This window comes from Dyadobacter sp. 22481 (genome assembly GCF_052044875.1).
In the GTDB taxonomy this organism is placed as follows: domain Bacteria; phylum Bacteroidota; class Bacteroidia; order Cytophagales; family Spirosomataceae; genus Dyadobacter; species Dyadobacter endophyticus.
Window position 1 is genome coordinate 1153428 of sequence record NZ_JBQENV010000003.1, and the last position, 115343, is coordinate 1268770.

Consider the following 115343-nt stretch of genomic DNA (forward strand, 5'->3'; position numbering starts at 1 on the left):
TCACGCCGTCACGCATGGTAATGTATTGCTCTGTCTTGGTGTAGTTAGTCTTGATCCAACTCGTATCCGGGGCCGAATTCTGGGCGACAGCCGCCCATGACAAGAGGAACAACAAATACAGCAATACATTTCTTTTCATGACTAGTTGGTTTTGTTTGGATTAGTAAATTCAAAAATACGTAAGAAACCGTACATTCGTCCAGTTTAAACTTTCACAACTCCTCCACATACTATGCGTAAACGGGTCATTAAATATTCCTTCATGATATTCTTCATTTTTCTGGCATTAATAGTCCTCGCCACGGTTGCATTCATGCAGCAGCCTTTATTTGGAAAACATCCATCAGGTGCACGGCTCGAAAGGATTAAAAAATCACCACATTATCGTGACGGGCAATTTCAAAACGAGAGCTTCACCCCCGATCTCGCTGAGGGTAACAGTTATCTGAAGGTAATCACGAAGTTTTTTTTCGGTAAAAGCAAATACAATGTTCCGGGGGCATTGATCCCTTCTCAAAAAACGGATCTGCTGCATTTGAAACCGGAGGAAAACGTGCTGGTATGGTTCGGGCATTCGTCGTACTTTATGCAAATCGACGGTAAAACGATGCTCGTCGACCCGGTTTTCAGCGGGAGCGCGTCACCTCTCAAATTCACCACGCCGAGCTTCAAGGGTACCGACGTTTACAATGTCGAAGATTTCCCGGCTATTGATTACCTTTTCATTTCTCACGACCACTGGGACCACCTCGACTATGAGACGATCCTGAAACTCAAAAGCAAGGTCAAAAAAGTAATAACCGGCCTCGGTACCGGCGAGCATTTTGAGTATTGGGGGTACGACCTGACCCATATCATCGAAAAAGACTGGAACGAAAGTGCCGACCTTGGCGACGGTTTCAAAGTGGATATTACACCTGGCAGGCATTTTTCAGGCCGCGATTTCAGCCGCAACCGGGCTTTGTGGGTGTCATTCGTTTTGCAAACACCCACTATGAAGATATTCATCGGCGGCGATTCGGGGTATGACAACCATTTCAAAAAGATCGGCGCTCAATTCGGGCCTTTCGACCTTGCATTGCTCGAATGCGGGCAGTACAACGAAGCCTGGAAATACATCCACATGATGCCCGAAGAAACGGTAACAGCGGCCCGCGATCTCGGCGCCAGGAAATTAATGCCCGTCCATTGGGCCAAATTCGCCCTCTCCATCCACGACTGGAACGAGCCCATCCTCCGCGCAAGCGCCGAAGCGCAAAAGCAGGGAATGCCGCTCGTAACGCCACTAATCGGCCAGAAGGTGGAATTGAAAGGGGATCAGGTATTTACGCAATGGTGGAAGGAGGCACGGTTGCAGCCGGAGGGGTAAAAGTAATGTGTGGCAATGCCGAAGTAAGTGATTTCATCGCGATCCCTCGGGCGCATTCCTTTCTTTATCATAGTAAATCGGCTACTAAGCCAAGATAACCTCTCTCAATTTGTCTCCCAGTTCATGGATCGCCGATTCGAGACGCTTGGCTTGCTGTGGCGAGGGGTATTTAGAACCTGCCACATAATGCCGCACCAACGAAGGATTAATGCCGGCACGGCGTGCGATCCCAGCGACTTTTACATCGTCGAAAACTTCAAAGAATGCACTCAAATCATACACATGGTCAAACTGAATGTCGGAAACCTTTATCGATCTCCATTCACTGTAAGCGTTGCCTTCATTTTCAATATAATCGGCAAGCAATTCACGAAGATTTTGCTCGATTTCTTCGATAGTTGTCCCCGATGTCACAGGCAGGTAATCCGGTACATTCTCGATCCGGCCCCAAAGCTCTCCCTCGCTTTTTTCGATAATTATAGTCAGTTTCATACAATTCTATTTTAAACCGGCTGCTTTTAAAATTTTGTTCAACGTCCCGGGCGGGATATCTTTACTTCCATGAAATGCCACGGGAATCGCGTGCGGCGTTTCCGGATGCTTGAAGATTCGGTGACTACCACGGCACCTTGCTTCATACCAGCCATTCTGTTCAAGTAGCTTTATCAACTCCTTTGCATTCATCTTAATATAGTGTGTATAAAAATAAAGGTCGCAAAATTGCGACCTTTATACAAGTATCAAGTTCAGTTTTTACCTCTTCCCCAACTCCCTCTCTAACTCCGCTATCCGCTCGTCCTGATTTTGCAACGCCTTTCGCTGCAAATCAATGTATTCGTTTTTGCTGACTGTGATCAGCTCAGCATGATTGATAAACTCAGGATCATTGCCGCCGCGTCCGACCAGCAGCCAAAAGGGATCGACATCGAATAGGGTGATGATCTCACTAATTGATTCGGCCGTCAAACTTGCCGCGCCCTTTTCAAATCTATGATAGGTACTTTGAGCAACACCTATCTTCTTAGCGAACTGGGTTTCACTAAGTTGCAAATGCTCACGAAGTCTTCGAACTCTTTGATAATCAAACATTATTAAAATAGAGTCACAAGTTTTAATTCATTTTGAATTGATATTAATTTAAAATGAATTAAATTTGATAGAACACAATCTGTTAACCGCAAATTACACATTATGCACATCGAAACAAGTTTGACCGATCGGGCTTTGGTGCCGATCAAGCAGCGACTGTTGCTGCGGTTTTCGAAAGCGAAAGGAATGGTCGGGCCGAAATGGCGCGAAAGTCTGGCGCAGCATGACCCGTTTTTTGATACCCGCATGGGAGAGGCGTATATGCGCTCGGTGGCGCAGGCATATTCCGACCCGAGGCGGGGGAATGTCGACCGTATAGAGCGTGTGACATTGGGGCTTGAAAGGATTGCCGGGATCATCCCTTTGCCTATTTAGGATCTTTGCCAGCAGCGTTTAAATGCAAACAGCCGGACTCAAAGCCCGGCTGTTTGCATTATTCATCGATCAGTGGATTTCACTCATCATTCACCCTTGATAAAGCGCAACTTCGTCGCTTCGCCGTCGTGATTGATCTTCATAAAGTAATGTCCTCCGCTCAGTTTCTTCACGTTAATGCGGTGGTTGTTCTTGCCCTCCGAAATACGGATCGTTGAGCTGCCAACAGGCTGTCCGGCCAAGTTGTAGATCGTTACATCCGAAGTTCCGGCAGTCCGTGACGAGAATTGAACGTTCACGAAATCATCAGCAGGGTTCGGCGCGATGACAGTTCCCAGGATAATGCCCGGATTTATCGCCACGACCTTGCTCTTAGTGTAAGTACCATCGATGTCGATCTGTTTCAACTGGTAGTAGTTAATACCGAGCAATGGTTTTTCGTCCAGGAAGCTGTATTTGCCTACGCGCTGGTCGGTTAGAGAAACTTTTCCAAGAACGGTCTGATCCTGCATGCGGTCGTCGAAACGCAATATTTCAAATTCTTTTCCATCCTCTTCGGCAACAACGTTCCAGGTCAGTTCTACACCTTTTTCAACAGCTTTTCCCTGGAAATTAGAGATGTAGATAGGTAGCGGAACGTTCACCCCAAATGCGGTGGCCGTCGGTGTCGATTTGCAGTTCCCACCCTGGATTTCAAGCGTGTATACACCGGTCGCGAGCGTATTATAACCAATAGAAGGACTGTTGCTCTGAGGCGCAACGCGGTTCTGACGGACCACGGCACCATCTTTTTTGATCTTCCAGTCAATAGCAAACACATTGTCGCCGTCGAAACGGAACGAAAGAGCTGTTTCTCCTGAGGATAGGATCGACTCCAAACTTGGCCCGCGTGAACACGCTGTGCGGGTGTCAGTCGCTGAAACACTGAAACTCTTTGTTGCTACGTTGGTCGCTTTGCAATCCTCTGCTTTCAGCTCGAAAGTGTAAGTGCCGTTTTGCAGATAGTTGAATGTCAGGTTGGTCGTGTTGGAAGTAAGCGTACCGGTTTTGCCGCTTGCCACTGCATTGGTGCCGCCGTCCAGGATTCTCCATGAAAATACATGCAGGTTGGTTCCGCCGAAGTTAATGGTCGCGCTGCTAGGCGTGATGGAGGCGATACTGGTTACCGAGGGTCCGTTCTGGCAGTCAGGAGTAGTTACCACAGGCGGGTTGATCGTGAATGCACGGCTGCTTACTGCCGAGGCACAATTGTTCCCTTCAATTTCCAAAGTGTAATTGCCGGGAGCCAGCGAGTTGTACGCCAAATTAGTCGAAGTAGCGCTGCCAAAATCGTTCGTAGTTCCCGATCTTACCTGTGTTCCACCCGACGTGATACGCCATTTCAGGCTGCTTACGCCAGAACCTGTGAAAGATACGGTAAGGGCAGTCTGGCTGATGTTAGTAACATTGCTGATGGCCGGGCCGGATGCGCAGTTATTGTCGGCTAGCGGTGTTGCAGGCTTCGGCACTGCCGGCCAGAAACAGCTATTCGCCATGGTGGTCGTCAATACACCTCTCCATTGCGGATCCAGGTAGCTTCCGTTTCTGCCCTCGATCGTTTCACCAAGGAGACCCATGTAATAGTTATCGGTACGTGTGTCGTTCTCTCCCTGCTTGATCATTACGCGCAGGAAACCGTTCACATATTTGATAAACTGGTAAGTATTCCCCTGACTTCCTACAAAAACACCCAGCCTGTTACCATCCGGCATAGCCACGCCATTACAGGTGATTTGACCGCTTCCGTTCGTACCCAACATATTAACCGGTGCAGTACTCGGGTCGACTGAGTTCACGCAGGTGCTGATCAGCGCGTCGTTGGAAGGATTGTTTGGAAAAGTGTTTTCCTTCAGGTTAAAAAGAATAAAAATGTTATCGGCAACCCGACCATTCCAGTTGAGGTAAATCCGGTTCTCCGTAATGCGTGTGTACACTGGCTGGTCGTCGCTTGTTCTACCAAGAAGTTCGCCATGTGTCCATATCCTGCCACCGCAGGAAACCCTCGTAGCCAAAGGTGCAGCCGTTTTGGCCGCAATAGTAAAAGATTCGTCCGCAGACTCTGCATAGGGATTCCTGATCTCGTAAGAGCCGTTCAGGTCACTTGCAATACTGCTTTCCACGTTTACACTGTCCGCAGGCAATCCCATGCTTCCAGCTGCGTTGTTAGGAGCCGCTACCACTGAGCTTATCACTCCTCCCGCAAAAACAACTTTCAGTAAAAATTTCATAGAGCGTAAAAAATTTGTGGGCGATGCGAACGAAGTAATCGATTTGTCATACAATTTGAAAATCAATCCTTTCGCTCGTTCCAAATATACTACAAAGACTTAGAAAATATTTTATACTTGTAGAATAATATTGCTCATAAAAACGTTGGTTCATCTGGTCTGAAAAGCGTGTAGTCATAAAAATTGGCCTTAATAGTTTAGCAGACGCAATTTTTATGACAAAAACACCACACAATTGTTGAGAAAAATATCAGTGAGGATATTGCAAGATCTGCAAGTGGCTGAGGATAAGATAGAACTAGCTCTACTAATTTGTAAACTAGTTTGATCACCCAAGTAATATGAGCGCTTCTTGAACATCGAAAAGATTAGGAAATAAACAAAAAAACCGCTCAAAATCTGAGCGGTTTTTTGAATGATTGAAAGTGCTTTTTTGCACGGTTTTGTGACCCATAGGGGAATCGAACCCCTGTTTCAACCGTGAAAGGGTCGTGTCCTAACCGCTAGACGAATGGGCCGACTGGTCTCCTACTTCGTGCGTTTTTCAACTACTTTCTTTCACTTTTCGTTTCCCTGTTCCGAAAACGTGGTGCAAAGGTGCAGGTTTGATTTCTAAAAAGCAACACTCGAGATAAAATAAAAATCAATTAATTTTTAGTTAACTCATTTTCAATAACATTTGATACAAACTTTTTTTATCTCTCCGGCGATGAATGTAATTCAGGTAACTTTCTAACTTTGGCTTTACTACCTACGCCGTTTCGCTCCCTATGACCAGACTGATACACTTCCTCTTGTTTTTGCTTTCTGCCCCATTTGCATTTGCACAAACCCAGACGCCGGATGAGTTCCTCGGCTTCCCGCTTGGCTCAGGGTTTGCGTATCATCACCTGATCACAGATTACTTTAAAACGGTCCAGTCACAGAATCCCGACAGGATGAAACTGGTCAGGTATGGCACCACCAACGAAGGTCGCCCGCTGATGCTCGCATTCGTGTCATCGGTTGAAAACATCGCGAAACTGGAAACGATACGGATCAACCACCTGAAAAGTATCGGTTTGCTGCCGGGAAAACCCGACGCCAGCGTGCCTCCCATCGTTTGGTTGAGCTATAATGTGCATGGCAACGAGGCGGTGTCGGCCAACACGAGCATGAAGGTGATTTACGAGCTGCTCAACAAGGGTAATGCGCTTACACAGGACTTCCTTAAAAACATGGTGATCCTCGTCGATCCTTGCATTAATCCCGATGGCTACGAACGCTACACACAATGGTATAACCGTGTCCGGAATGCAACGCCGGATGTGACCCCGTTTGCACTCGAACATGAAGAACCCTGGCCCGGCGGGCGTTTCAACCACTATCTTTTCGACCTCAACCGCGACTGGGCCTGGCAAACGCAAAAAGAAACGCAGGAGCGCATTGCGCTGTACAATCAATGGATGCCGCACTTTCATGCCGATTTCCACGAAATGAGCCCCGCACGGAGCTACTACTTCCCGCCAGCGGCAAAGCCTTACAACCAGGACGTGACAGCCTGGCAAAGGCAATTTAACGAGTTGGTTGGCGAATACTGTCGAAAATATTTTGATAAAAACAATTGGTCATACTTCACCCGGAACGACTACGACCTGTTTTATCCCAGCTACGGCGATACCTGGCCCACAGCTAATGGCGCGATTGGGGTCACGTACGAGCAAGGCGGGGGCGGCCGGGCAGGCCTCGCGCTCGAACGCACGAGCGAGCACGATACGCTCACGCTTAGCAGCCGCATTGCGCATCATTATGCGACAAGCCTCGCTACATTGGAAGCCGTAATGTCGCAAAAAGAGAAAGTAGTTGCAGAGTTCATCCGATTTCATCAGGATGCCGCCAATGCGCCCACAGGGACTTTTAAAACTTACCTTATCAAAACCGGCGGCAAGGAGAATATCCGGTCATTCAGCAAATGGCTCGACCGGCAGGGATTCAGCTATGGCATTGCCGGTAAGTCCACGTCAACTAAGGGCACCGAACTTACTTCTTCGGCAGAGCAGACCGTCAAAATAGACCATAACGACCTTTTGATCAGCGCATATCAGCCTAAATCCAATTTACTACGTATTCTTTTCGACCCCAAACCGGCCCTGGAAGATTCGGTAACGTACGATGTTACCAGCTGGGGCCTCGCTTATATTTTTGGGTTGAAAGCTTATGGTTTAAAGGAAAAACTGGCACCTGTTTCTATCCCATCCACTGATATTAAGGACACTATGCCAACCGCACCGCCTTACGCCTATCTGGCAAACTGGTCGAGTTCGGAGGATGCCGCATTCCTTGCACAGCTATTGAAAGATGGTGTGCTTGTCAAAACCTCGAATACTCCATTTGAAATGGATAAGACCAGCTACCCGGCCGGTACATTGATCATCACCCAGAAGGGCAATGAAAGCATTGCGTTCGATAAAGTAGTAACATCGCTTGCTAGCAAGCATTTTGTAAAACTCACTCCCGTCAAAACCGGTTTCGTGAGCACAGGGCCCGATTTCGGCAATGATCACGTGGTTGCGCTCAAAGCACCAAAAGTGGTTGTTTTGGCTGGCGACGGGATTTCAGCGACCGCATTTGGCGCTATCTGGCATTATTTTGAACAACAGATCAAATACCCGGTAACGATCGTCAATGCTGCAAAACTAGCCGACCTGCCCTGGAACGAAGTGGACGTATTGATCCTGCCTGACGGCCGTTATGGCGATATTATCTCCGAAAAACAGCTCGAAGCCATGCAAAGCTGGGTCAAAAGCGGCGGCAAGGTAATAGCCATGGAGCACGCGACTGATGCGCTCGTCAACAAACCAGGTTTTGGTTTAACCAAAAAATTCTCTGAAAAACGAAGGGACAACGACACATTCAAGAAATATGGCGAGCAGCAGCGGGAGGAAGCGAGCGATTCTTCGCCGGGCAGCATGTACCAGGTCAGTATGGACCGTACGCATCCGCTCGCATTCGGGTGTGGGGATGAATATTTCACGATCGTGCGCGACGCCTACGAGCGCGACTACCTCAAAGAGGGCTGGAATGTAGGCTACCTCAAAGAGGATAATTACAAAGCCGGATTTGTAGGCACCAAAATGGCCGGTAAACTGAAAAATACCCTCATTATCGGCGCCCAGGAAATCGGTCGCGGACAGGTAATATACCTTATGGACGACCCCCTGTTCCGCGCGATGTTGGAAAAAGGCAAGGTGCTGTTTGGGAACGCGGTGTTTAGGTAATTTGAAAGTACCGCACCGCCAGCTCATACCCTTTCAGCCCCAACCCGGCAATAATGCCCTTGCAGCGCGCGGTAAGGTAACTGTGGTGCCGGAACGATTCGCGGGCGTGGATGTTGGAAATATGTACTTCGACCGCCGGCGTCGTGACAGACGATAATGCATCGGCCAGGGCGATGGATGTATGCGTATAACCGCCCGCATTGATAATGATGCCGTCGAATGAGAAACCAACCTCGTGGATTTTATCGATCAGCGCGCCTTCGTGGTTGGATTGGAAATAATGCAGCTCCACGTCAGGGAAAATCCCTTTCAGCGTTTCGAAATAGTCGTCGAATGACTGATTTCCATATACGCCCGGTTCTCTTTTGCCCAAAAGATTCAGGTTAGGGCCGTTCAGGATCAATATCTTTTTCATTTGCTTTGTAGCATTAATAAATTCTTCCTTCGCTATGTGGCAAAGCTACATCAAACATTTTAAAAATTATCTCCGGCTGGAACGCTCGCTGTCGGGCAACTCGGTGGAAGCGTATGTGCGGGATGTGGAAAAGTTGGAAGAGTTTCTGCAACTGAGTAAAATCGATCTTGCGCCTACCCGCATACAGGAAGAACACCTCTCGGCTTTCTTGAAATACGTCGCGGAGCTGGGCCTGGCCGCGCATTCGCAGGCGCGGATGTTGTCGGGCATCAAAGCATTTTTCAAATATTTAATGCTGGAAAACGAGATTTCGGAAGATCCTACGGAACTACTAGAATCCCCGCGCCTGCCCCGCAAGCTGCCCGATGTGCTGTCTTATGAAGAAATTGAGACGATGCTAAGCGCCATAGATCATTCCACGCCCGAAGGCACGCGAAACCGGGCAATTATGGAGGTTTTGTACAGTTCCGGCCTGCGCGTCTCGGAACTGACGGATTTACAGCTTACCAACTGCCATTTCGATATCGGCTTCCTGCGCATTATCGGCAAAGGCGACAAAATGCGGCTGGTACCGATCGGGAAAGAGGCTATTAAATACACCCAAATCTACCTGGACCACGTTAGGGGCGACATCGCCCCGCAAAAAGGCAGTGAAGATATTGTGTTTCTGAACCGGCGCGGTGGCCAGCTCTCACGGGTGATGATCTTCCTGATGATTAAGGATACGGCCGAAAAAGCAGGTATTCACAAAAACGTCAGCCCGCATACGTTCCGGCATTCGTTTGCCACACACCTCATCGAAGGCGGGGCCAGCCTACGCGCAGTGCAGGAAATGCTGGGGCACGAGTCCATTACTACCACTGAAATATACACGCACCTCGACCGCGACTATCTCCGGCAGATCATCACCGAATTTCATCCCAGAAGCTGAGCGATTACCCTTCGACTTCCTTCAACAGCGAATCCAATTTTAGCGAATCGGCATCCGGCGTAGCACCTGGCAATGCTCTTTTCAGCTGTTTAGGCTTGTTCCAGGGTGCAGTAGTGCGGCTCGACATGTCATATGAAATGTATGCGAACAATGCGACGAACGCGATAAAAACGACAATAAATATCTTCTTATTTCGGTTTGATTTTTCCATTTCACTCTTCCTCTCTCAACTGCTTAGGCGTCTTGTACAGCACCAGATCACCGGTTTTCGCGGATATTTCCTCCCATTTCAGATTTTTAAATTCAATAAATGCCGCGCTACCCTTTTTCATGGAACCGATACTGGCCCCCGACAAGTATTCCGCGAAATAGGTAATGTCCGGATTGTGACCGAACAAGATCAGCATCGAATGTTCGTCCGGTATGGTATTCACGGCTTGCAAATATGCCCTGGGCCCGCCGTCATAGATCCCGTCCTTCGTCTGAATAACATCGATCGGCAGTTTGTATTGGCCCGCAATGATTTCGGCCGTCTTATATGCTCGTGAAGCGGGACTCGATAGGAAAACATCGGGCTTTATGCCTTCCTGGACCAGCCACTTCCCCATCGCGAGCGATTCAGACAGACCCTTGCTGTTCAAATTCCTGTCGAAATCCTTGATTCTGAAATTCTGGTCTTCGGCGGTCGCATGGCGGACTAAAATGAGGGTCTTTTTCATGTGCTGGTTTTTTCCTCAAAAGTAAATAATCTGCTTATGTAAAACCGCCGGTGAAGACTTAAAAATTGGATCAGTCATTTTCAACCACTTAATAGGGTTAAACGACCTTTTGACATTATTTCATCCGCAAACCGCGACAATTAATACGTAATTTTGTTCCTTGATCAACTTATAGAGAAGAAATCCATTAGCAATATATTATGTTACAGTTCCTTAAATATGTCCTGGCGACTTTCGTAGGCCTTATCCTCTTCCTGTTCCTCTCCTTTTTCATTCTTGCCGGCATTGGTTCACTTTTATCTTCCGAAGAAAAGGTAACACTTGACGACAAATCGGTACTGAGGCTCGATCTGAATCAGCCGATCAGGGAGATAGGCGTCGATAATCCCTTCTCGGAATTTGGAGTGCCTTTCACCGGTGAAGAAAGTGTGGTAGGGTTGAAAGACATTGTAGATGCTTTGAAAAGCGCGCAGTCTGACGACAAAATCAAAGGTATTTACCTCAAAACCGAAGGTCCCGAGGCCGGATGGGCCACCTTGGAAGAAATCAGGAACCAGCTCCTGGAATTCAAAAAGTCTAAAAAATTCGTCGTTACCTACGGAGAAAGCTATTCAGAGAAAGGCTATTACATTGCTTCCGTAGCCGACAAGATTTACCTTAACCCCGCCGGCGGCATCGAATGGAACGGTCTTTCTGCCGAGTACAGTTTCTTCAAAGGCACATTCGATAAACTGGAAATCAAGCCGTTGGTATTCCGCGTAGGAGAATTTAAAAGCGCGATTGAAATGTTCTCACGCCAGGATATGAGCGAGGCGAGTAAAAAACAATCTATCGAACTCATTGGCGCCATCAATAATAACTTCCTGAAAAACATTTCGGCTTCCCGCAATATCCCGGTCGGCGAACTCAAAAATCTGGCCGACTCGCTAGCCGTCGAAAACCCGAAATCCGCATTAAAATACAAGTTCATTACAAACCTTGGCTATCAGGATGAGCTTGAAACGGCGTTGAAAAAAGAGCTGAAAGTCGATGTGGATAAGTCCATTTCTTACGTTGGCGTGAACAAATACCTGCAAGGATCCAGCTCCGTTGAAAAAGGTGATTTCAACACAAGAGTAGGCGTTTTGGTGGCGGAAGGAGAAATCACCGGCGGCGACGGCGATGACGGGAATATCGGCTCCGACAAGTTTGTAAAGGAACTGAAAGAGATCCGTGAAAACGATAAGATCAAAGCCGTCGTAATCCGCATTAATTCACCTGGCGGCAGCGCATTGGCATCGGATGTAATGTGGCGCGAAATCGAGCTTACGGCGAAGAAAAAACCTGTTATTGCTTCGATGTCGGACGTTGCGGCTTCCGGCGGATATTATATGGCGATGGGCTGTGATACCATCGTTGCCCAGCCTAATACCATCACCGGCTCCATCGGTATTTTCGGATTGATTTTCAACGTGACCGACTTTATGAACAACAAGCTGGGCATTACCTTCGACGGTGTCGGCACCAGCCCGCACGCTGACTGGCCCACGGCCACCCGCGAGATGACGGAATTCGAAAAATCCATGATCCAAAAAAGCGTGAATGAAGGCTACGAAACATTCACGCGAAAAGCAGCCGAAGGCCGCAAGATGCCGGTAGAAAAGCTGAAAAGCCTCGCGCAAGGCCGCGTTTGGTCGGGAATAGAAGCCAAACAAAACGGGCTTGTTGACGTGCTCGGTGGAATAGACGATGCGATTAAAATTGCTGCAAAGGCCGCCAAACTCAAGGAAGGTGACTATCGTGTACGCTACTATCCTGAGAAGAAACGTCCATTCAATGAGATGATAGAAAAGCTATTGGGCGACAATGAAGAACAGGCTACCAACAAGGCGCTTGGCGATCTGGCACCTTATGTGAAAACATACAAAAAACTCATGAATATGGGAGGAATGCAGGCACGCATGCCTTTCGAGATGGTAATCCGCTAGACAGCCGGATAGCATTACAAATAGTTGGGGCCCGCATTGAATGCGGGCCCTTTTTTAGTCTGTAATCTTGACACCCGTTTTCCGGTCGAGCTCCTGCCGGACGATCAGCACGGCGTGCTTACTGGGCGCGATAGCAACGCCGTCGAGGCGTGCATAAACCTTGGTAAACTCTGCTCCGAAATAAAGGATGATAGATGAATAGTAAATCCAGGTCAGCAGGATCACGATGGAAGCCGAAGTGCCATATGCCGCGCCCAAATCCGATTTCCCGAGATAGAAACTGATGATAAATTTCCCAACCAGGAATAAAACGCCCGTGAATGCGGCCCCTACAAGGCACTCCTTCCAGCGCAGGTCGCCGTCGGGCAATACTTTAAATATCACGGTAAACAGCGCGGTGATGATTGATAGCACCAATGCAAGGTTGACAACGTAAAACACGACTACCGATGCCTCCGAAAATAACGCTTCCAGCCGGGAACTCAGCAGATCAACCAATGCACTCGCGCCCAGCGACACGACGAGCAGAAAACCCAATGTCAGGATCAGGGAAAACGAAATCAGCCTGTTTTTGAGGTATTGGAGCCAGCCCTTCTTAGGTTTCGCTTTGATAGCCCAGATAAAGTTGATGGAATCCTGCATTTCAGCAAATACACCGGTGGCACCAATGAGTAGGGTACCAATACCTATTGCTGCCGCCACGCCGGATTTATTGGACATCTCGGCGTTTTTTAGGATCTCCTGCAATTGCGAGGCCGCGGAAGCACCGACCAGTCCGCTAATTTGCCCAAACAGTTCGCCCTGTATCGCGTCCCGCCCAAAAAATATGCTGAAAACCGAGATAATGACCAGCAGCATCGGCGCGAGCGAAAATATCGTGTAGTACGACAGTGCAGCCGCCAGTTTCATTCCATTATCATTGAGAAACTCGTTGAAGCTATCTTTGAGGAGCGACCAGAAGAGTTTAATATGTTGCATAGTATAATGTGTTGAATCGGTTTTCAGGATGTTGATATTGAGTTCATAAAAACTTTTGTGCCAATTGCCTGGTCACGTTTTCGGAATACAACTCACAAAAACACAAAAAGAGCAGCTAATGTGCTCTTTTTGTGTTCATCAATTCTGCATGATAGTTGTGTTTTACAAGAGCAACCCGGCAAGTGTGGCCGACATATAGGAAGCCAGCGTACCGGAAATCAATGCCTTGAACCCTAGCCGGGCCAGATCCGCCCGCCGCGAGGGTGCCAGCTCACCAATCCCTCCCACCTGAATGGCGATGGAACTGAAATTAGCGAAACCACATAATGCGAAGCTGGTAATGACGATTGTTTTGTGGTCGAGCGTGTCTTTCAGCTTCACCATGTCGAGGTAGGCCACAAATTCGTTGATCACCATTTTGGTGCCCATCAATGAACCCGCCGCCTCGATGTCCTTTGCAGGAACGCCCATTGCCCATGCGAAAACAGCGAATATCTTACCTAGCACGAAGTTGAAACTCAATTGCGGAAACGCGAAAAGGCCCCCAATATAGCCCAGCAAGTAATCCAGTAATGCAACCAGCGCAATAAATCCGATCAACATCGCAATCACGTTGAAACCTACTTTCAATCCCTCCCCTGCTCCCGCTGCGATGGCGTCGAGCAGGTTGGCGTGGGTTTTCTGGGTTTCGAGTTTCACCATTCCTTTCGTATTCGATTTCTCGGTTTCAGGAAAAACGATTTTGGAGATAACCAAAGCTCCCGGAGCGGCCATCAAACTTGCCGCGATAAGGTAAGGCGCCGGTACGCCTAACGAGATGTATACAGCCATTACCCCGCCGGCAATGCAGGCGAAACTGCCTGTCATAGATGCCATCAGTTCGGAGTTGGTCATGTTTTTCAGATAAGGTTTGATCATGATCTGCGCCTCTACCTGCCCAACAAACGTACTCGCGACATTCGAAAGCGCTTCGGCCCCGCTCACGCCCATCAGCCAATACACGCCGCGCGCGATCACCGACACAACCCGCTGCATAATGCCCAAATGGTAAAGCATATTCACCAGCACGGCCACGAAAATGATGGTTGGAATTACTTTAAAAAAGAAAACGAAGTCGTTACCCGGCCCGAATGCCCGTTGCATCAGTTCGGGCCTTACCAATGTACCGAAAACGAAATCGGCACCTTTATCCGAAAAAGAAAGTAGTTTTTGGACCTTGCCACCAAGCCATTGGAAGATTGACTGGCCCATGTCGGTTCGGAGGATGAAGACTGCGAGCCCGAATTGAAGGCCCAGGCCGACGGCAACTGTACGATAGTTAATGGCCTTTCTATTGTTTGACATCGCAAATGCAATGCCCAGGATCAATACGATACCCAACAATCCTGTAAATCTCTCCATGCGTAGTTTGTCGTCACTTTTTAACCAAAGGTGCAAAATAACAACAATTTGGTCGCATGAAGGCAACTAACTCAAAATATCAGGAAGAGAGGCAATTATTTAGAAGTTTTGTCTGATTTCGCATTGCTGGCGATGGGATCAGCCTGACGATGTGCGATTTTCCAGACGTTATTTTCTTTCCGGAAAAGCACGGTAACATGCAGATCGACTTTGCGCCCATCGGCGAAGCGGTAATGCTCTTTTTGAATAAGGTAGCCTTGCGTAGCACTTTCCTGGCTTGCGACTTTTTCAAAAGTATAGGCCACGTCTTTCGCAGGAATACTTCCGGCATTATTCAGGCATGCTTCGACGGCATTCCACCCCTTGGAATCGGCATTTTCAACTCCTCCGAAAATAGTAACGTCATCCTGATGCGACCATAAAGTTTTAAAAAATGCCGGATTGCCCTTCGCCATTTCAAGATTGGCTTTGTGCAGGTCGGCGACGGCTGCATCCAAAGAAAATGTCGCTACGGCCTTCGGGGAATGTTTGCTTCCGTACCCGGCCGTAATGACCGGCTGGGTATTTTCTCTTGTCATGGTCCTGTATTTAAAGGACGATGCCAGCAGGATTAAGAGGATAAAAACTGAGATATTTCTTTTCATGGCTAATAAACTATTAAGTTCTCACTTAAGTGATGCAAATATCAGGCGTTCAAACATCAGAAACTAGCGTATAAATACCTGATTAAGACGCGTCATACCACCTAATTACGCCTTTTTGCAAAAAATAGTACATTTCGGGCACAAAAAAAGGAGAATAGCACCGAACTATTCTCCTTTTGTACTTTTTAGATAAACCAGTTTAGTATCCGAGCACCGGCGAAAGCCACTTTTCGATTTCTTCTACGGGCATATTTTTGCGGCGGGCATAATCCTCGACCTGGTCTTTGTAAATCTTTCCAACCGGGAAATAACGGCTGTCGGGATGCGAGAAATACCATCCGCTGACGCTGCTTGCAGGGTACATGGCAAAGCTCTCCGTGAGGGTAATGCCGAGTTGTTCCGCCCCAAGCAAGTCGAACAGATGACGTTTTTCGGTGTGGTCAGGGCAAGCAGGGTAACCCGGTGCAGGGCGAATACCACTATAATCCTCCTTAATCAGCTCCTCATTGGTTAAGCTTTCTGCTTTGGCATATCCCCACAGCTCTTTGCGCACTTTCTCGTGCATCAATTCCGCCAGGGCTTCTACGAGGCGGTCGGCCAGGGCCTTCACCATGATGCTGTTGTAGTCGTCGTGATCTCTTTCATACTTGTCCAGCAATGCTTCGATACCTACGCCAGCCGTTACCGCAAAACCGCCAATGTAATCGGCATGGCCCGATTCGAGAGGAGCCACGAAGTCGGACAGGCAGTAGTTCGGCAGGTTTGCCGCTTTCTGGCTTTGCTGACGCAAATGGTGCAATACAGCTGCCGTATCCGCTACCAATTCCCCTGCATTCAGGTTTTCGACGCCCTGTCTGCTGATCTTATATTCGATATGCTGATGCGATCCGTGACGTTCGCAAGGCACTTCGCGGGTTTCTTCTTCGAAATGGTGCAGTACAAGGTCATCCTGGATCGAGTTCGCTGGCCAGAAACCGACCACAGCGCGTGCTTTTAAGGTTTTATCACGAATGATTTCTCCTAACAGAACCGCCGCGTCTTCATATAGCTTCATAGCTTCCTTACCTACGACAGCATCATCGAATATTTTGGGATATTTTCCGTGCAGCTGCCAGGTTTGGAAGAATGGCGTCCAGTCGATGTATTTCGCAATGTCGGCCAGATCGTAATCATCGTACACGCGCGTACCGAGGAACTGCGGTTTTACGGCCTGGAAGTTTGCCCAATCGATTTTGGCCTTATTATCCCTTGCTTTACCGATGGCCACATGCGCTTTTTCTCCGCCGCGTTTTGCATGGTCATCACGCAGCTTGGCATATTCTGCCTTAATATCCTTCAACACGTCGGCCTGACTTTGGGCGCTTTGAATCAGCTTCCCTGCCACTGGTACCGAACGCGACGCATCGAGCACGTGGATCACCGCCCCCGAATAGTTCGGATCGATTTTCACGGCCGTGTGAATGCGGGAGGTGGTTGCTCCACCAATGAGCAAAGGAATCTTGAAATTCCGACGCTCCATTTCTTTTGCAACACCTACCATCTCATCCAACGACGGCGTGATCAGTCCCGATAAGCCGATGATATCCACCTGATGCTCCAATGCCGCCGCCAGGATCTTGTCCGTCGGCACCATTACACCCAGGTCAATGATCTCATAGTTGTTACAACCCAGCACCACACCGACAATATTCTTTCCAATATCGTGTACATCGCCTTTTACGGTCGCCATCAATATCTTACCAGCCGATGAATTGCCTTCCTGTTTCTCCGCTTCGATAAACGGTTGCAGGTACGCCACAGCCTTCTTCATCACCCTGGCCGATTTCACCACCTGCGGAAGGAACATTTTACCTTCCCCAAACAAGTCGCCGACGATACTCATTCCATCCATCAATGGCCCTTCGATCACCTCCAGAGGGCGGGTGAACAAATGGCGGCATTCTTCGATATCTTCGTCTACATAATCCGAAATACCTTTCACCAATGCATGCGAAATACGCTCCTTAATCGGAAGCTCTCTCCATGAAAGGTCGGGGCCACTCTGCGTTTTGCCTTTGTCTTTGACAGTTTCTGCATAGGTCACCAGACGTTCGGTGGAATCCGGACGGCGGTTAAGCAATACATCTTCAACCAGTTCCAGTACATCCTTCGGAATTTCATCATAAATACCGATCTGGCCGGCATTCACAATGCCCATATCCATTCCCGCCTTAATCGCGTGGTAAAGGAATGCAGTATGGATCGCCTCGCGCACCGGCTCATTACCCCGGAAACTGAATGATACGTTCGAAACACCACCGGAAACTTTCGCATGCGGAAGGTTTTCTTTGATCCACCGCACGGCGTTGATAAAATCGACCGCGTAATTATTATGCTCCTCCATTCCCGTCGCGACGGTTAGGATGTTGGGGTCAAAAATGATATCCTCGGCCGGGAAGCCTACTTCGTCCACCAGAATTCGGTAAGCCCGTTCACAGATTTCGATCCGGCGTTCGTAGTTATCGGCCTGGCCTTTTTCATCGAATGCCATTACCACCGTAGCCGCACCATAGCGAAGCACGGTCCGGGCCGATTCTTTGAACTTCTCCTCTCCTTCTTTCAACGAAATCGAGTTCACGATGGATTTTCCCTGCACACATTTCAAACCGGACTCGATCACTTCCCATTTCGAGGAGTCGATCATCAAAGGCACTTTGGAAATGTCCGGTTCGGATGCGATCAGGTTCACGAATGTCTTCATCGCCTCTACGCCGTCGATCATACCTTCGTCGAGGTTCACGTCGATCACCTGCGCGCCGCTTTCCACCTGCTCGCGCGCGATGGTCAGCGCTTCGTCATATTTGCTTTCGCGGATCAGGCGGGCGAATTTCTTTGAACCCGTTACGTTACAGCGCTCACCAATGTTCACAAAATTGGTTAATGCATTGATTTTCACAGGCTCCAGACCAGAAAGCTTCATCACCGTCTCAGTATCCGGGAGCAGCCTTGGTGCGTATTTCTGCGCGGTTTCGGCAATGACACGGATGTGGTCCGGTGTCGTTCCGCAGCAGCCTCCGATGATATTGACCAGGTTATCCCTCAAAAACCCGTCAATTACCTCGCCCATTTGCTCCGGTGTCTCGTCATATTCACCCATTTCGTTCGGCAAACCTGCATTGGGGTGCGCTGAGGTGTAGAAAGGTGATTCTTTGGCTAAAATCTGTACATAAGGCCGCATCAAATCTGCTCCTAATGCACAGTTCAAACCCACTGATAATAAGGGTAAGTGCGAAACGGACGTCAGGAATGCCTCGGTAGTCTGGCCGGAAAGTGTTCTTCCGGAAGCATCGGTGATGGTTCCCGAGATCATGATCGGTAATGCTTGTCCCGGCGCTATTTTCCATGAAGGCAAATGTTCCACCTTGCCTGCCTTCGCGTCCACAAAGAACTGATCGATCGCAAAAAGCGCCGCTTTCGCATTAAGTGTATCGAAAATCGTTTCCACAAGCAACAAATCGCAGCCACCGTCGGTCAGGCCTTTTACCTGCTCGTAATAGGCTTCTACCAATTGATCGAAGCTGATCGCGCGGAAACCCGGATTGTTCACATCCGGTGAAAGTGAGGCCGTACGGTTGGTCGGGCCGATCGAACCTGCCACAAAGCGCGGCTTGTTGGGTTCACGCTCCGTGAATTCATCGGCTACCTCACGCGCGAGCCGCGCCGATTCGTAGTTAAGCTCGTACACGATTTCCTCCATGCCGTAGTCGGCCATGGCGATCGTCGTACCCGAAAATGTATTCGTTTCGGCAATATCTGCCCCTGCCGCAAAATAGGCGGCGTGAATTTCTTTGATAATGTCCGGACGCGTCAGTGAAAGCAGGTCATTATTCCCCTTTACGTCGTGCGGCCAGTCTGCAAACCGTTCTCCCCGGTAGTCGTGATCCTCCAATTTATACCGCTGGATCATCGTACCCATAGCGCCATCCAGTACCAGAATACGGTTTTTAAGAATTTCGCGGATATCTGCTTTTTGAGTTGCTACCATAAGTGTTTTAAATGTCTGATTATCATTTCGCCGGAAAAGCACATGCTTCTTGAATTGACAAATTTAACCCAATAGATGTTTTGTTCAATAAAATCAAAAAATTCAGATTAAAAGTCTGGCAGTTTCACCACATCTAAATTATTTATCTATATTCGAAGCCATCTCAGAGTGAATAAAGATATTCTATCTATGCATAATCTGGACGATATTGACGCCAAAATCCTGCATTTGCTGCAACAGGACGCTACTTTGAAAACACGTGAATTGTCGGAAAAGTTGAACCTCTCCTACACGCCCGTATATGAGCGCGTGCGCAGGCTGGAAAAAGAAGGTATAATAAAAAAATATGTGGCGCTCGTCGACCGCGAGAAGGTCGGCAAAAAGCTGATGGCCTTTTGCAACATTGCATTGAAAGAGCATTCGAAAGTGATGGGCGAAAAATTCGTAAAAGCTGTTTCAGCGATGTCGGAGGTGATGGAATGCTTCAATATCTCCGGAGATTATGATTTTTTGCTCAAAGTAGTGGTGGACGATATGTCGCAGTACCAGCAATTTTTAATGCAAAAGCTGGGCTCACTGGAGAATATCGGCAGCACGCACAGCCTTTTTGTGATGGGTGAGATCAAAAACTCGTCGGCACTGGAAATGCTAACCCCGAAAAAATAAATACGGTACCGGAAAATCCAGCACCGTATTCCAACTCACCCCTAACAAAATATTTTTACGATCGGTATGATCGGCTAATGTCTCTTACGAGGACGCCCGAAAGCAAGCTTTTCCAATTCCTTATTGAACGATCCGTCGGCATTGAAAAGCAGTATTTTCACTTTGCTATCCACCAGAATACCCACATAGTATTCCCCCGCATCATTGGTTGCAGCGAGTTTGATCTCTGCTCCCGTGTAGTTAGAAGTAATATATGATGTAATGTTCGCGGGCAATGCGCTTACCTCTATTTTGGTCAGTTTCGCTTTCTGCACATGCTGTCTCAGCTCCGCCTTAAATGCGCCGTTGGCGTCGAAAAGCAAGCCTTTCACTGATCCGTCGGCAAGGGTAATGGCTACCACTATTTTTCCCGCCTGGTCTTTTGCGGCATATTTGATTTCAGCCCCTGCATAGGCGCTGTCAATGTAAGTGGTCACCGCTGCGGGCAAATCCGTCGTTGCTACTTCCGTAAGTTTACCCTTACACCTGCCCAACGTCACCGAGTCCGTCACCACCGCAAGCCTCGCGGCCGATTCAACCACACTTTCGAAATCACTCGCCTCAGTTTCAGGGCTCAACGACTCGCTATTCTTCTGGCAGGCCGTAAACCAGACGCCTGTCAACAACACCAGTAAAAGTGAAACTTTTTTCATGATATACCCACGGGTTTTTGTGAAAGTATCAAACTGTTTTCTGCCTTTACGCCCCCTCTGACGCCCATGTTGCATGCCGATCCATTTTTTTGAGATTTTTTTCGCAGCATCCTGCATTTCCCAAGCATCAAAACTTTTCGTAATTTTTTGCAACAGATTAGCGGGCAGGGACGTATTCAAAAGTGAGAAATTCTATCCCTGACAACTTGATACCCTGACTTTGCTTTTTAAAAGAAAAATATCTTTTAACGAAAACGACTTTGAGTCGGTGGTAGCGGCATGTATCGCCGGGGATAACCAGGCACAGAGGCATTTATATAAACAGTTCTTCGGCTATTCAAAAAGCATTTGCCTGCGATACACCTCGACGACCGAAGAAGCGGAAGAAGTTTTGAATGAAGGTTTTTTAAAAGTGTTTAACAATCTGGGGAAGTACGACGCCAATCACCCTTTCAAGGCATGGCTGCGGACGATCATGGTGAATACGGCGATCAGCTATTACCGGAAGCACAAGAAGCACACGGAGGATGTGATCGCACTGGAAGACGCCCCTTATCCCAAATTTGATGAAGATATAATAGGCCAGATCACTGCTGAGGAAATACTGGGCCTGATCCAACAGATCAAACCGGTTTATAAGAATGTATTTTTGTTATACGTGGTAGATGGCTACAATCATCGTGAGATAGCAGACCTGCTGCAAATTAACGAGGCAACGGTAAGATCGCATTATGTGCGTGCCCGGGCTCGTTTACAGCATTTGATCAAACAATATTACCCACATCTCTTCCCAAGTGATTGGGCTGTTAAGTCATTCAGAGGAAATGAAAACTAATAGATTTGAAAATACTATACGCCGAAAATTAGAGAGTATTGAACCGGACTTTCAAGAGCAGGATTGGGCTCGTATGCAAAATTACATGCAAGCCCAAACCCCTCCTTCGTTCCTGCAACAATACGGTTCCTGGATCGGGTACGCCGCCGCCGCATCGGTAACATCGGTGATGGCGTATATGTACGTCAACCAGCTCTCACAGAACGACCATCTGGTGCGGGATATGAAGAGTCTGCAAAGCCAGATCGAAGTTATCCGCAACCAACCGGCACCTGTCGCAAAAACCGACACGGTTTATGTATTGCAAACGGCACCGGACGGGCAAGGTCTTCAGGCCACATTGCAACATCAGGATTATGATCGAAGCCGGTCTCAAACAAGCTTACAGCAAGATTTGAGGCAAGACGACCTCGCAAATGCGGAAGTACCCGCTCGTGAGACCGCTATTCCTGAACCCGAAGTGGCTGGAAGGGAGCGTAATGCAACAACTCAGGGCAATGCAACCGTGAAAGCTGCACATCCGGGTCGCGAAAAGTCGCGGGAGTCGCTGGCAGCGGTTCAGCCTTTCAATGAAGCGGTTTCGACAGCATCCGACGCGGTTAATGACGGAAATGCAGTAAACGCGGACGCTAATCAATCGTCTCAAACGCCTTCAATTTTCGCAGACAGGACGTTCGGCAGCGAATTCCACATTGCCGCTATCGACAGCCCGGTTGAAGTGCAAAACGGCATCTCGCTGAAACGAAAAATGCATTATGACCTTGCGAGCAAACTTTCGGCACGACAAGTACAAAGAGCATTGGTAGCCAACAATATACAGGTTGCCAAGATACCAGTGAGCAGTAAAAAGGCAGAACAGGTTGCTCAGACAGAAAGTGTTATTCCGAAATTACCTTTGAAAACACCTTACCGTTTCGGCGCGGGGTATCAGATCGAGGGGAATGGTCAGGGTAAAACGGTGCTGGGAGAAGTGATTATCAAGAAAAAATTCTCCATCTCGGCGGGCATTACCTGGCTGAAAGCAAAACGGGCCGAATTCTTTACCGAGAACACTTTCAGGGTCGAAGCCCGCAAGGATTTCAAGGAAACACATCCGGGCCAGGTACCGCTCATTTTTCAATTGTATAATATCAAAATTGACCAGAGCATAGTTCAGATCCCGCTTACACTGGCGTTCCGTAACACCCTGAAAGACGATTGGGGTTACTACGCAAGCCTTGGCACGAACTTCAAGGTTTCGTCCAAAGAGACCGTTTCTTACGACTGTCGCGGGCCTAAAAATGAGTTCTTCAATCAAAGTTTCTCTAAAAAGGGAGACGTCTCTCCGATCACTTCCATGAACTTCGCGGTGGGGATCGAGAAAACCTGGCATCCGATCGTGGTTCAGGCAGAAGGTTACTGGGTCAATTATTTTAAACCGATCTCTCCACTCAGAAATAGCGCCGGTCCGGGCCTGAGAGTAAAGCTATTGTATCAGATTGGCCACCAAATGTAACGTGTACCCGTGAAGTTTCGCGGACAGGGTATTGAAACTTGTCCGCGAAACTCTATTTTTGGCCTTTATTTACTCCCCTATTTGACGAGCTTTTGAAATTCGCAGCCATAGATATCGGTTCCAATGGTGCCCGTATGCAAATCTCATCCGTTTTGCAGGACGAAGGCATTTCACGCTTCAAGAAGGTAGAATACGTCCGCTTCCCGCTTCGCCTCGGTCACGATGTGTTCACCCAGGGCCTCATTACCCCCCAAAGCGAAGACCGTATGATGAAGCTCATGCTGGCCTACCAGCTGCTAATGGAGCTTCACGAGGTCGACGATTTTATGGCTTGCTCGACATCAGCCATGCGCGAAGCAGCTAATGGGCAGGAAGTCCGCGACCATATCGAACGACGCACAGGTATTCATATCCAGATCATCGACGGTCAAAAGGAAGCAGAGCTTGTCAATAACGTGGTGGTTCAATCTTTGAGCGACGGGCAGTACCTTCACATCGACGTGGGTGGCGGCAGCACTGAGCTGAACCTATACCAGGACAGGCAAAAGATCAATGCCAAATCATTCAAGCTGGGTTCCGTGCGCCTTTTGGAAGGAAAGGAATCAAAAAATGCGTGGATGAAAATCAAGGAGTGGATCAACCAGAACGTCGATTACAGCAAGCCGATTCAAGCGGTAGGTACAGGTGGAAATATTAACAAGCTATTCGATCTTTCCTCCAAACTCACCGAAAGCTCAACAAGTCTCGATGAAATCCAGCGGATGCGCGATTATATTGATCAATTTTCACTCGCCGATCGCATCAATAAGCTACAACTCAATCCCGACCGCGCGGACGTGATCGTACCTGCGGGCGACATTTATACTTCGGCTATGCGCTGGGCAGGCGCAGACGTCATTCACGTGCCCGATGTTGGCTTGAAGGATGGTATGCTCCAATTGCTTTACGAGCGCGCATGCCGCAAAAAAAAGGCCTGAAACCAGGCCTTTTTGCATTGATATTTCTAGCACCGGCATTACCAAACCTGTTCCAGGTCTTTGGCCGAATACTTGTGATTTCTTTCTGTAAAAACGGTATCAGATGCTTCTTTTTTAAGGTGAAGCGGGTTCTTCTTAGTCAACCGGGCGATGACTGCAACCGGAAACAGGACGATAAAGAATACTGCCGAGAGGAGGATCTTGCCATTTATCGCGCCCAGCACTTCCGCTATTTTATACCAAACTTTCACGATCAGGTCGCCAAAAGCCGGGATTGCAAGGCTGAAAACGCCGATTACCGCCGCGGCGATAAGGAAATAGGGGTATTGGGATTTGAAAATAAAATACATGACAACCAGCCCGGTCACGATCACCAGCTGCGCTTTGACTTTTTCGGATTCACTCATTTTGATAATTGTGATATTACTGCCGGCAGCCATGCGTGATGCACTGCTGCCGGCGAAGTTTCAGATAGGAACTGGACTGATCTGCGTTGTACTGAAAATCAGAACAAAGTGTAGATGAAAGGCGCCACAGCCGAACCACCTCCGATTACGATCAGGACACCAATTAGTAGCAGAACGATGATCACAGGAGCAAGCCACCACTTCTTACGCTCCTTCATAAATGCAAACAAATCTGTCAAAAAATCCATCTCGATATAGTGTTTAAAAATCAAATTTAGAACTTAATTATTTTAATGTACACTTCTAACCCGTTAATTCTGAGTTATCGTTTGTCCATTGCCTGGTAGAGCCTGTCGGCGATCAGCTGGTTTAGCGCTGCGCTGCCGTGGCCGTCATTTTTACCTACAACACGCTCTTTCTCAGGAATTTTAACGACACCATCATTGATACCCACTACCTTCACATTATTCGATTTCAGGTAATCTTCTACCGGTTTGGTATACCCGGCACTTTTATCCACCTGGAACAGGAAGGGGATGAACACGGCGTACATCCGAGCTTTCGTGCTGTCGCGATACGCTAGTATTCCCGAAAGGTCTCTCAAATGCGCATTCAGCACGGTGGTATCGGTGTAGGCTGTTTGTACAAATTTCTCAAAAGTGCTGAAACCGGTGTGCGGCAATTGCCAGTAGATGAAATTAGGCAGGTAAAAGCGTTTCACAATGGTCGCGGTCGGGCCTTTGAGGTCGGCATAGGGCTCTGCCCCCGTGAGCGTCAAGCCTTTCTCGCGGCCCACTTTTTCAATGTCGTTTGGAAAGTATTCGAGAATGATGATGTCCGGCTTTACCGGAAATTCTTTCAGGCGCTTCACTTCGTCGCGCGTATCCGCCCCCGACATTCCCAGATTATAAATGGTGTATTTGTCCACTCCGAGCTTAGCCTCCAACATATTGGAGAAGCGCTCGTTGACGTCTTTCAATCCGTGACCCGCTGCAAATGAATCGCCAATTACAAGCACTTTCTTCTTTCCCGGCTCGTTCTGAACTTCCTTGTCGTGGTAACCCAACGCATTAACCGGATGCCAGTATTTCTCCCACCAGATTTGCGACGCTTTCGACAGCACGCCCTCATGGCTTTGCGGCACGTACATGAATACAATTTCAAGGAAAATCAGTACGACGATCAGCGGCGTAATAATCGTTACAATATTGGCAACCAAGCCTTTGGCCTTGCTTTTAACCACACCATAATAGAAGATGCGCAGGATTTCGATAATCAGCAAAAACCAAAATGCGAACTTGGCCAGCCTGACATGCCAGCTATCGCTCTGAGGGTATCCCGGGTAGTCGAATTTGATGTGGAATTTGTCCGGATAAAACAGGAACACAAACAGCAATCCCAGGAAGAGAATGCGGATTATGCTTGTAACAATTTTAGATGCCATTACTTTGGGTGCTCGGTGATTAGAGGATTAGTCAAGAACAAATTCTTCCTTCCAATTATCTTTTTCCAGCCATTCGGACTGCTGTTTTTTGTCAAAAATGTAGTTCCCCACTACCAGGTAATCCATTTCGGTACGCATGAAACAACGGTAGGCGTCGTTCGGCGTGCAAACGATCGGTTCCCCTCGGACGTTGAAACTTGTGTTTACAATCACCGCATAGCCTGTCAATGCCTTGAAAGCGTCGATCAGATCGTAGTAACGAGGATTGGTATCTTTATGTACCGTCTGGATACGCGCCGAATAGTCGATGTGCGTGATCGAAGGCAGGTCGGAACGCTCGAAATAGAGTTTTTCACGCAAATCCAGCGAGCCGTAATTCGCAGGCACCGGCTTTCGACGGTTTTCCGCAACCGGGTGAACCAGCAACATATAGGGTGAAATACCATCGTAATCGAAATAATCCTGGCAATCCTCTGCCAGTACCGAAGGCGCAAACGGCCGGAACGATTCACGGTATTTAATCTTCAAATTCAATTTTTTCTGCATTTCGGCATTGCGAGGGTCGCCCAGAATGCTGCGACCACCCAGCGCACGTGGGCCGAACTCCATCCGTCCCTGTACCCAGCCTACTACGTTCCCTTCCGACAACAACCTGGCTGCTTCCTGCGTCAGGTCTTTGAAGTTCTCGTAGTAGGTGTAATGCGCCTTGTATTTCTTGGCTGTCAACGCGACGTCGAGATCGGAGAAGGTAGGCCCGAGGTAAGATCCGCGCATGGCATCGGCCTTCCAGGTGATTTTTCTTTCCTGTCCGAAATAAATATGGAAAGCGGCTTGTGCGGCGCCTAACGCGCCTCCCGCGTCACCGGCTGCCGGCTGGATGAAGATATCTTTAAAAATATTGGCCTTTTGAAGCTTACCATTTGATACGCAGTTCAATGCAACACCTCCCGCCATACAAAGGTAGTCGGCACCGGTAAGACGTTTGGCTTCTTTCGCCATCCTTACCACCGCTTCTTCGGTGATATTCTGGATCGCAAGGCCAAGGTTACAATGTATCGCTTCGAGCGCATCTTCGGGCCTGCGGGTTTTAAAGCCGAACAATGCCTCCCACTTATGCTCATTGACCATTTTCAGGCCAGTTGCATAGTCGAAATACTCCTGATCGAGCCAAACCGAGCCGTCTTCTTTCAGATCGATGAGTTCTTTCAGGATAATGTCTTCGTAACGCTTGATGTCCGGTGAAGTTGGGTCACCATACGGGGCGAGGCCCATCAGCTTATATTCTCCCGAGTTTACACGGAAACCCAGGAAGTAAGTGAATGCGGAGTAAAGCAGCCCGAGCGAATGCGGAAAACGCAGCTCTTTGAGAATGCTGATGTCTTTTCCTTCGCCGAGACAGATCGACGCCGTTGCCCATTCGCCGACGCCATCGATCGTCAGGATAGCGGATTTTTCGTACGGAGAAGGGTAATATGCACTGGCAGCATGCGATAGGTGGTGCTCGGGGAAGAGCATCTTCACCTTCTTCTTTTTATCGTAGCCCAGCTTTTCCAGCTCCTCATTAATGAGCCGTTTCAGGAACATTTTTTCCTTGATCCACACCGGCATTGCGGTCAAAAACGACCGAACGCCTTTGGGTGCAAATGCGTAGTAGGTTTCGAGTAGTCTTTCAAATTTCAGAAGTGGCTTATCGTAAAAAACGATGGCATCCAGCTCGTTAATCGACAGCCCGCCGTATTCGAGGCAAAAGGCAACTGCATTGGAGGGGAACCCGGGGTCGTGCTTTTTGCGTGTAAAACGCTCTTCCTGTGCTGCGGCTACAATTTCGCCATTATCTATAAGAGCCGCGGCCGAATCATGATAGAAAGCCGAAATACCTAAAATTTTCATTAATGAGTGATTAGAATAATGTGTACAGTTTCGTCTTACACCGTTCAAAAGGCGTGCAAGATAAGCATTTTGCAAACGACACCCGGCTAGCTATTCCAGTATTTTCTGCCGCACGATAAATTCTACAATTTCATGGGCGAAGCGCTGTGCTCCGGGTTCGCTTACGTGGCACACATCGCAGAACAGGCTGGGGTCCTTCGGCATGGTGTTCTCCATATCCAGAAATAACGTGCCATACTGCTTCGATAGTCGCCGGATTACCTGATTATGGACATCTATTCCCTTCTTGACGTGCTCCGGTTTTCCCCAGATCACGACCGGCGATGCGAAGTAGCACCCCGCAAAATGCTTCATATCCTCCTGCTCGCCCGTAAGCGTCACGTTCGGGGGGAAATAGGTCGCGTAACTCATGAGCAGCAACTTTTCGCCCCGTGTCTGTGCAATTTTTATAAGCTCTTCGATATTCTGCCGGTAGGGCTCCCCGGTTTTAATGTCCCCCCCAAATTTTGCATACTGCGGATCTACCTTTTCTGCGCTGACATAAATTCTGTGCGTCATACGGTCCCGGACTGTTGATATTAGCTTATCAACCAAATAAGGAATGACGGTCACATTGATTTCCCGGTGCCGCCGCAAGAGCTCGATGTCGTGGTACCACTTAATATGCGTGTAATCTTTCCGGAAATATTGTGGAGGGATATTGTTGGCCCGGTTCTCGTTTATCGCTTCATAATAAAGCACCAGGTCAAACTGCTTATCTTCCAGCAGTTTGTATTTCAATACATTATCCAGGGAAGTATGGCCGGCGCCCGCAACATTATAGATAGCAAACCGGCTTTCTTTGCCGTAATGCTTTTGCAGGATCGTATCCAACCGGCTTTCCAGGTGCGACCACGGCGTACTGACGACCGAACCGCCCAAAATCAGTATGTTTTTCACCCCTGCACCCCGGACAATCGGCTTGTCCCGGACATCGTTCATGTTTTCGTAAAATCCGTTATACAGGTAATCCGAAGGGCGGAGAAATGGATAACCGAAAAATATAAGGCTGATACGAAGCAGTATTTCTGCAATTAAGAATAAAAGCAGGGCAAAAATGAAAGAAAAGAATAGTAGACGTGATTTCATTGAACAGAGCAAGGGTATACAGATACCCAAATATAATGTCCAAAAAAATCTTTATATAATATAAATATTGAATATTAATAAAACTTAGCATTCGGGTTATTCCTGTAAAATCCGGGTGGGCTTATGATTTTCGTCCAGTGCCACAAACGTAAAAATCCCGGTCACTGCCTTTTCCCGGCTCACCTCGTACATTTTCTCTACGAAAATATCCACCCGGACTTTCATACTAGTGTTCCCAACGGTCTCGACGCGGCCCACCAGCTCGATAATGGTCCCCGCAGGGATCGGATGTGTAAAATCGATACGGTCCGACGAAACGGTAACGCATCTCAACCTCGAAAACCGCGTTGCTGCAATGAAAGCGACCTCATCCATCATCGACAGCGCGGTTCCGCCGAAAAGGGTATCGTAATGATTGGTGTTATTGGGGAAAACAGTTTTAAAAACGCGTGTTTCCGAGGCGATGATTTTTTCTTCAAGTGTCAACATAACGGCATTTTAATGATAAAAAAGCTAAGGCCAGGAGAGCCCTGGCCTTAGCTTGAAAGGGGTTGTCGCTACCCCGCGACTTCGACCAATTCGCGCAGCAAGTTAGCCGCAGAAATCATGTTACGCAAAGCCGCTTCGGTTTCCGGCCATTTGCGGGTCTTCAATCCGCAGTCCGGGTTCACCCAGAGGTTCCGCGCCGGAATGACCTTCAATGCCTTTTCGAGCAACAGGATCATCTCGTCGACCGTCGGCACGCGGGGCGAATGGATGTCGTACACGCCCGGGCCGATTTCATTCGGATAATTGAACTGCGCGAATGCGTCGAGCAGCTCCATTTGCGAACGCGAAGTTTCGATCGTGATCACGTCGGCGTCCATCGCCGCGATGGAATCGATAATGTCGTTGAACTCCGAATAGCACATGTGCGTATGGATCTGCGTCTGGTCGGCCACGCCTGCGGCGCTCAACCGGAATGCGTCCACTGCCCATTTCAAATAGGTTTTCCAGGCATGTTTCCGCAGCGGCAAGCCTTCTCGGATCGCCGGTTCGTCGATCTGGATCACTTTAATGCCCGCCTTTTCCAAATCAACCACCTCGTCGCGAATCGCGAGCGCAATCTGGAACGTGGTATCCTTCCTGGGCTGATCGTCACGTACGAAAGACCATTGAAGGATCGTAACAGGGCCGGTAAGCATGCCTTTTACCAGTTTTGCGGAGTTGGCCTGCGCAAACGCCGACCATTTCACCGTCATTGGCTCCGCGCGTTCCACGTCGCCATAAATGATTGGGGGCTTCACGCACCGGCTGCCGTAGCTCTGCACCCAGCCATTTTGGGTAAAAACAAACCCGGAAAGCTGCTCGCCGAAATACTCCACCATATCGTTTCGCTCGAATTCCCCGTGAACAAGTACATCTATTCCGAGCTCCTCCTGCCAGCGCAGCGAGTCGACGATCTCTTCACGAATGCGGGTCTCGTATTCGTCCAACGTCAATGCGCCTTTTTTGAACTGCGCACGAAGCTGCCTTACCTCGTCGGTTTGTGGGAACGAGCCGATGGTAGTCGATGGGAATAATGGCAATTTCAGTTTTTCCAATTGAATGGCTTGCCGGATTGCAAATGCATTCTGCCGGTCAAAATCCGATTCCCTCACTTCGCTAACCCTTGCTTTAACGGCCGGCTTGTGGATCAATGCGGAAGTGCGGCGGCTTTCAATGGCTTTTTGATTGGCCAGAAATGCACTATCGTTCGAACAGTCAAGCGTTGTGAGCCTTGCCAATGTCGTTACCTCATGCAGTTTCTGCTTGGCAAATGCCAGCCAGTTTTTGATCTCCGGCGTCAGTACCGCTTCATTCTTTTCAAGCTCCAAGTCGTACGGGCTATGCAGCAGCGACGACGACGGAGCCACCAAAACCCGATCTTCTCCCAGCACATTTACCGCCGTCTTAATCCATTTCAGCGACTTGCGGTAGTCGTTTTTCCAGATATTCCGGCCGTCGACAACACCGAGTGAGAGCTTTTTAGTGGATGATACAAATGAATCATCAACCAGAATTTGCGGTAATGTTTCTGCTCCACGTGTCAAATCCAAATGCAATGCATCCACCGGTAATGCGGTCGCAATTCCCAGGTTATCTTCGAGGGGCCCGAAATACGTCGTTACCAAAATACGCAGCTTCGGAAGCGCCTCCCTGATCTGGCTATAAGCGCTCAGAAAAGCCAGTTTTTCCTTTTCATTTAAATCAAATACCAATCCGGGCTCGTCGAGCTGCACCCATTCGGCACCCCTAGCCGAGAGTTCTTTTAATATTGATATATAAATCGGTAAAAGACTATCCAGCAGATCGATGCGATCGAACCCGGCTTCTTTTTCTTTACCCAAAAGCAAATAGGTGACCGGCCCAAGTAATACGGGTTTTGTAACAATACCCTTTTGCAACGCATCTTCAAATTCCAGCAGAACCTTGTCGGAGTACCGCTTGAATTTCTGGTCTTTCACAAACTCGGGAACGAGGTAATGGTAGTTGGTGTCGAACCATTTGGTCATTTCCATGGCATTGATATCCAGCCCGTTCTTCTGGTAACCGCGCGCCATTGCGAAATAGAGATCGAGCTCCTTGTTGGATTTACCGTCGAGCAACTGGTGGTAACGCCCGGGAATGGCCCCTACCATCAGCGACGTGTCGAGGACGTGGTCGTAAAGCGAAAAATCATTGGAAGGAATGAGGCTAATGCCTGCATTCTGCTGCGTTTCCCAGTTCTGGTGACGGATTTTGCGGGCAACTTTCTGCAGTGCATCGCGGTCGATTGTACCCGCCCAGAATTGCTCGTTGGCTTTTTTAAGCTCACGGAGGCTCCCCACGCGCGGGTAGCCAAGATTGTGTGACAACATGTTTTTTTGTGTTTAAAGAGTTAATAAAAACCCTGTGAAAACACCCTCCCATCCCTGCAAACGCCTGTTGCGGACGTTGGCCGGTACTTCATCTATCGCGGCAACGGCGAGGCTACCCTGCGAAACGAACAGATACAGTTCCCCCGAACCAGCCGGGAAGCCTGTGGTACTGCAATAAAATGTGGTAAATCAATACTTGACTACCCCCCACCCGTGAGGGAGAAGCCATTGAGGATAATGGCAAGTCTCCTGGCTTGTATCATTTTTACCGCCCTTCTCGCCGCGCCTGGGCGCTGCAATGGGACGCGAGGGTAAAAACGAGTCCTGAAATCGTCAGGACAGATACTTACAGTAGCACGACTGCCCGTGAATTGCACACGGTTCCTTTTTGTTTTGCTGGATTTTGGCTGAGGGATCCAAAAGCAAAAACCATTACCCCGATTGACGGGCGTTCACAAAGAACTGCGTCAAATTTAGGCGGGAAGGGCATTCGGCTGGAAATGGCGTCGCAATTTCAGTGAAGCGGATAGAAATTAGTCCTTCGGCAGGATAAAATATCTGTTTTGAGGTTGAAATGCTGCTCTGAAAAGTGATTTCATTAACGCGCATTTTACAAACAACCCATTACGAAATCAACTCCGCAGCGTCCGCATCCAGTATAAACTCTGCATTCATATGGTTTTGCAAAACTGTCGCCGGGAAGTCCTTCGAAACCGGGAACGCGAGTGCGCGCTGGATAACCGGCGCTTTTGATCCGCCCGAAGCAAGCAAAATCGCCGAACGCGCTTCCAGAATGTGCCTGATACCGACGGTAATGCCACGGGTAAGCGTGGTCGCCTGTTTGAAATACTTCTGCCCTACTTCAACCGTAACGGTATCGAGCTCCGAAATGTGGGCGTAGGTGTTCCAGGAAGTGCCGGGCTCGTTGAGGGCAAGGTGACCATTCATTCCAACACCTAATATAATGAGGTCGAGGCCACCGAGGCCTTCTACAATCTTATTGACGCGGTCGCATTCGGCCTGCGGGTCGAATGCTTTGCCGTCGAAAAAGACAATCTGATCTGCATGGAGGCCGATAGGTTTCAGAAAATCACGGTCGAGGAGATCGCGGCAGCTGCCGTCGTCGCCGGAGCCGAGGCCTATCCATTCGTCGAGGCCAATGAAAATGCATTTAGAAAAATCAACACGACCGTTCTGGTTGGCGGTTACCAATGCGTCGAACATGCCTTTCGGGCTGCTGCCCGACGGGAAGCAGATGACCGATTCGGGTTTGTGGTTCATCAGATCGATCACCCGCTCAGCCGCAGCGGCACTCATCAGCGCATAGTCGGGATAGATATTGATTTTGGGTGTCATAAAAGCGGTGTTTAGGATACAGGCTGGTCAATCTAAACATTCTTTTTTCAGAGCTGAACATTTATCCATAAAAAACTCCAGAAACTGCAAACCCGATCCTAACTTTACCGCACATTGTTCATTTTACATTATCATTCTACTTCAAAAATGGAATACCGTATAGAAAAAGACACGATGGGCGAAGTGCAGGTGCCTGCGCATGTATACTGGGGCGCCCAGACGCAACGCTCGATCCAGAACTTTCCTATCGCACAGGATATCAATAAAATGCCGAAGGAAATCATCAAAGCCTTCGCATACCTGAAAAAAGCAGCCGCTATCACCAACTTCGAAGCCGGCATTCTCCCCCAGGAAAAAAGCGACCTCATCGGCAAAGTTTGCGATGAAGTCCTGACCGGCCAGCTCGACAACCAGTTTCCATTGGTAGTGTGGCAAACCGGCTCGGGAACACAGTCGAACATGAACTGCAACGAGGTGATCGCCTACCGCGGGCACGTGCTGCAAGGCGGCGACCTGGCTGATAAAACCAAGTTTTTGCACCCGAACGACGATGTGAACAAGTCACAGTCGTCGAACGACACCTACCCTACTGCGATGCACATTGCGGCCTACAAAATTCTGGTGGACGTGACCATTCCGGGCATTACCAAGCTGCGTGATACGCTGAAAGCGAAATCAGAAGCATTTAAAAATGTAGTCAAAATCGGCCGTACGCACTTCATGGACGCTACACCACTGACGCTAGGCCAGGAGTTTTCAGGTTATGCTTCGCAACTCGATCACGGTTTGAGAGCTATTCATAATACATTGGCGCACCTTTCGGAACTGGCATTGGGCGGTACCGCGGTAGGAACAGGCATTAACACGCCTCCGGGATATTCCGAAAATGTAGCGCGTCACATCGCCGCATTGACCGGCCTGCCATTTATCACTGCGGAAAACAAATTCGAAGCGCTCGGGGCACATGACGCAATTGTGGAAGCGCACGGGGCATTGAAAACCGTTGCGGTGAGTCTGATGAAGATCGGTAACGATATCCGCATGCTATCGTCGGGCCCGCGTTCGGGTATCGGCGAGATCCATATTCCTGATAATGAACCGGGAAGCTCTATCATGCCGGGTAAAGTGAACCCTACCCAATGCGAAGCCATGACCATGGTAGCTGCTCAGGTGATGGGTAACGATGTGGCGATCGGCATCGGTGGTTCCAACGGCCACTTCGAACTGAACGTTTTCAAACCGCTGATGGCTTACAACTTCCTGCATTCTGCCCGTTTGATAGGCGATGTGTGCGTTTCGTTCAACGATAATTGCGCGGTGGGTATCGAGCCTTTGCATGAGAATATCAAGAAGCACGTGAACAACTCACTGATGCTGGTTACTGCATTGAATACTAAAATCGGTTATTATAAAGCTGCCGAAATCGCGCAGACCGCTCACAAAAATGGCTCTACGCTGAAAGAAACCGCCGTTTCGCTGGGTTACCTGACGCCAGAAGAATTCGATGCATGGGTAAAACCGGAAGACATGGTGGGTGAAATCAAATAATTGACCGAACCCGAAGTAATGTCTGCGAATGCCCTGCCGAAACGTGGGGCATTTGCATTTAGACCTTTCAAAATCATGAATATCAAAGAAGAATTGTTGACCGACCCCTACCAGTCGAAGCGGAAAGCGACCGAAGTGGCGATGTACGCCTGCACTTCGGAGGATGCATTCAGGCATCTGATGCATTGCTTCGAATCGGACGAGTACCACCTCGCGCAACGCGCCGCGTACAGCGTGAGCATTGCAACACGGGAGCGTCCGGAGCTGATCCGTCCGTACATCGGCGTGCTGGTGAGCCAGTTGAAACGATCGGATATTCATGACGCGGTGATCCGGAACAGTGCGCGTATTTTACAAGACATCAGCATCCCCGATGAATTTCATGGCGAGCTGATGGACGCCGCATTCGGGATCATTTCGAACCGCCAGATAGCCATTGCTATACGTACGTTTTGTCTGACCATTCTTTTTAACCTATCCAAAATTTACCCGGAAATCCGAACAGAGTTGCGCGTATTCCTCGAAGAATCGGTAGAATATGAACAGGCCGCGTTCCAGTCGAGAGCCAGGAAAATCCTGAAAAAGATCTGAAAGTGCTTCCATTATGGAGGACAAAGGCCTATTTCACCGTCTGATTAGCAGATATTACAGGTAAATCATTTTACCTTGCTTCTTTAAAACAAAAACAATAGATGATCATATACTGCCACGCCATACTCGACGGCTCGCTGAATGCTAAACTAAGCGAAGCACTTACCCCGCAGCATCAGATCCATTTCCGCACCGAAGCGGCCAGCAATGAGGAACTTAAATCCTGGTTTGCCAACGCCGACTACATCCTGGGCAACCCGCCGGTGGCGTGGTTTGAAAGTATTCCCGCCAATCTGAAATTCTGGCAACTCGATTCCGCCGGATTCGATCAATACTCGTCGGTGGCTATTCCCGATCATATCAAAACGGCCAATATGGGCGACTGGTTTGCACGCCCATGCGCTGAATCGATCGTGGGCGGCGTGCTCGCATTGTACCGCGGCATCGACCGGCTGACGCTTTTAAAACAGAAAAACGAGTGGATCGGAACACCGCTGCGTGCCGAGTTGAAGATTTTGTACAAACAGAATGTGATCATACTCGGTGCCGGAACGATTGGCCAGTCGGTGAATGCGATTTTGAAAGGATTAGGCTGTACCACGCATTTAATGGCGCGCACCTCGCAGGAAGCCGATCTCCGCAGCAAGGAAGATCTTTTCAACGAGCTGCCACATGCCGATCTGGTGGTCAACACGTTACCAGGAACTGCCCAGCATTTCGTGAATGCGGAATTTATTTCTGCCATGAAAGACCAGAGCGTTTATGCTAGCGTGGGTCGCGGAAGTACTACTGACGAAAATGCGCTGATCGACGCATTGAAATCCGGGAAGCTCGACGGCGCCGTGCTCGACGTTACCGAGATGGAGCCACTGCCGGGAGACAGTCCGCTTTGGCAAATGGACCATGTGATTTTAACCCAACATACGGGAGGCGGGCATAAAAATGAGCATATGGGCAAAGTAGATTTATTTCTGAACAACATTTTTGCCATACAAAACGGCGCCGCAATCGCCAATGAAGTGAGCCTTGTAAAAGGATATTAAACCGACCGAAACTGACATGTTACTGACAGAAACCGATATCGCAGAAGGTATCCAGGATAAGTATTTTTTGAAATTTGGAACTGCCACGCGCGAAGTCGTGCGCGTGTTCCGCTCACCGGGCCGCATTAACCTCATCGGCGAGCATACGGACTATAACAATGGCTTCGTACTGCCCGCAAGTGTCGATAAAGCCGTGTATTTCGTCATCGCACCGCGCGAAGACGACCAGGTGATCCTCTATGCAGCCGACCTCGACCAGACCTATTCATTTTCATTGGACGATCTTTCCAAGCCTGAGAAATCGTGGCCGCACTACCAAATAGGCATTGTGGAACAAATACAAAAGAAGGGTTTGAAAATCGGTGGTTTTCAGGCGGCATTCGGCGGCAATGTGCCGGTAGGCGCCGGGCTTTCGTCTTCGGCGGCATTGGAATGCTGCCTGTTGTTTGCATTGAATGAAATTTACGGCCTGAACCTCGACCGTTTCAGCATTGTAAGAATGTCGCAAAAAGCGGAGAATGAATACGTAGGCGTGCAATGCGGCATTATGGACCAGTTTGCTTCGGCATTCGGCAAAGAAGAATCGGTTATCCGCCTCGACTGCCGCTCGCTCGAATACGAGTACTTCCCGTTCCCGATGAACGACTACCTGATCGTGCTTTGCGATACATTAGTTAAACATTCACTGGCCAGCTCGGAATACAACACCCGTCGGCAGGAATGCGAAAAGGCAACCGCCATTTTGCAGCAATATGACGCTAAGGTGCTAAGCCTCCGTGATGCCTCCCCGGCATTGGTGAAGCAGCACAAAGACGAAATGGGTGATGTGGTGTACCGTCGCGCCAAGTTCATAACCGAGGAAATCCAGCGCGTGCAGGACGCCTGCGACCTGCTTGTGCAAGGTAGCCTCCCCGATTTTGGCAAGAAAATGTATGCAACCCATTTCGGGCTGCAAAATGAATATGAAGTAAGCTGTCCGGAACTCGATTTCCTCGTGGCGCAGACATTGGACGACGATTCCGTACTGGGCGCCCGGATGATGGGCGGCGGTTTTGGAGGTTGTACCATTAATCTGGTGAAAAAAGAAGGTGTTGACGCTTTTGAAGCCAAGATGAAGGAAGCCTATCTTGAAAAATACAAAATTGACCTGCCTTGCTACCGCGTGAAAATCACGGACGGCACCGAGGAAGTTGCACTTGCCTAACCTGACCATTTACCAAACTCTTAACCTTTGACCATGAGAAGAATCTCTGTTTTACTCACCGCACTGGTTGGCCTGGCCATTTTCAGTTGCTCAAAAACCAAGAACGAAGAAAAAATGATCAGTACCATTTCCAAAGAGGCTTTCGGCCAACTCCCCGACGGCCAGCAGGCTGACCTTTACACACTGACCAACGCCAACGGCATGACCGTCAACATTACTAACTATGGCGGGATCGTCACCAAACTCACCGCGCCGGACAAGAACGGCCAATGGGCGGATGTGGTGCTCGGTTTCGATTCACTGGCACCCTATTTGAGCGGTCACCCGTTCTTCGGCGCGTTGGTAGGCCGTTACGGCAACCGTATTGCGAAGGGTAAATTCAAGCTGAATGGCCAGGAATACTCGCTGGCGATCAACAATGGCGTGAACGCACTGCACGGTGGCACGAAAGGTTTCGACAAAGTGATCTGGAAAGCAACCGAAATCAAGCAAGATTCGGTGGTAGGGTTGCAACTGGAATACACCAGCAAGGATATGGAAGAAGGTTACCCGGGAAACCTGACGGTAAAAGTCGTTTACACGCTCGATAACGAGAATGCATTGACGATCGATTACACCGCAACGACCGATAAACCGACCGTGGTGAACCTGACCAACCATTCGTATTTCAACCTCACGGGCCTGAAACGCGACATTCTCGACCACGAAGTGACGCTCGAATCGGATAGCATCGTGCCTGTGGACACGACACTCATCCCTACCGGCAAACTACGCGCCGTAGAAGGAACGCCATTCGATTTCCGCAAGGCTACCAAAATCAGCGCCGGAATCAACAAAACCGAGGACGAGCAGATCAAAGCCGGCGGAGGTTACGACCACTGCTGGGTACTGAAACGCAGCGGCGAAGGTCTGGTACAATTCGCTACCGTACGTGAGCCGGAAAGCGGCCGCGTTATGGAAGTTTTCACCACCGAGCCCGCCGTTCAGTTCTACACCGGCAACTTCCTCGATGGCAAACTGACCGGCAAAGGCGCAACCTATTCGAAGCGTTTCGGCTTCTGCCTCGAAACCGAACACTACCCCGATTCACCAAACCAGCCTCAATTCCCGACTACGACATTGAATCCGGGCGAGACTTATAAAACTACTACGAAGTATAAGTTTTCGGCGAAGTAAGTAGCAGACTCAACATTCCTTCATTACAACCTTGGCGAAGAACAGGCCGCATCCGCGACCAGTCTTCGCCTTTGTTCTTTTCTGCCACTTTTTAGCTAATTTTGATATGCCAACCGTGTTATACATTAATGGTTTCCGGTTTTTCTTCTATTTGAATGAACACGAACCGATTCACATTCACGTTGAGAAGGCAAACTGTGAAGCCAGAATTGTGTTGGTTCCGGAAATTGTAATCTCCTACAACCGTGGTTTCAAAAAGAAGGAGTTGAGAAGCATCATAGATATCGTCGTCTGTAACTATGGAAAAATCATTCAAGCCTGGCAAGATACCTTTAATAAGTAAGAAACTTCAAGCCCTCCTCAACGGATCGGATGACGATCAGGTAGTCGATATTGCGGATGATCTTGATCGTTTTATCCAGACCAGTGGATTGCGAATCCGGCATTTTGGCTTCGCGAGAGACCTAGATTTGGCACTGTTTATATTAAGCGATAAACGGGTGATTACGAAACCGCTATCTTCTTTCCCATTTTTAAAGAAAGCAGACGATTACGATTTAGACCAATATACAGTGTCCGAAACGGGCATCTATTGGTACAACCTCGATGTAGACGTTAGCCTCCGCGGACTACTTCAAGAAGAGAAGGTTCCATATCGACCTTGATTACATATAGTTAACATACATAGTACTGTTTCAATGCTTACTAAAACCGTAAAAATCAGCAATGTTACCAACCTCTCCGACGCGCGCTATTGTGCGGGAATGGGTGTTGAAATGCTTGGTTTTTCTATTGACGAAGATTCTCCCAATTATATTTCCCCCAAAAAATTCGAGGATATCTGTTCCTGGCTGGCCGGTGTGACGCTCGTCGCGGAGACGGGTAAGACCGATCCGGAGGCCATTATGAGCACCCTGACCCAATATCCGGTACACGCCGTGCAGGTGAACGACCCCGGCTTGCTGAGCTACCTCCGCACCGAATTGGGTTTGCCGCTGCTGCTAAGGGTAAGTGTCGATCTCTACGAGGCCGGAGAAATTGTACCGATCCTGAGCCGGTATGAAGGCGAAGTGACGCACTTCCTCCTTGAAAGTGACGACGAAGCGGAGCTGTCCGAGTCGTGGATGCAGGCGCTTGGTGCAATCGAAGCCGATTATCCCGTACTGGTAGGCTTCGGGCTCGACAATGAATTTACCGTCAGTGCGCTCACCGAGCTGCTTCCGAATATCGGTATTGCATTGCGCGGAAGTGAAGAAATCCGTCCCGGTTACAAGGACTTTGGCTCCATGATGGACATTCTGGAAGCGCTCGAAGAACAATAAGGCCGTTTTTCACCCATTTAAATCACATTCTCACTAAAAACATCCGCTTAACACGCCCTTTCGCCGATAATAATTTTCCGGTTTACAGTATCTTGCATTACCTACTACCTTTGATTACAAATAAACACTAAACTAATCATGGAAAAGAAATTGCATCGTATACCTGACCAGGCAGTTTTCGGGGGAGTTTGTGCGGGAATCGCTCAGTATCTGCAAATTGACGTCGTGATCGTCCGCGTGATCTTCGTCGTAATGGCACTGCCGATACTGCCTCCCGGCTTTGGGATGACCGGATTGCTTTACATCATCCTTTGGGCTGTGCTACCGATCGGCCCCGCCGGGGAAGTATACGCCACCCACAATGTGTTCGGCTCAGAACCTTCCAAACCAACTGATCCGCTGTCCGACAAAAAGAGGTCCGATCAGACGATGATGATCCTTGGCGGTGTGCTGATCTTTTTCGGTGGATTGATGCTGGTGGACGACCTGCCGTTCTGGTGGTCATTTAAAAAATACTTCTGGCCCATCGTGCTCATTGGCGTGGGCGCATTTCTGATACTTCGCCAACGCGATAAGGTACAGGAAAACAATTCGACGGTGTACCCAACTACTCCCCCGCCGGTTGAACCGGTGGATCCGGGACCCGATCCGCAGCCTTACACACCGTTTTCACCAAGTTCTTCGCCGGAATCTCATTTCCCCGAAGACCCTGAACTGAAAAAGCCGGACAATGGTGACGACGACGTCATTAAAGTCAACTAACCTTCCTGAATCGTACCATAAACTATAAAGCCATGAATTTCAAAAACATTTTCTGGGGCGTAATGCTCATTGTCATCGGGTCGCTGTTCCTGGTGGAAGAACTGACGGCCTTTGATTTCGGCCGCTTCTTCTGGCCCATTATCCTGATCGTAACCGGCGGATTGCTGCTGTTGCGCAACTTCCTGAACTCCGACAATACTAACCGATCAAACATATAAGATCATGAAAAACTCAAGAGGCATTGTTTGGGGTGGCTTGCTGGTCATTTTTGGGGTGATCTGGCTGCTCCGGAGTATGAACCTGCTCAATATCGACTGGGACCTCGTCCTTCCTTACTGGCCGGTGTTGCTCATCCTCGCCGGGGCAATCCTGATTGCCGCAGGCCGGGAGCGCGGTTCCGGCGGTATCGTTGCATTGCTGATTACACTGGCTGTTTTTGGCGGAGTTGTGAATAAAACACACCAGGCGTTCGACAACCACGGCAATAATTGGAATTTCGGCTGGGACGATGACGACGATAACGACGACCACGATTACGGCTTCCACCACGACGACGATGGCGATGATGCTGACGACGACGAGGATAAAGACAGCGATTACAGCAAAGACCGCAACAACCCGATTAATGGCTCCTACAATTACGAAATGGAGGATTTTATCCAAAAAGCCAACTTCAATCTGGAAGGCGGTGCAGGGTCATTTTCACTGAATGGCAATACGGCCAAGCTTTTCGAGGCAGCTACCACCAGTACAATGGTCGGTTTCAGGTCGAATACCTCGGTGAACAAGCTGGATAACTCCGCGTCGGTGACCTTGAAAATGGAAGAAGGCAATGTGAAGATCAAAAACGGGGAAATCTCGAACCAGGCCAAAATTCATTTGAATGAAAAACCCGTCTGGAGTATAGACCTGGGCATCGGCGCCGGAAAAGGGGATTTTGATTTTAGTAATTATAAAGTTGAAAAACTAAAAGTAAGTACGGGCGTAGCTGACATGGATATCCGTCTCGGCGACAAAGTGCCTACTGCTAATGTCGATATAGAAGCAGGTGTAGCATCCGTAACGCTCGAAATCCCCGAATCTGTGGGCTGCGAAATGCATATGGATGGCGCGTTGAATGCGAAAAACATGGAAGGTTTAAACAAAGTAGGTAACGGCTATTACCGCACCTCAAACTTCGACACCGCATCGAAAAAAGTCATCGTGCATTACGAAGGCGGGCTGACCAGCATTAATATCAAACGATACTAGCCATTCTTCCCGGTCCGACAAAAAGAATATCTTTGCAGCCTTTGCAAGGATATTTTTTTATGTTTAAAACTGCCTTTTACCTGCTGCTTACTTGTATCGCGGCATTTGAAACGACCGCCCAATCATTCAAGTCACTGCCGTCCATCGAGCAAAAAATGGTGGATCGGGGCCTGGTCGATATTCAAAAAATGGACCCGGATATTTCGGTTGAATTGAAATACTCTACCACCGACAACTTCATCGGGCGTGATGTGTATGGCGAGCTCACGCGCGCGTACCTGCAACCCGAAATGGCCAAACGGCTTGCCAAAGCCAGTGCATTACTGAAAAAAGCAAAACCAGGATACCGGTTGCTCGTTTACGACGCCGCAAGGCCCAACTCCGCGCAGTACGATCTTTGGAATGCTTTGGACCATTTGAAAATCCCTGCCCGCAGTAAAACGCAATATGTGGCAGATCCAAAAATCGGTTCGAACCATAATTTCGGTTGCGCCATCGACCTCACCGTTACCGACGAAAAAGGCATTCCCCTCGATATGGGGACAAAATTCGATTTTTTTGGCCCGCTGGCCTATCCCCGCTCGGAACAGGAAATGCTAAAAAAAGGGAAGCTGACCGCCAAACAGATTGAAAACCGCCAGCTTTTGCGAAAAGTGATGACACAGGGAGGGTTCAAAGTCAATACGACAGAATGGTGGCATTTCGATGGTATGTCCAAAGCGCAGGCCCGTGCTAAGTATGGAATGATCCCCTGAGGAACCTAGTCCGCGCGGACACTACTGCCACCAGTAACTTCCTTTTCTACTTTCGGGTTGCCACGGTAACGGACATTGCTGGCACCACTCGCTTTCACATCCAACAAACGTGTAACCCAAACCTTGGCATGGCTGGCCCCCGAAACTTCCAGATCGGACTCTTCGGTTTCGAGATCGAATGCATTGAGCTGCGATGCACCGGAAGCTTCACCGTCCAGGAACTTCATTTTTCCGAAGGTGTTGAGTCGAGACGCGCCATTAATGTCGAATTTCAATGTGGTGCCAGTTCCCTCAAAATCACATTGGGAAGCGCCTGAAAGCTCGATCTCGACACTTGGCAAGTTTACAAAATCCTCAATCCTGGCATTCACGGCACCCGAAAAATCCACGCCTGCCAAATCTGGCATGGTTATGTCAATATCCATTCGCTGGCGCTTTTTCCAGGAGTTGTTGTAGCGCGCCGTCAGTTTGCCGTCCTGTACAAAGATGTTCAGATCATCGAGGTCGTTACGCTCGCCGGTGGCCGATACTTCAAATGCAGTGCCTGATACTACATTCACCCGGATTGCATCGCCTACCTCCAATTCATCGAAATTCCGGAAATCGTAAGTTCGCGTGGTTTCACCTCTCGGCGGAATGTCCTCATCCTTATTGATATACACACAAGATTGAAAAACGGAAGCGATACCAAGGATAATTGAAAGTGTACGGAATGTTTGTTTCATGGCTAAAAGATGTTTTGACGCTATGACAAGCGGCCCCCTCTTTCCCCCTATTTAAAAAAATAAAATTTCTTATAGGGGGATTAAGGGGGCAAGTTGTCTTACTCCAAAGGACATCCATAATGACCGCTCTTCTATATCAGAGACCGCTAATCGAAAGAGATTATCTATTTTTGACCGAAAATCAAAAACAGATAACGGTGCACTCTTCCGACCCAGAAATAGTCAGCGCGATACGGCGGGGCGATGAACAGGCCTTTGAGCAGACCTTCCGGACCTATTATCCGAGGTTGTGCAATTATGCATGTACGATGCTGAAAGACGAAGAAGAATCGGAAGAAGTCGTGCAAACGGTGTTTCTGACGATCTGGGAGAAGCGCGAGGACCTGGAAATCACACTTTCGCTGAAATCGTATTTGTACCGGGCGGTGCACAATCACTGCCTCAACCGCTTCAAACACGCCACGGTACGCGAGGCACACAAGGATTATACCATGTACTTTTCGAGCGGGTCGTACGACTCGGTAACCGAGGTTATCCACGCCAGCGAGCTGGAAGAACGCATTGAGCGGGCGGTGAGCACTTTGCCGGAGCAATGCCAGAAGGCATTCAGGCTGAGCCGTTTTGAAGAGTTGAAATATCAGGAAATTGCAGATCAGTTGGGAATATCCATTAAAACGGTGGAAAATCAGATAGGGAAAGCTTTGAAAATTCTGCGCACGGAACTGGCGGATTACCTGCCGGTTACACTTTGGTTATTTGGTAGCATTGTTGAACAGTTAATCGGATCGTAACCATGAACTCATCTCATGCAAACATATCGGAGGAACTGCTGGCACGCTACCTGGCCGACACCGCTTCGGAGTCCGAGAGAAATAATGTGGAAGCGTGGCTGACCGAATCGGAAGCCAATGCGCGGGAGCTGGCGGCCTACCGGTTGATCTGGGACCATACAGCCTCCATGAAAAAGAGCAGTGCTCCGGTGGATACCGATGCAGCTTGGAATAAAATGAAGGGTAAAATGGCTGCGGGCAAATCGCCAATGGCGGCTTCCGAAGCAAAAACCATAGAATTCCGCCCGGAAATGAAGAAACGCCGGTTACCGGTAACCGTCTGGGCAGCCGCAATGATCGCCATTCTGGTAATGGCCTTCGGATGGTTTTTCCTGATTGCCGATAAAACGCCGGAGTCGCTGAATGTTGCTACCACCAACAATACGACCGAACAGCTCCTTCCCGACGGCACCAAAGTTTTCCTTAACTACAATTCTAAATTGACCTATCCTGAAAACTTCAAAGGCGATCTCAGAACGGTTTCGCTGCAAGGAGAGGCATTTTTTGATGTAAAACCAGATGCTGCTCATCCGTTTGTGATTCAGGCAAATGGTACTGAGATACGGGTTTTGGGAACGTCATTTAATGTGAAAGCATACAGCGAAGCTCCTGTACGCGTGGATGTTGCAACAGGAAAGGTACGCGTGAGCAAAGATGCGCACCGTGTCGAACTTGTGAAAGGCCAGAGCGCGGAAGTACTGAAAGACTCGATCCGCAGCCTCCAAGCCAATATGAATCTGATGGGCTACCGGACGCAGGTGTATGATTTCAATGCGGCCGATCTGCAAGATGTCGTCAGCTCGATCCGCGACGGCTACCACGTGGACGTGCGGCTTTCCAACGACAAGATCGCACAATGCAGGCTTACGATCCGCTTCGAAAAAGAACCGGTGGACGCCACATTGTCCGTCATCGCCGAAACCCTCGACCTTAACCTTCGTAAAGAAGGAAAAGTTTACTGGCTCGAAGGGAACAGTTGCCAATAGAAACTACAAGTTATCCTGCTTTGAAACTACTTTACGGAATTGCTTTCTGGTGTATCTGCGTTTGTCTGCTCCCGGGCCATATTTCGGCGCAGGAATTGCTTGAAAAGCGCATTAACTTGAAAGTAACCAACCAGCCGCTCGACGAGACTTTGCAAAAAATCGGCAATATCGGCGGTTTCAGTTTCTCGTATAGCCCCGATATGATCGATGTCAGAAGCCGCGTGTCGATCCAGGCGGTCAACCTGAGCGTACGCGAAATATTGGTTATCATCTTCAAAGACAAAGTCACGTTCAAGGAACGCCGCCGCTATATTATCCTTCAAAAAAAACCGGAATCCGAAAAGCCGGAGGAGCCTGACAACTTCGACCTGAACGGCTATATTATCGACAACAAAACCGGCAAAAAACTGGCTAATGCGAGTATTTACGAGTCGGTAACACTGGCATCGGCGGTGAGTAATCAATATGGTTATTACAAAATCCGCCTTCCGGCTACGCGATCATCGCTTCGTCTGGAAGTGAGGAAAGAGGATTACATCGGCAAATCCATCTCTATTCCTACCCGTAAGGATACCTATTTGCAGATTTCACTGAATCCGGACACCTTAAAACCCATTTCCGGGAAGGTCGCGACGCACACGCCCGTACAGGTGGATTCGCTGCGTACGAGAGTGGCAGTTCCGCAGTTTGAACTCGCAAAGGTGGAGTTACCGCGTGATACGATGTTTATCGACAGCTCGGCAAGCGGTAAAGCCATCACCTGGGCCGATTATGAGACGCTCCGGAAGAAATACCGTCGGGTTCAGAACAAGTTTGTAAGCGCATTTGCATCCGCCAAACAAGCCGTGCACACCCGCAATATCGAAGACACGCTGTACGCGCCCTTCCAGGCATCAATTTTACCGTTTTTAGGTACCAATCACGAGCTTAGCGGGAATATTGTGAACGACTATTCCATTAACCTGATCGCCGGTTACTCGTTGGGTGTTTCTAAATTCGAAGTGGGCAGTCTGATCAACGTGGTGCGGGGCAATGTTACGGGTTTTCAGCTTGGCGGTGTTGCCAATGTAGTAGGTAACAACGTGACGGGTTTCCAATACGCCAACTTCCTTAACATGACGCTTGGCAACTTCACGGGTTTTCAGGGCACCAATTTCATCAACTATACCGGAAAGAACTTTTCGGGTTTCCAGGTCGCGGGCGTTGGTAATGTGGTTGTGGGAGTTTTGGAGGGCTACCAGTTTTCAGCCGGTTATAATTATGCGCATACCGTGCGGAAAGGCCATCAGATCGGCTTCGTCAACTATGCGGACTCTACGGGAAGGGTACCTTTCGGGCTGTTTAGCTGGGTACATAGCAATGGCTACCGCCGTTACGAGTTCTCGACCGATGAGTTCAATTATTTCAATACTGCATTTAAAACGGGCGTAGAGCGGTTTTACAACATTTTCAACCTCGGGTTCAATGGAGATACGAAAGACAAGCCGCTGTTTACCCTCGGTTATGGATTCGGTACCGCACAACGTCTGGGTAAAGGTTGGAGTGCCAACGCGGATCTTACAGGTAGCATAGTATGGCTAAACACTGACCGAAACGACGAGATCAACCAGGGAATCATAAAATTCGCATTAGGGATCGAAAAGAAAATTGGGTCCCGGTTCGCCTTGTTCGCTGGCCCCTCACTCAACACTTTTTTTGCCAAAGATTCGGGATTAATCAATGCAGAAGCAAAAAAAGGGCTTTCTCCCGTTTGGATAGGGAAAAAGCCCGATGGCTCCAGTAAAGCATATGGTTGGATTGGCTTCCAGGCCGGGATCCGATTTTTAAATAAAATCTGAGGCTAAAACCCAATCCGTTTCCGCCCATTCTGCACCGCTGCCCCATTCACATAAGCGCGCAGCTCTGCCAGCTCCTTCTCAAACCCGCCCGACAAGATCGGGAAGCGGCACCAGGAACGGGGGTCGAGGTTGCGGTCGTCGAGGTGGAAGGATGGGGCATAACGCTCACGCTTCCACTGGTTTCGGCTCCACAATTTAAAGAAACGCTCTGTCCAGCCGAGCAATTGTTCGGCGCTGTAAATGCCCTTGTAGCGCACATATAGGCTTCTGTACGATTCCAGAGGCGATTTTTTGTCCCTGATCGCCAGCCCTTCCAGGTCATTTAAAAACTCGTATGGCATCAAATCTGCCTCGTCGGTCTGCGTTTGCGCCAGCGGCCGGAGCTCGGCAGTCGGTTGCAGGCTATTCACTTTTTTCAAACCTTCGATCCGGATGTGCTTGCCCTTCACTTCGCAACCCACCGTTTCGAGCCAACGGAGCCATTGGCGCAGGTAATGCTTGTCGATACCCGCTAGCGGACTGATGCTGCCGGAAGTATCCCCATCCATGGTAGCATACCCGACAGCCGCTTCCGAGCGGTTCGAAGTAGCGAGCAACAGGTGGTTCGAGAGGTTGGTCAGCAGCCAGACTCCCGGGGCACGCACCCGCGCCTGGATGTTCTGCAATGCGATATCGTCCTGCTCCCAGGTCAGTTTACGCCCAATCTGGTCTTCTATCAGCCCCTTGTAAGTCTCTACCAGGCCGTTGATATTCACATTATAAAATGTAGAACCAATCGATTCGGCCAACGATCGCGCCGATTCCAGCGTATCGGAAGAGCTGTTTTCAGTTCCCTGGTAAATATTATGGATCAAAACTCTGGCAAGATCCTCCTCGGTTTTGGCCGACTGGATATCCTTCATGTAAGACAGTTTCTGCTTGAAGCGGTCCATACCGATACTTTCATCGGCCAGCCGGATCATTAACCCGCATAATGCAGTACAAGCGCAGGAATCGGCCCCGCCCGAAAGCGATATCGTAAAACCGTTTGAACGGCTTTTCCTCAGATAATCAAACAATGCAAGGCATTCCGCCCTTGCGAACTCTTCTTCTTTTAAAGAACCGCCTTTTTCAAACGGCTCAATATCAGAAACCTGAGGCAATACAGGTTCAATATCCGGAAAATCAAAACGGGCAGGTATCCTCCACGTCCGCTCTTTGGACGGAACGGCAATTTTGCTCTGAACCTGACTTAATCGGGCGGATTCCGTGTCGATAACGGCTGTTGTGATCACAAAATCCTCGTAGCTGAACCGCGGACTGGAAGCGAGCAGGTCGCCGTTCGAAGCGATCATCGCATCACCATCATAAATAGCCCTACCAGCCTCATTACCAAGCAAATTCGTATAAATATAACTGCATGAGAACGACCTGGAAGCATCGACGACCAGCTTTTCACGCACCATAAATTTATTGAATGCAAAATGGCTCGCACTGGGGTTCAGGATAATATCGACCCCTCGCTCGTAGTGCCTGCGCGCGGGACGATTGGCCACCCAGCCATCCTCACATATTTCGAATGCAATCTTCACACCGTGCGAGCCACCCAGTACCGGACCAGAGGCGACGTCAAAAATCACATCGCCGATCGGGTAAAACATCTGGTTCACTTCGATACTTTCCACCGCGCCGGGCTGCCACGGCCTGAACCACCTCGCCTCGTAGTGAATGCCGTTGTTCGCCAGGTTTTGTTTGCAGTAAAAGCCGGCAATCTGTTTGTTGGAAATCAGACAGGCTGCATTAAACAAGCTTCCATTATGCCGCAATGGCAAACCCACCGCAACGATCATCCCTGCTGTTTCCTCCACTACTTCGAGCAGGCACCGCTGGGCCTGTTCAACCATGTCGGGCGCGAAAAAATAGTCGTCACAGCCATAACCCGAAATACACAGTTCGGGCAGGCACAACAGGCTTACATCCTGCTTCCGTGCCTCCTTGATCGCATCGACGACATTTCGGGTATTGGCCTCCCAGGCCATGGGTGTCTGGTTTACAACTCCGGAAGCAACTTTGATCAATGGCATGGATGGTGGTATGTTTTCGACTCTGTAATGTCTTTGTATAAATCAAGGCAGGCAACTTAATAAAAAAATGCCTTTTTCGAACCGCTAAGGTTTTTTCCTATTTTTGTCAACAACTAATTTAAAGAACAGATTCCTCTTGCAGTTCCCCTCATTCATCGCCAAACGGATACGCCATAACGAAGCAGGATCATTTTCTGCCACGGTTTCGCGGATCGGCGTGGCCAGTATCGCCATTGGTGTTGCGGTGGGAATCATCGCTTTTGCAGTTCTGCTGGGTTTCAAGCAAAACATCCAGCAAAAAATATTCCTATTCAGCGCACACATCAATGTAAATGCGTTTTCACAAGGCAATACTTACGAAGAGGCCCCGCTACCGGTCAAAAATGCAGTGTCGGAAATATTGCCGACGATCCCGGAAGTCAGGCGCTGGCAGGCGGTGGCGCATAAATCGGGCATTCTGAAAACGCCTGACGAAATTAAAGGGGTAATCCTGAAAGGCGTAGGCAAGGATTATGATTGGAATACTTTCAAACAACACCTCGTGGAAGGCAAGCTGATCGGGCGCACCGACTCATCTTCCATTAAATACGGCTATTCGTCCCAAATTCTCATCAGTCGGAAAATTGCAACCCAAATGCGCTTGAAAACCGGCGACGATGTGATCATGTATTCACTCCAAAACCCGCCGCGGCCGCGCAAGCTGAACATTGCCGGTATCTACGAAACCGAAATGGAGGAGTTTGACAATAACCTGATCATCGGGGATATTGGCCTCGTACAGCGGCTCAATGGCTGGGGGGCAGATTCCGTCGGCACTTATGAAATCTATCTCAAAGATTTCTACGACCTCGACCTGGTCACCCACAAGCTCCGCCGCGAACTTCCACCGGGGTTGTTCCTTCAAAAAGTCACGAGCCTTTTTCCGCAAATCTTCGACTGGCTCATCCTCCTCGACCGTAATACCGCCGTTTTTCTCGTGCTCATACTTTTCGTGGCCTGCTTCAATATGATCTCGATCCTGCTGGTGATGATCATGGAGCGGACGCCGCTGATCGGCTTGCTCAAAACGCTTGGGAGCCCCAACCGGCAAATCAGGATGATCTTTTTCCAGGTCGGCCTCGATATGGTCCGTAAAGGGATCGTCATCGGCAATGTAGCCGGATTGCTGCTATGCTGGTTGCAATATCAGTTCAAACTCATCCCGCTCGATCCCGTCAATTACTACATGGACACCGTCCCCATCGTGTTCGACTGGGGAATTTTTGCGATGATCAACATCGCTACGGTTATAATCACAGCCGCTATCCTGCTCATCCCGACACTCATCATCACGCGTATCCAGCCTATTAAGGCATTGTTGTTTAAGAAGTAGTTTTCGCTTTAAAAATTGGGTAAGCAGGCGCTACCAACGTGCTGTGTTCAACAAGCCTGCGGCTTTCAACAATGTTTCATCATGCTTGGCAAAGCAAAATCTGAGTGTTTTGAAATCAGTTTCTCTTCCGTAGAATGCCGAAACAGGTATTGAAGCAACGCCGATTTCCCTGGTCAAACGCTCAGCCAATGCAAGGTCGTTCTCATCGGAAAGATTGGCATAAGAAACATTCTGGAAAAAGCTACCTTCGGATGGTTTCAGTATAAAACCAATGTCCTTAATCGCATCATTGAACAAATCCCTCTTGCGCTCATAGAATGCAGATAGCGATAAATAATGCTCGGGCTCGCTGAGGTATTCCGCTACCGCAAATTGAAATGGCGTTACCACGCTGAATACGAGGAACTGATGGATTTTCCGAAACTCGGCGGTAAAATGCGCAGGCGCCAGGCAATAGCCCAGTTTCCAGCCTGTGGTATGAAATGTCTTCCCGAACGAACCGCACACAAAGCTACGCTCAGCCAGCGAGGGAATAGAAGCTACCGAAATATGGGCCCGCCCGTCAAAAACAATGTATTCGTAAACCTCATCGCTGATCACAATCAGATCGTGCGCTTCCGCGAGCGCAGCGAGTGCCTGCAAATCGGAAGCCGTCCATACTTTACCCGTCGGATTGTGCGGTGTATTGATGATGATCGCACGCGTTTTTTCGGTAATACGTGCTTTTACAGCTCCCCAGTCGATGGAATCGTATTGAGGGTCCAGTGTTACAAAAACCGGTATGCCGCCGCTGAGCTCGATAGCCGGCACGTAGCTGTCATAGGCCGGCTCGAAGACGAGCACTTCGTCGCCCGGATGCACCACGGTGCTGATCGCCACGAACAATGCTTCGGTGGCGCCGCTCGTGACGGTAATGTCGGTTACAGGATGGTACTCGCTGCCGGAGGCTTCGAAAGTCTGCTTAGAGATCGCTTCCCGCAATGGTAATGCGCCCGGCATGGGAGCGTACTGGTTTTTACCCGACCGTACATGCTTGTCCACCAGCCGCTGCAATTCAGGCGAACAATCGAATTCGGGAAAGCCCTGCGCCAGGTTCAGCGCCTTGTGTTCTTCGGCCAGGGCCGACATTTTTGTAAAAATGGTGATCCCCACATTGGGAAGCTTCGATTGCAACCTGTTTTTCAATAACATATCCAGAAATCGTATTAAACAAATACCGTGTCAGCGGCAAAACCAAAGATAATGCATGGTTGCCAGGCTGACACGGTATGAATGCCAAAGTATGTAAATCTCTTACCGGCCGTCGTAAACAGCCTTCAGAATAGCTTTAAAGTCGGGAGCATTGTCAAAATTTTCGTCGACAAAAGTATACCCTACCCGGCGGTCACGGCCGAGGACAAAGAGCGAAGGCGTGAAAACTTCCTCCGAAATGCCCGCAATGCGGTCCCAGATCGGTGAGGTTTCCGAAAACACGCCATAGGAGCGAGCGACATTGTAATTTTTATCGTGGTAAATCAGCGCCCCGGCATCGAGTTTCCTGCCGATGCGCCCGATTTCCTTTTGAGATTCATTGGTCAATATCAGCAGCTGCCCACCCAAAGCCTCCACCTGCGGTGCAAGCGCCTTCAGGGCTTCGAGGTGCTTCGGCGCATAACTCCCCCAGCAATTGCAGTAAAAACTCAGAACAAGCGGCTTAAAACGGACCAGGTCGAGAATCGACCGCGATTCACTGTCCGATGAAGCGCTCGTGAGCGACGTCACCGGGAAACCTTCCTCATTCCGGAGGTAAAACAACGGAGCAAGCTCACCTTCCTTCGGCGGTTCGATCTGCTCTTCCGCTATTCTTTGTTTGAGCTGTAAGGTGGACACGTTGCCCAGTTCGTCTTCAATTTCGTAGTACATAATGCCAGGGGTCTTCTGATTTCGAAGCTCAAAATTATCAATAATCTATATATCCTACAAATTTAATAGACTTATTTTACCACCATATTTTTTTAGTATAAAAATTGAATACCCACTTATAATATCGACCCAAGAGCCACTGAACCCCATGCGCCATCTAAAACCAGCCCTTTCAACCCTGTTTTTAATACTCGTTCCTGCCCTGCTTTTCGGGCAAGTTATCACCTGGAAAGAAATCCATCCCGGCGTCTGGAAGGGCATCGCGGGCAAACCCGACAGTTACAACCTGCTCAAAGCCGCGGAATCGACCGCGTCGCCCGCGCTCGCGAAACTATCCAAACAGGACTTTCCAGTCGATAAATCGGCTATTTCGTTTCAGCTGAACAATGGGAAATCCTACCTGCGTCTGCCGTTGCAAAGGAATGAGCAGCTCTACGGCTTCGGGCTTAACTTCCAGAGCATCCATCAGCGCGGCCGCATTATGCAGCTCCATACCGACCATTATGGCAAGTCCGATAATGGTCGCACCCACGCGCCGGTGCCGTTTTATGTATCATCGCTGGGTTATGGTGTTTTTGTAAATTCTGCCAAATACATCGATGTGTACGCGGGCTCGGGTGTGCGCAAAGACAGTAAAAACCCGCCGAAGGTCATGGACCGCAACACCGACAAAAACTGGGAAGCGCACCCTTATTCCGATGCGGTTGAAATGCTGATACCGGCCGAGGGGCTTGAAATTTACGTGTTCGCCGGCCCCAAGCCGGTCAATGCGATCGAGCGTTTCAATCTGTTGAGTGGCGGGGGCTGTCTGCCACCGCGTTGGGGCCTGGGCTTTACGCAGCGTGTCCACCGGCTCTACGACGCCGATCAGGTGAAACAAGAGGCAAAAGCATTTGAAGAAAAAGGCTATCCACTCGATTTCATTGGCCTCGAACCCGGCTGGCAAACCAAATCCTACCCCTGCACATTCGAATGGGACCGCTCCCGCTTCCCCGATCCGGCAGGTTTTGTAAAGGATATGGACAAAATGGGCGTTAAAATTAATCTTTGGACAAATCCCTATGTCTCACCCGACGCCTCCATTTATAAAACGATAGCGCCCTACACAGGCTCTCATACGGTTTGGAATGGCCTTGTTCCAGACCTTTCAATGCCGCAGGCCCGTAAGATCCTGTTCGATCAGTTTGAAAAAGAACATGTAAAGATCGGCGTCAGCGGCTACAAGATCGATGAAGTGGATGGATTCGACTCCTACCTCTGGCCCGACGTGGCGACATTTCCCTCCGGTCGCTCCTCGGAACAAATTCGTCAGACATACGGGCTGCTCGCACAGAAACATAGTTTTGAAATGTTCCGCCGAAACAACACACGTACATACGGGCTCGTACGCGCATCCAACGCAGGCGGTGCGTCGTTTCCCTATGTGATTTATAATGACAATTACAGTCACGAAGACTTCATTACCGCGCTTATCAACAGCGGATATGCAGGCGTGCTCTGGACACCCGAAGTACGGGCTTCCAAAACCGCCGAAGAATGGCTCCGGCGTTTCCAGACGGTCTGCTTCTCGCCGATGGCCATGATCAATGCATGGTCGAGCAGCACGCAGCCATGGACTTTTCCCGAAGTCGCGCCGCAAATCAAGGCATTGGCAGAACTGAGAATGCGAATGATGCCCTATTGGTATTCAGAATTCGCCAAATATCATTACAACGGCACGCCGCCCTTTCGCGGAATGAATCTGGAAGAAGGTTTTGGCATAAATATGAAACAGGAAAAAACGGCCACCAACCTCGAAGAAAACCCTTATGAGGAGGCTGTTACCCGCGAAGTGAAAGACCAATATATGGCGGGTGAATACCTGCTGGTAGCGCCGCTTTTCACGGGACAGACTTCACGTAAGGTGATCTTGCCAAAAGGCAAATGGTACGATTTCTATACCGGTAAACTCGCGGGCGACGGAGAAGTGATAACCATTAGCCCCGGAATGGACCAGATACCGGTCTTCGTCAAAGACGGAGGAATTATTCCCATGATGCCAGCCCTGCTCCACGCGCCGCGTTCGGGTGCAAAAACGGATATTGAAATCCGGCATTATGGTGAAAAGAATGCAAGTTACAATCTGTATGACGATGACGGCGAGACATTCGACTACGAAAAAGGGGCATTCTCCTGGCGGACAGTCAAAGTTGAACGACAGGGTGGGCAGCTAAAAGGCAGCATTTCGGGGCCCGAAAATGGCAAGCCGAACACAATAGGCAATGTTACCTGGCAGTTTATGACGAAATAGGATCTGCGGCGTCGAGGTTGCGGAAAGGTGAATTGAAATGTCCTTTTTCGAGCGGGTTTTTAGCCAATGCATCTGCCAGAAATTCGGGATAGATACGGATTGAATGCAAATCGGTCACATCATGCCAGTGAAACAATAGCTCATCCTGTCCCTCCGAACCAAGAAAATCCGCCTGCCCGGGAAGGTCGCTGATTTGCATGTCAAAATAGAAACCGATCTCGTGGTACTTGTCGCCGTTGTACAGGAAGAAATTCTCGGACACCCAAAGCATTTCGCCAGCTTTGGCATCCATACCGGTTTCCTCCTGCATTTCACGCTGCAAAGTGTCCTTTGAGAATTCAAACAGCTCGCAACGCCCGCCGGGGAGCGTCCAGAAATTATCGGAAGGGGTTTTATGCAGAAGCACCTTGCCATTCAGTACCGCCACGCCGGCGACCCTGTAATTGAACAATGCTCCATCGATGCGCAGGCTGATCATCCGTAATGTGGTTTTTCCGCTAAACTACGGTTTTTCCAACAGACGACGCCCGGATCGTCAATGCTGTTTTCAGTGAGCGTGTTTCGAATTTCTCGTCTTTCTGCGGATGTTCGATCAACCGGATCAGCAGTTCGACGGCCTGCTGGCCCATTTCCATTGCCGGCTGCATGACAGTCGTCAGCGGCGGGTTCAGCAAATCGGCTACACTGATGTTGGTAAAGCCCACAATGGCGATTTCGTCCGGCACGCGGATGCCTTTTCGTTGAAATACCGCCATACAGCCCGTGGTAAGCCGATCACTGGCTGTAAATATGGCGTCGGGGGGCTCCGGCAGGTTGAGCATTTCTTCAATAGCTGCTTCGTTTTCAGCCTTAATCTTGCCCCCGTAAAGGCAATACTTCACATACGACTCATCAAAAGGAATCCCGTAATCTTCCAGCGCCTTTTTGTAACCAGCCAGTCGTTCGGTGGTGATCGACAGGTAAATAGGGCTGGTAAGGTGCGCAATCCGCTTTCGGCCCGAAAGAATCAAATGCTCTGTTGCTTCATAGCTTCCTCTAAAATTGTCGGCTACAACCTTGTGCGTTTCAATATCATTGGGCACGCGGTCGAGGAACACAATGGGAAGCCCTTTTTCCATCAGTTCCTGAAAATGGATGAGGTTTGTGGTAAGGCTTGCCAGCGAAACCAGAAGTCCGTCCACTCTCCTGGAAACCAGATAATTCGTATTCGCCACCTCTCTTTCATAGGAATCATGGCTTTGAAAAATTACCACATGATAACCCAGGTTGTAAGCAATGGATTCGATGCCGTTGATAAGCTGCGAGAAAAAATGGTTCGCGATTTCGGGAATAATGACGCCAATCGACTTGCTTTTGCTGTCCTTCAAGCTTAATGCAATGGGATTGGGGCGATAGTTCATCCGCTCCGCATATTCCATCACCAGCTTTTTGGTTTCAGGGTTGATTTCGTAGCTATTTCTCAATGCACGTGACACCGTCGAAGTCGACAGATTCAGCGCCTTTGCAATATCCTTTATGGTGATGGTTTCCAATGGAAAAATTGGTTTATTCCAACTTATTATTCGTTTCAAAATATCCTCAACTCCTCTCCCTCGCACTGCTCCGCTGCCAAATTATCTCAAAATTTACATCTATCCCGGCCAACTGACAACGTTCCCGATAACGATTGCACAAAAAAAGACAATTTGTTATTTGATTTTTCTGATTATTCAATCTAACATCGTTCAGCTGGGATCTATTTACAATCGACGCTAAATTTATCGGATACCCCGAAAAAGACAAATCATATACTCATTAATGAACACCGTTAATTTATTTGATCTGACCGGAAAGACTGCACTGGTAACCGGATGCAATCGTGGTATCGGAAAGGCCATGGCCGAGGCGCTGGCCGAAGCCGGTGCCGACATTATCGGTGTGGCATCTTCGGAGTTTAAGGAAGGTAACGAAACCGAGCGGGCTATCCTCCAAACGGGCAGGAAATTTTACGCATACCAGACAGACCTGGGCGACCGGGAAAAACTTTACGAGTTTATAGAAAAGGTCAAAAAAGAGCATCCGGTAATCGATATCCTGATTAACAATGCAGGAATTATCCTCCGGCAACCGGCTGCGGAACACCCCGACGAATACTGGGATAAAGTACTCAATATCAATCTTGACGCACCTTACATACTCGCCCGCGAGCTAGGCAGGGAAATGATTGCACGCGGAGCGGGCAAGATCATTTTCACCGCTTCGCTGCTCACATTCCAGGGAGGTATCAATGTGCCGGGCTATACTGCTTCAAAAAGTGCCATCGGTGGGCTTGTGAAGGCATTGGCCAACGAATGGGCCGGCAAAGGTGTGAATGTGAACGCCATCGCGCCCGGCTACATCAACACCGATAATACCGAAGCGTTACGCAACGACCCGGTACGCAGCAAGTCCATCCTCGACCGCATTCCGGCCGGACGCTGGGGATTGCCCGGCGATTTTAAAGGCCCGACGCTTTTTCTCGCCTCGGAAGCCGCCAGTTACGTGCACGGAACGACATTGACCGTCGATGGCGGCTGGATGGGGCGCTAATCATATTTATTTAAAAGAAATTCAAAAAGTTGCCGCTTAATATGCAAATCAGATTTGAAAGCAGTCGGAAAGAAGTAGCGCAAATGGACACTGATGCCTTGCGCGACAATTTCCTTGTCAAAGATATTTTCCGGGATGGCGAAATCCATTTCGTGTACAGCCATTACGACCGCGTCATCATTGGTGGCGCCATTCCGCTCGCAACTCCGCTTGCTATCCCGGTATTCGATGCATTGAAGGCCTCCTATTTCCTCGAAAGACGCGAAATCGGAATCATCAATATCGGCGGCAACGGCGAGGTCATCGCCGACGGCGAGCATTTCCCGATCAGTAAGCTGGGTTGCGTATATGTAGGAAAAGGAACAAAAGAAATACTGCTCACCAGCAATAACCCCGCTGAACCAGCCGCTTACTACCTGCTTTCTTCACCTGCGCACCAAACTTACCCTACCCGGCTATTCACGAAGGAGGACGCAACGCCGGCAACCGTGGGCAGCGTGGAAACGTCGAACCACCGCACCATTTATAAATACATCCACATGGACGGTATTCAGAGCTGTCAGCTCGTAATGGGGCTTACGGTGCTGCAAACGGGCAGCGTTTGGAATACCATGCCCTCACACGTGCACGACCGCCGCATGGAGGCCTATTGCTACTTTGATGTACCTGAAAACCAGAGAGTGCTGCATTTGATGGGCGAACCCTCGGAAACCAGGCATTTGTGGGTAGCCAACCGGCAGGCAGTAATCTCGCCCCCGTGGTCTGTCCATTCCGGTTGCGGCACGTCGAATTACGCCTTCATTTGGGGAATGGCCGGTGAAAACAAGGATTATACAGATATGGACCCCGTACAAATCGGAGATCTCAGATAATGGAAGCATTGAAAGAAAAGGAATTTATCGCCGACAGCAAACTCGCCTGGGAAGACCTCGGAGGCGGCCTGAAACGCAAGATCATGGCCTATGACGACAATCTGATGATGGTCAAAGTTGCCTTTGAAAAAGGCGGCATAGGAACGCTGCACAGCCACTTTCACACGCAGATGAGCTATGTAGAAAGCGGGGAGTTCGAGATCACGATCGGCGAGCGGAAACAGGTGTTGCGGCAGGGGGATGTATATTACATTCCGCCGCATGTGGTTCATGGCGCATTGTGCCTTTCGGCTGGCATGCTGGTCGATATTTTCACTCCCATGCGCGAGGATTTTGTAACTATTTCAAAAGCATAACCTGTTCCGGATGGCCATTTCTCTACTTCGTATCCGCCGATTTACATGCTGGATCGCCTGTTTCATGACTACCTGGTCGTTTGGGCAGGATTTTCCAATATCCCGGCAAATGGCCGACTCTTTTATCGCCAATCATAAAGACTCTATTCTCGTAGGCAAAAACACGGCAACGAAATGGGACTACGAGCAGGGATTGATGCTCAAAGCCATCGAAAAAGTGTGGTGCCGGACGGGAGAAGGCAAATATTTCGAATACATCCGGAAAGATATCGACCAGTACGTCCGCCCCGACGGCACTATCCGCACCTACCGTGCCGACGAATTTAATATAGACAATATTCCACCCGGCCGCGCATTGCTGACATTGTACCAGCAATCCCAGCCCGACAAAGAGAAATACAAAAAAGCTGCCGATCTGCTCTGGAGGCAACTCGAACAACAGCCACGCACCAAAGAAGGCGGCTACTGGCATAAAAAGCGCTATCCCAACCAGATGTGGCTCGACGGTCTCTTCATGGGTGAGCCGTTTGCGGCCGAGTATAGCCTCATTTTCAATCATCCCGAGCATTTCGATGACATCGTCAAGCAATTTGCATTAATCGAAAAATATGCCGTCGATGAAAAGACCGGGCTCGTTTACCACGCCTATGACGAAAGCCGCGAACAGAAATGGGCGGATAAAAAGACTGGACGTTCCCCAAGTTTCTGGGCGCGGGCTATTGGCTGGTATGCGATCGCGCTCGTAGATGTACTCGATTATCTACCGGCACAGCATCCGGGAAGAGCGCAACTGATCAGCTATTTGCAAAGATTAGCACCTGTTTTGGCAAAATACCAGGACCCCGAATCCGGTACCTGGTACCAGGTGATCGACCAGGGCAAAAGGGCTGGCAACTATCTGGAAGCATCGGCCTCGTGCATGTTCGTATATGCGCTCGCGAAAGGCGCAAGGATGGGCTACATTCCTGCTAAATTCGCGGTAAATGCAAAGAAAGGCTACCAGGGAATCCTCCAAAATTTTGTAGAAAAAGAAGCGAACGGCACTTTAAGTCTCAACAAAACCGTGAGTGTGGGTGGCCTGGGAGGGACGCCCTACCGCGACGGCACTTATGAATATTACCTCAGTGAGCCCATCCGGAAGAACGATCTGAAAGGCATCGGGCCATTCATTTTTGCGAGTGTTGAAATGGAAATAGCTGCCGAAAATGCCGTAGGGAAAAGTAAAACGGTGGGTCTGGACTACTATTTCAACCACGAGACCCGTAAAGATCTCACCGGAGGCCCGGAGCAATTCCACTATACCTGGGAGGACCGGATGCATTCGGGTTTCTGGCTTTGGGGGAATACTTTCCGTGAACTGGGTGTCAAAACGGTTGCACTCCCGGCGCCGCCCACGGCTGCCAGCTTGAAGGGTATCGACGTTTACATTATCGTAGATCCCGACACCAAAAAGGAAGCGGCGGAGCCGCATTTCATCGATGATAAATCCATTTCCGAGATTGAAAAGTGGGTGAAAGCAGGCGGCGTACTCGTCCTTATGGCCAACGACACCGCTAATTGCGAAATCCCGCATTTCAACAAGCTAGCTGCAAAGTTTGGGATTCAGTTCACGAGCAAAAACCGCAATATGGTGCAGGGAACACAATTCGAGCAGGGTAAACTGATCATACCGGCTGATGCCAAAGCTGTTTTCAAAAACACTGAAAAAATTTACATTAAAGAACTGTCACCGCTCAGCCTCACGTCACCAGCAAAAGCACTGCTTACCGACCAGGGTGATATCATTTTCGGAGTTTCCAAATATGGCAAGGGAACAGTGTTCGCCGTAGGAGATCCGTGGCTCTACAATGAATATGTTGACGGCAGGAGGATCGATACCAGCTTCGAGAATTTTGAAGCAGGCAAGGACCTCGCCGGTTGGTTGTTGAAACAGGTTGTTAAAAAGTAAATCTCGACGCTATGAGCCATCTCTTCCGGGAAAACCTTCGTCAGCTCAGAAGCCAGCCCGCCGTGATCGTGGCTGATGATTCCGTGTTCCAGCTGCCGGAAAAAGTACTGCAATTCGGTACAGGCGCGTTTCTGCGCGGCCTGGCCGATTATTTTATAGACAAAGCTAACCGGCAGGGTGTATTCAACGGCCGGATCGTGGTCGTAAAATCCACCGACCAGGGCGATACAAAAGCATTTGAGCGACAGGACAACCTTTACACCATATGCTCGCGCGGCATTCAGAATGGCGAGCTCAAAGAAGAAAATATCATTTCTTCGGCTATCAGCCGCGTGCTGTCGGCCAAAACGCAATGGTCGCTCGTGTTGGACCTGGCCAAAAACCCTGCGGTTACCATTGTGATTTCAAATACTACCGAAACCGGGATCCAACTCGTTCAGGACGATATTTACCAGTGGCCGCCGGTCTCGTTTCCCGGAAAGCTGCTGGCATTTCTCTACGCACGTTACGTGGCTTTCAACGGTAACCCCGATTCTGGCGTAGTCATTATCCCCACTGAACTGATCGCCGATAATGGCAAGAAACTCGAATCCATCACCCTCGAACTCGCACATCGCAATGGCTTGGAAGGTGCTTTCATCGACTGGATCGAGCAATGCAATTTCTTCTGCAACTCGCTCGTCGACCGCATTGTACCCGGCAAGCCCGACGAAACACGTCTGAAAGAGCTGGAAGAAGAACTTGGCTACCGCGACGAGCTCTTGATTGCGACGGAACATTATCACCTCTGGGCGATCGAAGGCGACGAGCGCATCCGCCAGAAAATAGGTTTTTACGGGGTCGATGAAGGTCTGGTCGTCGAGCCGGATATCGAACAATACCGCGAGCTCAAACTGCGGCTCCTGAACGGCGCCCACACCCTGGGAGGCGGGCTTGCGCATTTATGTGGCTTCAAAACGGTTGTAGACGCGATGAACGATCCGTTTTTCTCAGCTTTCATTACGCATTTGATGGAGAACGAGATCGCGACGGCTATTCCCTACGATATTCGCACGGATGCCGCGCTGGCATTCAGCCGCCAGGTAGCCGATCGTTTTCGAAATCCGCACATTCTCCATAAGTGGCTCAATATCAATCAGAATTATTCAGCCAAGGTACTTTCCAGGGTTATCCCTACCTATCTGAATTACGAGACCCGAAACGGCTATCTTCCCGAATATATGACCTTCGGACTCGCAGTTTTCATTTACTACATGAAGGCTGTGAAGAAGGAGGGAGAAAATTACTACGGCAAGGTGGACGGCACTGCGTACCTGATCCAGGATCCGAAAGCATCGTTCTTTTACCAGAAATGGCAAATAGCCTCGCTCCCCGACATGGTACTGGCTATTCTCAAAGACGCGTCGACCTGGGGGCGCGACCTCAATAAAGTCGATGCAGTCCACAGTTCCATCGTGAAATATCTCCAATCCATCACGCAAAACGGCGTCGCTGAAACACTTAAAACGCTTCTTGAAAGAACAGAATATGCTTAATCCCGAACCAGAACAACTCCGCATGGAGACCCAAAAGACCAGCTACCGCTGGCGCGTGGTGGCGCTGCTATTCTGCGCAACGACCATCAACTATCTCGATCGCCAGGTGCTCGGCCTTCTCAAACCGACACTGGAAGCCGATTTCGGCTGGACGGAGTCCGATTTCAGTCATATTGTAATGGCATTTCAAGCGGCCTACGCATTCTCGCTGATCGGCTTCGGGGCTATTATCGATAAGATAGGCACCAAAATAGGCTATGTCATTTCGGTTGTCGTGTGGAGTATCGCGGCTATGCTGCACGCCGTCGCGACGGGAACATTCAGCTTTGGCTTCATGCGTGCTATACTTGGGCTCGGCGAGGCAGGAAATTTCCCCGTGGCGATCAAGGCTACCGCCGAATGGTTTCCAAAGAAAGAACGGGCATTGGCGACCGGTATTTTCAACTCAGGGGCTAACATCGGCGCGGTGGTAGCGCCTATCATGGTCCCATGGATTTTGGGGGCATACGGGTGGCAGGAAGCGTTTCTCATTACCGGGGCGCTCGGATTTGTGTGGCTGATATTCTGGTGGCGCTATTATGAGCTCCCTGCAAAGCAAAGCCGCATCAACCAGGCCGAATTCGACTACATCCACAGCGACAACGAACCCGACACGAGCAAGGAAGCACCTGTTAAATGGTTGGAATTGTTCAAAATTCGCCAAACCTGGGCATTTGTATTTGGCAAAATGCTTACCGATCCTATCTGGTGGTTTTTCCTTTACTGGCTACCTTCCTATTTCGCGGAAGCATTTAAACTGAATCTTTCAAAGCCAAGCCCGGAACTGGTGATCGTGTACACGGCAACCACCATTGGCAGCATTGGCGGCGGGTATTTGTCAGGCTATTTTATCAAAAAAGGATGGCCCATTTTCCGGGCGAGGAAGACGTCCATGCTGATTTTCGCATTCCTTGTCACGCCGATTATGGCCGCTCAATATACGACCAACATCTGGCAGGCCGTTGTGCTGATCAGTCTGGCGGCAGCCGCGCACCAGGCGTGGAGTGCAAATATTTTTACAACGGCCTCCGACATGTTCCCTAAAAAGGCTGTAAGTTCGGTCGTCGGAATCGGCGGAATGGCCGGATCAGTAGGTGGTATCCTGTTTCCTCTTTTGGTAGGGATCATTCTGGACAACTACAAGGCAGCCGGAAACATCGGCGGAGGTTACAACATCATTTTCATCATCTGCGGGTTCGCATACCTGCTCGCATGGGGCGTAATGCACGTATTTTCGCCAAAAATGGAGCGGGTTGATATATAGTTGGCCGCAGACCATGGACCGCTGACCGCCGATCGGAAGACGTAAATTATCCTAATTCCTTATTAATCAATGAAAAAAACACTTTTGCTCCTCGCATTCCTTTTGATAGGCAATGCATTTATTTTCGCTCAAAGCGCCGATGAAAAAGCCGTTGCCGCAACTGTTGAAAAGCTAAAAGCTGCGATCATCAGCGCCAATGAGGCCGATTTGAAAAAGTTAACCTCGCCTTCGCTCTCCTATGGCCATTCCAACGGCCTTTTGGAAGATCAGAAGGAGTTCATTCGTGCGCTGGTGAGCGAAGATTCCAAATTCACCAAAATCGATCTTAGCGAGCAAACCATCTCCATCTCAGGCGACGTCGCATTGGTTCGTCACAAGCTTTTTGGTGACACCCACAACAAGGGGAAAGACCCTGCGCAGGTGAAGCTCGGTGTGTTCATGGTATTTCAAAAAGTAAAGGGAAGCTGGGTGCTGCTGGGTCGCCAGGCATTCAAGCTGGTTTAAACCGTTTTAAATAATATTAAAGCGGGTCTGCTAATTGTTTGGCAGGCCCGCTTTTGTATTGGTATAATCGCGTTGCTCCATTTTATGCCGCGCGATCTCTACTGCCTTATGTAGCTTCTCCTGCAAGATCTGCTGTGAAGGCAGGGCCGTCAGGTAATCCGCGACCCGGATATTGCTTTTATCCAGCTGCATCAATTCAATATGTTCGCTGCTTTTTCCCGAGCAGAGAATCAGCCCAACCGGATCGTTCTCTCCTTCGATTTTCTCATACTTTTCCAAAAACCGCAGGTAAAGCTCCATTTGTCCTTTAAAACCCGCTTCAAATTCGCCCATTTTCAGGTCGACCACCACCAGGCATTTCAACCGCCGGTGATAGAACAGCAAATCGATAAAATAATCACGGTGATCGATAGTAATGCGCTTCTGCCGCGCCATGAATGCGAAATCGGTGCCCATTTCAATAATGAAGCGCTGCAATTCGACGATAATCGACGCTTCGAGGTCTTTTTCCGAGTAGGCGTCCTTCAAACCGAGGAAGTCGAGAAAATAGGGGTCTTTGAAAACCAGGTCGGGGTTTAGTTTTTGCTCGTTTTTCAGCAATTGTAGCTCGCTAATAATCAATTCCTCCGGCTTTTTACTGATGGCGGTCCGTTCGTAGAGCATGGATTGGATGCGCTCCTGTAATTGACGTGACGACCATCTTTCAAGTTTACACATTTCGATGTAGAATTCACGTTTCAAAGCACCTTCTATGTATATCAACGTTTTCAATGTGTCCAGCTTAATTGTCTCCGCAGTGCGGAGACAATTGATTCGTCCGGAAAAACGGAGGCAAACTTCGAACAGTGTAACAAATGTTTCATGCTCCAACCCTGACCATAATCTACAATTAGCTTTAAACTCAGCTCGCGTAGTACTTTTTTCCCATACTCCGCCCTATTTTCCTTCAAAATTTCCTGATTTACCTGCTTACCAACCCGATAATGCAGCAAGGTTATTTCGGCATTCACCGCCAATGCAGCATTCCTCCTACTTTCTTCAATAAGTTGTTTCACTGCGCCTAGCAATTCCGATGTTTCAATATCTTTCATAATAATGCGTGTGATTTAAGTCCACCCATTTAGACGCTCGATCTCTATTTTGGTAACGCGCGACTACAAAATTTTTTTCACATCAATAATTACGTAACAAAAAAGTTACATATAAATTTGTGTAATAAAAAGGTTACGCTTTATGAAACGTGATATCAAACTCAAGTGGTTTTACCCTTACCCGCCGGAAATGATCTGGGAGTGCCTTACTAATCCTGAGATTCTTACCAAATGGAGCCCGATGAAGGATTTCAAACCGGAGATTGGGTTTGAATGCCAAACGCAGCAAAAGCCGCGGCCTGCGCAGAATTGGGATGGGATTATGTACCACAAAATTCTGGAAATCGACCCTCTGAAAAAGCTATCTTATAGTTTTAAGGGAGGGCCAAAACCCGGTGTTACTACGCTTGACACCGTCGTAACATGGATTTTGGAACCCAAAGACGGAGGTACCGAGCTCCGCCTCGAACATACCGGATTTACAGGCCCGAAAAATGTGCTGACGAGCTTCATTATGGAAATGGGTTGGAAGAAAATCGTTAATAAAGCATTCAAAAAAGCTTTTGAGGAGCGATTCGCATGAGCATAGAAACAGTAGACGCCTTTCAGGCCCTCGCGGATCCGGGGCGGAGGGAAATATTGATGATGGTCGCCAAAGAAAAACGCTCGATTAACGCGATCGCGGAAAATTTCGATATCAGCCGTCCGGCGGTTTCCAAACACATCAAAATCCTGCAAAATGCGGGATTTATAAATATCGAGGAAAAAGGCCGCGAACGATATTGCGTGTTGAACCAGAGCGGTTTCAGCGAAGTTCAGCAATGGATTAGTACATTCGAACAATATTGGACGGCTCAATTCCGAAGCCTGGAAAGCTACCTGGCGGCGAATGTTCCTGTCCCGAAAAAATAGCCGTCAATGCGCCGGTTTCTTCGGCGCGGGTGCGGAAGCATGGTACTTCTTCTGGACTATCGCAGCATATTTATCCATCAGTTCCAGCACCTTGTCGCGGGATTTGGACCTTACGACCAACCCGACATGGTGCGGTTCGTTCATTCGCCACACGATTTCAGGATCGTTGAAAACCGACAGGTCCGGCCATTCCTGGCGCGCAAGCGAGATGATAATACCTGAATACTCTTTCCTTACAGGCGGCAACTTGTAGTTTTCCCCCTTTGCCTCCGCGGTTTCCATCCGCGCCCATTCTTTCCAGAGGTTAATACCCGACGCCGCGTCCACCATTTCGGACAGATGTGCGCCGCCGACGCGGGATGATGTTTCGAGAAAATAGTATTTGCCGTCGTCATGGCAGCGGATCACTTCGGTATGTGATGCACTGTGTTTCAATCCGAAAGCTTTGAGCAAATCCACGGCGAGCGTCTGCAATGCATGTTCTTCGGACGAGTCGAGCGGCACGGTAACGGAGCGAAATATACCGCCGCCATGCGCTACATCGAATGGCGGTGCGAGGTATTTGCTGTTCCAGGAAAATATAACGATCCCGTTGTAGGAGATCGAATCGACGTGATAGACATCGCCCGGCTTATATTGTTCGACGAGGTAGGCGTGGCGTTTATCTCCCAATTCATGGATCGTGTTCCAGAGTTCCTCGGCTGTGCTCAGCTTTTGAATCCCCAGCGCCGAAGCTTCCGATCGTGGTTTGATCATCCATGGCCCGGGATACTTTTCGATGAACCGGTTGACCTGATCATCATTAAAAAGTGCCGAGAAACCGGGGACGAGAATGCCCGATTCCAGCGCTTTCGTACGCATTGCCAGCTTATCGCGGAAATAGCGGCCGGTCGTTTGCCCCATTCCCGGAATGCGAAAATATTCACGGATATGCGCGGCTTTCTCCACATCGAAATCATCCAGCGCCACCACGCGGTCGATCGGGCGGGTGCGCATGACGTATGCGAGGCCGGTGATGATCTCGTTCATGTTATAAGCCCCGTCTTCCCCCTCTTCCACATAGAAAAACTCATCCACGGCCTCCCTGACCCAGGGTTTATTTTCCAGTTTTTTAGCAGTGATCAGAAAAACCCTGTTGCCGGCGTCTTTCAGAGCCTTCAAAAAGTCGTTGCCTTTGAAATAGGTGGAAATGCAGAGAAAAGTAAGAGTTGGGGTCATAAAACGTAATTTGGTGGACGTTAGCGGGATTCATGGATAAGTATTACCACGAAGCACATGTTCTCAAATTCAGCAAAAAGAACCATTTTGGCAAGAAAAGGCCGGGTTAAATTTCCGCAACAACCCGGGCATCGTTGTTAGCCGCCCAGCTTAGTCAGGTAAGCGATCAGCAGCCTGACACCATAGGCCGTTCCGGCTCGGCCGGGTGCAAACTCGGTATCTCCGAATGCAGTACCCGCGATGTCCAGGTGCGCCCATGCCTGGTGCCCGTCGGTAAATACTTCCAGAAATTTGGCTGCCACAATCGCGCCGGCGAGTGGTTTACCATGGTAGTTCTTTACATCCGCAATATCGGAGCTGACCTCTTCCTTGTATTCATCCCAAACCGGCAGGCGCCACAAACGCTCCCCGGTTTCATCGGCTGCCTCGGTGAGCGCCGCCGCAAGATTGTCATTGGGTGTAAAAAGCCCTGCTGCCTCGTAACCAAGCGTCTGGATGATGCTACCCGTGAGCGTCGCCAGGTCGATGAGTACATCCGGCTGATATTGTTTGACGGCATAATTCAGGCCGTCGGCAAGAATAAGCCTACCCTCCGCGTCGGTATCGATCACCTCGATGGTTTTACCTGCGTAAGAACCGATTACATCACCCGGCTTCATCGCCGAGCCATCGACGGAATTTTCCGTAGATGGTATCACACCGATAATTCGAACCGGCAGTTTCAGCTGCGCAGCCAACTCAACCGTGCCCAAAACCGCCGCTGCACCCCCCATATCGCTTTTCATCAAATGCATATTGGCCGAGGGTTTGATGGAAATACCGCCCGTATCGAATGTGACGCCTTTGCCCACAAGCGCCACTGTTTGAGTATAATGCTGCGGTTTGTATTCCGAAACGATCATTACAGGTGGCTCGTCGCTCCCCTTATTCACAGCCAGCAGTGCGTGCATACCTTGCTCTTCCAGCTGACTTTTCTCCAATATCTCAACCGAATACCCGTTCTCCGCTCCGGACTTCCGGGCCCATTCGGCCAGTGTTGCAGGTTTTTTATAATTGGAAGGTGCATTCATCAGGTCCATCATGCGCATTTGCACTAAAGCCGTTTTCAAAGCATTCTCCGCCGACAGTTTGACCTCCGAACCTTCATCAGCCAAAATCGAGAGTATACCCGATTTGAAAAACTCACTCACTGCTTTCGGTTCGGTCTTGTACAGTTGCAGGTCATAACCGCCCAACACAATGCCATTCACCGCATTACCGACCCACGCTGCGTCACGCCCGCGTGCGTCGAGGGTAATGTGCGACGGCCAGCGGTCTTTTCGTTTAAAAAAAACTGACCGGAAAATTTTCGTGATCGCAGGAAGTTTAGGAGTTTTCCCCAATCCTACCCACAGTTCTTTCGAAGAATACCACCACAATTCCCCTTTCTCTCCTTTAAACATCTCTTGATTGGCGGGCCCGGCATCCTGGCCGAATGGGCGGATGATCAGAATGTCTTCGTCTGGCTCGTGTATGATCGCTATTTGCATGGTGTCGGGAATTCGGTTTAATAAAAAAAGCAAAGACAATACTATGCCTTTGCTTTCAAAAATAGGTTACGGGGAAATTAATCCAGTCCGCCGCGGCGTGTGGGCTTGCGTGGTTCTGGCCATGTGCCGGGTACACCTTTCGCGTCGACGGGTAAAATGCTTTTTTCGCGAGATGTTTTAGCAGGATCCTCGCTGGCCTGGTAAGCCAGGATCGCTGCCAGGATCGCATTGCCCCGAACGTCGTCGAACACGATCTTATCATAAGTATCCCGGTTGGTATGCCAGGTATAGGTGCCGTACGACCAGTTCAACGAGCTGAGTGAAAACGCCGGAGCGCCAGCCGCTACAAACGACGCGAAATCGGAGCCGCCGGTGCCGGGAGCTCCGGGGAATTTGGTCTCGATAGGCGTGCGGATCGGTTCGGGGACTTTGGAAAGCCAGCGGGAAATGTATTCATAGGCATTTAAAAAGCCTTGCCCGGAGAGGTTAACCACCCTACCCGTGCCATTATCCTGATTAAATACTGCCTGGATATTCTGAACAATTTCGGGGTGGTCTTCCACGAATGCGCGGGAGCCATTCAGCCCCTGCTCCTCGCTTCCCCAGTGTCCTACGAGAATAGTTCTCTTGGGATTGGGATATACTTTTTTCAGAATACGCATGGCTTCCATCATCACCAGCGTGCCGGTACCATTGTCGGTAGCACCCGTTCCGCCATCCCATGAGTCGAAATGCGCGGAGAGAATTACGTATTCGTTTGGCTTTTCGGTGCCTTTGATCTCCCCTACCGTATTGAATGTCTGACTTACTCCCGTTTCTTTCGCATCCGCACGCACGCTGATCTTCGGTGTATGCCCCGATTCGGCCAGGCGGTAAAGCAATCCGTAATCTTCGAGCGAAATATCAACCGTCGGAATGGCTTTGGTATAAGCCCCAAAAATTTTATTAGCCCCAAAACCCTTTGACCAATACGACATTACCACACCTGCCGCACCAGCCTTCTCCAATGCAAGCGGTAATGCCCGGGAAGTGTAGCCAGTCTTTTTCAAACGATTAGCCCAGGCTTCGGTTTGCGCCTCGCGTTCCTTCTTCATTTTCTCGAATGACTCCTTGGTACCAAATTCTTGCCAGTTATAATCCGGTCGGCCGGTGGGCTGATTCATGCTGATAAGCACAAATTTACCCTTTACGGACGGCAGCCATTTCTGAAACGCTACCGAATCAGCCACGTCGGGCAGGATCACTACCTCGGCAGTTACCGTTTTGCCGTTCGTTCCCGGGCTCCACGCAAGTTGCATTCCTTCGAGTGATTTCACACGCGGTGCCACCATATCAATATGCGACACACCGCGCTCCCAACCGCGCCATTCACCCCATTTTTCATTTTTTGCCGTGATATTCCAGCCTTTGTATTTGGCCACGGCCCATTCGTGCGCCTGCTGCATTTGGGGCGATCCCACGAGTCTGGGCCCGATGACGTCCATCAGCTCATGGCCTAATTTTTCAAGTTGTGAATTTTCGGTCGCTTCCTTCACGATGTTTTCAACCACCGGGTCTTTCCTGACCGGCTCTTTACTTTGCGCAAAAACAAAATTGGCCTGACTCGAAAGACAAAGGGTCAGGAGTAAATAGATTTTTTTCATGTAATTGGTGGTTTAAGAAATATCGTTGCCTAATGTAGGAAATCGCTATGATGCTTTCCGCACGCTCTTAAAAAATTCTAAATTCATATTTTAATTATATTATTCCAATGCCGAGCATTCACCGGACGCTGGTTCACAGGCAGATATGTTAAACAGGATTACTGCATTCGTATTTTTTGCCAATTACTTCGTTGGATTACTGGCGGTGGCATTATCCGTTGAAACTGCCTTTCAGCTTAACATCCCGCTCAACTCCCCTGTCTATTACATTCTACTGTTCTGCACGACGGTTTTTTATTACACCATTGCCTATTCAGGGCCGGTTGTTCCGAAAGTTTCTGCCAACCCGAGAACGGAATGGTACCGATTGCATTACCGGTTCGTGCGAATCAGCCAGGTGATTCTGTTCAGCATTTGTGCGCTACTGGGAAGTTGGTACCTGGTACAAAATCTCAATGGGCTACTGCATTTCCCCCTCCATTTCTGGCTGGTTTTGTCGGTGGTGCCGCTGGCAGCAGTGCTGTATTATGGCTTACTTCCAAAATCGCTCATTTCCTTTAACCTGAGGCGGACAGGCTGGCTGAAAGCATTTGTGATCGGGTTCGTATGGGCCGGATGCGTGAACCTTTTCCCGGTGGCGGCATTGAAAATCGAGCAGGACATCACGGCCGTGGAACCTTTGCTCATGCTCTGGCTTTTTACCAAAAACTGGATGTTTTGCACCGTCAACGCCATTATGTTCGATATGAAGGACTATGAAGATGACGCGAATATTCAGTTGAAAACATTTGCGGTAAGGATGGGCCTTCGGAATACGATCTATGTCGTGCTGATACCCCTTCTGCTCATCGGGCTGTTTGCTTTTCTTGCATTTGCGATTTACCAACATTTCGGCATTCCCACGATACTCTTCAATATGGTGCCGTTTGTTTGCCTGCTCGCTGTCGCATTTTCTCTTCAGCGGCGGCAAAGCATTTTGTTCTACCTCATTGTGATCGACGGTTTGTTGCTCGTAAAAGCATTATGTGGGATAGCCGGAAGCCTTTTCGCACACCAAAACCTGCACTAAGCCATGGTAAACAACTACGACCGCATTGCCGGAAACTATGACAGGCTAAGCAGGCTGATGTTCGGCAAAGCCATCATTCGTGCACAGCAATCGTTATTGCCGCTCCTGACGCCTCCCGCACGCATGCTCATCGTAGGCGGAGGAACGGGCTGGATACTGGAAGAAATTGCAAGAGTTTGTCCGTCCGGATTGACGATTGATTATGTGGAAATCTCTTCAAATATGCTGGACCTTGCCCAAAAAAAGGATTTGAGAGACAACAAGGTCACATTCATCCACGCAGCCATTGAAGATTACCTCGCTTCCGCGGCCTACGAGGTCGTGATGACGCCCTTTCTTTTCGACAATTTTAGTCCTGAGCGTGCACGGACAGTCTTTCAAAAATTGAATAATATGCTTGAAAACGGTGCATTATGGCTTTTTACCGACTTTCATATAGACAAAGACCTGAACCGCCTGTGGCAGAAAGCCTTGTTGCGGTCTATGTATTTATTCTTCAAAAATATTAGTCATGTGGAAGCCGATCAATTGCCTGATATGCCAACACTTTTTGACCGTAACGACTATCATTTGACACTTGAAACCTTCCATTTCGGCGGTTTTATCCGCTCGGCTGCTTACCGCAAATCAGGCGACGGCGGCACGTCTCCGACCGAAGATAAACCGCTCATTGAAAATGATGATCGATAGCAGGATCAGCGAGTAGGCCGTGATCTGCGTAGTGTTGATGGGTTCGTGGAAGTAGAACAGTGCAATGGCGAAGTTCATCAATGGATTGATATACAACAAAATACCCATTGTCGATGAGGTTACCCCCTGCAGTGCGTACAGATTCATAAACAGCGGAATGATCGTAAAAACGGCGGCTATCAGTGTGATCAGTATGTAAAATGAAGCCTCTGTCGGCAGCGCGGCGCTATATTTTGGATAAAAAGGCAGCAGTAGCAATGCCGAGAAAATAATCTGGATCGTGAGCACGAGGAACTTGTCGATCCCCGTATTCTTGCGCTGGCTAACGAGGTAAAGAGCATAGGAAGCTGCTACGATCAGGCTATACAAAATATCGGCTATGTTATTAAATGACAACAATATACAACTCAATACGCTTAGCAATACGGCCGTCCATTGCCATTTACTCAGTTTTTCATCCAGCACGAAAAACGCGATCACGGTCGTCATGATCGGGCAGACAAGATATGCGAACGAGGCGGCTTTCACGCTGATGTGGTTCATCACATAAATGAAGAAAAACCAGTTGGCGGTCAGCAGCACGCCGCCGATCAACGTGAGGAATGCCACCTGCCGTTTCCGCGCCACAGGCATTGCTTTAAATGCCGCAATGCTGTCTCTCAGCACTTTCACCCGTACAAACAAGCTGATCACCGCCATCACAGCAGCACACATGAACACGCGGTAAAAAAGGATATCGAGCGACGGATAACCCTTCAATGGTTTGAGGGCCAGACTAAAAAAGCCCCAGATCAGAAACGAAATAAATGCGGTGAGGTAGTACTTTGAAAATTTCATCAGGCTGTCGATGTGGTGTGGACCGTGATTTTGAAACAGCAAAAAATGCAGTCGGGTTCGTGCCATTTCCCCTGAAAGTAATATTGATCTTCGAAAATTAACTTTTTCAGAATCCAACCGTTGGTTGACCTATCGTGTCAATCAGACAGTTTCCATTCCAAAAACCCAGGTCCATGAAAATTCTTTACGTCCTTCCATTCCTATTGTTTTGCAAGATCAGTCTCGCACAGCGCACCACCTTTTCTGTCGGACTTAACAGCGGAATTTCGCGCTTTGCCGGCCCTAGCGCGGAAAAGACGACTTCGTCCAGTACTGGTGGTCCTTTCTGTAATTGCGCTATGCGCGAAGCCAGCTATCTGGGCAGCGTGCCCGCTGCTACTTACGGTGCAAGCCTGGCTGTGCAGCACGAGTACAAAAATCACTTCCTGTTGGGACTGGAAGCCGGCTACGAGAACCTCCGTACACGGATCAATATCGAACAATACCAGATCGACGATATGATCTTCAATACCGAAAACGCGTATAGCATTACCAGGAATCATTTCATCAACATTTTCCCAAGTGCAGGGTATAATTTTCCATTGGCCGAGGATCTGAACCTTTCGCTCCGCGGCGGTGCAGATTTAGGTATAGGTCTGAGCAGTTCCAGCCGTCTGGTTATACGCGACATATTCGAAGATGACCAACACGCCGACCGCGATGGCCTCGCGCCCGGGCTTGACTTCCGTCCCAGGATCGAGGCGAAAATATCCGGCAAACGGCTCGGCCTGACCGTCAATTACTCGCACGGGGTTACGAACTGGCTTAACGGCTGGGCAGGCGGCCCTACCGAGCTCTACATGCGCGTCGTCCGGGTGGGCGTGCAATACAGGTTATTCTAAAAAAGCAGTAAAAGAGGAACCATAGTCGGCTTATTTGGCTTGATTGATAAGGCAATATTTAATCAAGTATGACATTTTCTGACATCCGGCTGGTGGCTACCGATATGGACGGTACGCTTTTGAACTCCAAACACGAAATCCACGAATCCTTTTTTCCCGTTTTCAGAAAACTCAAAGATCACGGAATCATTTTTGTGGCAGCCAGCGGTCGTCAGTATTTCAACCTCGCCAAAACCCTCGATGCGGTAAAGGACGAGGTCATTTTTGCGGCGGAAAATGGCAGTTATGTCGTTTTTAAAGGTGAAGAAATCCACATTCAGGCCGTCGATCCCGAGATTACCCGCGAGCTGATATTGATTTCAAGAAAGATCAAAAACACTTATCCGATCATTTGCGGGAAGAAAAAGGCCTACGTTGAAAATGACGATGAGGAGTTTATCAATCACCTCAAACTCTATTTTGAAAGATATGAGGTGGTGAACGACCTGCTCGAAATCACCGACGATCAGTTTCTGAAATTCACACTGTGCGATCTGGCCGGCTCCGAAGTGAACAGCTACCCGCATTATAAAAAATACGAAGAGGACCTGCAAGTGAAAGTTTCCGGGCCGATCTGGCTGGATATTTCGCACAAAAAGGCCAACAAAGGTCGTGCAATGGAAGTTTTGCAGGAAAAATTCAATGTCACTGCAGGGCAGACAATGGTTTTCGGCGATTACCTCAACGACCTCGAAATGCTCGAAAAGGCACATTACTCCTACGCCATGGCGAATGCGCACCCGGATATCAAAAAAATAGCCCGTTTCATCGCCAAAAGCAACGATGAAAACGGGGTAGTAGAAATCCTTTCGGAAATCACGGAGTAAGGCAATGCCCTACTCCGTATATTTTTTGAATATGGAAGTCGCCGTATGCCCACCGAAACCGAAGGTGTTGTTCAGCGCGTAATTCACGGTCTGGTTCAGCGATTTGCCGAGCACGATATTCATACCTTCGGGAATCGCCTCGTCGAGGTTTTCGGTATTGATCGTACCCGGAATGATATCGTTCTTCACCGCCAGGGCACAAACGATGCTTTCCAGTGCTCCCGCCGCGCCCAACAAGTGGCCGGTCATCGATTTGGTAGCGCTGATCGCCACCGGATGATCCCCGAACACGGTTTTCATGCCTTGCAGCTCGCTCATATCGCCCAATCCGGTTGAAGTCGCGTGCGCATTCACGTAGTCGATCTTGTCGGCTGTAATACCCGCTTCTTTCAGAGCCTTTTTCATACCTAATGCGGCTCCCATACCGTCTGGAGGCGTGCCGGTGAGATGGTAAGCATCAGCAGCCATGCCGCCGCCGACGATTTCGGCATATATTTTGGCGCCTCTCGCTTTGGCATATTCCAGGTCTTCGAGGATCAATGCCGCCGCGCCTTCGCCCATGACAAAACCGTCACGGTCTTTGTCAAATGGCCTGGAAGCGGTTGCCGGATCGTCGTTTCTTTTGGAAAGTGCCTGCGCTGCGCTGAAACCGCCCAATGCAGAATAAATGATGGCCGCCTCCGAACCACCGGCGACCATCAGTTTGGCTTTACCCATCCGGATCGTATCGAACGCGCTGATCAATGCCGTGTTGGAAGAGGCACAGGCCGAAACGGTACAATAGTTGGGCCCATGCAGCTTGTGGCGGATCGAGATAACGCCCGCCGCAATGTCCACAATCATTTTGGGAATAAAGTAGGGATTGAAACGCGGTATGCCGCCCGATGCGTGAAATTCCAGCAGTTGGTCTTCAAAAGTGCCCATCCCGCCGTTTCCTGTCGCCCAAATCACGCCCATATCATAACGGTCTTCCACATCGATATTCGCGAAATCCAGTCCGGCATCCTTAATCGCCGTGTCCGACGCCGCAATCGCGTATTGGGTATGCAAGTCGTATTTTTTGATCTCTTTCTTCTCGATATAATCTTCGGGCTTGAAGTCTTTCACTTCGCAGCCGAACTGCGTTTTGAATTTGGAAACGTCTATTTTCGTAATGGTAGCAGCACCGCTTTTACCATCTACAATATTTTGCCAGAATTCGTCCACAGAATTCCCCAGCGGAGAAATAACCCCCAGGCCGGTAACTACTACTCTTTTCATACAGTTTGGTTGTTTGATCCAAGACATCAGGAGCGTTTAGTCAACCTCCTGAGTCAGTGTATCTTTGAAGATATCGTCGACCATTTTCTGCACCTTCGGGCCAATCAGCAGGATTGCCGGGATGACGATCAGATACGACATGCTCCAAGATTTGAGCCAAATCACCAAAAAATTGGCAACAAATCCAATATTTACAGAAATCAAAGCGAAGGAAATTATCCCCGTCGTAACAACTCCCATAATCATGGCGAAAGCGATTTTCTGTCTCATGTCGGATGTGATTTTTGTGAATTGAAGGTTACATTCTATGACTGGCTCCTCAGGCAGTTTGGAGGTCTACACCCGGGTTCATTGCCTGCAAAGCGGCTGCTGGATTGCTCAAAAAGAGGTTGAAAACGTCGGCAGTACGGCCCGTCAGGATTTCGTAAGTATTGTTTTCAAACGCTTCCACGAGTTCGTCGGCTACTTGTTTGGCTGGTATACCGTTGGTTGCGCCACCAATTTCAGCGGAGAACTCGGTGTCCACCAGTGGAGGCAGGATTTCGAATACCTGGATGTTGGTTGATTGACCAAGCGTAATGCGAAGCGATTGCGTGTAGGAGTGCAATGCGGCTTTGCTTGCTGCATAGGTAGGCAGAAAGTGGTTCGGAACAAGGCCAGCGATGCTCGAAACCGTTACAATGGCAGCTTCGTCTGCTTTTTTCAGCAATGGCAGCAACTTCTGGTTCAGACGGATAATGGCCAGGTAGTTGGTAACGATTTCTTCCTCGGCCAGCGTTGCCGCGTCCGCTTCACCGTCCAGACGGTAGTAGGATGCTTTGCCTGCATTGTTGATCACGACATTCAGTTCGGGAAATTCATTTTCCAGACGGGCCACAAACGCATCAGTAGATGCCTTATCGACCACATCGAAAACAATTGGTGTTACATTGGTAAGCTGCGTAGCTGCTTTTTGCAAACGTTCCTCATTGCGACCGGTGATGATCACGTGGTTACCTTTTGCAGAAAATGCTTTTGCGAATTCTAAACCGATACCGGCACTTCCGCCAGTGATCAATATGGTGTTTCCAGTAGTTTTCATTGCTTTTTAAAGTTTAAATATACCAATCGGTATTTTATTTTCGAAAATTAAAACCGGTGTTCTGCCGGCGTTTTTTATGAATCGGAATTCACATGACAAAAATATACTGATTGGTATATTTTTCCAAGAAAAACCTTGAAAACTTTTTAAAACTCTTTCCAAATTTGACAAAAACGGCCCCGCTGCTCTCAATTCGAGGCCAGCAATGTAAAAAGCTGGTGAGGAGCTTCAAAACTCCCAACCAGCTTTTTACATTAATAAACCAGTTATCCGTCGGCTATACAAGCCCTCTTTCCTTCAAAACAGCTTGCTCATCACCGGTAATGTATGCAAACACTTTCAGCGTCTCATTCAAATGTTGCAGGAAGTAGATCACGCTGAACTCGATGGAACCCGGCTCGCCGTCCTTTTCATAAAACGACTCCCAATACACTTCCACCATGTGATGCAGCTCATTCAGCTCGGTAATGTCCAGCTGCCTGATTTCCATTTTGGTAATACCGATGGACCGGTAAAAATCATAGCCTTTCGGTACACGGTCGAGGAAATCCTGATCGTTTTTGCCGCCTATAATTCCCATCGGGCTCGCTTCGACGAAGAAATCGGCGAATGCGGTGGCAGTGCCTTCCGCTACCGCATTGCCGGCCAACCCTTCGGCAAACCGCTTTTCGTATGCTTCAAAAAATTGTTCGATCTGATCATTGATATCTACCATGTGATAAATCCATTAGTTGAGATATCGACGCGGAGAAAGAACCGTGCCACCTCAGAACGACACCGGCACTTCTACGATTGTTGTCTCCCAACCCAGGAACAGCTTCGCCGACTTATCGGAAACCTTTTCAAATACAATCGAAAAGTTTTCGATCGGAGCATCTGCCTTTTTTACCGGCGCCGTCACCCGCAGCACGTCGTTAGCTTCCTTGTATTTGAAAGCACCCCAGTAGTCGACGTCGGAGCTGAGAATGATGGTCCATTCCTTTTCGTTCGGAATTGCAAACAGCGAGTAAGTGCCCGCTTTCACTTTTTTGCCACCGAAAGTCGCATCCTCATAAAATCTGATCTCCGTTGATTCGTCCGCGCCCAGGCGCCAAACCTTACCGTAAGGTTCTTTTTTACCAAAAATTTCACGTCCATTCAAAAACGGCCGGCTGTACGAAATCTTCACCAATGCCTTTTCGCCCTCTTTGCGATCATGCGCAAAATGGTCCGGGAAATACGCGATATCACGCGGGCTCTTATCCAGTCCCCTGAATTTTTGCGCATTCGCCCCGAATGCAATCACCGTCATCAAAAGGGCCAGGAAAATGTTCTTTTTCATATTGTGGTTTTTGTTAAAAATTTGAATGCTAATGATATGAAAAACTTTCGAGTATGAGATCACGCAATCGCCTTGCCACTCAAAACCGGCCGGGGGTCTTTCGTATTGCCGATAATCGCAAGGCTCCTTTTAAACTCAACCTGCAAATTATCTCCTTCAAATTTGCACCGTACAGTCTCGTAATGGGCGGTTTCGATGAAACGCCATGTCATCTCGAATGTCGTGTCGTCGATCCAGGCGCCGTTGGCGGCGATTTTGGTTTTCTTCTCGCCGGGAACGGGGGTTAGTACGAGTTTGAGTGGCATAGTCGACAAATCGGTAAGACCGATTTTCCAGTTGCCCAAACCATTTACCACGAGGTGCTCGCCCTTGTCGTCGGTGACGCGGAACAAGCACCAGCCTTTATCAAATTCGAAGGATACCTTGTTAATTTCCAATTCATTCTCCGCCAGTTTAAAAGACCTGCCATTCATTTTTGCAGCAAGATCGGAAGCCGGTTTTCCGGGCGTAAGCGGCAATGCGAGTGAGCCCAGCTTCTTTTGCATTTCGGACTGAACGCCTTTGTCGGCTGGAACACCAGTCGCCTTCACGGTTGGTAGTATATGGTTCCACACGTGGTTCAAAATGGCCTGCATGTCGCCGGTCTCGCTGGTAATGGCCACTACCATATCCTCCTTCGGCATCACAATGCAATATTGCCCGAAAGCACCGTCGCCGCGATAGGCACCGTTCCGGCAACGCCAGAACTGGTAACCATAGCCTTGCTGCCAGTCGTCGTCCTCGGGCTTGCGGTTGCTGCCTTTCGACATAATATGCGAGCGCGTAGCTTCCTCTACCCACGCGGCGGGAAGAATGCGTTTGCCATTGTATTCGCCTTTTTGCAGATACAACTGCCCAAATTTAGCAATATCCTCCGTTTTCACCCTTAACCCCCAACCGCCGGTATTAATGCCCTTCGGATCCACTTCCCAATCCACATCCTCGATCACGAGCGGCTGAAAAAGGCGCGGTTTGAGGTATTCGAGCAGTGTCTGACCGCTCAATTTTTGAATGATGGCCGACAGCATATAAGTAGCACCGCTATTGTACACAAAGAATGTCCCCGGCTCGTGCTCGACGGGCTGTGCGAGAAACGACTTCACCCAGTTGTCGCTACCGGATTCACGCAGTTTACCTGTCGTGTCCTTATCATGGCCTGTCGACATACTAAGCAGATCGCGGACGCGCATCGCTGCCAGGTTGGCGCTCACGGTTGCAGGTTTGTCGTCCGGAAAGAACGAAATGACTTTGTCATCCACTTTTAGCTTGCCCTCGGCCACGGCAAAGCCAATAGCGCTGGAAATGAAACTTTTACTGAGAGAGTATAATGTATGTTTCAAATCGGGGGCATAGGGTGCCCACCAGCCCTCGGCTACCACTTTTCCTTGTCGGAGGACCATCAGGCTGTGCAAGTTCAATCGATCTGCCTCCACGGCATTAGCAAAGTCCAGAATACCTTTGGCCGACATTCCCTGTGACTCCGGCGAGCTGCGCGGCAATTGGCCGTAGCTGAGCGAAGATGCCCAGGCCGAAGCCGGAATAGCGCTTATTACGCCCAATTGTAAGGCGCCTATTCCCAAATGTTGAAGGAATTCCCTGCGGTTGTATGACATGGTTGTTATAAAGGCTGGTGATAGAAAGTTTGTAGCGGGCGGCCCGACAGGTAGCTTTTGCTCAGGTAGTCCTATCTTTGCACCAATCACAAAACAAAATGACCGAATGCCGGAGAACGCAACTTCCTTCCAATCGCTTGGATTGTCCGAACCATTACTAAAAACCATCGCTGAACAGAATTATACTCAACCGTATCCGATTCAGCAGGCCGCAATTCCAGCCATTTTGAAGGGAAATGATGTGCTCGGCATCGCCAAAACAGGCTCCGGGAAAACGGCAAGTTTCGTTCTGCCTATTCTCGAATCATTTCAAAAGATGCCTCCTGCCAAAAACCGGCACATTACTGCATTGGTACTCGTCCCAACACGCGAGCTGGCGGTTCAGATCGGCGTGGTGTTCCAGACATTCGGTGAAAGGCTCCCACGTAAGGTAAAAACGCTGGCAGTGTTCGGAGGGGTGTCCATTAATCCGCAAATGATCGCGTTGCAGCATGTGGAAATCCTGGTGGCTACGCCGGGAAGACTTCTCGAACTGATTTCCTTTAAAGCGCTAAGTCTTTCAGAAACGCGCATTCTGGTGCTTGACGAGGCTGATAAGATGCTGAATATGGGCTTTGCCGACGAAATGCGCGACATTTTCTTCCTGCTTCCCAAAAACCGCCAAAGCATTCTTTTCTCAGCTACTTTGGGCGATGAAGTAGATAAGATCAATAAAAATCAACTGAAAAACCCGTTGCGGATCGAGATAGCGGAGGAAGAACAAAACCTGGACCTGATCAAACAAACTGGCTACTTCGTCGACCCCGACCGCAAGGGCCCGCTGTTGAGATATTTGATTAAATCGCAGCAAATGAAGCAGGTGCTGGTGTTCGTTTCAGCCACGCGGACGGCAGACAACCTCGTCGAAAAGCTGAAAAAGAACGGTGTAGACGCTATGGCCATGCATAGCAAAAAAAGCCAGGGTGCACGCACCGAGGCTTTGAACAAGTTTAAAACGGGGAAGCTGAATGTGCTCGTGGCAACCGATCTCGCTTCACGGGGGATCGACATTCAGTTTTTGCCTTACGTGATCAATTTCGAGCTGCCGAGATCGCCCCTCGATTACGTCCACCGCATTGGCCGGACAGGCCGGGCCGAAAATCCGGGTGAAGCAATTTCACTCATTTGCCCCGAAGACGTCCACCATTTCAAGATTATCCAGAAAAAGATGGGTAAGCGTGTTGAAATGATGGAGTCTTACGATATCGAGCTGCGGGGCTATTAACTATTTCTTCTTTGCCGCCAGTTCGACAATATCTTTCTTGCTACCTGTCCAGAATGCGATTTTACGGCGGTTATAAGTGTAAGTAACCGCCACCGAGTCGCCCCAACTGATCACCGCCGGATAGGAGTACTCGTCCTCTTTCTTGCCGGTAGCAATGTCGATCTTGTCGGTCCAGTTCTGGCCATCGTCATAGGAAAGAATCAATGAAAGTGGTGAGCGGGAGCCCCAGTTGTGGTCATCGGGATTGTAGGCGAGTACCAGGCTGCCGTCTGCCAGCTTGGCCAGATCGATACCGCTGTTCGGGTTGGGCAATGAGGTCTTTTTAATGGTCGACCAGGTTTTGCCATTGTCCTTCGAATCGCTGCGCCCGATCACGCCGCCGGTCGTACGCACGAGCATATGCACATTCCCCGGCTCCGACTCCCATAAGGTAGGCTGGATAGCGCCTTTCCCTTTGATTTCCATCGTATCGATCTTGAAATAAGGGCTCGCTGTCCAGGTTTTACCTTTATCCGTGCTGCGGTCTACAAATACCTCCCAGCGGTTCACTTCATTGGAAGCGCCCGCCAGCCAGTCGCCGTTTGAAAGCTCAATCAACTTATCCTTCACCGGGCCTCTTCCGCCTTTGTCGCCTTTGACAAGCTCATAAGCATCCGACCAGGTTTCACCATTATCGGAAGAAGTTTTCACCCACGTTTCCCACTGCGCGATCTCCTTCCCTACTTTAAAATACAAAATCACTTTACCGTCGGCAGTTTTTTGCAAAACCGGGTTCCAGTGCGCGTCCTCACGGATTTTAGCCACTTCTACCGGTGCGCTCCAATGGCCGGGACGTCCTTTTGAAAGCCAGATACCCACGTCAGGGTTCTTTTCTTCCGTGCCGCCAAACCATGCTATCAGAAATTGTCCGTCATCGAGCCGCACGAGCGTGGATGCGTGACATTGCGGGAACGGGCGCTGATCGCCAAAGACAAATTCTTTCTCATTCGCGAGCGAATCCAGTTTCTTGTCCTCAGCCGTTTCCGTCTGTTTCGAACCGCAGGATGTCATTACCAAAGAGCCCAGCAGCATGGTGGCAGCCAGCCATTTAGATTGCTTTTTGTATTGTAGCATGGATTAAAAGATAGGTTGAACGTTTCGCAGAATACCGTTTAGAACCGAAAAGAGGCTATTATTTGAGCAACTTCTTCAATTCGTTCATCACCGCAGCAGGTGCCTGCTCTTCGTAAAGAATGCTGTAAACCGCGTGGGTAATGGGCAAATTAACGTGATAAGTCTTGTTCAGTTCCTGAATACTTCTGGTGGCATAATAACCTTCGGCAATCATTTTCATTTCCAGCTGCGCCGCTTTGACGCTGTAACCACGACCAATCATATTTCCGAACAATCTGTTACGACTGAACTGCGAATACGCCGTAACAAGCAAATCGCCCAGGTAAGCCGATGAACTCAGGTTGCGCTCACGGGGGTCGAGGGCCGTTACCAGGCTACCGATTTCCTGCATGGCATTGGATACCAACACGGCCTGGAAATTATCGCCATAACCAAGCCCGTGCGTGATTCCGCACGCGAGCGCGACAATGTTTTTCATCACGGCGGCATATTCAACACCATAAAGATCGTCCACGGCATTCGCGGTGACATAGCGGCAGGTCATCAATTCCGCAAAATTTTCCGCCGTCGGGCATTCTGTGGAAGCGATTGTGAGGTACGATTGTTTTTCCAAAGCAACTTCCTCGGCATGACATGGGCCGGCGATCACGCAGGTATCTTTCATTTCAATCCCAAAAGCCTCGGCAGCCCAATCGGTAACGAGGGCATTCTGGCCTGGCACCATGCCTTTGATGGCCGAAACAATGCGCTTACCCTGCAAATGCTTTGCCGACAAATGCTGCAAGGATTCCTGAATAAATGCGGCGGGAACGGCCAGAATAATGTAGTCTGCCCCTTTTACCGCGTCGGTGGTTTTCTCGAAAACCTTTACCTTTTTCGGAGAAAGCACCACATCGCTGAGGTAACTCGGGTTGTGGTTGAATTTCCGGATATGGTCGATATCCTTCTGGTTCCGGAGCCACCAGCGAATCTGAACATGATTTTGTTCGCAAAGGATTTTGATAAGCGCGGTCGCCCAGCTCCCTCCGCCTATCACGGCAATTTTAGTATGATTTAAAAAACTCATTGGGCGGGAATGTCAGAATTTGGCTGAAATATGGGGCCAAAATAGCTGAAAATAAAAAATCCTTGCAGCAAAGCCGCAAGGATTTTCCTTTTTAACCTAAACTAAATCGAACTTATTACTTTTTTACAACGCATCAGTTCGGGTTTTCATTTGATTTTTTCCCATCTTTTTTCGGATCTTCCTTCTTTTTTTCGACAAGGTCACCGTTGTTAAGGTTTTTGGACACCGCTATATATGGCCCAGAGATAATCTTGTCGCCGGGTTTCAGCCCCGAAAGGATTTCGATGTTCTCAAAGTCGCTGATACCCGTCTTCACTTCCTTCATTTCAGCCTTACCCTTCACATCGATAAACACCACTTCCTTAATCACTTCCTGCTTCTTAGGCTTCTTGTCGTCCTCGTCGCTTGCGGGGGCGTTGTTATTGGAACCATCGCCTGAGCCCGGGATCACTTGCGGAGTACCTCCACGCGTGGTAACCGCAGCAATGGGCACCGAAACCACGCCATTTTTGCGCTCTGTGATGATCTCTACCGATGCCGTCATACCCGGTTTGAATGGGTAGGATTTTTTCGAACGTGCGGTCATCAGGTCCTTGAAGGATTCATTGAGGATTTTTACTTTCACCTGAAACTCCGTCACGGCATCGGCCGACGTGCTTGCCGCGGATGACGACGATGATGAAAGCGATGCCAGGCCCGCTGCCGTGTTCGCGATTTCTTTTACAACGCCCTTGAACTTGCGACCCGACGAGCTGTAAGCATCCACGTCGATCTCCGCAGTGTCACCGATCGATACCCGCACAATGTCGTTCTCGTTTACATTCACTCGGACCTCCATATCGGCCAGGTTCGCGATTCGCATCATCTCCGTCCCAGCCATTTGCGACGTACCTACCACGCGCTCGCCGGCTTCCACATTCAATAAAGAGACAATGCCGCTAACGGGCGCAAAAATGCTGGTTTTACGAAGATTTTCGACTGCATCGCGCAAACTCGCCTCCGCGCTTTTGATATTGAAAAGCGCCGCCGCTACATTCGCTTTCGACGATTCAACGTCCTGCTGTGCTACGCCAAAAGTGGACGCGAACTGCTCAAAATCGGCAGAGGAGATCACCTTGTCGGAAAAAAGCTTCTTATTCCGGTCAAAATTGGCTTTCGCCTGAACGAGCCGCGCCTCCGCCTGAGCTACCATTGCTTTGGTTTGCTCATAATTGGCTTTGCTCGAATTGACGGCAGCCTGAGCCCGGGCCATTAGTGATTCGTAATTATCGGGGCGGATTTTCAAAAGCAGCTGCCCTTTTACTACCGAATCGCCCTCGGCCACGTTTAATGCGATGATCTCACCTGAAACGTCCGGACTGAGCTTTACCTCCACTTCCGGCTGCACTTTTCCTGACGCACTTACCCGTTCGATGATATCCGACTTTTTGACGATCGCGTACTCTACTTCCGTCGTTTTGGGTTTGCCGATATAGCCTGCCTGCTTGGCCCCAAACAACCCGCCGATAAGCACCACCACGACGCCCCCCGTTATCCACCAGATCTGTTTCGAAGATTTACGTGCCATATTTTTTTGATTACGATTTTTTAAAAATAGGTTGCTGATAGTACGGGAATTCTAGAAATCGGAAAGCGGGCGGTTCATATAGAAATCAAGGATTTTTGTCCTGAAAACATAATCATATTTGGTTTGAACCAGGTTACCATTCGCCCTGTCGAGATTGGCTTTGGCGATATTGTATTCGACCGAATTGATGGCTCCCACATCGAAACGCACCTGCGATACGCGGAAAGTTTCCTGCAAAGCCCTAACCTGATTGACAGTCGCCGAGTAACGCTTGGCAGCATTTGTCATATCTATATAAGCCTGTTCTACATTTTTACGGATCGTCAGCTGCACCTGCTGGGCCTGGTATTCGTAAGTCTTTTGCTGCAATTTCGCATTGGCCACGTTGTACTTCGTCCTGAAATTGTTGAAGATAGGGATCGACAAATTCAGGTTGATCGCGGAGTTGCGGTTGAAGTCGAGCTGGTTGAAATAGCGGAAATTCTGGACGGAACCGTTTGGTGCGCTCACCCGCTGCATGATCGGGACCTGCTTATTGTCTATCACAACGAAGTCGGTCTCGGAAGGGAGTATGACGGTTGTGTTTCCTGTCCCGTCCCCCACAAACCGTTTCTTCGGCGCTGCGCTGGAATAGGCCGTGTAAATACCGCCGTTCAAAGTCAGTGTCGGCATTCCCGCGCCTTTCGCCAGGTCGACATTGATTTTTGAAGCCTCGATCCGCATATTGGCGGCCTTCATTTGTGGCAGATTGTTCAATGCGGTTTCAAAAATCTCCTGAATGGAAGCGTCATACGCCTGCATGGTCGGATCCTTCACCGGAATTTTCACGACATTGATCACCTCGCTGCCTGGCATATTCATGTATTGTTTCAAATTCAGCTTGGCGGTTTCGAGATTGTTCTGGGCATTTACCAGTGTAAGCTCGTCGTTGGCCAGCTGCGATTTCAGGTCGAAGAGGTTACTTTCCGCCAGCGTACCTGCTTCCACCAGTTTGGCAGTGCGTTCAACCTGCAAAAGAGACGCGTCCACCTGCCGCTGCGCTACCATGATCAGTTCCTCATTGGTAACGACCTGCAAGTAACTCAATGCCACATTCAGCATAATGTCGTTGCGGGTCGCCTCGAGGTCTTTGGCGCTGGCCTGGTAGTTAGCATTATTGAATTTGATGTTATTGCTGATCTGAAAACCGCTGAAAAGCGTCACCTGCCCGCCGAGCTGGTAATTGTTGGAGCTCACATTCTGCTGAACGAATTGGTTGGTGAACGGATCGATGTTACGACCGGACCGGAAACCCTGGCTCGCGCTGAAACTGATACTCGGCCACCGCTGCCACTTCGACTGCTCGTAGGTGTTGCCGTTGGTCTGCACGGTAATTTCCGATTGTTTAACCTGCGGATTGGTTTCCAGGGCGATCCGGATGCAATCTTCCAGCGAATAGGTATTGGCCGGCTGACTCACATTTTGCTGCGCCTGGACGGTTTCCGGGACTGTCATTCCACAAAACAATGCCAAAACCAGTGCGGAATAGCGTAAAGAATGAAACATAAGCGGTTTAGAGTTAGATGATCAATATTAGTGCTTACCGCAAAATGCGACCATCCATTTGGTACGGACGGTTGCATTTCCGTGGTAAAGGGCGATTTATCCGAATACTTTCAGGCTCAGTGGAAAAACAGATAACCAAGCCAAATTCCGGCTACGACACCTATTAAATCGGCGATCAGGCCCGCTACGATGGCATATCTCGTGTTCTTAATTCCGACGGACCCAAAGTAAAGTGCAACGATATATAATGTGGTATCAGCCGATCCATTGAAAATACATACAAGTCTTCCGACGAAAGAATCGGGGCCGAATTGCTTCATGGCATCGATCATCAACGCACGCGCGCCACTACCGCTGAGAGGCTTCATGAGCGCGACCGGCAATGCATCGGTGAAGTCGGTATTGACGCCCGTGGCCGCGAAACCCCATTTTAAACCATCGATAAGATAATCCATCGCGCCGCAGCTACGGAAGGCGCTGATCGCCACCAGCAGGCCTACCAGGTAAGGAATGATCGTGACTGAGGTCGTAAACCCGCCCTTGGCCCCTTCTATAAATGCTTCGAAAACATTGACTTTTTTAAACATTCCCCATCCGAGGAAACCCGCTACTACAAAAAGCAGTACTGAATTACCCGCCAGGACCGAAATTGTCTCGATCTGCTCCTTCGGCAGGCCTGACAAGTACCACAAGACAATTGCGATCATCGCGGTCACACTGCCGAGGCCGAGCATCACCGTTCTGTTGAAGAGGTTGATCTTCTGCCAGGTGGCCGTGATGATCATACTCACTACGGTAGTCACGTACGTGCCTACTACACACGGGATGAACACATCTGAAGGGCTTTCGGCGCCCAGGATCGCCCGTTGGGCGATGATCGACAGGGGGATGATCTGCAAGCCGGAAGTATGCAGCACGAGGAACATGATCTGTGCATTCGACGCCGTATCCTTGCTTGGGTTCAGTTCCTGAAGGCTCTGCATGGCCTTTAAACCAAATGGCGTAGCCGCATTATCCAGCCCGAGAAAATTCGCGGAAAAGTTCATGATCATCTGGCCATTTGCCGGGTGATCCTTTGGAACCTCGGGGAAAAGTTTGTTGAAAAAAGGGCCTATTAAACGTGCGATGACCTGGATGATACCGGCTTTTTCGCCTACATTGAGAATACCCAGAAAGAATGTCATCACACCCGTGAGCGGCAATGCGATATCCATCACAGCCGTTTCGGCCATTTTGAGCATACCTTCCGTAATGGCTTTAAAGGTTTGCACATCACCTGTAAAGATGAATTGCAGGAATGCTATCAGAAAGGCGATTACGAAAAAGGCAACGAAAATATAATTTAAAGCCATATCAGATTGGGGAGTGCAAGGGCAGGATTAGTAATGATTTGTTTATAATGCATTGAGTAAAATATTTCTTTTAATGCAAATAACAAAGGTATATTGCAAACAGCTAGGCCTATCAACAAACCTCGACGATTTTACATGAAGCATTACAGCTTTTTACTCTTTCTGGCACTATTGTGCTGCAACAAACCCAAAAACAACGACGAAAGCTCCGCCTCCAACAATGGCGACCCGAGCAAAGCGATCAACGACACCATTCCGCTTACCCGCGAAAAAGTCGAAAACAGCCCCGTAGCGAGTTATAGCGAAAAAGTCAAAGATCCCCTGAACGACTGGCGCCTGGCCGTGGATGTTTACGAAACGAAGCAGACTTTCAAATTTCTGATGAAGATCGAATACATGGCGCAGGAAGCCGAGGACACGCTAACGATCCCGAATTTCGGTATTATGCCCAAGGTAGAAGTGCGGAAGGGCCCCGAGAAAGAATCCTGCATTGTGGGCTTTCTGGATAAGCAGGGAGAATTTAAGGAGTACAAGCTGATTGCTCTGAAGAACAAACAATTGAAGATCTCGACTTTGAAGTATTATGGACGGGCACGGTATAGGGTGAGTAAGTAAATTTTCGGATGTTATGAATTCATAATACATATGATATAGTGTGCTGGTATGATCGCAAGTTGAAAATTTCCAATCACATTTCTATACTACACAAAAGGCACAAAAAAAGCCCGGATTACCGGGCTTCCTTTCTATTTGTAATAGCTGCAATTACGCATTAAATACCAGATCCATTTTCTCACGGATGGTCAATAAACGTTTGCGGTCGCCGCCGGGAACTTCGGCCGAAGCCCAGCCCGAGTAGCCGACTTTCTGCAATGCCTTATTTACTTCGGCCCAGTTGCAATCGCCTTCCATCAACTCTACTTCAAAACCTTTCCAAAGACCGAGGTCATTTTGCTTTTTCAAGCTATATTCCTTCAAATGGAGCTTCAAAATACGTTTGTTCAATGCTTCAATCCAGGAAACCGGCCAGCCGTAACGAAGTACGTTTCCGATATCCATGTACCAGCCAACCATAGGATGCTTAAAGTCATCAACAAACTTCGCTGCTTCCAACGGACTCAGTAAAAACTGGTTCCAAACGTTTTCGATAGCTATTTTGACACCTGTTTTTTCAGCAATAGGAAGTAACTTACGGATCTCTGCCTGAGAACGTTCATAGGCTTCACCATAGGTAACAGAGGCGTTCACCACTCCTGGTACAACGAGCACCGTGCTGCCACCATATTCCTTCGTATCCCACAATGCTTTTTCAATAGACTTGACGCACTCTTCCCGCTTCTTTGGGTCAGGATCAGACAATGGCAGCTTCCAGTGCATTGAATTTACTGTTCCGGGAATCAGCAAACCGGTTTTATCTCTGGCCGCAAGGACCTCTTTCATATCCAGTTTGTCCGGAGAATCGAGCTCAACACCGTCATAACCCAGATCTTTCAGTAACTTAAACTTGTCCATTACTGATAAATCTTCCTTGATCATCCCCCACATCAAGCTCTTTTTCACCATTGGGCGTGCGGCTGCCGGTGCCGCTTCTGCCGCAGAAAGGACAGAGGAACCTACCGCCACGGCAGATGCTGCCATGGCGGTGTTTTTAAGAAAATCTCTTCTTTGCATAAAGTATCAGGAGAATGCAGTGATACCTGGTTTGGCCACCTCTACAACCGGTGGTTTCATGTCGAAGCTGTAAGTATCAGGTCCCAGCTTCTCGGTAGAGTTCAAAGCCTCATTCCAGGTAACGCGTTTGCCGGTATAGGCTGCCATTCTACCCATAATGGCGGTCAAGGTGCTGTGCGCCATGAATTCGCCGTCGTTGATGAGCTTACCGCTACGAATAGACGCAAACAGTTCATTATGCTCCGTCTGGTACATATCGTTTTGGACACCTTCATATTTCCATGGATTGGCACCAGTAATCTCGTGCACGTTGCGTGCGCAGTTCACCATCGCACTTCCCTTGGTACCAAGCGTTTGTACGAGATAGCTATTTTCGCAGTTGGCCTGCTGACGTGAATGGTGGAAGCCTTTCACACCATTGTCGTAATCGTAAACAACCGAGAAGTGGTCGAAAATATTACCGAACAGCGAGTCGGTACGAACCTGGCGGCCGCCTGTTCCTACCACCGAAACCGGCAGCTTACCACCCATTGCCCACGCCATCATGTCGATACTGTGAACAGCCTGTTCTACGATATGATCACCGGCAAGCCAGGTATAATACGTCCAGTTGCGAAGCACGTATTCTGCGTCTGTCCAGCCGGATACGCGTGGGAACGACCACAGGGTACCGGTATCGTAAGTGTTATAAATCGCCGTGATGTCGCCCACCGCGCCGTCGAGGATACGCGCGAAGCTTGCACGTTTCGGCTCGTGGTAGCGCCAGCAGAAGCCCGACATCAGGGATACATTCTTTTGTTTTGCCAATTTCGCTGCATCCAACACTTTGCGAACACCGGGAGCGTCAACCGCCACAGGTTTTTCGCAGAATACGTGCTTGCCTGCATTGATAGCAGCAGTCAGGTGCTCAGGACGGAAATGAGGAGGCGTAGCAAGCAGCACCACATCCACACCCGAATCCAATACTTTTTTGAAAGCATCGAACCCAATGAACTTGCGTCCTTCATCCACTTTCACTTTCGGCCCGTGCACTTTGGTAAGGTTTTCAAGCGACGCGTCCATTTTGTCCTTGAAAATGTCGCCCATTGCCCACAGAACCACGTTTGGATCGGCTTTCAAAGCCTGGTTTGCAGCGCCCGATCCACGGCCGCCGCAACCGATCAAACCTACTTTGAGGGTATCGGCGTTTACGCCTGCAAAAGCGCGATTGGGGTTCAGAATTGCGAAGGTTGGTAATGTACTACCTGCCAATGCAACTCCCGCCATTTTCAAAACATCTCTCCGAGAAGTACTCATTGTCAATTAAGGATTAGGTGATGGAATGACTGTTTTTGTTGATTTTCTGTTGATAATGCCAGTGATCCGGGATCTTGAAGGCATTAAAGTTAATGCAAAACCGCAATATTTCCTGCTAATATAAACCAAAATTTCCATTTGCGTGCTCGACCACACACAAAAGTTATTACATGTTGATTTTACAATTTATATAGTTTTATATCTTCGAACTTCTGTTTTCTGAATATGGTCCTTGAAAATTTACTGCTGATAATATCGCTCCTTTTTGTAGTATCGATGCTCACGATGCTCAGCGAAAAGATTGGTATTTCCTACCCTATTTTCCTCGTCATCGCAGGCTTGCTGATCGGCGTCATTCCCGGAATGCCGCACATACAGCTCGAACCCGACTGGGTTTTCCTGATCTTCCTGCCGCCATTGCTTTACGAAGCCGCCTGGAATACTTCCTGGAAAGACTTCTGGGCATCCAGGCGGGCGATCGGCCTGCTGTCCATCGGGCTGGTCGTATTTACAGCTACTGCCGTGGCGTATATCACGCACGCGCTCATCCCAGGTTTCACATTAGCAATGGGTTTTGTGCTAGGGGGTATCATCTCACCGCCCGATGCCGTAGCGGCTACGTCTGTTTTGCACGGGTTGAAAGTCCCCAAACGCGTCGTCACGATTCTCGAAGGTGAGAGTCTTGTAAACGACGCATCCTCACTGATCGTATTCCGTGTGGCCTTGGCGACGATCGAAACCGGCAATTTCGTCCTCTGGAAGGCGGGCGCCGATTTTCTCATGGTAGCAGCAATGGGCGTCATCATCGGGCTCGCCATCGCACATGTGCTGTACGTCGTGCACCGTTTTTTTCCCACCACGCCAAGCATTGACACTGCGCTCACATTTATCTCGCCTTATTTAATGTACGTCACAGCCGAACATTTCCATTATTCGGGCGTACTGGCGGTGGTGAGTGGCGGGCTATTCCTGAGTTTCCGGGCGCATGAGTTGTTTACTTACCAGTCGCGTATGCAAACCAATTACGTATGGCAAACAGTGGTTTTCCTCCTGAACGGCATTGTATTCATCCTGATCGGGCTGCAATTGCCCGAGGTAATAGAAGGGCTAAACGAATATACGGTTACCGAAGTGGTAAGTTATGCGGTCATTATCAGCATCGTCACGATCCTGATCCGCATTATCTGGGTTTTTCCAAGTACCTATATTCCAAGGATGCTTTTTAAGTCTATTCGTGAGAAAGAGGTAAGGCCAGCCTGGCAGCCGGTATTCATCGTGGCATGGAGCGGAATGCGCGGTGTTGTTTCACTAGCATCTGCATTGGCCATACCCTTACTGGTAAATGGAAAGGCATTTCCCCACCGGGATTTGTTCCTTTTTATCACATTTGTTGTAATCCTGTTCACCCTTGTATTTCAGGGACTTAGCCTGCCCTATTTAATCAAATGGCTCAAAATCGAAGACAATGGCGACAACCTGGAAAGAGAGAATGCCCTGATGAACTCTCGTCTGGCGACGGTAAGCCTCGATTATATGAAATCCAATTACGACGGGGAAATACAGGATTTCGAACCGTTCAGGCTTTTGAAAGAACGCTACGAAAAGATCATCGAAATGGCCGACTACAAACTGTTGCATTCTGACGACGACACGTCGGTCAGCTACGTGCGCAAATACCGCACGATGTTACTTGAAATTATCGATGTAAAAAGGGACGAAATACTAAAATTACGAGAAGAAAGAACCTGCTCCAACGAAATGATCAAGACCAAAGAACACGAGCTGGATCTCGAAGAAGCAAGGCTCCGCAGGTCACCCTAATCCGGGATACTAATCCCATTGTACTTCCACTACATAATCGCGAAGATCGATGGTCGTGAATTTCTCGTTGCTCTGGCGTTTGAGCGATACTTTGCCGTTTTGCACCTTCGCTACCTGCTGTGCGATCACGTCCTTTTCATTCCTCTTGCGGTAAACGGCTACCATCGAATCCTGACTGATCACATCCACCTCGCAGGTGCGGCCTTTGGCGGTAACCAGTTTGGAGTTGTTGGGCAAATACGGCGCCTTCGCGAGCGCGAGTGCACGGGAAGCCTGGGGCACACCGTAGCCGACATAGTTGTTTCCGTAAGGATACAGATGTGACGACTTCTCGATGAGCGATATCAATTCTTTATTCGAAAGCTGCGGGTTGGCTTGCAAAAGGCAAGCCGCAAAACCTGTTATCACCGGAGCTGAAAGCGAGGTTCCGTATAACGAGAAGCAGGAAACATTCGGTTTTACATACGACAAAAACTCCGGCCCTATGCTGCTGTAACCAATGCGGTTCCAGAGTTTGCCATTGGTAGCCCCTACCGAAAGCACGCCTTTAGCGTCGGCGGGAGCGGAAACGATGCCCCAGCTTTTATCGTCTCCCTCATTTCCGGCGGAAACGATGATCATAATGCCTTTTTTATCAGAAGCAATCTGCGCTGCTTTGCTGATAGCGCTCGTTTTACCGTCCATTTGTGCCGGCTGATAGTTCTCTCTCGGGTCCGAAAAACCTTTGGCATAACCCAAAGAAGTATTGATCAGGCGAACCCCCAGACTGTCCATCCATTCCATCGCTGCGATCCAATTATCTTCTTCCCCACGGTATTCACGCATGGAGTAGTCGGTGCGGGCGAGGTAGAATTTTGCATTGGTGGCCATACCATATTGCACCTGGTCCTGGTAATCGATACCTGCAATTGCGGCGAGGACTTCGGTACCATGCATGTCGGAAAACGACTCGGCGGTACTGAAGAGCAGATCGCCGGGGCGGCCCGGCTTCACGTAGTCCCTAACCCCCAATATCCTTTTATTGGAAAAAACCTGTGAAAGGGAAAGGGAAGAATCCGCACCGTAGAAACCGGCGTCGATAACACCGATGGTAACATCCTTTGCTGTAATGTTCTCTTTTAAAAATGCATTAGCCTGCACCTGCGACATCACTGGCGCCATTTGCGCTTTTTCCGTCGGCTGCGTCCTGGCAATGTAAAAACCCGGATCGATCATCACCACATCCGCCACAAAATCCAGCTCCTTTACTTTCAACGCCTGCTCGCTGGTCATATTTGCAGATACTGCATTCAGCCATTTGGAGCGGTTGATGATATTGACCGATTGCCCCTTCAATGCCGCTTCATACTCTTTTTTAACCGGTAAATCGGTTTCATCCGAAAGTGCCAGCCCCAGCTTTTGCCTGTTTTCCAGCGTCAGCGACGAAACCGCAGGGGTTCCTGCCAGATCTTTGTTTTTCAGATAAATCCAATATTTCGGTCTTGCTGACAATACCAACGGCACAAATACAAACGCAAGCAAAAACAATCTTCTCATCAACGGCATTAGTTAGGTACTCTTAATCAATTTGGCAAAACAACACTTTCAAAACTGCATTTGCGAGGCCTGAGACCATTCCGCACATGGGCAGAAGTTTAGAATTTTTGAACAAGATAAACGTAATTTTACAAATTAAATTACCTGATCCGAAAAAATACAGACATGCGATATTCCCCCATCGACCAAAAACTATTTATCGAAAACAGACGCCGTTTAACGACTTTGCTCAAACCTAAATCACTGGCAATTCTTAACGCCAACGATATTATGCCCACCAATGCGGACGGCACTATGGGTTTCAAACAAAACAGCGACTTGTTTTACCTAACGGGCGTCGATCAGGAGGAAACGATCCTGCTTATTTTCCCCGATCACCCCGACCCAAAGTTCCGCGAAGTCCTTTTCCTCCGCGAAACGAACGAAGTTATCGCCGTGTGGGAAGGCGAAAAACTCACCAAGGAACAAGCCCGCGCCGCCACCGGCATTCAAAACATTTACTGGACGCACCAGTATGAAACCGTGTTTGGCAATATCGTTTTCGAAGCTGAAAACGTGTACCTCAACACCAACGAGCACACCCGCAGCGACTCCTACGTGCAATCGCGCGACGCGAGGTTTATTGTGGATTTCAAAAACCGTTACCCATTGCACAACCTCGTGCGCCTCGCGCCACTGATGCACCAGCTGCGCGCGGTGAAGCAGCCGGAGGAAGTCTCATTACTGCAAAAGGCCTGCGATATTACAAAGCAGGGTTTTGAAAGAGTATTGAAATTCGTGAAACCCGGCGTTCATGAGTTTGAGATCGAAGCGGAGCTACTGCACGAATTTGTCCGCAATCGCTCGAAAGGCTTTTCCTACCAGCCCATTATTGCTTCCGGCGCAAATGCGTGCGTGCTGCATTACATTCAAAACGATCAGGTTTGCAAAGACGGCGACATTCTCCTTCTGGACGTCGCCGCCGAATACGCCAACTACGGCGCCGACCTCACCCGCAGCATTCCTGTAAACGGCCGCTTCACCAAACGCCAGCGCGATGTGTACGATGCCGTTCTGCGTGTTTTCAAAGCCGCCAAGGGGTTGCTCGTGCCAGGCAATATCTGGGACGAATACCACCAGGAAATCGGCCGCATTATGGAGAGCGAACTCATCGGCCTCGGGCTGATCACCAAAGAAGACATTGAAAAACAGGATCCCGACCTACCCGCCTACAAAAAATACTTCCCGCATGGCACCTCCCACTTTCTCGGCCTCGACATCCACGATGTAGGCAACAAATACCGCCGCTTCGAAGCGGGTATGGTTTTCACCTGCGAGCCAGGGATTTACATTCGGGAAGAAGGATTAGGGATTCGATTGGAGAACGATATTCTGATTACCGATAACGGGAATGTGGATCTGATGGCGCATATTCCGCTGGAAGCGGAGGAGATTGAGGAGTGGATGAATTCGTAGGTGTGCGATCTGTTTTGTAATTTTATGACAAACTTAATCACATACACTTACTTATGGCAAAGCAGCAACTCTCCATCGAAGACTCCGTCCGTGAAGCGAAACGCTATTTGGACAATGCAAAAGAAATCCTACGCGAGAAAGCAAGGAAAGAGGATGGATATTACCAGGATGCTAAATATGTAAAAATGGCGGGACACACGGCCTACACAGGCGTTTTGTTCGCCTTGGATCGCTATTTTGGTAAAAAGATCAAAGGACGCCAGGATGTAGACTGGTACAAGCAAAACCTGTCCGATCAGGATAAGAAAATACTGAACTCATTCGGAACGGTTTATCAGGTTTTACACCTTACTATGGCCTACGATGGTTTCGGAAGTGCAGAATTGATAAAATTAGGAATGCAGGAAGCAGAACGCATCATCGATTGGATCGAAACGCGGACGGCAGCCGCAGCTTAATATAAAAATAAATGCGAAGCCGGGGAGGTCGACGATCTGCCCGGCTTTATTATGAATACAAATCACATTGAATGGAACTGCTTCCCGAAGACATTTATAAACTCCTCATTTCCTTCGTCCTCGGCGGTATCATCGGCGCGGAGCGCGAGTACCGCAGTAAATCGGCGGGGTTGCGAACGCTCATTCTGATTGCAATGGGATCGACGCTGTTTACGATCCTTTCCATTAAGATCAGTTCGGATGCCGGGCGGATCGCCGCCAACATCGTGACGGGGATAGGTTTTATCGGTGCGGGGATCATTTTCCGGGAAAACAACCGTGTCGTCGGGATTACGACGGCGGCCATCGTGTGGGTTACTGCGGCGGTGGGGATGGGCATCGGGGCCGGGTTTTATGAAGTGTCGATCATTTGTTTCGTGATTTCGGGCATGACGTTGGTGATTTTGTCGCCCGTGCAGAAGTTTATCCGCCGGAAAAGCCAGATCCGGAACTACCGCCTGATGTGTGTGTACCAGAGGAAGACGTTGAAAACCTACGAGAACCTTTTCAAAGAATATGACCTGAAAATCCTGCGAGGCGAACAGAGCCGGATCGGCACCCACATTACCGGGAGCTGGACGTTGCAAGGCTCGGAAAGGAAGCACGAAAAACTTACCCACCACCTCCTCAACGACCCGGATATTCTTGAATTTGATTTTTAACCATCAGTTACAAATGATATTAGTTTTTCATTAAAACTGATATCAATCATGCCGTAAATTGAGCCAAAAGTGCCTCTACTACGTTATAAATAGCCGACGGGAAACTTTATGAAGGCAAACAGGCATTATACCAATAACCCAGCATCCGTCATACATTTACACGGCCTGAACCGGTAAATATGATCACAGACAACAGTTATGTCCGATATTATTAAACAAAAAATTTGGGAGATCATCGCTTCCCGTACCTCAGCAAGCGAGGCGGAATGGTTGCAGCAAAAAGGCGTTACCACGCCGGGCTTATCCACGCCGGGCGTATCCACGCCGGGCGTATCCACGCCGGGACCTTCCGCACCCATTGAACTGATGACGGCCTTCGTGGCAGCCCCCAGGTTCCTGTCTAAAAAAATTATCAACACCTCAGATGCCGAAAAAGCCGCTCTTAACCTCGAAATTCCGGGCTTTTCGGTCGAGGGATGGTCATTGGTAAGGCTTAGCCGCGTGTGGCTGCTTACACAACTGGACCCTTCTGTAAAAGAGGAATACATCAAAAACATTGAAACGCTGTTCGATACGGCTGAAATGAATGAGCTTGTGGCGCTTTATTCCGCGCTGCCGCTGCTCTCATACCCTGATCAATGGCTTTTTCGCGCTACCGATGCCGTTCGGTCCAATATGGGTTTTGTATTTGATGCGATTGCATTGCATAACCCTTATCCGGAGAAGTATTTCAGCGAACTGGCCTGGAACCAGCTCGTACTCAAAACGATATTCAACGACAAGCCTGTTCATTTGATAGAGGGGCTGGCAAACCGCTCGAATGAGAAGCTGGCAGTGACGCTGTCGGATTTCGCGCACGAGCGCTGGGCAGCCGGGCGTAGCGTACCTGCTCAGGTGTGGAGACTCACCGGTAAATATCTAACCCCGACGCTTCTTGCCGATATGCAGCATTTGTTTGATTCGGAAAAAGAAGAAGACCGCCAGGCGGCAGCATTGGCCTGTGGAGAAGCGTCGCTTCCGGCCGCCAACTACCTGCTGGCCAAGTACACCGATCTCGAAAAATCAGTAAAATCCGGCGCACTCACCTGGGCCGACCTCGAACATTGACATTATGTGCCTGAACCATAACGATACCACCCCGAATCCTTCGCATTTCGAAGACAGCGAAGAAGCCAGCCTCGCTCCAGCGCACCGCGACATTGCCTGGAACGATTATAAAGATCTTATCAAAGGAATGCGTTTCTTCGACCCGCATATCCACATGGTTTCCCGTACAACCGACGATTATCAGGCCATGAACCAGGCTGGCATTGTGGCGCTCATCGAACCCGCATTCTGGGTCGGCCAGCCACGGACGGGATTATCGACCTTTAAGGATTATTATAGCAGTCTGGTGGGATGGGAGCGGTTCCGTTCCTCGCAGTTCGGGATAAAACACTATTGTACCATGGGCCTCAATTCCCGTGAGGCCAACAACGAGCCGTTGGCAGAGCAGGTCATGGAGATCCTGCCTTTGTACATATATAAGGAAGGCGTGGTAGGCGTAGGCGAGATCGGTTTCGACGACCAGACGCCCGCAGAAGAAAAATATTACCGCCTCCAACTTGAACTGGCAAAAAAAGCAAACCTGCCCGTACAAATCCACACGCCGCACCGCGACAAGAAAAAAGGCACAGAGCGCAGCATGGCCATTGCATTGGAACACGGCCTCGACCCTTCGTGGGTGATTGTGGACCATAACAATGAAGAAACCGTGAAAAGCGTACTTGACCAGGGCTTTTACGCTGCATTTACCATTTATCCTTTTACCAAAATGGGTAATGAGCGGATGGTAAAAGTGGTAGAACAATATGGGCCCGAACGCATTATGATCAATTCTGCCGCCGACTGGGGTATTTCTGATCCGCTGGCAATCCCGAAAACGGCCGCATTGATGAAGATGCGCGGCATTTCCGACGAAACGATCCGCCTCGTAACCTACCAAAATGCGATCGATGCATTCGGCAAGAGCGGGCAGATCGACGTGACCGATTTCGAATCGGGCTATGCGGTGGATCAATCTGCAAAGTTCCATGGTAACAGTATTCTGAGAGGTGGCCAGCAGCCTGCTCCGGTGAAGGACTCTTTAGTGATCAATTAAAGTGAGCAGCCTCAAACCTTATTTGCAACTGACGCGTCCGGCCAATCTGGTGACTGCCATCGCGGACATCCTGGCCGGTATGGCCATTGCACAGTTTACTTTCTCGGATTTTTCACCCGCATGGCTCGTCCTTTCCACGCTCGGCCTCTACGGCGGCGGCGTGGTGATGAACGACGTTTTCGACGCCAAACTGGACGCTGTCGAGCGCCCCGAGCGGCCTATACCGAGCGGCAAAGTTCCGCTGGCACAGGCTGCGACCATGGGTATTTCGCTATTGCTGCTAGGCATTATCGCGGCAGGTGCATTCAGCCTGCAAAGCGGCATGATCGCCGTCGTAGTTGCCATGCTCACCATTTTGTACAACCGCTTTGCCAAACATCACGTGTTCTTCGGTCCGCTCGTGATGGGCATGTGCCGGGGCGGCAACCTGATCCTCGGCATGAGCGTGCTGCCCGAATCGTTCCGGCAATGGGCATTCATTGCTATTTTCCCGATTATGTACATTGGTGCGATCACGCTGATCAGCCAGGACGAGGTGCATGGCGGCAAGAAGCGTACATTATATATCGCAGCGTTCCTTTACCTGGCCGTCCTTGCGGCGCAGTTGACCATCGCGCAAGGAAAGGGTAATATTTTATTCACGATTCCATTTGTGTTGTTGCATGCGTGGTTCATTTTCCGGCCGCTCTGGAATGCCATGCAAAACCCGATCGGCCCGCTGATTGGTAAGGCTGTAAAAGCGGGGGTTATCTCGCTGATTGTCATGAATGCCTCCTGGTGCGCGGCGTTTGGCTTGCTACCGATTGCCATTGCAGTGCTCGCATTACTGCCGCTTTCCATGTATTTGGCGAAGGCGTTTGCGGTTACTTAATAGCGGAAGAAAAGGAGGAAAGGAGCATGGAGAAAGGAATCGAGGAGCGCGGCTCCGGCCTCATAAATAAATTGGACGATGACAGGACGGGGAAAAGCTATTAATTTTAGTCTTTATATCAATGATTTTGAGCCGCGTTTGAACGGATCGTGTTTTCAAACGTTTTATTTACAAATACCCACTTTGCTAGTGTAATGCAGAATTCAATGCAAACCATAAAACAACGTTTCCAGGTGGAGTACAACTATGCTGTATTCTTCACCCAACACCTTTTTGACGCCCAGAACCCGTTACTGAAAGATTTTTTTCAAGACTATACCGAGCAGGGCTTTCAGCGCAAGGCCCTGGTGATCGTGGACGAGGGGTTTGAACAGACACAGCCGGAGCTGAAAAACCAGATCCGCTCCTATTTTGCACAAAATGTGACGCATATCCAGCTGGCGCCCGAAATTATCGTGGTACCAGGAGGGGAAGCTTGCAAAAATGATCCGTCGCAATTCGATAAGCTTGTGGAAGCCGTCGATGTGTTTGGGATTGACCGCCATTCTTTCGTGATAGGAATCGGCGGCGGTGCGGTGCTCGACCTCGTGGGTTATGCCGCTGCGGTTTCGCACCGGGGTATCAAGCTGATCCGCATTCCGACGACCGTTCTCGCACAAAACGATTCCGGCGTAGGAGTTAAAAACAGCATCAATTTCCACGGTAAAAAGAACTTCCTCGGCACATTTGCACCGCCGGTGGCCGTTTTCAACGACCTTACCTTCCTGCGCACGCTCGACGATCGCGACTGGCGCGGCGGGCTCGCCGAAGCAGTGAAAGTGGCATTGATCAAGGACGCAGCTTTCTTTGAATGGATCGAAGAACACGCGGCAGCACTCGCAGCCCGCGATGAAGAAGCCATGGCCTACCTCATCCACCGCTGTGCCGAAATGCATACCGACCACATTGCCGGCGGAGACCCGTTCGAATTCGGTTCTTCCCGCCCACTCGACTTTGGTCATTGGGCTGCGCATAAGCTCGAATACCTGACCGGTTTCCAGGTCCGCCACGGCGAAGCGGTGGCCATCGGTATTGCATTGGATTGTGTGTATGCTAATAAAATAGGTATGCTCGCTGAGGGCGACCTGCACCGCATTATAGATGTGCTTACCAAAGTCGGTTTTGACTTATACCATTCCAAACTGGCTGAAAACGATAAAATCAATCTCCGCAACGGTTTGCAGGAATTCCGCGAGCATTTGGGCGGCAGGCTCACCATTATGTTGCTGGAAAGAATCGGTAAAGGCGTTGAAGTGCATGAACTGGATGCCGACATTATCGCACAGTCGGTGGATTACCTCGAAAGTTCAAAAATTATCCCTGCATGATCACGCCTTACGGACACCTTACCTATTGCAGCAACATACATCCCGGTGAAAAATGGGAAGATCATTTCCGGTCGCTGCGCGAGAGCATTCCTTACATACGGGAGCAACTTGCTCCCGGTAAGCCTTTTGGCCTCGGGCTGCGTGTTGCCAACGAAGCTTCGATCGAGCTGAGCAAGCCGGAGATCCTGGCCGAGTTCAAAAACTGGTTGGACAAGCAAAATGTATATGTGTTTGTAATCAATGGCTTCCCCTACGGCGGTTTCCACAATACCCGCGTGAAAGACGACGTACATACGCCCGACTGGACGACCGTCGACCGCCTCGCCTACACGAAACGCCTTTTCAACATCCTGGCCGCATTGCTGCCTGCCGATATGCATGGAGGTGTTTCCACCCCACCGCTCTCCTACCGCCTTTGGTGGAAAACCGAAGCGGACAAGCAGCAAGCCACCGAGAAGGCTACCGATCATATTCTCGAACTGCTCGACGAACTGATCCGCATTGAAAAGGAAAACGGGAAGTTCCTGCATTTGGACATTGAACCCGAACCGGATGGCATTCTCGACAACACCGAAGATTTTGTAACCTGGTATACCAACCTATTGCTTCCGAAGGGCACTATTTATTTAGTAGAAAAATACGGAATCGATGCCGACGAAGCTCACGCGCTCATTTTGAAGCATATTCAATTATGCTACGACATTTGCCACGCCGCGGTAGGTTTTGAAAAACCGGAAGATATTCTCGATTCATTAAATGAATTTGGTATTAAAGTCGGCCGCATTCAGGTGAGCTCGGCTTTGAAAGTGAATTACACCGCTGAGCGGGAGATTAAACGCAAAGCTATCGAAACCTTCGACGAGCCTGTGTACCTGCACCAGGTAGTAGCCCGCCACGATGACGGCCACTTCACCCACTACCCCGATTTGAAAGAGGCATTGACCGACTGGAATGAAACCCACGAGGAGTGGCGCGTGCATTTCCACGTTCCGTTGTTTGTGAATACCTACGGCGTGCTGGATTCGACGCAGGGAGATATTGTTCAAACACTCGCATTGCAAAAAGAAGCCCCCTTCTCGACATACCTCGAAGTGGAAACCTACACCTGGGGCGTACTACCTGAGGATATGCAGAAACCCATCGGCGAATCCATCGTGCGCGAGCTCGAATGGGTGAAGAAAGTCCTGAATTATGAATAAAACTGTTGTAATTGATATTGTAGGGCTGAGCGCCAACCTGATCGGCGAACATACGCCGTTTTTGGATGCTTATATCAAAAAACGGCACTTGACGCCCATTAAACCGGTGCTCCCGGCGGTTACGACCACTTCCCAGAGCACTTATGTGACGGGCAAATGGCCCGCGGAGAATGGCATCGTCGGCAATGGCTGGTACGACCGGGAAGATTCGGAAGTGAAGTTCTGGAAGCAGTCGAACAAGCTCGTGCAGGGCGATAAGATCTGGGATAATGCGAGAAAGCAGGACCCTAATTTTACGGTTTCGAAAATGTTCTGGTGGTATAATATGTACTCCACCGCCGACTGGTCGGTAACTCCGCGGCCGCAATACCACGCCGACGGTGTGAAAGCCCCCGACTGCTATACCTACCCGCCCGAGTTGCGCGACGAATTGCAGTCCGAACTAGGTCAGTTCCCGCTGTTCAATTTCTGGGGACCCAATGCGAATATCAAATCCACCCGCTGGATCGCCGACGCTTCGATGTCTGTCGAAAAAAGACATAACCCGACGCTGACACTCATTTACCTGCCGCACCTCGATTATTGTTTGCAGAAATTCGGCCCGGATTTTTCTAAAATCAGCAAGGAATTGCATGAGATCGACGAGGTGGTTAAGGATCTCATTCAGTTTTACGAAGCACGCGATGCGAAGATTATCCTGCTTTCGGAATATGGTATTAATCCGGTCGACAACCCGATTCATATCAACCGCATTCTGCGCAATGAAGGACTGATTTCAGTTCGTAACGAGCGCTGGTATGAGCTGCTGGATGCCGGTGTTTCCAAAGCATTCGCCGTTTCCGACCACCAGATCGCACATATTTACTTAAACGATCCTGCTGTAAAAGAGCGGGTCATGCAGGTTTTGAAGAAAACACCAGGCATTGACCTCGTTCTCGATAAAGAGGCTCAGAAAGAATACCACATCGATCATCAGCGCTCCGGGGATATTGTGGTCGTTGCGAAGCCAGACAGCTGGTTTACCTACTACTACTGGCTCGACGACGCGAAAGCACCGGATTACGCGCATTTGGTGGACATTCATCGCAAACCGGGCTATGATCCGGTAGAGATGTTTATGGATCCTAAAAATCCGTTGATTAAGCTCCGCGCAGGTTATAAGCTTGCCCGCAAATTACTGGGCTTCCGATATTTAATGGATGTAATTCCACTGGATGCGACGCTGGTCAAAGGTTCGCACGGAGGGATTAATATTTCCAAAGAATACTACCCGGTCATCGTCACCGACCAGGCGGCCGAAAAGCAGGAGCTGGAAGCAGTAGATGTGTACGACGTTATCTGGAAACACCTGATTTAAAATCTATTCCAAAATTAAACAGACTTTCATGACGTTGTTGTAGAAACTTACTACTACGACCTCATGAAAGCCATACTTCGCCTGACCATCGTTCCGCTGGCATTCGCTCTTGCCACTTTTGCCTGCAAATCCGACGATCCGAAAACACCCGAAGATTCCGAACTTCCGGAGAACACGATCGATTCCAAAGACATATTTCCGGCATTGACGTTCAGCCTGCCGGTCGACCTGGTTCAGGCACCTGGTGACAGCAGTAAATTCTTCGTCGTGGAACAAGGCGGAGTTGTTAAAGTATTTTCCAACAGTGAAAATACATCTTCCAGCACTACATTTCTCGACATTAAAAGCAAGGTAAGATCAGGCGGCGAGCGCGGGTTGCTTGGCCTCGCATTTCATCCGGATTTTAAAACCAACGGCTACTTCTTCGTCAATTACACTTCCGGTACGCCGCTGAAAACGGTAATCGCTCGTTACAAAGCCACCAGCGCCACCCAGGCCGATCCCGGGAGTGAGGCGGTGTTATTCACCTTCAATCAGCCCTACGACAACCACAACGGCGGCTCAATGCAATTCGGAAAAGACGGCTACCTCTATATTGCCACTGGTGATGGCGGAAGCGGCGGTGACCCGCAGAACAATGCGCAGAACCTGAAAAGTCATTTGGGCAAAATCCTGCGTGTGGATGTCAACGGGACCTCGAAAGGTAATTACAGCATTCCCGGCGACAATCCTTACGCGACCGGCACCACCGGCCATCTACCCGAAATATATGCTTACGGCCTTCGTAACCCGTGGCGCATCAGCTTCGACATGGGTAGCGACAAGCTTTTCGCGGGCGACGTCGGCCAGAACGAGCGCGAGGAGATCGATATTATCACGAAAGGCGGCAACTACGGATGGCGCATCAAGGAGGGTGTCGATTGCTATAATCCTTCCTCTAATTGCAATGAACAAGGACTTATAGAACCCGTTCACGATTACAGCCAGGATAATGGCGACCGCTCGATCACAGGCGGATATGTATACCGCGGCTCCGCTATTCCCGCGCTGGCTGGCAAGTACATTTACGGCGATTACGTGAGTGGGCGTATCTGGGCGCTCGAACTCGACGGCAACACGCGGAAAAGCAACACGCTGATCCTGGAAGGCAAAGGCAATATTTCGTCTTTCGGCCAGGATATCAAGGGTGAAGTGTATTATCTCAACTATGGTGCAGGCAAGGTGATGAAGGTGGTTAACGGAAATTTAAATTGAAAAATTAACCGGCCGTCCTATCTTTGCCGGAAATTTAAAACTATTAAAATGTCCAAGGTTCTTATCATTGGCGCAGGAGGTGTCGGTAGTGTTGTGGCACACAAATGCGCATTGAACAGCAATGTTTTCACCGAAATAATGCTCGCCAGCCGCACCAAGGCGAAATGTGATAAAATAGCAGCCGAAATCAAGGAAATGCACGGGGTAGAGATCCAGACCGCTCAGGTGGATGCCGACATCGTGGCCGAAACCGTGCTGCTTATCAAGCGTTTCCAACCCAAAGTGCTCATCAACGTGGCGTTGCCCTACCAGGATCTGACGATCATGGATGCTTGCCTCGAAACCGGCGTGCATTACCTCGATACCGCCAATTACGAACCAAAAGACGTTGCAAAATTTGAATACAGCTGGCAATGGGCTTACCAGGAGCGCTTCAAAGAGGCGGGACTGATGGCCGTTTTGGGCTGCGGTTTCGACCCGGGCGCTACGCAGGTTTTTACTGCGCATGCCGCCAAGCACCATTTCGATGAAATGCATTACCTGGATATTATCGACTGTAACGCAGGCGATCACGGCAAAGCATTTGCGACCAACTTCAATCCTGAAATCAACATCCGCGAGATTACCCAGCCGGGCCGCTATTGGGAAAACGGTGCATGGGTCGAAATCCCTGCAATGTCAATTCATAAACCAATCGATTACCCTGGAATCGGACCGAAAGAAAGCTATGTACTTTACCACGAAGAACTCGAATCGCTGGTAAAAAACTTTCCTACCCTGAAACGTGCGCGTTTCTGGATGACGTTCGGCCAGGCTTACATTACGCACCTGAATGTGCTCGAAAATGTAGGTATGACAAGCATCAAACCGATCAAATTCAACGGTATGGATATCGTTCCCCTCGAATTCCTGAAAGCGGTACTTCCCGCTCCCGATACTTTGGGCGAGAACTACTCAGGCCAGACGTCCATCGGCTGCCAGATTAAGGGTATCAAAGATGGGGTGGAAAGAACGTACTACGTTTGGAACAACTGCGACCACGCTGAATGCTACCGCGAAGTACGCGCACAGGCTGTGAGCTACACAACGGGTGTTCCTGCGATGATCGGTGCCATGCTGATGCTGACGAATGAAGAATGGATGAAGCCTGGCGTTTACAATGTAGAAGAATTGAACCCCGATCCTTTCATGCAGCTGCTGAACGTTCACGGTTTGCCATGGCACGAAGCGGTGGACATTGCGCTTCCCCACGAATATTGATAAAAATGTCACGCTGACATTAGTCAGCCTGAGCGCAGTCGAAGGCAGTCCGTACGATACAACCGGCATCGTGCATGCGCTTCGACTTCGCTCAACGTGACAGCGTTATCCTTCCATCGTAATTACCGCCCGCGTACAGACCCCTCCTATCGGCGGATTGAATTTAGAGACTTTCACAGTGACTTTCTCGACCGTCGGGTAATGCTCCCGTATTTTCTCAATTACATTAAAACCAATGTGTTCCAAAAGCTTGGCCGGTTCTTTCATGACCTTGGCCGTGAGCTGGTAAATGGTTTCGTAGTTGACGGTCTCGCTTAGCTTGTCGTGCTGCGCGGCGCTAAAAAAGTCGGTGGTAATGGTAATGTCCAGGGCGTATTTGTTGCCGATACGTTGTTCTTCGGGGTAATAGCCGTGGTATGCAAAAAATTCGAGTCCTTCGAGACTGATCGTTCCCAATATTGAAACTTAGATTTGGTCAAAAAATGAACCGCCGCCTGATTTCTTCGGCTGGCTGCTTTCTCTCGGCCGGTTGATCCCCGGCGAAGAATCCCTTGCTTTCTCTGCCACCTTATGCATTTCGGCAAGCACTTCTTCGGCTTCCTCGGCAGCAGTTTTCTGCGTCTGTCTTGGTCTGTTGAAGGCAACCGGTTCTTCGCGGACAGGCTCGGGCGCTGCAACAGGTTCCGGCTCCGGACTTACCTCAACTACTGCGGCGGATGGCGCCGTTGCAACCGGTATTTCCTCTTCTTGCTCAACTACCTCGGGCAGTTCGGGATCAACTTCAAAAACCGCTTCCGCTTCAGGTTCTTCCTCGCCTGCTACTTCGAATACGACTTCCGGTTTATCATCCTGCAACACCACCTGCACCTCGGGTTCATCGGCAGTTTCTTCTACTTCGATTTTTACAGGCTGCTGGAATACAATCTTCTTCGGAATCTCGATTTCCGAAATATGCTTTTTAATGTCCTCCATTTTATTGAGGACCGATTCCTTATCGTATTTCTGCTCGAAGCGCTCCACTGTTTCCAGCGCGCTGTTAGCGAGCGAGCTGAGCTGTACAATGAGGTTATCGCGGAAGTTCTCGATGGCCCGGAAGTCACGCTCCTGAACCTTCACTTCCTGCGCAAAATCCTCCTTGAATTTTGAAAGCCGGTCTTCGGTTTGTTTGATAATCTGACTCGTACGCTGTTCCGCTTCCGCTACCAGATCATTCGCCGCGACGCGTGATTCTTCTATTCTTTTTTCCGCATTTTCGTTGGCTTCCTTCTCGATTAACTTGCTGGTATCTTCGGCTGCTTTTAAGGTTCTGAATAAGGTTGATTCGATATCTTTCAACTTCGCCAATTCCTTCTCCGCGTATTCCAGCTGCATCTTCAGCAAGTTGTTTTCGCTTGAATACCGCTCCCATTCCTGAGACAGAGAGTTCAGGAAAGCATCTACTTCGTCCGGGTCATAACCTCTGAAAATCTTTTCAAAAGTGTGCTTGCGTATCTCTATAGCGGATATTTTCATGATGCATTCTATACTTTGATGCCTAGTTAAAAACGGTCGTGTAAGTTAAAGATATATGATTCATTTTTCAAAGTATTTACCAACATTACCATATTATAAGTATTGGCTTACGAAACCTCCCAAACCGATATCATACGGTCGTCGCTGCACGAAATCAGCTGATTTTCATAACCCGTCCAGAGCAGTTTATTCACGGACGTTCCATGCCCGGCATGACGTGCCCGGTCGATTATCTTTTTAAGCTTGAAAGTGGTCGCATCCCACAATTTGATGGATTTGTCCATGCTGCAAGTAGCGAAGAGGGAGCGATCCGGACTGAATGTAATGTCGTTGATCGCGTACATATGCGCGGGGATGTCGGACACGATGCCGTATGCATCATTGACGTCCCAGATTTTCAGGTGCGCGTCCCGGCCGGTGGTGAACAGGTATTTACCATCCGGTGAATACTTAACGGAAAACACCGAGTTTGAATGTGCCTGGATCGTCTTTTTTAATTTAAAGCCATCCAGATCGAAGATATGGACGTTACAATCGCTGTCGCCGGTAGCGAATTCGTTGGTTCCGATATTCACCGCAATGCTCCGGATGCTCTTGCCTGCAATTTTGATATGCTTCTGAACGGCGAAAGACGGGACGTCCATCACCGCCACCACGCCGTCGCCTAATGCTACAAGCGCCTTGTCGCCCGCGAAGCGAATGTCAAAAATGGCCGAAGTGGTTATTTTTGAGGTCTTTTCAATTATATTCTTTTGGGTATTCAAAAGCTGAATGCCTTCAAAGTTCTGCCCGATCCAAAGGAAATCATTGCCTTCCTGCAATGCAAGCGCATATACGGAGGTGCCCGCGCGTGCGACGAGCTTTCCGAGATCCGGCTTCTGCAGGTCCCACTGGATTACAAAGCCATCGGCCCCCGCGGAATAAAAACCGCGACCCGTTTCGTCAGAAATAATTGTATAAACACTGTCCCTATGACCGGAAAAAGTATCTACTTTGCGAATATTCATTCTATATATTTTTGTAGCAAACAGTATTACCATGCCCCTCGTTCATTCCGAAAAGATCGAAGATAGCAGCACATTACTGCTCTGGAAACTGACGGAAACCGAAGCGGAACTTCAAGATGCTCTGGGTAACGGTTTTAACCAGGAGGAGCTCGATAAAATATCCCATCCGCAAAAAAAGCGCGAATGGCTCGCCAGCCGGATGCTGATCAAGACCCTGGCCGAACAATTTGGCATTAACTACGTGGGCATTCACAAGGACGAGCACGGCAAGGCATTCCTGATCGACAACGATTCGCACATTTCCATTACCCATACCGCCGAGTTTGTGGCCGTGGCCATCAACCCGACTGCCGCCGTCGGGATAGATATGGAAAAAACGGACGCAAAATTGCAGCGTACCTCCAAAAAATACCTTTCCCCACCCGAATTCGACCACGCACAGGACGAAATGGACCGCCTTTGCATGTACTGGTGCGCGAAAGAGGCTCTGTATAAATTGTACGGAAAGAAAAAGATCAGTTTTCGGGACGCTATTTTTATCAGCCCGTTCGAAAACGCCGACGTGATCCTCAGGGGAAACCTTACAGACGAAGACCTTGTCGTCCCTTCAAACATTCACGTTCGCTGGTTCGACGGCCATTGCCTGGCCGTTGCGCTTTAAGATCAGCCTTCCGGCAACTCGTCGAGCGTCGACTTCAGTATTTTCTCGATTTCCCTGATCTTGTCCTGCTCGCTCGTTTTTTCGTAGGAAAGAATCAGGTTACGCAATACCCGCTGCACGATTTCAAGATTGGTGCAAGGCTGGTAGAAGATGTCTTTGGATTTGATATTCAGCTGCGCGATGTAGTGATCGATGTCCGTTTTGGAAAAAATAATCCCGCGGTTGAAGACATTAATATAGAACTGCGTCTTATCGCTTTTGTAAGTAAGTACAAACAAATTAGGCAAATTGACGCCATACACGGGCATTCCCAGCTTTCTCGCAATCAATAAATAGATCACGCACAAGGTAATCGGGTTACCACGCCGGCTTTCGAGCACCGAGTTGATCATCGAGTTCGTCGGCGAATGGAAGTTCTTGGTATTGGCCGCGAAATTCATCACCCCAAAAAATATGCTATTGATCCGCTTCACCTGGTCTACCGCATTCATTTCCTCCTGGAACTGGATCCAGATGTCATAATAAAGCTGTTCGATGGTGGTTTTCAACTTTTCGATCGACAGGTCCGGATAATGATAGGTTGCGATGATCCACATACCTTCCAGCAGGTCGAGCCCGCCGCCGTTTTTCCACGCTTGTAACCGTTCTATCATAATGCTCAGCTGCAATTCGTGGATCAGTTCCTCGATTTTGCGCTGCACGATTGGATTAAAACTCTCCTCCCATTCGGTCTCCAGAAAAGGTATCACTGTCCCTCCCAACGATAATATCTTCCCTTCAACATGCTGACTTACTTCATGATCTTCATCATCAAGCAAGGATATCAGTGCCTTGATTTCTTTCTGGTCCATTTTCCTCAAATCTGCGTTTTACAACCAACGGATAAATAAAAACATTTTTTTTTAATGGACGTCAAATTTTCTACTTTTGCCCGGAAAAAAAGGCGGGTAAAAGCCGTTTTGAACACCATCTATACCACCATATTTTTATAAAAAACGCACATAACGCATGAAAATTCTCGTTACCGGAGGGGCCGGATTTATCGGATCCCATACCGTGGTAGAGTTGCACAATGCAGGGTTCGAACCGGTCATTATCGACAACCTGTACAACTCCAATCTCAACGTTTTAGAAGGAATCAAAAAAATCACCGGCAAAACGTTTCCATTCTACGAAATCGATTGCAATGATGCCGACAAGGTAAGGGCCTTGTTTGAAAAGGAAAAGTTCGACGGCATCATCCATTTTGCGGCATACAAAGCTGTGGGTGAGTCGGTTGAAAAACCTTTGAACTACTACGAAAACAACCTGATTTCCCTTCTGGTACTGCTTCGCGCCGCGAAGGAATTCAATGTCGATAAGTTCGTATTCTCCTCGTCGTGTACGGTATACGGCCAGCCCGAAAAGCTGCCGGTAACCGAAAGCACGCCGCGCCTGCCGGCCAACTCGCCGTATGGCAATACCAAGGCGATTGCCGAGGATATTATCCGCGATCACGTGCATTCAGCTCCGGGAATCAAGGCGATCTCGCTCCGGTATTTCAACCCCATCGGCGCACACGAAACATCGCTGATCGGCGAACTGCCGAACGGCGTTCCGAGTAACCTGGTACCATTCATTACGCAGACGGCCGCCGGTCTTCGCAAGTCGCTCACCGTGTTCGGCAACGACTACAACACGCCCGACGGCACCTGTATCCGTGACTTCATCCATGTGGTAGACCTCGCCAAGGCACACGTAAAGGCGCTCGACCTGCTCGAATCGCAGACGGATACTAACTATTATGATGTATTTAATGTAGGAACGGGCGAAGGTTATACCGTTTTGCAATTGATTAATACTTTTGAGGAAGTAAACGGCGTGAAACTCAACTATACCATCGGGCCACGCCGCGAGGGGGATGTCGAGCAAATCTACGCGCAGTCCGACAAAGTAAATAATATAATGAAATGGCGTGCCGAAAAAACCATGGCCGAAGCACTGCGCGATGCATGGAACTGGCAACTAAAATTAACAGCTGAAAAATGAAAAAAATCCTGATTACAGGCGGAGCGGGTTTCATCGGCTCACATGTCGTGCGCCGGTTTGTCAACTTCCACCCCGAATATCATATCTATAACCTCGACGCGCTTACGTACGCAGGCAACCTCGAAAACCTGCGAGACATCGAGAATGCGCCGAATTATACATTCGTAAAAGGTGATATCGTCGACGCGGCGTTTATCGACAAGCTGTTTACCGACAACGATTTCCACGGCGTGGTACACCTCGCGGCGGAAAGCCATGTGGACCGTTCGATCTCCGATCCGATGTCGTTTGTCATGACCAACGTCGTTGGAACCGTAAACCTGTTGAATGCTGCTAAAAAAGCATGGAAGGACGATTTCAGCGACCGCCGTTTCTACCACGTTTCAACCGACGAGGTTTACGGTGAACTGCACGATCCGGGTACATTCTTCGTGGAAACAACCAGTTACGACCCGCGTTCGCCTTACTCGGCTTCAAAGGCGTCGTCAGATCATTTTGTAAGAGCCTATCATAATACCTACAAGCTGCCGGTTGTTATCTCAAACTGTTCCAACAACTACGGCCCCAACCATTTCCCCGAGAAGCTGATCCCGCTGATGATCCACAACATCATCCAGAAAAAACCGCTTCCTGTGTACGGGAAAGGCGAAAATATCCGCGACTGGTTGTTCGTGGAAGACCACGCGATCGCGATCGACGTCATTTTCCATAACGGGGTGAATGGCGATACCTATAATATCGGCGGCCACAACGAGTGGAAAAATATCGACCTCGTACATTTGCTTTGCAGCATCATGGATCATAAGCTCGGCCGTAGCGAAGGCGAAAGCGTGCAGCTGATCACGTACGTGACCGACCGCGCCGGGCATGACCTGCGCTACGCGATCGACGCCACAAAATTATCGGAAGAACTTGGCTGGAAACCTTCATTGCAGTTCGCCGAAGGTCTGGAAAGAACGGTTGACTGGTATCTCTCGAATCAGGAATGGCTGAACAACGTAACCTCCGGCAACTACCAGAAATATTATGATGAAATGTATCAGGATAGATAGTCCTGTCATTTCTTTACTCAATTGAAACTCTATTTATGAAAGGCATTATTCTGGCCGGCGGTTCCGGTACGAGGTTACACCCGCTTACATTGGCAGTCAGCAAACAGCTCATGCCTGTTTACGACAAACCGATGATATATTACCCGCTGTCCATCCTGATGCTGGCGGGTATCCGTGAGATCCTGATTATTTCGACCCCGCACGACCTGCCGCATTTCGAAAAGCTGCTTGGCGACGGAAGCCGCCTTGGCTGCCAGTTCAGCTATGCCGTGCAACCAAGTCCGGACGGTCTTGCACAGGCATTCATTATCGGTGAAGAATTCATCGGCGATGATAAAGTAGCGTTGATCCTTGGCGATAATATTTTCTACGGATCGGGGCTTTCGACATTGCTTCAATCCAACAACGATCCCGACGGCGGTGTGATCTTTGCCTACCAGGTACACGATCCTGAGCGTTACGGCGTTGTAGAGTTTGATAAATCCAATCATGTGATTTCCATTGAAGAAAAACCGGTGGAACCGAAATCCAATTATGCGGTGCCTGGTTTATACTTCTACGACAACGACGTAGTTGAAATAGCTAAAACTATCCCTCCATCACCGCGCGGCGAGCTTGAAATTACAGACGTGAACCGGGTTTACCTCGAACGCGGCAAACTGAAAGTAGGTGTCCTAAACCGCGGTACGGCGTGGCTCGATACGGGCACATTCCAGTCGCTGATGCAGGCCGGGCAGTTCGTTCAGGTTATCGAAGAAAGGCAAGGGTTAAAAGTGGGCTGTATTGAGGAGATCGCATACCGCATGGGCTTTATTAATGCAGAACAATTGCGTGAAATCGCCCGGCCTCTTTTGAAGAGCGGCTATGGCACTTATCTCGAACGCATTGTAGCCCATGCCTGACGGGCATCGGCACCGGGAGTAGCACATTATCATATTCGAATGAAGTTTTTGGTAGAGGAAATCGAAGAATATTCCGCGGCCCACACGGAGGAAGAGAATGCATTGCTGAAATCCCTCAACAGGGACACCCATGCCAACGTTCTCAGCCCCCGTATGCTCTCCGGGCATGTGCAGGGCAGGTTCCTTTCTATGGTTTCCAGGATGATCCGGCCCGACCGCATTCTGGAAATCGGCACTTACACCGGCTACTCGGGCATTTGCTTTTGTGAAGGCCTTAACCCTGGTGGAAAACTAGTTACCATCGATGTGAACGAAGAACTCGAAACCTTCACCAGACGGTATTTCGACCAAACGCCTTTTAAGGACCAGATCGATTACCGCATCGGCAATGCGCTGGATATTATCCCTACGCTCACCGATACGTTCGACCTGGTATTCATCGATGCGGATAAAATCAACTACTCTTCTTATTTTAACCTCTGCCTCGAAAAAGTACGCAAAGGCGGTTTCCTGATCGCCGACAATGTGCTTTGGAGCGGCAAAGTAGTTGAACCGTTAAAAAAGGCAGACAAAGACACGCAGGCATTGCTGGATTTCAACCGGATGGTCCATGAAGATCCCCGGGTTTCCAATATCCTCCTACCAATCCGCGACGGGTTGATGATTCTTCAGAAATTATAGTACTCAATAGTCAGGCATTTTTACTTTTTATGGCCAGAACTTCCACTAACATCATCTCTTTTGTTATCGTCCTGCTGCTGACCGGCAAGGCAGCTTTTGCACAGGCACCCGAAATCCCTTCCAGCGTCTCTTTCGGCGGTATTACCGTGAAATTCGACAGAAGCGCCCAGGATATCATCGAGGAAGACGTCAAAAGCCTGATGTCGAACCGGAAGTTTTGGGAAGAAAAAATGGATCGGGCCATTATGCACTTTCCGATCGTGGAAGGCATCTTAATGGACGAAGAAGTGCCTATCGACTTCAAATACCTGGCCGTTCAGGAAAGCTCTTTCCGCCCCGACGTTGTTTCGAGCTCAAATGCAGTCGGTTACTGGCAGTTCAAACCCGAAACCGCACGTGAACTCAACCTGCGTGTGGATCATGATGTGGATGAACGAAAGAATATCAGCTCCTCAACACACGCCGCCGCCTGGTATTTGAAAAAGAACAACCAGCAATTCAATAACTGGGTTACCACATTGTATTCTTATTACCAAGGTGCGGGAGGTGTGAAGAAGGTCGTTCCAGCGAGTTGGGCGTACGCACGTGAAGTGACGCTCAATGGGAAAACCGACCGCTATATGCTCCGCTTTTTTGCCCACAAAATCGCATTGGAATCAGGCATTGAACGGTACAAATCGCCGAATGCCTATGTTCTGATGGAATCGGATTATGGCAAAGGCCAGTCGCTCGACGAGATCGCCAGATCACTGGGAGTTCCCGCAGGAGAGCTTAAAAGCCATAATAAATGGCTCAATGACGATAAAGTACCCAACGACCGCGAGTACCTCATCACCCTGCCCGTGCCGGTAGATCAGGTTGCGAGCGTTCGTGAAAAGCTTTTACTGCCACCCCGTCAGACAGCCGTTGCTTCGGTTTACGAGGACACCGGGTTCCCAGTCCTGAAAAAATCGGCCATTCAACTGCAAGAGCCTAATTCCCCCACACTTTACGAAATTAACGGCTTGCCGGGTATTGAAGCCCGTGCCGGCGACAAACCTAAAACATTGGCCAAAGCGGCAGGTATACGTACACCGCGTTTTATGCGCTACAACGACCTGCTCGCAGATATGCAGCTCGTTCCCGGGCAGGTATATTACCTCTCGCGCAAGCACAAGAAGGCGGACGCCCCATCCCACATTGCCCGCCCGGGCGACACATGGCTGAGC

The 115343-nt window shown here is 49.3% G+C and carries 109 protein-coding genes, 1 tRNA gene, 1 pseudogene and 1 riboswitch (2 of these 112 cut by a window edge); of the genes and pseudogenes, 59 read left to right on the forward strand and 52 right to left on the reverse strand.

Annotated elements, in window-relative coordinates:
- A protein-coding gene (locus tag ACTJJJ_RS23440; RefSeq protein ID WP_440703188.1) for a CocE/NonD family hydrolase crosses the window boundary here: on the reverse strand, window positions 1-139 show its 5' portion. Its footprint begins 1733 nt before the window's first position; 139 of the gene's 1872 nt are visible here — the first part of the coding sequence; its start codon is at window positions 137-139; its stop codon lies beyond the left edge, outside the window.
- Window positions 140-262: 123 nt separating this feature from the next.
- Between ACTJJJ_RS23440 and ACTJJJ_RS23445 the strand changes: the two genes are divergently transcribed.
- Window positions 263-1369, forward strand: a complete 1107-nt coding sequence (locus ACTJJJ_RS23445) for an MBL fold metallo-hydrolase (protein ID WP_440703189.1) — start codon at window positions 263-265, stop codon at window positions 1367-1369.
- Between the two features lie 84 nt (window positions 1370-1453).
- Here the strand turns inward: ACTJJJ_RS23445 and ACTJJJ_RS23450 are convergent, their stop codons facing one another.
- From ACTJJJ_RS23450 to ACTJJJ_RS23460, 3 genes are all read right to left on the reverse strand, one after another.
- Window positions 1454-1861, reverse strand: a complete 408-nt coding sequence (locus ACTJJJ_RS23450) for a type II toxin-antitoxin system HicB family antitoxin (protein WP_188936162.1) — start codon at window positions 1859-1861, stop codon at window positions 1454-1456.
- Window positions 1862-1867: 6 nt separating this feature from the next.
- Window positions 1868-2053: a type II toxin-antitoxin system HicA family toxin gene (locus tag ACTJJJ_RS23455; protein WP_188936164.1), complete on the reverse strand. Its 186-nt coding sequence runs from the start codon at window positions 2051-2053 to the stop codon at window positions 1868-1870.
- Between the two features lie 69 nt (window positions 2054-2122).
- Window positions 2123-2458 carry a helix-turn-helix domain-containing protein gene (locus ACTJJJ_RS23460; RefSeq protein ID WP_188936166.1) on the reverse strand — a complete coding sequence of 112 codons (336 nt, stop codon included), beginning with the start codon at window positions 2456-2458 and terminating at the stop codon, window positions 2123-2125.
- Between the two features lie 102 nt (window positions 2459-2560).
- Here ACTJJJ_RS23460 and ACTJJJ_RS23465 point away from each other — a divergent pair, with 102 nt between their 5' ends.
- Window positions 2561-2833 carry a hypothetical protein gene (locus ACTJJJ_RS23465; protein WP_188936168.1) on the forward strand — a complete coding sequence of 91 codons (273 nt, stop codon included), beginning with the start codon at window positions 2561-2563 and terminating at the stop codon, window positions 2831-2833.
- 86 nt (window positions 2834-2919) lie between these two features.
- Here ACTJJJ_RS23465 and ACTJJJ_RS23470 read toward each other — a convergent pair whose 3' ends face one another.
- Together ACTJJJ_RS23470 and ACTJJJ_RS23475 are read right to left on the reverse strand one after the other, a co-directional pair.
- A complete protein-coding gene (locus ACTJJJ_RS23470; RefSeq protein WP_440703190.1) occupies window positions 2920-5100 on the reverse strand; it encodes a T9SS type A sorting domain-containing protein in 2181 nt (726 codons plus the stop codon).
- Between the two features lie 446 nt (window positions 5101-5546).
- Window positions 5547-5618 (reverse strand) — tRNA-Glu (locus ACTJJJ_RS23475).
- Between the two features lie 252 nt (window positions 5619-5870).
- On the opposite strand from ACTJJJ_RS23475, the gene ACTJJJ_RS23480 reads away from it, so the two are divergent.
- Complete coding sequence (locus ACTJJJ_RS23480) at window positions 5871-8357, forward strand: M14 family zinc carboxypeptidase (RefSeq protein ID WP_440703191.1); 2487 nt, start codon at window positions 5871-5873, stop codon at window positions 8355-8357.
- Here ACTJJJ_RS23480 and aroQ read toward each other — a convergent pair.
- Window positions 8350-8772, reverse strand: a complete 423-nt coding sequence (aroQ, locus tag ACTJJJ_RS23485; protein WP_188936174.1) for a type II 3-dehydroquinate dehydratase — start codon at window positions 8770-8772, stop codon at window positions 8350-8352. The genes ACTJJJ_RS23480 and aroQ overlap by 8 nt on opposite strands.
- Window positions 8773-8806: 34 nt before the next feature.
- Between aroQ and xerD the strand changes: the two genes are divergently transcribed.
- Window positions 8807-9703 carry a site-specific tyrosine recombinase XerD gene (gene xerD / locus ACTJJJ_RS23490; protein WP_188936176.1) on the forward strand — a complete coding sequence of 299 codons (897 nt, stop codon included), beginning with the start codon at window positions 8807-8809 and terminating at the stop codon, window positions 9701-9703.
- Between the two features lie 4 nt (window positions 9704-9707).
- On the opposite strand, the gene ACTJJJ_RS23495 is transcribed toward xerD, so the two are convergent.
- Both ACTJJJ_RS23495 and ACTJJJ_RS23500 read right to left on the reverse strand, forming a co-directional pair.
- Window positions 9708-9914, reverse strand: a complete 207-nt coding sequence (locus ACTJJJ_RS23495; RefSeq protein WP_188936178.1) for a hypothetical protein — start codon at window positions 9912-9914, stop codon at window positions 9708-9710.
- Window position 9915: 1 nt separating this feature from the next.
- On the reverse strand, window positions 9916-10422 hold the full coding sequence (locus tag ACTJJJ_RS23500; RefSeq protein WP_440703192.1) for a SixA phosphatase family protein: 507 nt from the start codon (window positions 10420-10422) through the stop codon (window positions 9916-9918).
- A 200-nt stretch (window positions 10423-10622) separates the two neighbouring features.
- Between ACTJJJ_RS23500 and sppA the strand changes: the two genes are divergently transcribed.
- The gene (gene sppA, locus ACTJJJ_RS23505) at window positions 10623-12389 is read left to right on the forward strand and encodes a signal peptide peptidase SppA (protein ID WP_440703193.1); all 1767 of its coding nucleotides are present in this window, start codon (window positions 10623-10625) and stop codon (window positions 12387-12389) included.
- A 54-nt stretch (window positions 12390-12443) separates the two neighbouring features.
- Here the strand turns inward: sppA and ACTJJJ_RS23510 are convergent, their stop codons facing one another.
- From ACTJJJ_RS23510 to metH, 4 genes are all read right to left on the reverse strand, one after another.
- Window positions 12444-13367, reverse strand: coding sequence for a YihY/virulence factor BrkB family protein (locus ACTJJJ_RS23510; protein ID WP_188936183.1), 924 nt, complete (start codon window positions 13365-13367; stop codon window positions 12444-12446).
- Between the two features lie 162 nt (window positions 13368-13529).
- Window positions 13530-14768, reverse strand: a complete 1239-nt coding sequence (locus tag ACTJJJ_RS23515) for a NupC/NupG family nucleoside CNT transporter (RefSeq protein WP_188936185.1) — start codon at window positions 14766-14768, stop codon at window positions 13530-13532.
- Between the two features lie 95 nt (window positions 14769-14863).
- Window positions 14864-15412, reverse strand: a complete 549-nt coding sequence (locus ACTJJJ_RS23520) for a nuclear transport factor 2 family protein (RefSeq protein ID WP_440703194.1) — start codon at window positions 15410-15412, stop codon at window positions 14864-14866.
- A gap of 199 nt (window positions 15413-15611) precedes the next feature.
- The gene (gene metH / locus ACTJJJ_RS23525) at window positions 15612-19436 is read right to left on the reverse strand and encodes a methionine synthase (protein ID WP_188936189.1); all 3825 of its coding nucleotides are present in this window, start codon (window positions 19434-19436) and stop codon (window positions 15612-15614) included.
- A gap of 189 nt (window positions 19437-19625) precedes the next feature.
- Here metH and ACTJJJ_RS23530 point away from each other — a divergent pair, with 189 nt between their 5' ends.
- Window positions 19626-20102 carry an Lrp/AsnC family transcriptional regulator gene (locus tag ACTJJJ_RS23530; protein WP_426291737.1) on the forward strand — a complete coding sequence of 159 codons (477 nt, stop codon included), beginning with the start codon at window positions 19626-19628 and terminating at the stop codon, window positions 20100-20102.
- A gap of 74 nt (window positions 20103-20176) precedes the next feature.
- On the opposite strand, the gene ACTJJJ_RS23535 is transcribed toward ACTJJJ_RS23530, so the two are convergent.
- Window positions 20177-20794: a PepSY-like domain-containing protein gene (locus ACTJJJ_RS23535; protein WP_440703195.1), complete on the reverse strand. Its 618-nt coding sequence runs from the start codon at window positions 20792-20794 to the stop codon at window positions 20177-20179.
- A 220-nt stretch (window positions 20795-21014) separates the two neighbouring features.
- On the opposite strand from ACTJJJ_RS23535, the gene ACTJJJ_RS23540 reads away from it, so the two are divergent.
- The 3 genes from ACTJJJ_RS23540 to ACTJJJ_RS23550 all read left to right on the forward strand — a co-directional run bounded on the left by ACTJJJ_RS23540 (window position 21015) and on the right by ACTJJJ_RS23550 (window position 24101).
- Window positions 21015-21629, forward strand: a complete 615-nt coding sequence (locus tag ACTJJJ_RS23540) for an RNA polymerase sigma factor (protein ID WP_440703196.1) — start codon at window positions 21015-21017, stop codon at window positions 21627-21629.
- A gap of 85 nt (window positions 21630-21714) precedes the next feature.
- The gene (locus ACTJJJ_RS23545; RefSeq protein WP_440703197.1) at window positions 21715-23124 is read left to right on the forward strand and encodes a hypothetical protein; all 1410 of its coding nucleotides are present in this window, start codon (window positions 21715-21717) and stop codon (window positions 23122-23124) included.
- A 92-nt stretch (window positions 23125-23216) separates the two neighbouring features.
- Window positions 23217-24101 (forward strand): Ppx/GppA phosphatase family protein, encoded by an 885-nt coding sequence (locus tag ACTJJJ_RS23550; protein ID WP_188936199.1) that lies wholly within the window; start codon window positions 23217-23219, stop codon window positions 24099-24101.
- Window positions 24102-24139: 38 nt separating this feature from the next.
- Here ACTJJJ_RS23550 and ACTJJJ_RS23555 read toward each other — a convergent pair whose 3' ends face one another.
- The 8 genes from ACTJJJ_RS23555 to ACTJJJ_RS23590 form a co-directional block, all read right to left on the reverse strand.
- Entirely contained in the window at window positions 24140-24508 is a 369-nt protein-coding gene (locus ACTJJJ_RS23555) for an SxtJ family membrane protein (protein WP_188936201.1), read from the reverse strand.
- A gap of 98 nt (window positions 24509-24606) precedes the next feature.
- Window positions 24607-24756 (reverse strand): DUF5989 family protein, encoded by a 150-nt coding sequence (locus tag ACTJJJ_RS23560; protein ID WP_015812275.1) that lies wholly within the window; start codon window positions 24754-24756, stop codon window positions 24607-24609.
- Between the two features lie 74 nt (window positions 24757-24830).
- Window positions 24831-25952, reverse strand: coding sequence for an SGNH/GDSL hydrolase family protein (locus tag ACTJJJ_RS23565; protein WP_440703198.1), 1122 nt, complete (start codon window positions 25950-25952; stop codon window positions 24831-24833).
- Between the two features lie 27 nt (window positions 25953-25979).
- Complete coding sequence (locus tag ACTJJJ_RS23570; RefSeq protein ID WP_188936205.1) at window positions 25980-27842, reverse strand: carbamoyltransferase family protein; 1863 nt, start codon at window positions 27840-27842, stop codon at window positions 25980-25982.
- A 90-nt stretch (window positions 27843-27932) separates the two neighbouring features.
- Window positions 27933-28970: a hypothetical protein gene (locus ACTJJJ_RS23575; RefSeq protein WP_188936207.1), complete on the reverse strand. Its 1038-nt coding sequence runs from the start codon at window positions 28968-28970 to the stop codon at window positions 27933-27935.
- Between the two features lie 96 nt (window positions 28971-29066).
- Window positions 29067-29456 (reverse strand): acyl-CoA thioesterase, encoded by a 390-nt coding sequence (locus tag ACTJJJ_RS23580; protein WP_188937337.1) that lies wholly within the window; start codon window positions 29454-29456, stop codon window positions 29067-29069.
- Between the two features lie 71 nt (window positions 29457-29527).
- Window positions 29528-31849: a 5-methyltetrahydropteroyltriglutamate--homocysteine S-methyltransferase gene (metE, locus tag ACTJJJ_RS23585; protein ID WP_440703199.1), complete on the reverse strand. Its 2322-nt coding sequence runs from the start codon at window positions 31847-31849 to the stop codon at window positions 29528-29530.
- Window positions 31850-32071: 222 nt separating this feature from the next.
- Window positions 32072-32298: riboswitch (cobalamin riboswitch) on the reverse strand.
- 175 nt (window positions 32299-32473) lie between these two features.
- Window positions 32474-33205, reverse strand: coding sequence for a 6-phosphogluconolactonase (locus tag ACTJJJ_RS23590; RefSeq protein ID WP_440703200.1), 732 nt, complete (start codon window positions 33203-33205; stop codon window positions 32474-32476).
- A gap of 147 nt (window positions 33206-33352) precedes the next feature.
- Between ACTJJJ_RS23590 and fumC the strand changes: the two genes are divergently transcribed.
- The 12 genes from fumC (at window position 33353) to ACTJJJ_RS23650 (ending at window position 42857) form a co-directional block, all read left to right on the forward strand.
- Entirely contained in the window at window positions 33353-34753 is a 1401-nt protein-coding gene (gene fumC / locus ACTJJJ_RS23595) for a class II fumarate hydratase (RefSeq protein WP_440703201.1), read from the forward strand.
- Window positions 34754-34828: 75 nt separating this feature from the next.
- Window positions 34829-35344: a hypothetical protein gene (locus tag ACTJJJ_RS23600; RefSeq protein WP_440703202.1), complete on the forward strand. Its 516-nt coding sequence runs from the start codon at window positions 34829-34831 to the stop codon at window positions 35342-35344.
- A 101-nt stretch (window positions 35345-35445) separates the two neighbouring features.
- Window positions 35446-36387: a D-2-hydroxyacid dehydrogenase gene (locus ACTJJJ_RS23605; RefSeq protein WP_188936220.1), complete on the forward strand. Its 942-nt coding sequence runs from the start codon at window positions 35446-35448 to the stop codon at window positions 36385-36387.
- 16 nt (window positions 36388-36403) lie between these two features.
- Complete coding sequence (galK, locus tag ACTJJJ_RS23610; RefSeq protein ID WP_440703203.1) at window positions 36404-37591, forward strand: galactokinase; 1188 nt, start codon at window positions 36404-36406, stop codon at window positions 37589-37591.
- A gap of 33 nt (window positions 37592-37624) precedes the next feature.
- Window positions 37625-38767, forward strand: coding sequence for an aldose epimerase family protein (locus ACTJJJ_RS23615; RefSeq protein ID WP_440703204.1), 1143 nt, complete (start codon window positions 37625-37627; stop codon window positions 38765-38767).
- A 106-nt stretch (window positions 38768-38873) separates the two neighbouring features.
- Window positions 38874-39110 (forward strand): DUF4160 domain-containing protein, encoded by a 237-nt coding sequence (locus ACTJJJ_RS23620; RefSeq protein WP_426291746.1) that lies wholly within the window; start codon window positions 38874-38876, stop codon window positions 39108-39110.
- The gene (locus tag ACTJJJ_RS23625) at window positions 39067-39432 is read left to right on the forward strand and encodes a DUF2442 domain-containing protein (protein ID WP_440703205.1); all 366 of its coding nucleotides are present in this window, start codon (window positions 39067-39069) and stop codon (window positions 39430-39432) included. Before ACTJJJ_RS23620 ends, ACTJJJ_RS23625 begins: the two co-directional genes overlap by 44 nt.
- Before the next feature lie 33 nt (window positions 39433-39465).
- On the forward strand, window positions 39466-40089 hold the full coding sequence (locus tag ACTJJJ_RS23630) for a hypothetical protein (RefSeq protein ID WP_426291748.1): 624 nt from the start codon (window positions 39466-39468) through the stop codon (window positions 40087-40089).
- 138 nt (window positions 40090-40227) lie between these two features.
- Window positions 40228-40851, forward strand: a complete 624-nt coding sequence (locus tag ACTJJJ_RS23635; protein WP_440703206.1) for a PspC domain-containing protein — start codon at window positions 40228-40230, stop codon at window positions 40849-40851.
- 32 nt (window positions 40852-40883) lie between these two features.
- The gene (locus ACTJJJ_RS23640) at window positions 40884-41069 is read left to right on the forward strand and encodes a LiaI-LiaF-like domain-containing protein (protein WP_188936235.1); all 186 of its coding nucleotides are present in this window, start codon (window positions 40884-40886) and stop codon (window positions 41067-41069) included.
- Between the two features lie 4 nt (window positions 41070-41073).
- Window positions 41074-42102, forward strand: a complete 1029-nt coding sequence (locus ACTJJJ_RS23645) for a LiaF transmembrane domain-containing protein (RefSeq protein ID WP_440703207.1) — start codon at window positions 41074-41076, stop codon at window positions 42100-42102.
- 59 nt (window positions 42103-42161) lie between these two features.
- Window positions 42162-42857 (forward strand): M15 family metallopeptidase, encoded by a 696-nt coding sequence (locus ACTJJJ_RS23650; RefSeq protein ID WP_440703208.1) that lies wholly within the window; start codon window positions 42162-42164, stop codon window positions 42855-42857.
- Window positions 42858-42862: 5 nt separating this feature from the next.
- Here ACTJJJ_RS23650 and ACTJJJ_RS23655 read toward each other — a convergent pair whose 3' ends face one another.
- Window positions 42863-43582 carry a head GIN domain-containing protein gene (locus ACTJJJ_RS23655; RefSeq protein ID WP_440703209.1) on the reverse strand — a complete coding sequence of 240 codons (720 nt, stop codon included), beginning with the start codon at window positions 43580-43582 and terminating at the stop codon, window positions 42863-42865.
- A gap of 170 nt (window positions 43583-43752) precedes the next feature.
- Between ACTJJJ_RS23655 and ACTJJJ_RS23660 the strand changes: the two genes are divergently transcribed.
- Genes ACTJJJ_RS23660 through ACTJJJ_RS23670 form a run of 3 tightly spaced genes read left to right on the forward strand, consistent with a single transcriptional unit; the run spans window position 43753 to window position 47236 of the window.
- Window positions 43753-44373, forward strand: coding sequence for an RNA polymerase sigma-70 factor (locus ACTJJJ_RS23660; protein ID WP_440703483.1), 621 nt, complete (start codon window positions 43753-43755; stop codon window positions 44371-44373).
- Window positions 44374-44375: 2 nt separating this feature from the next.
- A complete protein-coding gene (locus ACTJJJ_RS23665; RefSeq protein WP_440703210.1) occupies window positions 44376-45398 on the forward strand; it encodes a FecR domain-containing protein in 1023 nt (340 codons plus the stop codon).
- A 20-nt stretch (window positions 45399-45418) separates the two neighbouring features.
- Entirely contained in the window at window positions 45419-47236 is a 1818-nt protein-coding gene (locus tag ACTJJJ_RS23670) for a hypothetical protein (RefSeq protein ID WP_440703211.1), read from the forward strand.
- A gap of 2 nt (window positions 47237-47238) precedes the next feature.
- On the opposite strand, the gene nadE is transcribed toward ACTJJJ_RS23670, so the two are convergent.
- Window positions 47239-49299 carry an NAD(+) synthase gene (gene nadE / locus ACTJJJ_RS23675; RefSeq protein WP_440703212.1) on the reverse strand — a complete coding sequence of 687 codons (2061 nt, stop codon included), beginning with the start codon at window positions 49297-49299 and terminating at the stop codon, window positions 47239-47241.
- A 136-nt stretch (window positions 49300-49435) separates the two neighbouring features.
- On the opposite strand from nadE, the gene ACTJJJ_RS23680 reads away from it, so the two are divergent.
- Entirely contained in the window at window positions 49436-50671 is a 1236-nt protein-coding gene (locus ACTJJJ_RS23680) for an ABC transporter permease (protein ID WP_440703213.1), read from the forward strand.
- Between the two features lie 30 nt (window positions 50672-50701).
- Here the strand turns inward: ACTJJJ_RS23680 and ACTJJJ_RS23685 are convergent, their stop codons facing one another.
- The gene (locus tag ACTJJJ_RS23685; RefSeq protein ID WP_440703214.1) at window positions 50702-51862 is read right to left on the reverse strand and encodes a methionine aminotransferase; all 1161 of its coding nucleotides are present in this window, start codon (window positions 51860-51862) and stop codon (window positions 50702-50704) included.
- Between the two features lie 102 nt (window positions 51863-51964).
- Entirely contained in the window at window positions 51965-52573 is a 609-nt protein-coding gene (locus tag ACTJJJ_RS23690) for a redoxin domain-containing protein (RefSeq protein WP_188936248.1), read from the reverse strand.
- A gap of 148 nt (window positions 52574-52721) precedes the next feature.
- Here ACTJJJ_RS23690 and ACTJJJ_RS23695 point away from each other — a divergent pair, with 148 nt between their 5' ends.
- Window positions 52722-54863: a glycoside hydrolase family 31 protein gene (locus ACTJJJ_RS23695; RefSeq protein WP_440703215.1), complete on the forward strand. Its 2142-nt coding sequence runs from the start codon at window positions 52722-52724 to the stop codon at window positions 54861-54863.
- Here the strand turns inward: ACTJJJ_RS23695 and ACTJJJ_RS23700 are convergent.
- Window positions 54850-55341, reverse strand: coding sequence for an NUDIX hydrolase (locus tag ACTJJJ_RS23700; RefSeq protein ID WP_440703216.1), 492 nt, complete (start codon window positions 55339-55341; stop codon window positions 54850-54852). The two genes, ACTJJJ_RS23695 and ACTJJJ_RS23700, sit on opposite strands and share 14 nt — an antisense overlap.
- Window positions 55342-55360: 19 nt before the next feature.
- Window positions 55361-56395 (reverse strand): LacI family DNA-binding transcriptional regulator, encoded by a 1035-nt coding sequence (locus ACTJJJ_RS23705; RefSeq protein WP_188936254.1) that lies wholly within the window; start codon window positions 56393-56395, stop codon window positions 55361-55363.
- Window positions 56396-56660: 265 nt separating this feature from the next.
- Here ACTJJJ_RS23705 and ACTJJJ_RS23710 point away from each other — a divergent pair, with 265 nt between their 5' ends.
- From ACTJJJ_RS23710 to ACTJJJ_RS23740, 7 genes are all read left to right on the forward strand, one after another.
- Window positions 56661-57431, forward strand: a complete 771-nt coding sequence (locus tag ACTJJJ_RS23710) for an SDR family NAD(P)-dependent oxidoreductase (protein WP_188936256.1) — start codon at window positions 56661-56663, stop codon at window positions 57429-57431.
- 41 nt (window positions 57432-57472) lie between these two features.
- Window positions 57473-58303, forward strand: a complete 831-nt coding sequence (gene kduI / locus ACTJJJ_RS23715; RefSeq protein WP_440703217.1) for a 5-dehydro-4-deoxy-D-glucuronate isomerase — start codon at window positions 57473-57475, stop codon at window positions 58301-58303.
- Window positions 58303-58659, forward strand: a complete 357-nt coding sequence (locus ACTJJJ_RS23720; protein ID WP_188936260.1) for a cupin domain-containing protein — start codon at window positions 58303-58305, stop codon at window positions 58657-58659. The genes kduI and ACTJJJ_RS23720 overlap by 1 nt, the downstream gene beginning before the upstream one ends.
- 109 nt (window positions 58660-58768) lie before the next feature.
- A complete protein-coding gene (locus tag ACTJJJ_RS23725) occupies window positions 58769-60607 on the forward strand; it encodes a glycoside hydrolase family 88 protein (RefSeq protein WP_440703484.1) in 1839 nt (612 codons plus the stop codon).
- Window positions 60608-60618: 11 nt separating this feature from the next.
- Window positions 60619-62142 carry a tagaturonate reductase gene (locus tag ACTJJJ_RS23730; RefSeq protein WP_440703218.1) on the forward strand — a complete coding sequence of 508 codons (1524 nt, stop codon included), beginning with the start codon at window positions 60619-60621 and terminating at the stop codon, window positions 62140-62142.
- 22 nt (window positions 62143-62164) lie between these two features.
- Complete coding sequence (locus tag ACTJJJ_RS23735) at window positions 62165-63445, forward strand: MFS transporter (protein ID WP_188936265.1); 1281 nt, start codon at window positions 62165-62167, stop codon at window positions 63443-63445.
- A gap of 69 nt (window positions 63446-63514) precedes the next feature.
- Window positions 63515-63949: a nuclear transport factor 2 family protein gene (locus ACTJJJ_RS23740; RefSeq protein WP_440703219.1), complete on the forward strand. Its 435-nt coding sequence runs from the start codon at window positions 63515-63517 to the stop codon at window positions 63947-63949.
- Window positions 63950-63979: 30 nt separating this feature from the next.
- Here the strand turns inward: ACTJJJ_RS23740 and ACTJJJ_RS23745 are convergent, their stop codons facing one another.
- Both ACTJJJ_RS23745 and ACTJJJ_RS23750 read right to left on the reverse strand, forming a co-directional pair.
- The gene (locus tag ACTJJJ_RS23745) at window positions 63980-64666 is read right to left on the reverse strand and encodes a PDDEXK nuclease domain-containing protein (RefSeq protein WP_440703485.1); all 687 of its coding nucleotides are present in this window, start codon (window positions 64664-64666) and stop codon (window positions 63980-63982) included.
- Window positions 64658-65040 (reverse strand): annotated as a pseudogene (locus ACTJJJ_RS23750) (DUF1016 N-terminal domain-containing protein); the annotation flags it as partial. The gene ACTJJJ_RS23745 and the pseudogene ACTJJJ_RS23750, both read right to left, overlap by 9 nt.
- 142 nt (window positions 65041-65182) lie before the next feature.
- Here ACTJJJ_RS23750 and ACTJJJ_RS23755 point away from each other — a divergent pair.
- Together ACTJJJ_RS23755 and ACTJJJ_RS23760 are read left to right on the forward strand one after the other, a co-directional pair.
- Window positions 65183-65623 (forward strand): SRPBCC family protein, encoded by a 441-nt coding sequence (locus ACTJJJ_RS23755; RefSeq protein ID WP_188936273.1) that lies wholly within the window; start codon window positions 65183-65185, stop codon window positions 65621-65623.
- Window positions 65620-65952, forward strand: a complete 333-nt coding sequence (locus tag ACTJJJ_RS23760; protein ID WP_188936274.1) for an ArsR/SmtB family transcription factor — start codon at window positions 65620-65622, stop codon at window positions 65950-65952. Before ACTJJJ_RS23755 ends, ACTJJJ_RS23760 begins: the two co-directional genes overlap by 4 nt.
- Before the next feature lie 3 nt (window positions 65953-65955).
- On the opposite strand, the gene ACTJJJ_RS23765 is transcribed toward ACTJJJ_RS23760, so the two are convergent.
- The 3 genes from ACTJJJ_RS23765 to ACTJJJ_RS23775 form a co-directional block, all read right to left on the reverse strand.
- Window positions 65956-67170, reverse strand: a complete 1215-nt coding sequence (locus ACTJJJ_RS23765; RefSeq protein ID WP_188936275.1) for an ATP-grasp domain-containing protein — start codon at window positions 67168-67170, stop codon at window positions 65956-65958.
- 137 nt (window positions 67171-67307) lie between these two features.
- A complete protein-coding gene (locus tag ACTJJJ_RS23770; RefSeq protein WP_440703220.1) occupies window positions 67308-68699 on the reverse strand; it encodes a leucyl aminopeptidase family protein in 1392 nt (463 codons plus the stop codon).
- A 77-nt stretch (window positions 68700-68776) separates the two neighbouring features.
- On the reverse strand, window positions 68777-70342 hold the full coding sequence (locus tag ACTJJJ_RS23775) for a M20/M25/M40 family metallo-hydrolase (RefSeq protein WP_440703221.1): 1566 nt from the start codon (window positions 70340-70342) through the stop codon (window positions 68777-68779).
- A 145-nt stretch (window positions 70343-70487) separates the two neighbouring features.
- On the opposite strand from ACTJJJ_RS23775, the gene ACTJJJ_RS23780 reads away from it, so the two are divergent.
- The gene (locus tag ACTJJJ_RS23780) at window positions 70488-71411 is read left to right on the forward strand and encodes a UbiA family prenyltransferase (protein ID WP_440703222.1); all 924 of its coding nucleotides are present in this window, start codon (window positions 70488-70490) and stop codon (window positions 71409-71411) included.
- A 3-nt stretch (window positions 71412-71414) separates the two neighbouring features.
- Window positions 71415-72101, forward strand: coding sequence for a class I SAM-dependent methyltransferase (locus ACTJJJ_RS23785; RefSeq protein WP_440703223.1), 687 nt, complete (start codon window positions 71415-71417; stop codon window positions 72099-72101).
- On the opposite strand, the gene ACTJJJ_RS23790 is transcribed toward ACTJJJ_RS23785, so the two are convergent.
- Window positions 72039-72938 carry an EamA family transporter gene (locus tag ACTJJJ_RS23790; RefSeq protein ID WP_440703224.1) on the reverse strand — a complete coding sequence of 300 codons (900 nt, stop codon included), beginning with the start codon at window positions 72936-72938 and terminating at the stop codon, window positions 72039-72041. The genes ACTJJJ_RS23785 and ACTJJJ_RS23790 overlap by 63 nt on opposite strands.
- Window positions 72939-73111: 173 nt before the next feature.
- Here ACTJJJ_RS23790 and ACTJJJ_RS23795 point away from each other — a divergent pair, with 173 nt between their 5' ends.
- The gene (locus ACTJJJ_RS23795) at window positions 73112-73819 is read left to right on the forward strand and encodes an outer membrane beta-barrel protein (RefSeq protein ID WP_188936284.1); all 708 of its coding nucleotides are present in this window, start codon (window positions 73112-73114) and stop codon (window positions 73817-73819) included.
- Window positions 73820-73887: 68 nt separating this feature from the next.
- Entirely contained in the window at window positions 73888-74685 is a 798-nt protein-coding gene (locus ACTJJJ_RS23800; RefSeq protein ID WP_188936286.1) for an HAD family hydrolase, read from the forward strand.
- A 9-nt stretch (window positions 74686-74694) separates the two neighbouring features.
- Here the strand turns inward: ACTJJJ_RS23800 and fabF are convergent, their stop codons facing one another.
- The 6 genes from fabF to ACTJJJ_RS23830 form a co-directional block, all read right to left on the reverse strand.
- Window positions 74695-75945, reverse strand: coding sequence for a beta-ketoacyl-ACP synthase II (gene fabF, locus ACTJJJ_RS23805; RefSeq protein WP_426291770.1), 1251 nt, complete (start codon window positions 75943-75945; stop codon window positions 74695-74697).
- Window positions 75946-75981: 36 nt separating this feature from the next.
- Window positions 75982-76215 (reverse strand): DUF2798 domain-containing protein, encoded by a 234-nt coding sequence (locus ACTJJJ_RS23810; protein WP_188936290.1) that lies wholly within the window; start codon window positions 76213-76215, stop codon window positions 75982-75984.
- Between the two features lie 49 nt (window positions 76216-76264).
- On the reverse strand, window positions 76265-77026 hold the full coding sequence (locus ACTJJJ_RS23815; protein WP_188936292.1) for an SDR family oxidoreductase: 762 nt from the start codon (window positions 77024-77026) through the stop codon (window positions 76265-76267).
- Between the two features lie 277 nt (window positions 77027-77303).
- Complete coding sequence (locus ACTJJJ_RS23820) at window positions 77304-77741, reverse strand: hypothetical protein (protein ID WP_188936294.1); 438 nt, start codon at window positions 77739-77741, stop codon at window positions 77304-77306.
- A 51-nt stretch (window positions 77742-77792) separates the two neighbouring features.
- Window positions 77793-78347, reverse strand: a complete 555-nt coding sequence (locus ACTJJJ_RS23825; protein ID WP_426291772.1) for a DUF2911 domain-containing protein — start codon at window positions 78345-78347, stop codon at window positions 77793-77795.
- Between the two features lie 59 nt (window positions 78348-78406).
- Window positions 78407-79999, reverse strand: coding sequence for a serine hydrolase domain-containing protein (locus ACTJJJ_RS23830; protein WP_440703225.1), 1593 nt, complete (start codon window positions 79997-79999; stop codon window positions 78407-78409).
- A gap of 106 nt (window positions 80000-80105) precedes the next feature.
- On the opposite strand from ACTJJJ_RS23830, the gene ACTJJJ_RS23835 reads away from it, so the two are divergent.
- Window positions 80106-81263 (forward strand): DEAD/DEAH box helicase, encoded by a 1158-nt coding sequence (locus ACTJJJ_RS23835; RefSeq protein ID WP_440703226.1) that lies wholly within the window; start codon window positions 80106-80108, stop codon window positions 81261-81263.
- Here ACTJJJ_RS23835 and ACTJJJ_RS23840 read toward each other — a convergent pair whose 3' ends face one another.
- The 5 genes from ACTJJJ_RS23840 to ACTJJJ_RS23860 all read right to left on the reverse strand — a co-directional run bounded on the left by ACTJJJ_RS23840 (window position 81264) and on the right by ACTJJJ_RS23860 (window position 87906).
- The gene (locus ACTJJJ_RS23840) at window positions 81264-82376 is read right to left on the reverse strand and encodes a sialidase family protein (RefSeq protein ID WP_188936302.1); all 1113 of its coding nucleotides are present in this window, start codon (window positions 82374-82376) and stop codon (window positions 81264-81266) included.
- A 58-nt stretch (window positions 82377-82434) separates the two neighbouring features.
- Window positions 82435-83442 (reverse strand): NAD(P)H-dependent glycerol-3-phosphate dehydrogenase, encoded by a 1008-nt coding sequence (locus ACTJJJ_RS23845; protein ID WP_188936304.1) that lies wholly within the window; start codon window positions 83440-83442, stop codon window positions 82435-82437.
- A 133-nt stretch (window positions 83443-83575) separates the two neighbouring features.
- Window positions 83576-85009, reverse strand: coding sequence for an efflux RND transporter periplasmic adaptor subunit (locus ACTJJJ_RS23850; RefSeq protein WP_426291776.1), 1434 nt, complete (start codon window positions 85007-85009; stop codon window positions 83576-83578).
- A gap of 51 nt (window positions 85010-85060) precedes the next feature.
- Window positions 85061-86554, reverse strand: a complete 1494-nt coding sequence (locus ACTJJJ_RS23855) for a TolC family protein (RefSeq protein WP_440703227.1) — start codon at window positions 86552-86554, stop codon at window positions 85061-85063.
- 116 nt (window positions 86555-86670) lie between these two features.
- Window positions 86671-87906 (reverse strand): nucleoside recognition domain-containing protein, encoded by a 1236-nt coding sequence (locus tag ACTJJJ_RS23860; protein ID WP_188936309.1) that lies wholly within the window; start codon window positions 87904-87906, stop codon window positions 86671-86673.
- 135 nt (window positions 87907-88041) lie between these two features.
- Here ACTJJJ_RS23860 and ACTJJJ_RS23865 point away from each other — a divergent pair, with 135 nt between their 5' ends.
- Window positions 88042-88521 carry a hypothetical protein gene (locus ACTJJJ_RS23865; protein WP_440703228.1) on the forward strand — a complete coding sequence of 160 codons (480 nt, stop codon included), beginning with the start codon at window positions 88042-88044 and terminating at the stop codon, window positions 88519-88521.
- A 150-nt stretch (window positions 88522-88671) separates the two neighbouring features.
- On the opposite strand, the gene ACTJJJ_RS23870 is transcribed toward ACTJJJ_RS23865, so the two are convergent.
- Together ACTJJJ_RS23870 and ACTJJJ_RS23875 are read right to left on the reverse strand one after the other, a co-directional pair.
- Window positions 88672-89544 carry a sugar phosphate isomerase/epimerase family protein gene (locus tag ACTJJJ_RS23870; RefSeq protein WP_229222904.1) on the reverse strand — a complete coding sequence of 291 codons (873 nt, stop codon included), beginning with the start codon at window positions 89542-89544 and terminating at the stop codon, window positions 88672-88674.
- Between the two features lie 39 nt (window positions 89545-89583).
- Window positions 89584-90843: a Gfo/Idh/MocA family protein gene (locus ACTJJJ_RS23875; RefSeq protein WP_188937342.1), complete on the reverse strand. Its 1260-nt coding sequence runs from the start codon at window positions 90841-90843 to the stop codon at window positions 89584-89586.
- Window positions 90844-91098: 255 nt separating this feature from the next.
- Here ACTJJJ_RS23875 and ACTJJJ_RS23880 point away from each other — a divergent pair, with 255 nt between their 5' ends.
- A complete protein-coding gene (locus tag ACTJJJ_RS23880; RefSeq protein ID WP_440703229.1) occupies window positions 91099-92694 on the forward strand; it encodes a Na+/H+ antiporter in 1596 nt (531 codons plus the stop codon).
- A gap of 9 nt (window positions 92695-92703) precedes the next feature.
- Here the strand turns inward: ACTJJJ_RS23880 and ACTJJJ_RS23885 are convergent, their stop codons facing one another.
- Complete coding sequence (locus tag ACTJJJ_RS23885) at window positions 92704-94230, reverse strand: S8 family serine peptidase (RefSeq protein ID WP_440703230.1); 1527 nt, start codon at window positions 94228-94230, stop codon at window positions 92704-92706.
- A 165-nt stretch (window positions 94231-94395) separates the two neighbouring features.
- On the opposite strand from ACTJJJ_RS23885, the gene ACTJJJ_RS23890 reads away from it, so the two are divergent.
- The 11 genes from ACTJJJ_RS23890 to ACTJJJ_RS23940 all read left to right on the forward strand — a co-directional run bounded on the left by ACTJJJ_RS23890 (window position 94396) and on the right by ACTJJJ_RS23940 (window position 106292).
- Window positions 94396-95685, forward strand: coding sequence for an aminopeptidase P family protein (locus ACTJJJ_RS23890; protein ID WP_440703231.1), 1290 nt, complete (start codon window positions 94396-94398; stop codon window positions 95683-95685).
- Between the two features lie 53 nt (window positions 95686-95738).
- The gene (locus tag ACTJJJ_RS23895; protein ID WP_440703232.1) at window positions 95739-96143 is read left to right on the forward strand and encodes a DUF5618 family protein; all 405 of its coding nucleotides are present in this window, start codon (window positions 95739-95741) and stop codon (window positions 96141-96143) included.
- A 71-nt stretch (window positions 96144-96214) separates the two neighbouring features.
- Window positions 96215-96844 (forward strand): MgtC/SapB family protein, encoded by a 630-nt coding sequence (locus tag ACTJJJ_RS23900; protein ID WP_188936324.1) that lies wholly within the window; start codon window positions 96215-96217, stop codon window positions 96842-96844.
- Window positions 96845-97042: 198 nt separating this feature from the next.
- Window positions 97043-97951 (forward strand): EboA domain-containing protein, encoded by a 909-nt coding sequence (locus tag ACTJJJ_RS23905; RefSeq protein WP_440703233.1) that lies wholly within the window; start codon window positions 97043-97045, stop codon window positions 97949-97951.
- Window positions 97952-97955: 4 nt separating this feature from the next.
- Entirely contained in the window at window positions 97956-98984 is a 1029-nt protein-coding gene (locus tag ACTJJJ_RS23910) for a TatD family hydrolase (RefSeq protein ID WP_440703234.1), read from the forward strand.
- Window position 98985: 1 nt separating this feature from the next.
- Window positions 98986-99855 carry a UbiA-like protein EboC gene (eboC, locus tag ACTJJJ_RS23915; protein ID WP_188936330.1) on the forward strand — a complete coding sequence of 290 codons (870 nt, stop codon included), beginning with the start codon at window positions 98986-98988 and terminating at the stop codon, window positions 99853-99855.
- 206 nt (window positions 99856-100061) lie between these two features.
- Window positions 100062-101222: a 3-dehydroquinate synthase gene (locus ACTJJJ_RS23920; RefSeq protein WP_188936332.1), complete on the forward strand. Its 1161-nt coding sequence runs from the start codon at window positions 100062-100064 to the stop codon at window positions 101220-101222.
- Window positions 101219-102421: a metabolite traffic protein EboE gene (eboE, locus tag ACTJJJ_RS23925; protein ID WP_440703235.1), complete on the forward strand. Its 1203-nt coding sequence runs from the start codon at window positions 101219-101221 to the stop codon at window positions 102419-102421. The genes ACTJJJ_RS23920 and eboE overlap by 4 nt, the downstream gene beginning before the upstream one ends.
- Window positions 102414-103778: an alkaline phosphatase family protein gene (locus tag ACTJJJ_RS23930; RefSeq protein ID WP_188936336.1), complete on the forward strand. Its 1365-nt coding sequence runs from the start codon at window positions 102414-102416 to the stop codon at window positions 103776-103778. Before eboE ends, ACTJJJ_RS23930 begins: the two co-directional genes overlap by 8 nt.
- Window positions 103779-103841: 63 nt before the next feature.
- Window positions 103842-105032 (forward strand): PQQ-dependent sugar dehydrogenase, encoded by a 1191-nt coding sequence (locus tag ACTJJJ_RS23935; RefSeq protein ID WP_440703236.1) that lies wholly within the window; start codon window positions 103842-103844, stop codon window positions 105030-105032.
- Window positions 105033-105035: 3 nt separating this feature from the next.
- Window positions 105036-106292 carry a saccharopine dehydrogenase family protein gene (locus tag ACTJJJ_RS23940; RefSeq protein WP_262892430.1) on the forward strand — a complete coding sequence of 419 codons (1257 nt, stop codon included), beginning with the start codon at window positions 105036-105038 and terminating at the stop codon, window positions 106290-106292.
- Between the two features lie 105 nt (window positions 106293-106397).
- On the opposite strand, the gene folB is transcribed toward ACTJJJ_RS23940, so the two are convergent.
- The 3 genes from folB to ACTJJJ_RS23955 form a co-directional block, all read right to left on the reverse strand.
- Complete coding sequence (folB, locus tag ACTJJJ_RS23945; protein WP_188936342.1) at window positions 106398-106748, reverse strand: dihydroneopterin aldolase; 351 nt, start codon at window positions 106746-106748, stop codon at window positions 106398-106400.
- A 9-nt stretch (window positions 106749-106757) separates the two neighbouring features.
- Window positions 106758-107804, reverse strand: coding sequence for a DivIVA domain-containing protein (locus ACTJJJ_RS23950; RefSeq protein WP_440703237.1), 1047 nt, complete (start codon window positions 107802-107804; stop codon window positions 106758-106760).
- Window positions 107805-107911: 107 nt separating this feature from the next.
- Window positions 107912-108811: a WD40 repeat domain-containing protein gene (locus tag ACTJJJ_RS23955; RefSeq protein ID WP_426291789.1), complete on the reverse strand. Its 900-nt coding sequence runs from the start codon at window positions 108809-108811 to the stop codon at window positions 107912-107914.
- Between the two features lie 31 nt (window positions 108812-108842).
- Between ACTJJJ_RS23955 and ACTJJJ_RS23960 the strand changes: the two genes are divergently transcribed.
- Window positions 108843-109472, forward strand: a complete 630-nt coding sequence (locus tag ACTJJJ_RS23960; protein WP_188936347.1) for a 4'-phosphopantetheinyl transferase family protein — start codon at window positions 108843-108845, stop codon at window positions 109470-109472.
- A gap of 2 nt (window positions 109473-109474) precedes the next feature.
- On the opposite strand, the gene ACTJJJ_RS23965 is transcribed toward ACTJJJ_RS23960, so the two are convergent.
- Window positions 109475-110323, reverse strand: a complete 849-nt coding sequence (locus tag ACTJJJ_RS23965; RefSeq protein WP_188936349.1) for a transglutaminase-like domain-containing protein — start codon at window positions 110321-110323, stop codon at window positions 109475-109477.
- Between the two features lie 157 nt (window positions 110324-110480).
- Between ACTJJJ_RS23965 and galE the strand changes: the two genes are divergently transcribed.
- The 5 genes in view from galE to ACTJJJ_RS23990 are tightly spaced (at most 39 nt apart) and all read left to right on the forward strand, a layout consistent with a single transcriptional unit that may run on beyond the window.
- On the forward strand, window positions 110481-111500 hold the full coding sequence (gene galE / locus ACTJJJ_RS23970; RefSeq protein WP_440703238.1) for a UDP-glucose 4-epimerase GalE: 1020 nt from the start codon (window positions 110481-110483) through the stop codon (window positions 111498-111500).
- A complete protein-coding gene (gene rfbB, locus ACTJJJ_RS23975; protein ID WP_440703239.1) occupies window positions 111497-112552 on the forward strand; it encodes a dTDP-glucose 4,6-dehydratase in 1056 nt (351 codons plus the stop codon). The genes galE and rfbB overlap by 4 nt, the downstream gene beginning before the upstream one ends.
- A gap of 35 nt (window positions 112553-112587) precedes the next feature.
- On the forward strand, window positions 112588-113454 hold the full coding sequence (rfbA, locus tag ACTJJJ_RS23980) for a glucose-1-phosphate thymidylyltransferase RfbA (RefSeq protein ID WP_188936355.1): 867 nt from the start codon (window positions 112588-112590) through the stop codon (window positions 113452-113454).
- A gap of 39 nt (window positions 113455-113493) precedes the next feature.
- Complete coding sequence (locus ACTJJJ_RS23985) at window positions 113494-114135, forward strand: O-methyltransferase (protein WP_440703240.1); 642 nt, start codon at window positions 113494-113496, stop codon at window positions 114133-114135.
- A 29-nt stretch (window positions 114136-114164) separates the two neighbouring features.
- Window positions 114165-115343, forward strand: partial view of a LysM peptidoglycan-binding domain-containing protein gene (locus ACTJJJ_RS23990; protein WP_440703241.1) — the start only. Its footprint extends 1374 nt past the window's final position; only the first 1179 of its 2553 coding nucleotides appear in the window; its start codon is at window positions 114165-114167; the stop codon falls past the right edge of the window.

What these genes read in the sequence shown, in the direction of transcription:
- ACTJJJ_RS23835 (WP_440703226.1), top strand. Translation starts at nt 80,106, where the DNA reads ATGCCGGAGAACGCAACTTCCTTCCAATCGCTTGGATTGTCCGAACCA.
- ACTJJJ_RS23560 (WP_015812275.1), bottom strand. Translation starts at nt 24,756, where the DNA reads ATGGATTTTTTGACAGATTTGTTTGCATTTATGAAGGAGCGTAAGAAG.
- ACTJJJ_RS23650 (WP_440703208.1), top strand. Translation starts at nt 42,162, where the DNA reads ATGTTTAAAACTGCCTTTTACCTGCTGCTTACTTGTATCGCGGCATTT.
- nadE (WP_440703212.1), bottom strand. Translation starts at nt 49,299, where the DNA reads ATGCCATTGATCAAAGTTGCTTCCGGAGTTGTAAACCAGACACCCATG.
- ACTJJJ_RS23950 (WP_440703237.1), bottom strand. Translation starts at nt 107,804, where the DNA reads ATGAAAATATCCGCTATAGAGATACGCAAGCACACTTTTGAAAAGATT.
- ACTJJJ_RS23790 (WP_440703224.1), bottom strand. Translation starts at nt 72,938, where the DNA reads ATGAAATTTTCAAAGTACTACCTCACCGCATTTATTTCGTTTCTGATC.
- ACTJJJ_RS23600 (WP_440703202.1), top strand. Translation starts at nt 34,829, where the DNA reads ATGAATATCAAAGAAGAATTGTTGACCGACCCCTACCAGTCGAAGCGG.
- ACTJJJ_RS23960 (WP_188936347.1), top strand. Translation starts at nt 108,843, where the DNA reads ATGCCCCTCGTTCATTCCGAAAAGATCGAAGATAGCAGCACATTACTG.
- ACTJJJ_RS23785 (WP_440703223.1), top strand. Translation starts at nt 71,415, where the DNA reads ATGGTAAACAACTACGACCGCATTGCCGGAAACTATGACAGGCTAAGC.
- ACTJJJ_RS23575 (WP_188936207.1), bottom strand. Translation starts at nt 28,970, where the DNA reads ATGAAATCACGTCTACTATTCTTTTCTTTCATTTTTGCCCTGCTTTTA.
- ACTJJJ_RS23685 (WP_440703214.1), bottom strand. Translation starts at nt 51,862, where the DNA reads ATGTTATTGAAAAACAGGTTGCAATCGAAGCTTCCCAATGTGGGGATC.
- ACTJJJ_RS23820 (WP_188936294.1), bottom strand. Translation starts at nt 77,741, where the DNA reads ATGGTAGATATCAATGATCAGATCGAACAATTTTTTGAAGCATACGAA.
- ACTJJJ_RS23605 (WP_188936220.1), top strand. Translation starts at nt 35,446, where the DNA reads ATGATCATATACTGCCACGCCATACTCGACGGCTCGCTGAATGCTAAA.
- rfbA (WP_188936355.1), top strand. Translation starts at nt 112,588, where the DNA reads ATGAAAGGCATTATTCTGGCCGGCGGTTCCGGTACGAGGTTACACCCG.
- ACTJJJ_RS23920 (WP_188936332.1), top strand. Translation starts at nt 100,062, where the DNA reads ATGCAAACCATAAAACAACGTTTCCAGGTGGAGTACAACTATGCTGTA.
- ACTJJJ_RS23985 (WP_440703240.1), top strand. Translation starts at nt 113,494, where the DNA reads ATGAAGTTTTTGGTAGAGGAAATCGAAGAATATTCCGCGGCCCACACG.
- sppA (WP_440703193.1), top strand. Translation starts at nt 10,623, where the DNA reads ATGTTACAGTTCCTTAAATATGTCCTGGCGACTTTCGTAGGCCTTATC.
- ACTJJJ_RS23455 (WP_188936164.1), bottom strand. Translation starts at nt 2,053, where the DNA reads ATGAATGCAAAGGAGTTGATAAAGCTACTTGAACAGAATGGCTGGTAT.
- rfbB (WP_440703239.1), top strand. Translation starts at nt 111,497, where the DNA reads ATGAAAAAAATCCTGATTACAGGCGGAGCGGGTTTCATCGGCTCACAT.
- ACTJJJ_RS23895 (WP_440703232.1), top strand. Translation starts at nt 95,739, where the DNA reads ATGGCAAAGCAGCAACTCTCCATCGAAGACTCCGTCCGTGAAGCGAAA.
- galE (WP_440703238.1), top strand. Translation starts at nt 110,481, where the DNA reads ATGAAAATTCTCGTTACCGGAGGGGCCGGATTTATCGGATCCCATACC.
- ACTJJJ_RS23740 (WP_440703219.1), top strand. Translation starts at nt 63,515, where the DNA reads ATGAAAAAAACACTTTTGCTCCTCGCATTCCTTTTGATAGGCAATGCA.
- ACTJJJ_RS23955 (WP_426291789.1), bottom strand. Translation starts at nt 108,811, where the DNA reads ATGAATATTCGCAAAGTAGATACTTTTTCCGGTCATAGGGACAGTGTT.
- ACTJJJ_RS23780 (WP_440703222.1), top strand. Translation starts at nt 70,488, where the DNA reads ATGTTAAACAGGATTACTGCATTCGTATTTTTTGCCAATTACTTCGTT.
- ACTJJJ_RS23565 (WP_440703198.1), bottom strand. Translation starts at nt 25,952, where the DNA reads ATGGCATCTAAAATTGTTACAAGCATAATCCGCATTCTCTTCCTGGGA.
- ACTJJJ_RS23900 (WP_188936324.1), top strand. Translation starts at nt 96,215, where the DNA reads ATGGAACTGCTTCCCGAAGACATTTATAAACTCCTCATTTCCTTCGTC.
- ACTJJJ_RS23765 (WP_188936275.1), bottom strand. Translation starts at nt 67,170, where the DNA reads ATGACCCCAACTCTTACTTTTCTCTGCATTTCCACCTATTTCAAAGGC.
- ACTJJJ_RS23495 (WP_188936178.1), bottom strand. Translation starts at nt 9,914, where the DNA reads ATGGAAAAATCAAACCGAAATAAGAAGATATTTATTGTCGTTTTTATC.
- ACTJJJ_RS23465 (WP_188936168.1), top strand. Translation starts at nt 2,561, where the DNA reads ATGCACATCGAAACAAGTTTGACCGATCGGGCTTTGGTGCCGATCAAG.
- ACTJJJ_RS23825 (WP_426291772.1), bottom strand. Translation starts at nt 78,347, where the DNA reads ATGAAAAAGAACATTTTCCTGGCCCTTTTGATGACGGTGATTGCATTC.
- ACTJJJ_RS23725 (WP_440703484.1), top strand. Translation starts at nt 58,769, where the DNA reads ATGGCCGACTCTTTTATCGCCAATCATAAAGACTCTATTCTCGTAGGC.
- xerD (WP_188936176.1), top strand. Translation starts at nt 8,807, where the DNA reads ATGTGGCAAAGCTACATCAAACATTTTAAAAATTATCTCCGGCTGGAA.
- ACTJJJ_RS23535 (WP_440703195.1), bottom strand. Translation starts at nt 20,794, where the DNA reads ATGAAAAAAGTTTCACTTTTACTGGTGTTGTTGACAGGCGTCTGGTTT.
- ACTJJJ_RS23570 (WP_188936205.1), bottom strand. Translation starts at nt 27,842, where the DNA reads ATGAAAATTTTAGGTATTTCGGCTTTCTATCATGATTCGGCCGCGGCT.
- ACTJJJ_RS23850 (WP_426291776.1), bottom strand. Translation starts at nt 85,009, where the DNA reads ATGGCACGTAAATCTTCGAAACAGATCTGGTGGATAACGGGGGGCGTC.
- eboE (WP_440703235.1), top strand. Translation starts at nt 101,219, where the DNA reads ATGATCACGCCTTACGGACACCTTACCTATTGCAGCAACATACATCCC.
- ACTJJJ_RS23880 (WP_440703229.1), top strand. Translation starts at nt 91,099, where the DNA reads ATGGTCCTTGAAAATTTACTGCTGATAATATCGCTCCTTTTTGTAGTA.
- ACTJJJ_RS23655 (WP_440703209.1), bottom strand. Translation starts at nt 43,582, where the DNA reads ATGAAACAAACATTCCGTACACTTTCAATTATCCTTGGTATCGCTTCC.
- ACTJJJ_RS23450 (WP_188936162.1), bottom strand. Translation starts at nt 1,861, where the DNA reads ATGAAACTGACTATAATTATCGAAAAAAGCGAGGGAGAGCTTTGGGGC.
- galK (WP_440703203.1), top strand. Translation starts at nt 36,404, where the DNA reads ATGTTACTGACAGAAACCGATATCGCAGAAGGTATCCAGGATAAGTAT.
- ACTJJJ_RS23760 (WP_188936274.1), top strand. Translation starts at nt 65,620, where the DNA reads ATGAGCATAGAAACAGTAGACGCCTTTCAGGCCCTCGCGGATCCGGGG.
- ACTJJJ_RS23755 (WP_188936273.1), top strand. Translation starts at nt 65,183, where the DNA reads ATGAAACGTGATATCAAACTCAAGTGGTTTTACCCTTACCCGCCGGAA.
- ACTJJJ_RS23745 (WP_440703485.1), bottom strand. Translation starts at nt 64,666, where the DNA reads ATGTGTAAACTTGAAAGATGGTCGTCACGTCAATTACAGGAGCGCATC.
- kduI (WP_440703217.1), top strand. Translation starts at nt 57,473, where the DNA reads ATGCAAATCAGATTTGAAAGCAGTCGGAAAGAAGTAGCGCAAATGGAC.
- ACTJJJ_RS23855 (WP_440703227.1), bottom strand. Translation starts at nt 86,554, where the DNA reads ATGTTTCATTCTTTACGCTATTCCGCACTGGTTTTGGCATTGTTTTGT.
- ACTJJJ_RS23815 (WP_188936292.1), bottom strand. Translation starts at nt 77,026, where the DNA reads ATGAAAACTACTGGAAACACCATATTGATCACTGGCGGAAGTGCCGGT.
- ACTJJJ_RS23625 (WP_440703205.1), top strand. Translation starts at nt 39,067, where the DNA reads ATGGAAAAATCATTCAAGCCTGGCAAGATACCTTTAATAAGTAAGAAA.
- ACTJJJ_RS23645 (WP_440703207.1), top strand. Translation starts at nt 41,074, where the DNA reads ATGAAAAACTCAAGAGGCATTGTTTGGGGTGGCTTGCTGGTCATTTTT.
- ACTJJJ_RS23510 (WP_188936183.1), bottom strand. Translation starts at nt 13,367, where the DNA reads ATGCAACATATTAAACTCTTCTGGTCGCTCCTCAAAGATAGCTTCAAC.
- ACTJJJ_RS23445 (WP_440703189.1), top strand. Translation starts at nt 263, where the DNA reads ATGATATTCTTCATTTTTCTGGCATTAATAGTCCTCGCCACGGTTGCA.
- ACTJJJ_RS23875 (WP_188937342.1), bottom strand. Translation starts at nt 90,843, where the DNA reads ATGGCGGGAGTTGCATTGGCAGGTAGTACATTACCAACCTTCGCAATT.
- ACTJJJ_RS23615 (WP_440703204.1), top strand. Translation starts at nt 37,625, where the DNA reads ATGAGAAGAATCTCTGTTTTACTCACCGCACTGGTTGGCCTGGCCATT.
- ACTJJJ_RS23775 (WP_440703221.1), bottom strand. Translation starts at nt 70,342, where the DNA reads ATGAAAAAAATCTATTTACTCCTGACCCTTTGTCTTTCGAGTCAGGCC.
- ACTJJJ_RS23620 (WP_426291746.1), top strand. Translation starts at nt 38,874, where the DNA reads ATGCCAACCGTGTTATACATTAATGGTTTCCGGTTTTTCTTCTATTTG.
- ACTJJJ_RS23965 (WP_188936349.1), bottom strand. Translation starts at nt 110,323, where the DNA reads ATGGACCAGAAAGAAATCAAGGCACTGATATCCTTGCTTGATGATGAA.
- ACTJJJ_RS23935 (WP_440703236.1), top strand. Translation starts at nt 103,842, where the DNA reads ATGAAAGCCATACTTCGCCTGACCATCGTTCCGCTGGCATTCGCTCTT.
- ACTJJJ_RS23555 (WP_188936201.1), bottom strand. Translation starts at nt 24,508, where the DNA reads ATGAGTGAATCCGAAAAAGTCAAAGCGCAGCTGGTGATCGTGACCGGG.
- ACTJJJ_RS23885 (WP_440703230.1), bottom strand. Translation starts at nt 94,230, where the DNA reads ATGAGAAGATTGTTTTTGCTTGCGTTTGTATTTGTGCCGTTGGTATTG.
- ACTJJJ_RS23845 (WP_188936304.1), bottom strand. Translation starts at nt 83,442, where the DNA reads ATGAGTTTTTTAAATCATACTAAAATTGCCGTGATAGGCGGAGGGAGC.
- ACTJJJ_RS23500 (WP_440703192.1), bottom strand. Translation starts at nt 10,422, where the DNA reads ATGAAAAAGACCCTCATTTTAGTCCGCCATGCGACCGCCGAAGACCAG.
- aroQ (WP_188936174.1), bottom strand. Translation starts at nt 8,772, where the DNA reads ATGAAAAAGATATTGATCCTGAACGGCCCTAACCTGAATCTTTTGGGC.
- ACTJJJ_RS23860 (WP_188936309.1), bottom strand. Translation starts at nt 87,906, where the DNA reads ATGGCTTTAAATTATATTTTCGTTGCCTTTTTCGTAATCGCCTTTCTG.
- ACTJJJ_RS23590 (WP_440703200.1), bottom strand. Translation starts at nt 33,205, where the DNA reads ATGACACCCAAAATCAATATCTATCCCGACTATGCGCTGATGAGTGCC.
- metH (WP_188936189.1), bottom strand. Translation starts at nt 19,436, where the DNA reads ATGGTAGCAACTCAAAAAGCAGATATCCGCGAAATTCTTAAAAACCGT.
- ACTJJJ_RS23520 (WP_440703194.1), bottom strand. Translation starts at nt 15,412, where the DNA reads ATGAAAAGAAATATCTCAGTTTTTATCCTCTTAATCCTGCTGGCATCG.
- fabF (WP_426291770.1), bottom strand. Translation starts at nt 75,945, where the DNA reads ATGAAAAGAGTAGTAGTTACCGGCCTGGGGGTTATTTCTCCGCTGGGG.
- ACTJJJ_RS23795 (WP_188936284.1), top strand. Translation starts at nt 73,112, where the DNA reads ATGAAAATTCTTTACGTCCTTCCATTCCTATTGTTTTGCAAGATCAGT.
- ACTJJJ_RS23770 (WP_440703220.1), bottom strand. Translation starts at nt 68,699, where the DNA reads ATGCAAATAGCGATCATACACGAGCCAGACGAAGACATTCTGATCATC.
- ACTJJJ_RS23710 (WP_188936256.1), top strand. Translation starts at nt 56,661, where the DNA reads ATGAACACCGTTAATTTATTTGATCTGACCGGAAAGACTGCACTGGTA.
- ACTJJJ_RS23720 (WP_188936260.1), top strand. Translation starts at nt 58,303, where the DNA reads ATGGAAGCATTGAAAGAAAAGGAATTTATCGCCGACAGCAAACTCGCC.
- fumC (WP_440703201.1), top strand. Translation starts at nt 33,353, where the DNA reads ATGGAATACCGTATAGAAAAAGACACGATGGGCGAAGTGCAGGTGCCT.
- ACTJJJ_RS23530 (WP_426291737.1), top strand. Translation starts at nt 19,626, where the DNA reads ATGCATAATCTGGACGATATTGACGCCAAAATCCTGCATTTGCTGCAA.
- ACTJJJ_RS23695 (WP_440703215.1), top strand. Translation starts at nt 52,722, where the DNA reads ATGCGCCATCTAAAACCAGCCCTTTCAACCCTGTTTTTAATACTCGTT.
- ACTJJJ_RS23635 (WP_440703206.1), top strand. Translation starts at nt 40,228, where the DNA reads ATGGAAAAGAAATTGCATCGTATACCTGACCAGGCAGTTTTCGGGGGA.
- ACTJJJ_RS23890 (WP_440703231.1), top strand. Translation starts at nt 94,396, where the DNA reads ATGCGATATTCCCCCATCGACCAAAAACTATTTATCGAAAACAGACGC.
- ACTJJJ_RS23865 (WP_440703228.1), top strand. Translation starts at nt 88,042, where the DNA reads ATGAAGCATTACAGCTTTTTACTCTTTCTGGCACTATTGTGCTGCAAC.
- ACTJJJ_RS23665 (WP_440703210.1), top strand. Translation starts at nt 44,376, where the DNA reads ATGAACTCATCTCATGCAAACATATCGGAGGAACTGCTGGCACGCTAC.
- ACTJJJ_RS23800 (WP_188936286.1), top strand. Translation starts at nt 73,888, where the DNA reads ATGACATTTTCTGACATCCGGCTGGTGGCTACCGATATGGACGGTACG.
- ACTJJJ_RS23905 (WP_440703233.1), top strand. Translation starts at nt 97,043, where the DNA reads ATGTCCGATATTATTAAACAAAAAATTTGGGAGATCATCGCTTCCCGT.
- ACTJJJ_RS23930 (WP_188936336.1), top strand. Translation starts at nt 102,414, where the DNA reads ATGAATAAAACTGTTGTAATTGATATTGTAGGGCTGAGCGCCAACCTG.
- ACTJJJ_RS23460 (WP_188936166.1), bottom strand. Translation starts at nt 2,458, where the DNA reads ATGTTTGATTATCAAAGAGTTCGAAGACTTCGTGAGCATTTGCAACTT.
- ACTJJJ_RS23515 (WP_188936185.1), bottom strand. Translation starts at nt 14,768, where the DNA reads ATGGAGAGATTTACAGGATTGTTGGGTATCGTATTGATCCTGGGCATT.
- ACTJJJ_RS23630 (WP_426291748.1), top strand. Translation starts at nt 39,466, where the DNA reads ATGCTTACTAAAACCGTAAAAATCAGCAATGTTACCAACCTCTCCGAC.
- ACTJJJ_RS23840 (WP_188936302.1), bottom strand. Translation starts at nt 82,376, where the DNA reads ATGCTACAATACAAAAAGCAATCTAAATGGCTGGCTGCCACCATGCTG.
- ACTJJJ_RS23640 (WP_188936235.1), top strand. Translation starts at nt 40,884, where the DNA reads ATGAATTTCAAAAACATTTTCTGGGGCGTAATGCTCATTGTCATCGGG.
- ACTJJJ_RS23910 (WP_440703234.1), top strand. Translation starts at nt 97,956, where the DNA reads ATGTGCCTGAACCATAACGATACCACCCCGAATCCTTCGCATTTCGAA.
- metE (WP_440703199.1), bottom strand. Translation starts at nt 31,849, where the DNA reads ATGTTGTCACACAATCTTGGCTACCCGCGCGTGGGGAGCCTCCGTGAG.
- ACTJJJ_RS23690 (WP_188936248.1), bottom strand. Translation starts at nt 52,573, where the DNA reads ATGTACTACGAAATTGAAGACGAACTGGGCAACGTGTCCACCTTACAG.
- ACTJJJ_RS23470 (WP_440703190.1), bottom strand. Translation starts at nt 5,100, where the DNA reads ATGAAATTTTTACTGAAAGTTGTTTTTGCGGGAGGAGTGATAAGCTCA.
- ACTJJJ_RS23480 (WP_440703191.1), top strand. Translation starts at nt 5,871, where the DNA reads ATGACCAGACTGATACACTTCCTCTTGTTTTTGCTTTCTGCCCCATTT.
- ACTJJJ_RS23730 (WP_440703218.1), top strand. Translation starts at nt 60,619, where the DNA reads ATGAGCCATCTCTTCCGGGAAAACCTTCGTCAGCTCAGAAGCCAGCCC.
- ACTJJJ_RS23700 (WP_440703216.1), bottom strand. Translation starts at nt 55,341, where the DNA reads ATGATCAGCCTGCGCATCGATGGAGCATTGTTCAATTACAGGGTCGCC.
- ACTJJJ_RS23830 (WP_440703225.1), bottom strand. Translation starts at nt 79,999, where the DNA reads ATGTCATACAACCGCAGGGAATTCCTTCAACATTTGGGAATAGGCGCC.
- ACTJJJ_RS23810 (WP_188936290.1), bottom strand. Translation starts at nt 76,215, where the DNA reads ATGAGACAGAAAATCGCTTTCGCCATGATTATGGGAGTTGTTACGACG.
- ACTJJJ_RS23870 (WP_229222904.1), bottom strand. Translation starts at nt 89,544, where the DNA reads ATGGCAGCATCTGCCGTGGCGGTAGGTTCCTCTGTCCTTTCTGCGGCA.
- ACTJJJ_RS23545 (WP_440703197.1), top strand. Translation starts at nt 21,715, where the DNA reads ATGCAAGCCCAAACCCCTCCTTCGTTCCTGCAACAATACGGTTCCTGG.
- ACTJJJ_RS23735 (WP_188936265.1), top strand. Translation starts at nt 62,165, where the DNA reads ATGGAGACCCAAAAGACCAGCTACCGCTGGCGCGTGGTGGCGCTGCTA.